Here is a 115,343-nt window from a genome sequence, read left to right as displayed (position 1 = left end):
GTGCCGGATGCCGCCTCGCGCCGCTTCTTCGGCGACGACACCCAAGAAGCCTCCTTCGAGGCGACGCTGGCCGTGCTCGAAAGGCTGGGACACCGCATCCTGCCGCTCGATTTTGCGCCCTTCTACCGCATCGCCAGCCTGCTCTATGATGGCGCCTGGGTGGCGGAACGCTATGCCGGTATCGAGGATCTGATGCGCGACCGGCCGGAGGCGCTGCATCCGGTGACGCGCGCCATCATCGGCCGCGCCGAAAGCCTGCGGGCGGTCGATGTCTTCCGCGACATCTACAGGCTTGCCGATCTCAAGCGCGCGGCGGCCCCGCTGCTGAGCGCAGTCGATCTTCTCTGCGTGCCGACCATCCCGCGCTTCGTCACCACCGCCGAGATCGAGGCCGATCCGATCGGCCCGAATTCCCAGCTCGGCACCTACACCAATTTCGTCAACCTCATCGATCTCTGCGGCATCGCCGTTCCCGTCGCCGCGCGCGCGGACGGCAGGCCTGGCAATGTGACGCTGCTGGCCCCCGCCGGGAATGACGGCCGCATCGCCGCCCTCGCCTCCCTTCTGCAAGCCGATGCCGGTGAGCCACTGGGCGCCACCGGCTGGGCTTTGGAGGCTCCGCTCCTGGCATCGGCATAGAGAGCCGGACCAAAAGCTGGTTCGGCCTCTTACCGCGATGTTGGCGCACGCCGATGAGCGGCTTGCGCGCGCCTATGGTTTCCGAAAGCTTGCTGCGACCAGCTGGCACAGGGAGGACACCGTCTTCTCGGACGTGGCGGCCCTGCCTGACCTCGACAAGCCGGACGCCTCAGCGATAACCCCTTGAAAATAAAAATCTTAGGCAAAAGTCGGAGATGAACCCGGGCAGGCTTGAGCACGCGGCCGCCTACCGGCCGGAGGATGTCCGGCCTTCGGACGGACCGTACCGGCGCGCCGCGCCAACGCACCCGTGCCTCCCCGAATTTCCAACCGATACCTTGGTATAATCGCCCTGTACCAAGGCGCGATTGATCCGCGGCGCCCCCTGTGAGATGAGGCTTCTGTCGACGCGGCCTTTGCCCGTCGATCTCCGATCAACCTGACAAAGCACTCCGATGGACAGCGATAGTCGCCGCCGTCCGGCCCCGGCCTTTTCGCAAGGCTGCCGGACGGTTCACACAATGCCCAGTGACTGGTCCGTCTCCGGCCCTTCCCGCGCCGCCTGAGCCGCTTCGGCTCGCCTCAGGCGCCAGGGGATCGCCAGAGCGGTCCCCCATGAGGTGAGCCATGAACGTAACCCTCTTCCTGCGCGGTCCCCGCGCCCTCTTCGCCCGCGCCCTGCCCGGCTTCGGCCTGCCCGTCGGCGCTGCTCCCGCTCGCGAACGCCCCGTCCTGCGCGCCACCTGGCACCGGGATGCCGCCACCGGCCGGCTCGTCTGCCGCTGGAGCCGCGAAACCGGCGGCCAGAACGACAACGAGGCCGAGGAACCGCTTGCGCGTCTGCCGCAGGCGGCCTGATCGGGCCGTTGCCGACCGCCGCCGGGGATGATCCCGGCGCCGGTCAGCAACGGCCTCGCGTCCCGCACCGCCCATGAGGGCAGCAGGCAGGATTGCCTGCCTGCCGCGCGGACCCTGCCGATTGCCGCCTCGCGACGCGATCCGAAGGCCCTGCTTCACCGTCCCTCCGGTCGCACAGAAGCGGCCGGCGACCCATCCCCGGCCCCGGCGCATACCTCCCGAAGGCATCCGCCGTGCGCGTCCGCTTTCCTCCCGGCCGCCGCAGGAGACCTCAAACCTCTCTGCGGCACCGCGTCCGTCCCCGCCGCCTGCCGGTCCTCCCCCGGCGCCGGCGGCGTTTCCCCCGCCCCGTCTTCACGAGGTGCCTCCCATGGTGTTCCACTCCCTCGACCGCCCGGCGCAGAGCGATATGGCCGCGCTGTCGCGCAGCCGGCTCCTGCCCAATCTCTATGACCTGATCGCCATCGCCTTCGTCATCGCGCTCGGCGCGCTCGCTGCGCATGGCGTAGCGGAAATGCGCGCACCGATGAACGTGCTGGCCGGCGATCCGATCTCGCTCGATCCCGCACGCCTGCCCGAATATGCGCTTCGCACCACGCTGCGCATGCTGGCGGCCATCGTCGCCTCGCTGCTCTTCACCTTCATCGTCGCCACCATGGCCGCCAAGAGCCGCCGGGCGGAAATGCTGATCGTGCCCGCGCTCGACATTCTCCAGTCCGTGCCCGTTCTCGGCTTCCTCACCTTCACGGTCACCTTCTTCATCGGCCTGTTTCCCGGCAGCCAGATGGGGGCGGAATGCGCCTCGATCTTCGCGCTGTTCACCAGCCAGGCCTGGAACATGACCTTCTCCTTCTACCAGTCGCTGCGCACCGCGCCGCGCGATCTGGACGAGGTCTGCCGGGGCTTCCGGCTCTCGGCCTGGCAGCGCTTCTGGCGGCTGGAAGCGCCTTTCGCCGCGCCGGGTCTCGTCTGGAACACGATGATGTCCATGTCCGGCGGCTGGTTCTTCGTCGTCGCGTCCGAGGCGATCACCGTGGGCAACACCACGGTGCAGCTTCCGGGGCTCGGCTCCTGGCTGGCGGTGGCCATCGACCGGCAGGATTTCAAGGCGGTCGCCTGGGCGGTCCTGGCCATGGGCGTCGTCATCCTGCTTTATGACCAGCTGATCTTCCGCCCGATCGTCGCCTGGGCCGACAAGTTCCGCTTCGAGCAGACGGCCAGCGGTCAGCGCCCCGGCTCCTGGGTCTACGACCTGATCCGCCGCACCCGCTTCCTGCGCATCCTCACCGCGCCGCTCGCCGGGCTGTGGGATGGGCTGATGATGCTGCGCCTGCCGGTGCCGGCGCTGCCCGCCTCCGTCAGGCAGAAGGGCCGCGACCTGAGCCGGCTGTTCGACATCCTCTGGTTCGGCGCGGTCGGCGCGCTCGGCATCTGGGGCGTGTGGAGCCTGGTGACCTATGTCAGCGCCAGCCTCGGCTGGGCCGATCTGGGCCAGGCCTTTGCCGGCGGTCTCGCCACGCTCGTGCGCGTCATCGTGCTGATCGCGCTGGCCAGCGTGATCTGGGTGCCACTCGGCGTGTGGATCGGGCTTCGGCCGCACGTTGCGCAGAAGGTGCAGCCGGTGGCGCAGTTCCTCGCCGCCTTCCCGGCCAATGTGCTCTTTCCCGTGGCAGTGCTGGCCATCGTCTCCACCGGGGCGAGCCCGAACATCTGGCTCTCGCCGCTGATGGTGCTGGGCACGCAATGGTACATTCTCTTCAACGTGATCGCTGGGGCCAGCGCCTTCCCCTCCGATCTGCGGGAGGCCGCGGCGGTCTATCGCCTGCGCTCCTGGACCTGGTGGCGGCGGGTGATCCTGCCCGGCATCTTCCCCTATTACATCACCGGCGCGCTGACGGCGTCGGGCGGCTCGTGGAATGCCAGCATCGTCGCCGAGGTGGCGAGCTGGGGCAACACCAAGATCGAGGCCTTCGGCCTCGGCGCCTATATCGCCAAGGCCACGGAGGCCGGAGACTTCCCCCGCGTCATCCTCGGCATCGCCGTCATGTCGCTGTTCGTCACCCTGTTCAACCGCGTGCTCTGGCGCCCTCTCACCGTTTTTGCCGAGAAGCGCATGCGCATCAACTGAGCGCATCCTTCCGCCTGCCACTTCCAGGAGTTCGATCCATGAACACGCTTGCTCCCGCCACCCATCCCGCCGCCCGCGCCGCTGCCGAGCGCGCCAGCGCCACCCCGCTCGTCGAAGTCCGCAAGGTCCGCCAGGTCTATGACAAGGGCGTCTCCGGCTCTCTGCTGGTCCTCGACCAGGTCGATCTCACGCTCAACCCCGGTGAGGTCATCGGCCTGCTCGGCCGCTCGGGCTCGGGCAAATCCACCCTTCTGCGCGCCATTGCCGGGCTCCTGCGCCCGAGCGAAGGCGAGGTTCTGTTCCAGGGCCGGCCGGTGGACGGGCCGACGGACGGCGTCTCCGTCGTCTTCCAGAGCTTCGCGCTGTTTCCCTGGCTCACCGTGCTGCAGAATGTCGAGGTCGGCCTGGAGGCCCAGGGCGTCAACGCCGCCGAGCGGCGCAAGCGGGCGCTGGCGGCCATCGACCTGATCGGCCTCGACGGCTTCGAGAGCGCCTATCCCAAGGAGCTTTCGGGCGGCATGCGCCAGCGCGTGGGTCTGGCCCGCGCCCTCGTCGTCCATCCCAAGGTTCTGCTGATGGACGAGCCCTTCTCCGCGCTCGACGTGCTGACCGCCGAAACGCTGCGTACCGACCTGCTCGACCTCTGGTGCGAAGGCCGCATGCCGATCGAGTCGATCCTGATCGTCACCCACAATATCGAGGAGGCGGTGCTGATGTGCGACCGCATCCTGATCTTCGGCTCCAATCCCGGCCATGTGATCGCCGAGATCAAGGTGGACCTGCCGCAGCCGCGCAACCGGCTGGACCCCGCCTTCCGCGTGCTGGTGGAGGATATCTACCAGCGCATGACGGCGAAGAAGGGCACGGCGCCGACGCGCGACGGGCTGTTTCCCGGCACCGGCATTTCCATGGAACTGCCCCGGGTCTCGACCAATCTGATGTCCGGCATGATCGAGGCTTTGGCGGGCGATCCCTATCACGGCAAGGCCGACCTGCCGCCGCTCGCCGCCAGCCTGCATCTGGGCATGGACGACCTGTTCCCGATCGCCGAAACGCTGCAGTTGCTGCGCTTCGCCGAGCTCGAGGGCGGCGACATCCGGCTGACGCCTGCGGGCCTGCGCTTTTCCGACAGCGATGTCGACGAGCGCAAGCGGCTCTTCGCCCAGCATCTGGCATCCTACGTGCCGCTGGCTGCCCATATCCGCCGCATCCTGGACGAGCGCCCGAGCCACCGCGCGCCCGCCAGCCGCTTCCGCGACGAGCTGGAAGACCACATGTCCGAAGACTATGCGAGCGCCACGCTGAAGGCGGTGACCAACTGGGCCCGCTATGGCGAATATTTCGCCTATGACGAGCATTCGGACCTGTTCACGCTGGAAAATCCGAGCTGACCAGGTTCGCTGCTGACATCGAAGCGCCGGGCCTTGAGGAAGGCCCGGCGTCCTGTTTCTGGTCTTACTCTGCGGCCTGCGTGGCTTGGCAGTCTTCGTCGTCGCGCATGCGCGGGCCGATGGCCGCCATCAGCGCGGCATCGGCGCTGATCCCGGCATTGGGCGTGGTCAGCAGCGTATCGCCATAGAAGATCGAATTGGCGCCGGCGATCAGGCAGAGGATCTGCGCCTCCCGCGTCAGACTGGCTCGCCCGGCGGACAAGCGGACGATCGACCGGGGCATGGTCAGCCGCGCGGTGGCGACCATACGCACCAGATCCAAGGGGTCCACCGGCGGACGATTGGCAAGCGGCGTGCCGGCCACCGGCACGAGCGCATTGATCGGCACGCTTTCGGGATGCGGATCGAGAGCGGCCAGCACCTGCAGCATCGCCGCGCGGTCACGCACCGTCTCGCCCATACCGATGATGCCGCCGCTGCACAGCGCGATGCCCTGCGCCCTGACGGTCGCCAGCGTATCCAGCCGCTCCTGATAGGTGCGGGTGGTGACGATCTGGGGGTAGAAATCCGGGCCGGTGTCGAGATTGTGGTTATAGGCCGTCAGCCCGGCCTCGGCCAGCCGCGCGGCCTGATGCGCTTTCAGCATGCCGAGTGTGACGCAAGCCTCCATGCCCAGCCCGCGCACGCCCTTGACCATCTCCACCACCGCATCGAAATCCGGCCCGTCACGCACCTCCCGCCACGCGGCACCCATACAGAAGCGCTCCGCCCCGGCCTCGCGCGCCGCCGTCGCTTCAGCCAGCACCTTTTGCGGCGCCATCAGCCGGTCGCGCGTCAGCTTGACCTCGCGATGATGGGCCGATTGCGGGCAATAGCCGCAGTTTTCCGGACATCCGCCGGTCTTGATCGAGAGCAGGCTCGCCTTCTGCACATGGTTGGGGTCGTGATGGGCGCGGTGCACCGCATTGGCGCGGCCCACCAGCTCCAGAAGCGGCAGATCATGGAGCGCGGCGATCTCGGCCACGCTCCAGTCGCAGCGCAGCGTTCCGTCAGGCCCCGCCATCAGCCGCGATCCTTCTGCTTGCCCCGGCTCAGAAGCGCGGCGCCACAGGCCACGAGCGCGATCTTGACGAGATCGCCAGGAAGGAACGGCACGACGCCGATGGCCATGACCTTTTCCGCAGGCACGAACAGCGCCAGCCAGGACGCGCCGCAGGCATAGATCACGGCAAGCCCCGCCAGCATGGCGCCGATCCGCCCGATCATACCGCGCCCGGCCGCGAGCCACCCCGTCAGCGCCGAGGCGATCAGAAAGCCAGCGAGATAGCCGCCCGTCGGTCCGGCCATATAGGCCAGCCCGATGCCGCGCTCCGGCGTGCCCGAAAACACCGGCAGGCCGGCGGCCCCGGCTGCGAGATAGGCGAGGAAGATCGCCACGGCCCGCTGCGGGCCCAAAAGAACGGCAAAGGCCATCACCGCCGCCAGATGCAGCGTCATCGGCACCGGCCAGAAGGGGATCTGCACCTTGGCGGCAAGCGTCATCATCGAGACGCCGAGCGCCAGGGTGAGAACGGCGCGCAGACCGCGCGGGCGGCTTTCGAGCAGGCGGGTGTTCAGGGCAGTCATCGGGCATCCTTTCAATATTATCGATAATTTTTGATTCTATCGCCTGATGAATCCATAGATGAACATCGATCGCAAGAGAGGATCAAATAATTATCGATAATTTTTTGAAAGATGAGCTTTCTCCCGGCTAGGCTCCAGGCCTGCCGGAACAGCTGGACCGGGTACAGGGCTCTGAAACTGCCCGATCGGCGGTTTGCGGAAGGCAGGACAATCGCCACCCACCGCCAACTCCCCACCAACAGGAACGTCGGCGGCTCCCTCGTTCGCGGGATGCAAAGCAGCAGCCGGTTTCGGCCGGTCACCCGATGGTGGCGAAAAGAAACGGTAAAGGCCACCTGACCTAACCTCCGCGCCAGTCGGCCGGCTGCCCAGACCATGCGGCAGGCCTTTGCCGCCGCGTCATCAACATCGGCAGCCTGGGAGGAGGACAGGCGTTATCGCGGAAAACGCGGGAGGGTCGAGGAGCGGGAAAGGCGCGCCGCTTCAAGGCCCCGCGCGCCGCCCGGCCGGGCGTCCGGCCTGATCCTGGCCGCGTGGGCCGATCCATTGCACATGGCGGCCCAGCACCAGGGCGGCGAGATCGACATTGCCGGCCCTGAGCGCCGCCAGAATCGCCCGGTGGTCGCGGTCGGTCGGCGCTTCCCATTCCGCCCGCCAGCCGGAAAACAGGAAACGGGCGCTGGCGGCCTGGAGATCGTCGATGGTGCGCAGGAGGCGCGGCATGGCGCAGGGCGCCAGCAGCGTGCGGTGAAACAGGCGGTTGGCCTCTTCCCAGGCCTCGACATCGCCGGCATGGTCGCCCGCCCGCGTCGCCTCCTCGGCCGCATCGAGAATGGCGCGGGTCAGATGCGGGGCGGCATGGCGCAGGGCCAGCACTTCGAGCGCCGCGCGCATCTCCGCCACCTCCTTCACCTCCGCCTGGCTGAAGCCGGCCACACGCACGCCGCGGCGCGGCTCGCTGACGACCAGCCCCTGTGATTCCAGCCGGCGAAACGCCTCGCGCACCGGCATGTGGCTCGCCCCGAATTCCTCCGCGATCGGCCCCTGGCGCAGCCGCGCGCCCGGCGCGAGCGCGCCGGCAATAATGCGCTCGGCTAGCACCCGGCTGATGCGCATGGCGAGGGGATCGTCCTTGGCTTGGGTCATGCCTGATCGATAATCTGCTCCGGCACCGCCGTCGAGCACGGATCGTCGCGACAGCGCGTCTGACCCCGGATTTCGGGGCGATCGCGGCAGTCGTCGATGGCAAAATGCGGCTGGCGGCTCCGTTCGCCCGCCCATTTTCTTTGCCTGCCACTGAAGGCCAAGCCGCGACAGGAAGCATCGAAAGGCAGGCGGCATCCAGCGAAAGCCGGAAGCGGTCTTTCGGCCGTGGCAGCGTCAGGTTATGAGCCTTGTTGATCGGCAGGCGGCACGAGATCGACAGGAGCACAGGCGCATGACGAGACCGGCACTCCTCCGCTATCTCAGCGAAAGCCCGCTTCTCTGGCTGGCCATCACGCTGATGGCCGGGCTGATCTTCGTCGCGGACACGCTGACCAAGCTGGAGATCGCCTTTGCGGTGCTGCATGTGGTGGTCATCCTGCTTGCGGTGCGCAGCGGCCGGGTGGGCGCGATCCTGACGGTGGCGGGCATCTGCATCGTGCTGACGCTGACGAGTTATGGACTGACCCGGCATGGCAACCGCGATTCCGGTCTCGCCAATGCCGCGCTCAGCCTGCTGGCCATCGGCGCCAGCACCTGGCTCGCCGTCCGGCTGGAGCGGCTGCAGGCGCGCGCCCGCCACGCCCAGAGCGATCTCGCGCGCATGTCGCGCATCATGCTGATGGGCGAGCTCAGCGCGTCGATCGCCCATGAGGTGAGCCAGCCGGTGACCGCCATTGCCGCCAATGGCAATGCGGCGCTGCGCTGGCTTTCGGCTGACCCGCCCAATGAGGAGGAAGCCCGGCGCGCGCTGACGCGGATCGTCGCGGACGCCGGCCGGGCGGGCGATGTCGTGGCCCGGGTGCGCCGGCTGGTGGCGCGCGCCGGTCCGCAGGCGGAGCCGCTGGACCTGACGGAGACGGTGGCCGAGGCGCTGGCGGTCATGCGCGGCGAGCTGCGCCGCAACGAAATCCACCTGCGCACCGAGCTGGACGACGCGCTGCCGCAGGTCATGGGCGACCGGGTACAGCTGCAGCAGGTGGTGCTGAACTTCGTTCTGAACGCCATCGAGGCCATGGCGGAGAGGCCGGCCGAGGAGCGCGACCTCCTCGTCAGCGCCGCCGGCGACGGCAAAAGCGTGACGGTGAGCGTGCGCGACAGCGGAACGGGCCTTGGCGGCGAGGCGCAGCAGCGGCTGTTCGAGGCCTTCTTCTCCACCAAGCCGACCGGCATGGGCATGGGGCTGGCCATCAGCCGCTCGATCGTCGAGGCCCATGGCGGCACGATCTATGCCGCGCCGAACTATCCGACCGGCGCCGTCTTCGGCTTCACCCTGCCGGCTGTCCGAACGCAGGGCGAGGCGGGAACGGCCTGATCCGGTCTGTCTTCGGGGTCGCGGGCAGCCGCGCGACAGGCTTCACCAGCCAGTACGAAGGCGTCCCATTCGTCCTGCACCGCCGCCGCAGGCCCTTGCCTCCGCGCCCCGCCTCGCCGAAAAGGACGGGGCACGCGCTGGCCGAGGGCGCCAGCAGGGAGAGCACAGGGATGAACCAGGAACAGAGCGCGCGACCGGCGGCCCAGACCGTCTATGTCGTCGATGACGACCCGTCCGTGCGTGACGGGCTGGACAGCCTGCTGCGCTCGGTCGGCTACCGCGCGGCCTGCTTCGCTTCGACGGCGGAGTTCCTCGCCGCCCTGCCCCGCGCCCGGCCGAGCTGCCTGGTGCTCGACATCCGCATGCCCGACGCCAACGGACTGGACTTCCAGGACGAGCTTGTGCGCCGGGCCGAGACCGTGCCGGTGATCTTCCTCAGCGGCCATGGCGACGTGCCCATGTCGGTCAGGGCGATGAAGGCCGGCGCCAGCGAATTCCTGCTCAAGCCCTTCCGCGAACAGGACCTTCTCGATGCCATCAGGCAGGCGCTGGCAGGTGACCGCACGCGCCAGGCCCAGGACGAGGCGCTGTCGAGTCTGCGCGAGCGCTATCAGACGCTGACATCGCGCGAGCGCGAGGTGATGGCGCTGGTGGCGCTCGGACGGCTGAACAAGCAGATCGCCGGAGAGCTTGGCCTCAGCGAAATCACCGTCAAGGTCCATCGCGGCCATGCCATGCGCAAGATGCAGGCCGACAGCGTGGCCGACCTGATCCGCATGGCCGAAAGCCTCGGCCTCCTGCGGCCGATGGGGTGAGCCTCGCACGGCTGCCAGATCCGGGCACCGCCCCGGCCGCCCTCTGTCGCTCGCCCCTGTGGCGCCAAAGGATCCGGCGTCCCTGCGGACATGCCTGCAAGGCGCGGACGCGGTGTGAGGGCTGCGCCGCTGCGAAAACTCACCGCCCCGCCGGCTTCGGCGCCTCGCGGCGGATGAGTCCCTGGGCGAGACGGCGGCGGTCTTCGAGCGGCAGGTCGGTGACGAAGTCGATGGCCTTTTCCTCGGCTGCGGCGCGCACGGCCATCTCCGCCGCGCGCGCGCGGGCCAGCGCGTCGGAGAGGCTTGCGCGGTCGAGCGTTTCCTGTCCCATCAGCGCGGCGGCCTCGATGCGGGCCTGCTGCGCGGCGAGCGTGGTGGCGCGCGCACCCCTGCGGGCATCGGACAGCGCCTTCTGGAAGGCCGCGCGGGTCTCGCGCGGCAGGTCCTCGCCCGCCAGCGGCAGGCGGCCGCCGGACGGCGGCGGCGCGCGGTTGATATAGAACAGACCGGCGCCAGCCAGCGCGCTGACGAGAAAAACATTCAGCACCAGAAGGCCCAGGACGAGGCGGCGAAATCCTGTCTCGCTCATGGCTCTCTCTCCATGGCCGGGGCCGGGTCACGCGGGGAGGCGCCTGGCCGGTTGAGATCGGCGGCGGCGAGATCCGGCGCCAGCATGCCGAAGACGGTGGTGCCATCCTCACCGGTCAGAGCCGGCGGCGGCACGGCGATCATCACCGCCGCAGCCCCGGCCAGCCCGCCGGCAAGGCCCACGCCCAGCAGCCCCGCGCCGATCAGCGCCCGCCTGATCGCCAGACGCAGCGCATGCCCCCGGCCGGTTTCCCGCAGGATGCGCGCGGCCAGCGCCGGCGCGGGCGGGGCAAGGGCGAAGCGGTCGAGCGCGGCATCCACCGCCCGCGCCTCGGCCAGTACGGCGCTCAGCTCCGCCCGCTCCGCCATGGCGCGCGCCTGCGCCTGCACCGCGCCCGGCCAGCGGGCGATCTCGCCGCCATAGGCTTGCGCCAAGGCCCGGAACCGGGCTTCGCTCAGGCCGGTTTCGCCCTCACGCATCATCGCAGTCTCCCTTCAAACGCGCCGCCAGCGCCCGGCGACCGCGCGACAACAGGCTTTCCAGCGCCTCGATGCTCAACCCCATCAGCTCCGCCGCCTGCCGGTTGGTCATGTCCTGGTAATAGACCAGCACGATCGCCTCGCGCTGGCGCGGCGCCAAAGCCTGCAGCGCCCGCTCCACCTGCCGCGCCTCGCCCTCTTCATCCGCATCGGGCAGAGGCGCAGGGTCGGCCTGCTCGGGCGGCTCGGCCATCGGCTCCTCGCGCCGCCGGCGCAGGCGGTCATAGCAGAGGTTCAGCGCGATCCGGTGGGCCCAGCTGTCGAAGCGGGCCTCGCGCGCGCGAAAGCGGCCGGCATGGCGCCAGATCCTGAGAAAGGTCTCCTGCGCCACATCCTCCGCCTCCGCCCGGTCGCCCAGCATGCGCACGGCCAGCGCCAGGAAGCGCGGCAGCTTGCGCGCCACCAGCGCCTGCATCGCCCCGGGCTCGCCCGCCGCCACCGCCTTGATCAGCTCCGCATCCGGATCGTCCACCATCTGCCCGCCAGGAAGCTCCGGGGTCTCGTTTTCGCATCGGATCGTTCCGAGACGCTGCACCTGATTTCGGTTTGAGTCTGTCTGGGCATCGGATTTTTCCGAAAACCGCGTCCCGCCTTCCTGTCCGATGCTTCAGGCAGCCTCATCATGCCTGATACGCGCGGGCGCGCCCGATCCGTCGCCCGCGTGGAAAAAATCTCAAGCGCGATGATGCGGAAGGGACAAGGACGGCATGAAGACAACAAAAAAGGCCGGGGCGAAATTCGCACCGACCTTCCCTATTCGCTAACTCACCCCTGCCAGTACATCCGTGGTCAACAGTTTGAAGCGATGATCGGAACCGCGAGCCTCCGCGAATTTGGGTGGGACGCTCAACCAGCAGTGCCGATGTCAGGATGTATAGATGTGGATTGTGTTGAAAACAAGGCCTAAAATCTTGACAGCCAAAAAAAGCTGAAGACCCCCTGATGCGAGATCCCGCCGTCAGGAGCGCGCAGATGTTTGATGACCAATCTTTCAGCCTGCCCGCCGACCGGCTCCTCTGTCACGTCGACGGCGTTTTCGCGCTGGAGGCTATGGCGGAAGCCGAGCGTGCGGCGCGCTGGGCCGCCTTTGCCGGCAAGCGCCCGGAGGCCTTTGACGGCCGGCTTCTGCGCATGGCGCAGCACAGCGTGACCGACGACGCGTTGCGCATCACCGCGCAGGAAACGCGCTTTTCCGCCTATATCGCCACGCGCGACCCCAATTTCACCCTTCGCCATCCCGGCGTCGGGCGCGCCGATCCGCTGGGCCTGACGGCGGCGGTGCTGGCGGTGGACGGTCAGCTGATCCTGACGCGGCGCAACCTGACGGCGGAGCAGAACCCCGGCTGCCTCTACCTCGTCGGCGGCTATGCCGAGCCGGGCAGCACCGGCACGGTGGATCTCCTCGCCGAGGCCGCGCGGGAGGTGGCGGAGGAGCTGGCCGTTACCGATCTTCTGCGCGACGAGGCTCTGGCGATCGGGCTTGCCTATGACCCGGTCCACTGCCACCCCGAACTCTTCCTGCTTCTGCCGAGCGCGTCCCGCGCCGAGGATATTCTCCGGCAGGTGGAGGAGGCGCAGGATCGCACGGAGGCGGCGCAACTTATCGCCTGCCCGCTGGCGCAGGTAATCGAGGGGGGCAGCGCCCTGTCGTCGGCCACATGGACCTGGAGCTTCCGCAAGGCCCGGCAATTCCTCATCGACCACCAGCGCCGCGCGGGCGGCTGATCCCGCGCGGCGAACGGCTTCGCTTAGAGCGTCGGACCGAAAAGTGGGAACCGGTTTTCGGAAAAAATCCGGTGCAAAAACAAAATCCTAGAGCGTCAGACTGCGTCTTATTTTCAGTCTGACGCTCTAGCGCTCGCCCTCTGCCTGCGGCACATGGCGCCGCCAGTCATGCGCCTCGCGGAAGCCCAGCACCTCGCGGATCTTGGCATTGCTGATCGGCGCGGCGAAGCCTTCCAGCGGGCCGGTGATCGGCGTGCCCGGCGCGTATTTGGCGAGGAAGTCGCGCGTCGGCTCCCGCGCGGTGATCGTGTCGTTGACGGCGTTGAACACCTGGAAGCCGAGCCCGTCCTTGTCGATGCAGAGATCGACGATCTGGCCAAGGTCGCGCGCGTCGATATAGCTCCAGGCATTGCGCTTGCGGGACGGAGGATCGGCGAGGAAGCCGGGGAAATTGGCATAGTCCTCGGGCGAGATGACATTGCCGATGCGCAGGGCATAGATATCGGCGCCGGTGCGCATGGCGAAGGCGCGCGCGGTCTTCTCGTTCACCACCTTGGACAGGCCGTAGCTGTCCATCGGATCGACGTCATAGTCTTCGGTCAGCGGAAACTCGTGGAAATCCTTGTCGCCCTCGGCGAAGCAGACGCCATAGGTCGTCTCGCTGGAAGCGATGATCACCTTGCGGATGCCGAGCTTCACCGCCGCCTCGATGACATTGTAGGTCGAAAGCGTGTTGGCGGCGAAGGTGGTGTTGTCGGGCCTCAGGAGAATGCGCGGCACAGCGGCGAAATGCACGACCGCATCGACCGGCGCCGGCCCCTTGCCCGTTTCCAGCCCGGCAAAATCGAAATGCATCGACAGCGCATTGAACACCTGGCCGCTGTCGGTGAGATCCGTCACCAGCGTGTTGACCCCCGGGCAGTCAAGCGGAACCAGGTCGAGATTGAAGATCTCGTGGCCCCTGTCGCGCAGATAGGGCACGACCTCACGCCCCGCCTTGCCGCTGCCGCCGGTAAAAATGATTCTCTTGCCCATGCTCCGTCTCCCTTTCATGGTCCTGGCAGCCATATGCACGACGACGGGGATTTTTCGAGGGGAGAAATGCGGCCCCGGCCGCTTTTCGCGCAAGCGCAGCGACGCCGATAACCTTGCCGTCATCACGCCGTGTCCTTGATCAGCAACAACTTTGTGATCGATCGCGGATGGATCGGGGCGGGGTCACGCCCCATCTCTGTCCGGCATCACAGGAGGCGGGTCGTGTCGGACTTCATCAGCATGCTTTTCGCGATTTTCGTCGTCAATCCGCTGCAGGCGGAGGTCAGCGACCGCTTGCGCGGCGTGGCGGTCAATGAGTTGATCGGCGCCGGCCGGGCCTGCATCGCCGCAGAAGGCCCGCGACTTCTGGAGCGGGCGCAGGCCAATTGGGGCTGGGCGGCGGCCAATGCCATCGGCGTCTCCTTCGGCATGGTCGATCCGGCCACGCTGCTTTCCGGCGATAATGCCGATTGCCGCCGCGTTCTGCCGCTGCTGCGCCAGAACGGCGAGCGTTCGAACGCCTGAGGCGGATGAAAAGGCTCTTCTCGATTCCCGTCATACTGCCGGGACGGCCGGCGGATCGAAGGGATGCGTCCGCAGGAAATCGATGAAGGCGCGCAGCGGCGCCGGCACCAGGCGGCGGCCGGAATAATACAGAAAGGGACCGGGAAACGCCGGCCACCAGTCTTCCAGCACCGGCGCCAGCGCACCGCTGTCGAGGTGCGGCCTCAGCCAGTCCTCGAACAGGCAGACGATGCCGAGGCCGGTCAGAGCGGCGGCCACGCCGAGATCGCTGCCAGCCCCGTTCTGCACCAGAAGCTGGCCCGGCGGATCGATGCGGATCACCTCGCCGTCGCGCTCCAGTTCCCAGGTCTCGACCGGTCGCCCGGCAAAGCGTCCGCGAATGCAGGCATGGCGCATCAGCTCACGCGGATGCTGCGGGTTGCCGTGGCGCGAGAGATAGCCGGGCGCGGCAGCCAGCGCGAAACGCTGCCGGCGCGGGCCGATCGGCACGGCGATCATGTCCTGCTCCAGCCGCTCGTCGTAGCGGATGCCGGCATCGCAGCCGGCGGCCAGAATATCGACGAACTGCTCGTCGGTCATCACCTCCAGCCGGATATCCGGATAGGCGGCCAGAAAGGGCGGGACGATGGCCGGCAGGATCAGCCGCGCGGCGCTGGCGGGCACATTGAGCGTCAGCGTGCCGGCCGGACGGTCGCGCAGGCTGCGCAGGTGATCGACGGCGTCGGCGATCTCCCGGAAAGCGGGGTCGAGCCGGGCGATCAGCCCGCGCCCGGCCTCGGTCGGCAGCACGCTGCGCGTCGTGCGGTGGAGCAGGCGCAGGCCCAGTTCGCCCTCCAGCCGCCGCACGGCATCGCTGAGTGCCGAGGCGCTGAGCGTGCTCATGCGCGCCGCCTCGCGAAAACCCCCGGCTCGCGCCACCAGGAGAAACGCCCTGAGGTCGCCCATGTCGGGCAGGTTCTCCGCCATGCCATCCCCTTTTCATTGTCCGCGGTTTCGGACAGGCTGTGCCGATTATGGTGACTTATCGGAACAGTGGGAAGGGTCTAGCGTCAGGCCATTGCAACAGGAGGCAATCCCCATGGTTCTTCAACAAAAGGCTCTTCAAGACGGCGCGACGTTCACACTCGGCGATAGAACGGTGAAGCGGCTGGGCTATGGCGCGATGCAGCTGGCCGGCCCCGGCGTCTTCGGCCCGCCCAAGGACCGGGCGGAGGCGATTGCGGTGCTGCGGGAGGCCGTCGAAAGCGGCGTCGATCATATCGACACCAGCGACTTCTACGGCCCGCATGTCACCAACGAGATCATTCGCGAGGCGCTGCATCCCTATGGCGATGGGCTTGTGATCGTCACCAAGGTCGGCGCCGTGCGTGGCCCGGACGCCTCCTGGAACCCGGCCTTCTCCGCCGAGGATCTGACGCGGGCGGTGCACGACAATCTCACCCATCTCGGTCTCGATGTGCTCGATGTGGTCAATCTGCGCGCCATGTTCGATGTTCACGGCCCGGCGGAAGGCTCGCTGGAAGCGCCGCTGACGGCTCTGGCCGAGCTGCAGCGACAAGGGCTGATCCGGCATATCGGCCTGTCCAACGTCACCGCCCGTCAGGTCGAAGAGGGACGAAAGATCACCGAAATCGTCTGCGTGCAGAACCAGTACAATCTTGCGCATCGTGAGGACGACGCGTTGCTGGATGCGCTGGCGGAAAAGGGCACGGCCTATGTGCCGTTCTTCCCGCTGGGCGGCTTCTCGCCGCTGCAGTCCTCGCTTCTGTCCAGGGTTGCCGCGCGGCTCGGCGCCACACCGATGCAGGTGGCATTGGCCTGGCTGCTGCAGCGCGCGCCGCATATCCTGCTGATCCCCGGGACGTCATCGCGCGCGCATCTGCGCGAAAATCTCGCCGCTGCCGATCTGGTGCTGTCGGCAGAGGACGTCGCGGAGCTGGACGGCATCGGCGCGACGTCCGAAGGCTGATCCGAGCCGAGCGGCCCGGAAGGCGGGCGCCCCTGCTCCGTGCGCCCCCGGCCTGTGCGCCCCTAGCCTGTGCGCTCAACGCGGCGCGCGCCGGGGGCGCAGGTTGCGCGGCGCGGTGCCGTAGCGGGCCTTGAAGGCGGTGGTGAAATGGGCGCAATCGGCAAAGCCGGTCTGATCGGCAATCGCCGCCATCGACAGCATTCCCTGTTCCACCAGGATACGCGCCCGCGCCAGCCGCGTGTGCAGGATGAAATGCTTCGGCGTCATGCCCAGCGTGGCGCGGAAGAGCCGAGAGAACTGCCGGGCCGAAAGGCCGGCCGCCCGGGCCATTTCGCTGGGCGAGACATTCTGGCCGGCGCGCGCCTCGATCAGGACGACGGCGCGGGCAATGCGGGGATCGGCGATGGCGCGCGCCTCGGGCAGGCTTTCCGCCTGTCCGCGCGCAGGCACCGGCCTTTCGGCATCCATCACCACAGCGGCGGCCATCTGCGGACCCGGCGGGGAAAAATCTGAAACCGGCGCCGGCAGGCGCAGCCCTGCCTCGATGCGTGCCACAGCCTCGTGCCCGAGGCGGGCGCGGATCAGCGGCAGCAGCACGGACAGCACGGCCACGCCATCGGCGGACGTCATGCGGCCCTGGTCGAGCACCGCCTCTGCCGGCACGATCGCCAGGCCGGGAAAGGCCGCGTGAAGATCCGCCTGCAGGCGCTGATCGAGACCGAAGCGCCGGTTGGCGAGCAGGCCCTCCTCGACCAGCACGCGCACGCCCCCACCGCAGCCACCCACGGTCAACCCTGCGGCAGCGGCAACGCGCAGATAGTCGCGGTGGCGGATGGGCTCGCCTGAATCGGCCGGCCCCGCTTCCGACAGGTGCCGGCCGGTCGCCTCCCTGCCCGCTTCTGCCCCGTCCGATCCCCTTGTGTCCACTGCCTCTCTGGCCGGAAGGCCGCCCCTGTCCCGGCGTGTGGCCAGCCGCTCCGGGGTGTCGGGCCCGGCCAGAACCAGAAGCAGGTCGAGATCGTCGGGGCGAACATAGGGCGTATCGGCCGCCAGCCTGAGGCCGATGCCGGCGGCCGGCACGGCGGCCTCGCTCGCCGGCCCCAGCAGCGCCAGGCGCGGCGGCGCGGTCGGCGCCGCCTCTCCCGCCAGCCGCAGCACCTCCTGCAGCAGCGCCAGGGTAAACAGGGAAAAGCCGGGCCAGAGCAGCACGCCGAGGGTGAAGGTCGGTCGAACATCCCCCTCCCCGACCAGCCGGCTGGCCCAGAGTGCCTCGAGCCAGCGCACATAATCCTCAGCTGCCGGTTCATCGGCCGCGTCCAGCGCCGGGATGGGCGCGGCCGCACCGTGCGAATCGCGCGGAATTTCCACGGAGAGCGGCAGGAGGCCCTCGAGACCGGAGACCGGCGGCGCAAAGGCGCGCGGCTGAGGCTTGAACGGGAGCTCGGACAAGGGCGGCGAAACGGAACGATCCGGCAAAAGCACAAGGGGCGCGGCGGCGGTGTCCGTCGCGTCGGGGATCATGGGCAGGCTCAGCGCGTCCGTCATCGGATCGCTCCCCGTGAGGGCATCGGACCGAGCGTGGAGACCGGCTCTCGGGAGGATCCGATGCGAAAACAAAAAGCCCGGCGCATGCGGCCGATGGCGACGTTCGGCACGATGCACAGGGAGATCGGCAACCCACGGGCACCGCGTCCGTGGCTATCAGCATGCCTGTCACAGGCGTTCGGGGCCGCCGCACCGGCACGAACGCGCCGGCGAACGCTCTGCGCGAAAAGACGAAAGCTGCGCCGCCCCTTGGCCGTGAGATCGACCCGGCCATGCGCACGGCCTTCGTCTGCCCGACCATCATCACCTGTCTGCGAGACAGAGGCGTGTCAGAAACGGCAAGCCGCCTAAAGCCTTCACCTATCTTTGCTTATTCGAATTGTCTGAAGGCATCAAGTGGCCCGGTTAGCCGGGTCTGACGCGGCCGCACTCCGCCACGAGGCGGTGACACGCGCAAGAAAATCACAAAATCACAATTTCATCTTTGATTATATCGAATCAGAATGTTACATTTGCAAGCAAATGAGGAGACCGGCAGGGGATGCCGGACGGGCAGCGTGAAGCGTGAGGACCGGAAACAGGCGATCGTCAACTGGCTGATCGAGAACCGCACAGCGGATCTCGACGCGCTGGCTGCGCGCTTTTCCGTCTCGCGCATGACGGTGCATCGCGATCTCGACGATCTCGAGCGGGCCGGCATCCTGCGCAAGATGCGCGGCGGCGCGACGATCGAGCCTGGCACGCAGTTCGAGAGCGATTTCTCCATTCGCGAGCTGCAGGAGACCGAGACCAAGCGCGCCATTGCCCGCGCGGCGCTGGACGAGGTCGAGCCCGGCATGAGCGTCATCGTCAATGACGGCTCGATGGCGGCCGTGCTCGGCGCGCGGCTTTGCGAGAAGCGGCCGCTGACGGTGATCACCAACAATGCCGCCGTGCTGGAGACGCTGAAGGCCGCGCGCGACATCACGCTGATGGCGCCGGGCGGCGTCTATTCGCCGAAGTTCAACGCCTATCTCGGCCTGATGGCGGAGGAAGCGCTGGGCCGCCTCTCGGCCGATCTCGCCTTCATCTCCGCGCCCGCCGTCTCCAGCGCAGGCGCTCACCACATGGACGAGGCGGTGGTGCGCAGCAAGCGGGCAATGATGGGCGCGGCGCGGCGCTGCTGCCTGCTCGTCAACCATCGCCGCTTCGGCCGTACCGCGCTGCACCATCTGGCGCGGCTGGACGGTTTCGACACCATCATCACCGACCGCGCGCCGCCGGAGGATGTGCGCGCCGCGCTGGTGACGGCCGGAACCCGGCTGATCATTGCCCCGCCCGAAACGGCAGAGGCGGACACGGCGCAGGCCTGAGAAGCCAAAAGGCTGCGGCCTGCCGGTCGCATGCCATTGCTGCAAGCCGGGCGGACGGTCCGCCCCATCGCCGCCGCGAAGAAAGACCCGTCCGAAAGGACGGCCAGGAGGAAAGAGAATGTCGCAGCATCACCGCCGGATCTGGATCGGCACCAGCTGGAAGATGAACAAGACGCTGGCCGAAGCCCGCAGCTTCGCCGAGACGCTGAAGGACGCCCATGGGCGCATCCATCCGCAGATCCAGCCCTTCGTCATCCCGCCCTTCACGGCGGTGCGCGAGGTCAAGACCATCCTGGCCGACGTGCCGGTCAAGGTCGGGGCGCAGAACATGCATTGGGAGGATCGCGGCGCCTGGACCGGCGAGATCTCGCCTCTCATGCTGACCGATTGCGGGCTGGACCTGGTCGAGCTCGGCCATTCCGAGCGGCGCGAACATTTCGGCGAGACCGACGAGACGGTGAATCTCAAGGTCAAGGCGGCGCTGCGCCATGGCCTGACCCCGCTGATCTGCATTGGCGAGACGCTGGAAGACCGCAACAGCGGCCGGGCCTCCGAGGTTCTGGCCCGCGAGGTCGAGGGCGCGCTGAAGGGGCTGAGCGCTGAAGAGGCCGCCCGGCCGATCCTGCTCGCCTACGAGCCGGTCTGGGCCATCGGCGAAAAGGGCATTCCGGCCACGGCCGATTATGCCGATGCCCGCCATCGCGAGATCGCCGAGGTCGCCCGCCATGTGCTCGGCCATGCCGTGCCCTGTCTTTATGGCGGCTCGGTCAATCCGGGCAATTGCGCCGAACTGATCGCCTGCCCGAACATTGACGGCCTGTTCATCGGCCGCTCGGCCTGGAATGTGGAAGGCTATCTCGACATTCTCGCCCGCGTCGCCGCCACGCTCTGACGATCCCATCCGCCCGCCCCCGAGCAGGCGGGGCCGGGCAAGCTTCGCCACAATCAGTCAAACCAGGAGGAAACAGATCATGAAAATCGCCGTTGCCGGAGACAGTGCGGGCGAAGGCCTGGCCAAGGTTCTCGCCGACCATCTGAAGGAGCGCCACGAGGTGGCGGAAATCTCGCGCACCGATGCCGGTCCGGATGCCTTCTATGCCACCCTGTCGGACCGCGTGGCCTCGGCCGTGCTCGCCGGCACCTATGACCGGGCCATCCTGGTCTGCGGCACGGGCATCGGCGTCTGCATCTCGGCCAACAAGGTGCCGGGCATCCGCGCCGCGCTGACGCACGACACCTATTCGGCCGAGCGCGCAGCACTCTCCAACAATGCCCAGATCATCACCATGGGCGCGCGCGTGATCGGCAGCGAGCTGGCCAAGGCAATCGCCGACGCCTATCTCGCCCAGACCTTCGACGAAAACGGCCGCTCGGCCGGCAATGTCGAGGCGATCAACGCCGTGGACGCCAAGTACAACAAGGGCTAGAGCATCGGTCCGAAAAGTGGGAACCGGTTTTCGGACAAATCCGATGCAAAAACAAAAAATTAGAGCATCGGACTGCGTGCGATTTTCAGTCTGATGCTCTAGCCCACCGGACCGAAAGGCCGGAGCCGGTTTTCAGTCCGATGCGCGAACGCCTGAGCAGGCGGCGGGGCACACCCGCCGCCTTTCTCTCAGCCAAGTTCTACCAGCCCGCGCGGCAGGCTGTCGATGCGCTCGGTGCCGGTCTCGGTCACCAGCACCATCTCCTCGATCATCAGCGCGCCCAGCCCCTGGCCGTAGAAGGGCGCCTCGATTGCCAGCACCATGCCGGGCTCGATCCGCTCAGGGTTTCCAGTGGAAAAGAACGGCGCCTCCTCGATCCCCATGCCACCGCCGACCGAATGGCCGAAATGGCCGCGCGCATAGCGCGTCAGACCGTGACCGTGAACCACGGTGCTCATGGCGGCATGGACATCGCCGAAGCGCGCGCCGGGGCGGATCGCCGCAAGCCCCGCTTCGAAGGCCTCCTCCAGAACCGCGAAGATGTCCCGGGCGAGATCCGGCGGCCGGCCGAAACTATAGGTGCGCGCGCCATCGGAGGAATAGCCCTCCACCAGCGTGCCGACATCCGCCTTGATCAGCGCGCCGGGCGCAACCCGGGCGCCGGGATCGGCGAGATCCGGGCCGACGGACAGATAATCCCAGGTGCCGGTGAGGGTAAAACCGCCCCGAGCCGCAGCATCCGCCGCGCCGGCCTTCCAGGCGGCAGAGAGCGTGGCGAGCGGCACGCCATCGGCCACCGCCTCGGCCATGCGCCGCAGGCCCGCTTCGGCCGCCTGGCTCGCCTGGCGCAGGCGGGCGATCTCGCGCGGAGTCTTCACCGCGCGCAGCCGCATCAGGCAGAGGGAGCCATCGACCCAGCGCACCCGCGGCAGCGCGGCTTCAAGTGCGGTGAAATCGGCGGCCGGCAGGAAAGCGAGATCGACGCCGATCCGGGCGGACGACAGGCCATGGGTCTGCAGCAGATCGCCGAGGAGCACGAAGCAGGCGGCGCGATCGAAGGTTTCCGGGCGCGACCGGCCAAGCCCCTGCGCGGCATAGGCCGCCTCGACCCCGGCAAGGCTCGACACCGGGCCCAGCGTCAACTGGTCGATCCAGATACCATGCACGCGCCGCTCCACCGCCGGCGCAAGGCGCGCCAACGCGGGGGCGGCGTGATCGCTGATCACGGCGGCGATGGGCAAGGCCGCATCGGCCGGCACCAGCGCGATCGCCGCGCCGGCCCGGCCCCACATGGCGGCCACGCCGGCCGGCGCGCCGGTGGCATAGCGAAAGGCATCGGGCTGAAACAGCACCAGAGCCTCCAGCCCCTCCGCCTGCATCAGCCGCGCGGCGCGCTGGCGGTCGATCTCGCTCATTCTCACTCTCCTGCAATCGGATGACCCGCCGCCGCAAACCGATATCGGCGCGCGGCATGGCCGGCTCGGGCGGTCGGCGATGCTAGACCATCAACCCGAAAAGCGGGACCTGATTTTCGGAAAACGCCGATGCAAAAACAACAAGCTCAGAGCATGCCGCGCGAAAATGGGAAGCGGTTTGCGGTCGTGCCGTGCTGCAAGACAATGACGGGAAGCGCGGGAAGTAAAAAAGACCGCGACGCGCTTTGCGCCCGGGCTGCGGCCGACGCCTTCCTCACGGCACATCGCACGCGGCTTGAAGGGGGCGCGCCGGCCTCAGCAGAGGGTCGCGCAGACGATCATAAGCCGTCCGATCTCCTGCATTTCGCTTTATCCTGCATATGCGAAAAGCGGCTCTCGCCTGTCGCTCCAGCACCTTCGCAGGTGCAACACCATCGATACAGAGCTCACGCGGAACACGCTTTCTCAATAGATTTGCATTACAGCATGTCCTCATCTAGCGGCAGCATTCGCCTGGCGGCGCGCACGGCGCGGGTGTGCCTCAGGCCCGCTCGCCTTGCTCGCTCAAGCAGAAGGGCACGGGGAGACGGGCCTGGGCAGAAAGGCCCAGGCAAAAGGCAATGACCCTGCCGTGCCGCTCCGAACCGGCCCGGCCAGGTGGAGGGCGGATGTCAGAACCGCCTCTCGCGGGGGATGTGGAGGGGCGCCTGGCGCAGGATCCGGCTGCCAGCGCATCGGAGCGAACACCGGCAAGCGGTATTCGGACCCATCCGATGCGACGACAGAAAAAGAAAGCACCGCGCCGAACTCCCGTTCGGCCGGCTTGTGACAAGGGAGGGCGTCAGCCCTTTGAAACGCATCGTCGAACCGGAAACGGACGAGGTCTATCAGGAACTGGTGGCGGAGCTGGCCTATACGTCGGTTCCCACAGCGCTGATGACGTTCATCCTGCTGATCGTCGGGGTCCATGCCTGGTCGTTGCTGGGGCAACCCCTGGTGCTGGTCGCCGTCATCCTCGGCGTGTCGGCCGGTTTTGCCAAGAGCGTCATGCTGGAGCTGCATCTGCGCGACCTCGATCGCCAGGCCGCCGACCTGATGCGGTCACGGCGCTGGGAGCGCCGGCATGCCATCCTCAGTCTGATCATGGCCCTGTCGGTGGGTGTGATCAGCAGCGTGATTTTCATGGAGCCGGACCTCGCCCTTCAGGTCGTGGCAACCTGCACGGTCTTCGGCTATTCCGCCGGCGTGGCCAGCCGCGTGTCCGTGCGCCCGAGGATCGCCATTGCATCCATCGCGACGGCCTCCCTGCCGGCCATCCTGGCCATGGCGTGGCAAGGCGGCGAAGCGCACTGGTTGATCAGCTTCATCTTCGCGGCCTTCCTCATCGCGGCCTCGCAAAGCGTGATGCACGTCTACAGCACCACCGCGCGGCATATCTGCATCCGGCAGCAAATGGCGAAACAAGCCCATCGCGATGCCTTGACGGGCCTGGCCAATCGCCGCGCGCTCTACGATGCCTTCGACCATCCGGCCGGTCGCGAGAACCCTTCCGCGCGCGCGAAGGCGATGACGGCGATCCATTGTTTCGACCTCGACGGCTTCAAGTCGGTCAATGACCGCTTCGGCCATCTGGTCGGCGACGAATTGCTGATCCAGATCGCCGACCGCCTGAAAGGACTGGTGCGCGCGCCGGATCTGGTCGTGCGGGCGGGGGGCGACGAGTTCATCCTGTGGCAGGCGGGCCTGACCGCGCCGGAGGAGGCCGAACGCATGGCACAGGCAGTGATCGGCCTGCTGACCGTGCCCTATCGCCTAGCCGGCACCGAGCTGACCATCGGCATCAGCCTGGGTTATGCGCTGTCCGCCCGTAAGGATGTCGACCTCAAGGCGCTGATTTCGCGCGCCGACAAGGCCTCCTATCGCGCGAAGGCGCGCGGCGGCGGAATCGAGCAGGATTCCGGTTAAAACGTCGCTCCGACGCTCCGCGTCAGGCGTCGCGGCAAAGCTCGGCGGCCGCCCCCGCAACGGCGCTGAATGGCAATGCCGACAGGACGCTCAAACAGCCGGAAGGAGACGAAGGCCGCGATGGTGGCGTTCACCAGAATGAGGGCGGCGGCCGGCAGGCGGTGCGGCAGCACCTTGTCGGCAACGGCGATCACCGGACCGTGCTGGAGAGAGAAGCCGACGGACAGATCGACGCACCACACCAGCGGCTTGGCGGCGCGTGGCCCTTCCAAGGGGGGCCGGCTCTGCTGAAAGCTGCATTCAGAAAACGGTGCGGTTCCCGCAGGTACAAAAATGCCCGGCTGTCGCGCAGGACAGGCCGGGCATTGATATTACGTTTCGGGGCTTCAGCACCTGGAGTTTGGCATGGACCTGCCATCAGCCAAAAACCGGAAGCCTGCCTTCAGATCGTCCCGACAGGATGCGCCGAGAGCGCTTTTCGATCGCACGGATCAGATCGGCGCTCTGGGGCCTTGTCTTTGACGCGCAATCTTATCGACCCTCATGTCACGCGGGCCGGATTGTGCCTTAGCGCTTGACGGCGGCGCGGGCGACCGAGCGGATGTCGGCGCGGGCGATGCCGAGGTCGTTCAGCTCGCGGTTGCTCATGCGGCCGAGTTCGGTGACGGTCTGACGATATTCGCGCCAGGCGGAGAAAGAGCGGGTGAGGTTCATGGCGGTCTCCTGTGGTGGGGAACCGGCCTTCCGGCTCCCGGGGGTGGAGCCGTTCGCGGCCCCGTCATCGACCGCGACGGCTGCCTCCCTCTGTGGGAAGCCTGCCTCGCGAGCGTCATGCCCGCCGAGGCGTCTTGCCGTCCGGCCTGTTCGATGACCGCAATATAATCGTTTTAAACCGTCGAAAACCAGCGCTCATGCCTCAAGGCACCCTTGCACCCAGCGCATGGATCGTTGCTGCGGAGCCGCGATCCTCTGTCAAGAGACGGGCCCAGGACAGGGCAAACTCCACTGCTCCTGTCATGATAGCGTCAGAAAACCTCAGACAAACTGTAATAATCGGGCGCTATGAGAGCCGCGGGTCATCCCCGGACAGGCTCTAGCGCCGGCGGAAGGACACCGAACCCTTTCCCGAAGAGGACCAAGATGAAAAACTCCGCTCTGCGCGCCGCCCTCGCCGGCCTGTTCGCCGCCACCACGCTGGCCGCCGCCCCGGCTTTCGCCGAAAAGACCAAGTTCGAATTCTGGTATGGCAACACCGGCGACATCGGTGAGCGCGTTCAGGAAGCCTGCAAGAAGTTCAACGACAGCCAGGCCGACTTCGAAATCGTCTGCACCTCGCAGAACGGCTACGACACCACGCTGCAGAACACGATCGCCGCCTATCGCGCCAAGAAGCAGCCGGCCATCACCCAGATCTACGACGCCGGCACGCTGGACATGATGCTGTCCAAGGCCTTCGTTCCCGCCAAGAAGCTGATGGCCGACAATGGCTATAAGATCGACTGGGACAACTACTTCCCCGGCATCGCCAACTACTATGCCACCGGTAGCGGCGAGCTCTTGTCCTTCCCCTTCAATTCCTCGACCGCCGTCATCTATTACAACATGAGCGCCTTCGAGAAGGCCGGCGTGACCGGCAAGCCCCAGACCTGGGAAGAGGTTGCCGAAGCTGCCAAGAAGCTGAAGGCCGCCGGCTATGAATGCCCGATGGCATTCAACTTCGACACCTGGCCGCTGATGGAACAGTTCTCTGCCATCCACGACCAGCCGATCGCCACCGAAGGCAATGGCTATAAGGGCCTGAACGCCGAACTCGTCGTCAACAAGACCAAGTTCATCGACGAACTGAAGTTCTTCAAGAAGATGCAGGACGAGAAGCTGTTCGTCGTCAAGACCAAGCAGCTCGGCATGGACATCGTTCCCGCCTTCACCTCGCAGACCTGCCAGATCATGATGAGCTCGATCGCCGATCACGGCACGGTCGGCAAGACCCTGCCCGAAGGCGTCAAGTGGGACGTGGCCATGCTGCCGGTCTTCAAGGGCACCGAGCGCAAGAAGTCGCTCGTCGGCGGCGCCTCGCTGTGGGTCATGGCCGGTCGTCCGGAAGCCGAATACAAGGGCGCTGCCGCCTTCCTCAACTTCATCGCCCAGCCCGACATGGTTCAGTGGTGGTCGACGGTCACCGGCTACATCCCGGTCACCAAGACCGGCTTTGAAAGCATGAAGAAGAACGGCTTCTACGACAAGGCGCCCTACAAGGGCCGCGAGATCGCCATCGAAAGCCTGACGCTGACCCAGCCGACCGACACCACGCGCGGCATCCGCCTCGGCAACTTCACGCAGATCCGCAAGGAAGTCACCAGCGCGCTCGAAGCCATCTACATGCAGAACGCCGACATCCAGAGCTCGATCGACCAGGCCGTCGAGCGCTCGAACCAGGGTCTGCGCCGCTTCGAAAAGACCTATGCCGGCGAAAAGCTGAACTAAGCCGCGCCCGCATCCGCACCGGGGCCTGCCTTGCCAAAGGCGGGCCCTCTCCTGTTGCCCGGGCCGCAGCCGCATCTCAATGCGTACCCAGGCCGCTCCTCCCCCGACATGCCGGACACCCTCGCCATGGAAAAGCGCTCCGTCTTCAAGAGCACCTGGCTGCCGATCCTCTTCGCCGCGCCACAGCTCCTCCTCATCCTCCTGTTCTTCTACTGGCCGGTCACGGCCGTGCTGAACTGGGCCTTTACCCTGGAGCCGCCCTTCGGCGGCGCGGCCGAATTCGTCGGGCTCGATAACTTCAAGGAAGTTTTCAACGATCAGCTCTACTGGCATTCGGTGATGATCAGCATCATCTTCGCCATTTGCGGGCCGCTCACCGCCATCTTCATCGGCCTCGTCCTGGCGCTTGCCGTCGACCGCGAGCTGCCCGGCTCCGGCTTCTTCCGCTTCCTCTATATCCTCCCCTTCGCCGTCGCCGGTCCGGCGGGCGGCATGGCCTTCCGCTTCATCCTCTCGCCCGAGCGCGGGCTTGCGGCCATGCTGAACGAGATCCAGCCGGATCTCTGGAACCCGGCGAAATATGGCAGCCATGCGCTGGCTTTCGTCATCATCATCTTCATCTGGAAGTGGGCGGGCTATACCTTCATCTTCCTTCTGGCCGGCCTGCAGTCCGTGCCGCGCTCGCTGATCGAAGCCGCCGCCATGGACGGCTCCGGCCCGATCCGCCGCGCCATCGACATCCAGGTGCCGCTGCTCGCGCCCACCCTGTTCTTCCTGCTGGTCACCATGATGACCGAGGGCTTCGTCGGCTCCGACACCTTCGGCATGGTGCACGCCACCACCCGTGGCGGACCCAACCACGCCACCGAGCTCATGGTCTACCGCATCGTCGACGAGGCCTTCCAGGGGCTGAACTATTCCGGCGCCTCGGCCCAGAGCCTGGTGCTGATCGGCCTGATCATGATCTTCACCTTCATCCAGTTCCGCTTCGTCGAGCGGCGCGTTCATTACAAGTGAGGCGGCGATGATCCAGCGCACTCCCTTCGCCAATGCCCTGACCTATGCGATCATGGTCATCGGCTTCCTCCTGCTGATCGGGCCTTTCCTCGTGGTGATCGCCGGCGCCAGCCAGACGATGCAACAGGTCAATGCCGTGCCCTTCCGCTTCGTGCCGGGCGACCAGTTCCTCGCCAATGCCACGGCGGCCTGGACGCGCGGCGATCTCGGCCATGCCATGATCAACAGCCTGATCATGACGCTGATGATCACCTTCGGCAAAGTGGCTCTGTCAGCCTGCACCGCCTTTGCCATCGTCTTCTTCCGCTCGCCGCTGAAGCATCTGTTCTTCTGGACCGTCTTCATCACGCTGATGCTGCCCTTGGAAGTGCGGGTGGTGCCGACCTACGCGGTGGCGGCCGACATGTTCACACCCTTCCGCCTGCTGATCCAGTTCTTCACCGGCATCGAGCTGAAGATCGAGTGGAACCTGCTCAATTCCTATGCCGGCCTCACCCTGCCGCTGATCGCCACGGCGACCGGCACCTTCCTCTACCGCCAGTTCTTCATGACCCTGCCGGACGAGCTGGCCGAGGCGGCGCGCATGGACGGCTCGGGCCCGGTCCGCTTCTTCTTCGACATGCTGCTGCCGCTCTCGCGCACCAACATCCTGGCGCTGACGACCATCATGTTCGTCTATGGCTGGAACCAGTATCTCTGGCCGCTGCTGATGGTCACCGACCCCTCCTACCAGACCGTCATGATGAAGCTGCGCATGCTGCTGCCGCCAGAAGATGGTGGCACGCCGGACTGGAACGTGACGCTGGCCGGCTCGCTGCTGATCATGCTGCCGCCGGTTCTGGTGGTCGCCGTGCTGCAGCGCTGGTTCGTGCGCGGCCTGGTCTCCAGCGAGAAATAACCCCTTTTCGACAAGCCCCCATCAGAAGGCCTCAACGACAATGGCACAGATCGATATTCGCGCCGTGCGCAAAAGCTACGGCAAGACGCAGACGCTCCATGGCGTCGACCTCATTTTCCCCACCGGCGAGTTCGTCGTCATTCTCGGCCCCTCCGGCTGCGGCAAGTCCACGCTTCTGCGCATGATCGCGGGGCTGGAGGAGATCACCGCGGGCGAGATCGCCATCGGCGGCACTGTGGTCAACAAGCTGGAGCCGCGCGAGCGCGGCTGCGCCATGGTGTTCCAGAACTATGCGCTCTATCCGCATATGTCGGTGGCCGACAATATCGGCTATGCGCTGAAGGTCTCCGGCGTGCCCAAGGCTGAGCGGCGCCGGCGGGTGGAGGAGACAGCGGCGATCGTCGGCCTGACCGACTATCTCGACCGCCGGCCCGCCGCGCTTTCCGGCGGCCAGCGCCAGCGCGTGGCCATGGGTCGCGCCATGATCCGCGAGCCCAAGGTCTTCCTCTTCGACGAGCCCCTGTCGAACCTCGATGCCAAGCTGCGCGTGTCCATGCGCGCCGAGATCCGCAAGCTGCACCAGCGGCTGAACGCCACCTCCGTTTTCGTCACCCATGACCAGGTGGAGGCCATGACGCTGGCCGACCGTCTGGTGGTGATGAACAAGGGCCGGGTCGAGCAGGTGGGCCAGCCGCTCGACATCTATCACCGCCCCGCCTCCACCTTCGTCGCCGCCTTCATCGGCTCGCCGGCCATGAACCTGATCGACAGCCGCGTGGAAGGCGGCGCCGTGCGGCTCGGCAGCGCCGTGATCCCGCTCGCCCCGGCCTTTGCCGGGCTGGAAGGCCGCACCGTGACCGTCGGCATCCGGCCGGAGCAGGTGCGCCTTGCCGCCCCCGGCACCGGCCTCGTCGCCATTGCCGATTTCGTCGAGGAGTTGGGCGCAGGCCGCGTCGTCCATGCCGTCATGGAAGGCCAGCCCTTCGCCGCCGCCATCGGCGCGGAGGTGCGCATCGCTCCCGGCCAGCCGATCGCCTTCGACCTGCCGGCCGAACATCTGCACCTGTTCGACCGCGAGACCGGCCGGCGCATCGAGATCGACGGCGAACCGGCACAGAGCCGGGCCGCTGCCGCAACGCTGGCGCCCGCCCTGTCCTGATCCCGCATTCCCCTAACTTTCGGGACCGGCGCGCCTCGGCAAGGCCCGCCCGTCTCACGCACGACCTGCCTGCTGCTCCCTGAAGGAGGGACTTTCATGACCGGCATCATTTCCGCCATCGGCTTCTGCAACCATACGGGTCGCGGCGACCTGTCCACCCTCGACGCCTCGCTGCGCGCGGTGGCCGGTACCGGCGCCGACGCCTGCGAGATCGGCATCTATGGCGAGGAGATCGTCTCCGGCGGCCGCATCATCGAGGAGCGTTTCGCCCGCACCGCCGAGATCGTCGGCGGCTACAGCTTCAAGAAGCTGTCGCTGCACGGCCAGGTCTGCTCCAACTTCATGGATGCCACCAATCTGCACCTGCAGAAGAAGGTGGTGCGCGCCATGCTCGAAATGGCCAACCGGCTCGGCGCGGGCATCGTCGTGCATCACTCCGGCGCCGCCCAGCTCGGCGAAGGCGTCAATGGCGAGGATCTCGACAAGATGGAGCGCGAGGCCCTGTTCGAGATGGCGGACGTCGCCAAGACCTATGGCGTGCGCCTGGTTCTGGAAAACATCTTCACCACCAAAAGCGGCCAGTATCGCCAGACGCCGGCGCAGGTGGCCGAAACCGTCAAGGCCGTCGGCCATGACAATCTCGCCGCGCTGATCGATTTCAGCCATGCCTATATCGAATCCACCTTCAAGGGCCTCGATTTCCGCGAGCAGCTGCGCGCCATGGCGCCGGTCACCGGCCATCTGCATGTGCATGACAGCTTCGGCCTGCCCTATACGACCAAGGAATTCTTCCACCCGGCCGAAGCCACGGCGCTGGGCATCGGCGACCTGCACCTTCCGCTCGGCTGGGGCGACATCGCCTGGGAAGAGATCTTCTCGGAACTGACCTTCCTGCCGGATACGACGCTGATCATGGAAATCGGCGCCGAACGCTTCGCTGCCGAACAGCCCGCCTGCCTGGAGCGCGCCCGCAAGCTCGCCGCACTGGTCAACGACCGCCAGCAGGCCGCCGCCTGACACAGGACAAAGCGCCTGTCCGCGCGCGTGCAAAGGGCGCGGGCAGGTGTTCGAATCTTGCAAATGGAAAATGCTACGGCCGCAGATCTCCGGGCGTCTCGGCAGAGGGCGTGATGCGTCAGGCCACGCGGCCGAGCGGCCCGCCTTAGATCGCCGCACCCTTGATCGCCGCGCCGCTCAGCAGGCGATAGCGGCCGGGATAGTCGATCTCCAGCATCAAGCGACGCGCCTGCGGGTTCTGCCTGACGGCATCCAGCGCGAGCCAGGCGGCCAGCGCCGCCGCGCTTTGCGCGCCCGGCTGCAGGGCGATCTCCGCCAGCCCGCCCGTGGCCTGCCAGCAAAGGGCCGACGCCTCGATCTGCGGCGCTGCGCCCTCGGCCGCCACCCTCACGGTGATGTGCTCCCAGGCAGGGCTCGGCGCGTCCGCGATGATGGCGGAGACAATGGCGGCCTGGGCGTGCAGAAGTTCCATGGAAAAGCCTTCCAGGTGTTGCGTGGGGCAAGGGTTACGGAGTGGGCGATGCTTATGTCGAGGACTGAAAGCGACATCGACACAGGGACGGGCTGACCGGCGGCCCCTGCATGCGCCGAAGCGCCACGCCTTGCACAGCCGGCACGCAACAAACAGGTCCTGATCGAGGAATGCGCCGTTCGCCGATCTGCGATCAATCAGAGTGCGATTGATCAAGCGGCAGGCCGGTGGCGTAGAGCCTCCGTCAGCAGCCGCTTGCGCCACGCTGCCGCGCGTTCATGGCGCCCGGTCGAAGAAGCCACCAAGGCCGATCCGAAGCCGCCGCATCCGCTTGGCGCATCCCCGCCACAAGGGGTGGCGCGCCGGAAAGCTCGTGGTGGCCAGGGACCGCTTCGCACCGTCCAACAGCGTTTCCAGGATAGACTCCTGTCATGACAGTTTGATGGCAGAGCCTGCCGCGTCCCTCCCGCGGGTCGACAGGGCATCCTGCCGCACTATCTCAGGGGATCTAGGCGGAACGCAGGATGAGGGGTTACAAAGGGCGCGCCTGCCCCATGCCCCGCCGCACCGCGCAACCCCTTCCACGACATCAGGACCCTCCATGCTGCTTGCCCTTGCCGATGTGACCAAGCGCTATCAGACGGCCGAGGGGCCGCTGACCGTTCTGGACCGGCTGAGCCTGACGCTCGACCGGGGCGAGACGCTGGCGCTGACGGGCGAATCCGGCAGCGGCAAGAGCACGCTCCTGCATCTGGCCGCCGGCCTCGACCGGGCGGAGGGCGGCAGGGTGCTGATCGACGGCGCCGATCTCGGCGCGCTCAACGATGCCGGCCGGGCGGCGCTGCGCCGCCACACGGTAGGCCTGATCTTCCAGCAGTTCAATCTGATCCCCTCGCTCACCGTTGCCGCCAACCTCGCCTTTCACGCGCGGCTTGCCGGAAAGTCGGATCCGGCCTGGCAGAGCGCGCTCGCCCGCAGGCTGGGGCTCGATGGGCTGCTGACGCGCTATCCCGAGCAGCTTTCCGGCGGGCAGCAGCAGCGCGTGGCGATCGGCCGAACGCTCGCCGCCCGGCCGAAGCTGGTGCTGGCCGACGAGCCCACCGGCAATCTCGACGAGGCCACCGGCGATCAGGTGATCGCGCTGATGCTGTCGCTGGTGGCCGAAAGCGGCGCGGCGCTCTTGATGGTCACCCATTCGCAGCGGCTGGCCGAGCGGCTGGGACGGCGCATCCACCTGACCGGCGGGCGCATCCTGTGATGCTGTCCACCGCCCTTTCCGCGCTTCTGTCGCACTGGCGCCGACGCCCGGCGCAGCTCGCGCTGCTGATGCTCGGCCTGTCGCTCGCCACCGCGCTTTGGTCCGGCGTGCAGGCGATCAATGCCGAGGCCAGGGCAAGCTATGACCGCGCCGCCGCCCTGCTCGGCCAGGACCGGCTGAGCACCATCGCCCGTGCCGACGGCGCGCCCATGGCGCAATCCACCTTCCTCACGCTTGCCCGCGCCGGCTGGCAGGTCTCGCCCGTCCTCGAGGGGAGCCTGCGGCTGGAGGGCGGGCAGCGTCTCCGCCTTCTGGGCATCGAACCTCTCTCCCTGCCGGCCGAGGCGCAGACGCTCGATCTCCAGCCCACAGGCGAAAGCGGCAAGGGCGAGGGAGGAACGGGCGAGAATGGCGAAAAGGGCGGCGGCACGGGCGATCTCCTTGCCTTCATCACCCCGCCGGGCCTGCTCTATGCCGCGCCGGAGACGGTGGCGCGGCTGCAGGGCGTGGCCGGCCTGCCGCCCTTGCGCGCCGCGCCCAACCTTCTGCCCGGCATGGCGCTGGCCGATATCGGCACCGTCCAGCGCCTGCTCGACCGACCGGACGAGATCAGCCGGCTGCTTATCCTGCCCAACCAGCCCATGGGGCTTCTCCCCCTGGCGCAGATCGCGCCGGAGCTGGCGGTGCGCCAGCCGGAGGCGGGCGGCGATCTGGCGCGGCTGACCGACAGCTTCCACCTGAACCTCACCGCCTTCGGCTTTCTCGCCTTCGCCGTCGGCCTGTTCATCGTCTATGCCGCCATCGGCCTGGCCTTCGAGCAGCGGCGCGCCACCTTCCGCACGCTGCGCGCGCTCGGCCTCTCCGCCCGCGCACTGACCGCCGCTTTGCTGCTGGAGCTTCTGGTGCTGGCGCTCGCCGCCGGGCTGATCGGCGTGGCGCTCGGCTATCTCGTCGGCGCAGCACTCCTGCCCGGCGTCTCGGCCTCGCTGCAGGGGCTTTATGGCGCGGCCGTACCCGGCACGCTCAGCTTCCGCCCGCAGTGGTGGGCCTCTGGCCTGGCCATCGCCGTCATCGGCACGCTTGTCGCGGCCGCGCAGAGCCTCTGGCGCGTCTGGCGCCTGCCGCTGCTCAGCCCCGCCAGCCCGCGCGCCTGGGCCCGCGCCTCGGAAGCCAGGCTCAAGCGCCAGGCCGCCGGCGGGCTCGGCCTGCTGCTGATCAGCTTTGGTATCGCGCTTTACGGGCATGGCTTGGTGGCGGGCTTCGCCGTGCTCGGGGCGCTGCTTCTGGGGGCCGCCCTCCTGCTGCCGGTGGCGCTGGCGCTGGTGCTCGGGCTGATGCAGCGGCGCGCGCGCGGTCCGGTGTCGGAATGGTTTCTGGCCGACACTCGCCAGCAACTGCCCGGCCTGTCGCTGGCGCTGATGGCGCTGCTGCTGGCGCTGTCGGCCAATATCGGCGTCGGCACCATGGTCTCGAGCTTCCGCCTGACCTTCACCGGCTGGCTGGACCTGCGGCTGGCCTCCGAGCTCTATCTCACCGCCCGCAACAGGCCCGAGGCGGAGAGGCTCACCGCCTTCCTTGCCGGCAAGGTCGATGCGATCCTGCCGATCTGGCATGTGGACGGGCAGCTGGCCGGCGCGCCCGGCGCCGTCTATGGCGCGGCCGATCATGCGACCTATCGCGACCACTGGCCGCTGCTCGCCAGCCTGCCCGATGGCTGGGACCGGGTGGCCTCGGGCAAGGCGGCGATGATCAACGAGCAGCTCGCCCGCCGCGCCCGGCTCGCCCCCGGCGACCGGCTGACCCTGCCGGAGGGCTGGACGGTCGAGATCGCCGGCGTCTATTCCGACTATGGCAATCCGCAGGGCCAGGCCATCGTCAATTCCGAGGCGCTCACCGCGCACTATCCCGAGGTCGAGCGGCTGCGCTATGGCCTGCGCCTTCCCCCTGCCCAAGTGCCCGCGCTGATGGCGGAGCTGGAGCACCGCTTCGCGCTGCCGCCCGAAGCCATGATCGACCAGGCCACGGTCAAGCGCCGCTCGCTCGAGGTGTTCGAGCAGACCTTCGCCGTGACCGCCGCGCTGAATGTGCTGACGCTGGGCGTGGCGGCGCTGGCCATGGTGGCGAGCCTCACCACGCTCTCGGCCATGCGCCTGCCGCAGCTTGCGCCCGTCTGGGCCATGGGGCTGACGCGCCGGCAGCTGGTGCGGCTGGAACTGCTGCGCACGCTCCTGCTTGCCGCCCTCACCTTCCTCGCCGCGCTGCCCGTGGGGCTGGCGCTGGCCTTCGTGCTGCTCGCCATCGTCAATGTCGAAGCCTTCGGCTGGCGGCTGCCCATGCATGTCTTCCCGACCGACTGGCTGTGGCTCGGCCTGTCGGCGCTCCTCGCCGCGCTGGTCGCCGCCGCCTTCCCGCTGCGCCGCCTCGCTTTGACGGCACCGGCCGATCTCTTGAAGGTTTTCGCCCATGAACGCTGAGATTTTGCGCAGGGCGCAGGCCGGCCACAGGAGAGCATGGCGCGCGCTTGGCCGCGCCCGCTCGCTCCTCCTCGCCGGCCTTCTCGCCTGCGCGCCCCACTTCGGCCAGGCCGCCCACGCCCAGGGCTTTGCCGGGCTCGGCACGACGGCGGAAGGCTTTGCCGTGCCGCAGCCGGGCGTTGCCTTAAGCTTTCCCGCCGATCACGGGCCGCATCCCGACTTCCGCATCGAATGGTGGTATCTCACCGCCAATCTGAAGGGCGACGACGGCAAGGATTATGGCGTGCAGTGGACGCTGTTTCGCAGCGCGCTTCAACCGGGCGAGCGGCCCGGCTGGGAAAGCCCGCAGGTCTGGCTCGGCCATGCCGCGGTGACCACGCCGACCGCCCAGCATGTGGCCGAGCGGCTGGCGCGCGGCGGCATCGGCCAGGCCGGCGTGGCCGCCAGCCCCTTTTCCGCCACCATCGACGACTGGGCCATGCGGGAGCGGACAAGCGACCAAACCGGCGGGCAGGCAAGCGAGCAGACCGGCGAACAGGCCGGGGCAGCCGCCGGCACCGATCCGCTGAACCGTCTGACGCTCTCGGCCAGCGGCAAGGATTTCCGCTATGCGCTGGATCTGACCGCCACCGGCCCGCTGGTGCCGCAAGGGCAGAACGGTTATTCGGTGAAATCCGCCGCGGGACAGGCAAGCTTCTATTACTCCCAGCCCTTCTACCGCGTCGCCGGCCGGCTGGACCTGCCCGAGGGCCCGGTGACGGTGACGGGCGAAGCCTGGCTCGATCGCGAATGGTCCTCCCAGCCGCTTTCCGCCGATCAGACCGGCTGGGACTGGTTCTCGTTGCATTTCGATGGCGGCGAGAAGCTGATGGGCTTTCGCCTGCGTGACAAGGGTGCCGGCTATACCTCCGCCACCTTCATTGCCGCCGATGGCACGCCGGAGCCTCTGCCGGCCGGTGCGCTCGTCTTGACGCCGCTCGAGAACGCCATGGTCGCCGGCCGGCGGGTTCCGGTCGGCTGGCGGCTGCAGCTGCCGCAAAAGGGCATCGACATCACCACCACGGCGCTGAACCCTGAAGCCTGGATGGCCACCCGCACGCCCTATTGGGAAGGCCCGATCCGCTTTTCCGGCACGCGCAGCGGCCGGGGCTATCTGGAGATGACGGGGTACTGACGGAAAGGTTTTAAGTGAACCTCAGCACCCAAGCTGCGGCAGGCGGCTTTGCGAGAAGCGGGCGAAGTCGGCGGCGGGCAAGGGGCCGGCGGTCATCAGGGTGAAGTCGAAGGGTGCCGGCCGGTCGGCGGCCAGGACATATTGGCGGTGGACGCGCAGAAAATTCAGGCGGATGCGGCGATAGCGCGTGGCCTCCAGCATCTGGCGCAGGCGGATGAAGACCAGGCGCGGCTGCGCCAGGCCGGGATGGCCGCAGAGCGCCACCAGCGGCGCGCGGTAGAAATGGATCGCATCCGTCAGGCACTGCACCTCGAACCAGGTGACGCCGGGAGCAGCGGCGATGCGCCCGACATGGGCGCGCAGCCGCGTGGCGGATTTCAGCAGCGCGCATTGCAGCAGCGCGCCGCCAAGGCCGACGAAGACCACCCGCCGGCCATCCAGCAGCGCCGGCTCGCGCTCGATCAGCGTGCCGAGCACATGGGCGGCAAGGCTCGCGCCCATGCTGTGGGCGCTGATCACCACCTCGTCGCTCTCCTGCTGCAGCGCCTGGCGGGCGGCGGCCACGCGCCCCTCGATCCACAGGCGCACGGTGGCATCGTCCAGCGCCGCCACGGCCACGGCCAGCTGCCAGTCGGCCAGAAGATGCAGCACATGCAGCCGGGCGGAGAGCCGCGGAAACAAAAGGGCGAAGAGAAAGAGCGCCGCCGGCAGGCTGGCGAGCAGCGTCCAGGGGCTGAAGCCTGCCAGCAGCGGCAGCGCGGCGAAGAGAAGCGCCAGCATCAGCGCCAGCGCGGTGAAGAGGAAGGGGAAGACGAAGAACAGGCCGAAGCGCCAGGCATGGCGGAAATAGGCCGTCATCCCGCCCTGAAGCACGACGCGCCCGCCGCTGCGAAAGCCGCCGAGAAGGCGCGCCGTCAGGCTGCGTCCGTTGAAGTGGCGCACCAGCGCATCATGGTCGAAGATGTGGATGCGGCTGTCGGTGGCGCAATTGGCCGAGCGGCAGGCGACATCGAAGGCGGCGACCGCAGGCGTGCCGGCACCCTGCCCGCCGGCCGGCAGGAGCGGCCCCACGGTGAGCCCCAGATCCCAGACGCGCGCACTCTGTTCGGCCGCGCGACCATAGCGGCGGTGATGAGCGGCAGCGTCGAGCGGCTCGAAACCGGGAAAATGCAGGACCGTGCGCCGGCGCACCGGAGCCCGCCTTTCGGCCGTCCCTGCGAGAGCATCGGACGGACCATCCTCTGCCGCCCGATCCTCCGGATTTTTGTTTTGCATCAGATTCTTCCGAAAACCGGTTCCCACTTTTCGGTCCAATGCTCCAAGGCTTCATCCAGGATCGTTTTCCTGAAGATGCGGGGATCGACCCTTTTTGCGTGCCATATGGCGATGGACTCCCACACGGCAAGGATCGGGCCGGATTAAGGCGCGCAAAGGACAATCCGTCGATTTAGCCGGCACAAGGTTAAGAAAGCGCGAGCGAACGCTGTTTCCTGTGCTCAAGGGACAAGAAAAGGTCTTCCGGGCATGCCTCTGCGCGCATTGTTGCAGGCGGTGCACAGGCCGCGGGCGGCTGGCCTTACGGGCCGGGAAATCGCCCCCGCTCGCGACGCTCCCCCGCTGCGGCGCAACAGCGCAGCAGCCGCAGGCTCGCAAAGCCTGCTGGTGACAATGCGGCAGCTTTGTGGCATGGCGGGTCCATGCGGATGATGCGGCAGATCTTGGCGGACAGACAGACGGCGGGCGCGCTTGCCTGGGTGATCGCGCTCGTTCTGACGCTGCAGGGTCTGGTCGGCCAGATCGGCCAGAGCCGCATGGCGGCCGAGGCGCTCGATCCGCTGCATGCCCTCTGCATGACGGTCGGGCTCGACCTGGCCGCGCCGCAGCCGGCCGCTGAGCCAGAGCTGGCCACGGCGCCGGAGGATCGCCAGGGCGCGCCGCACGGAAAGGCGCCGGATTGCCCCTGCGCCACGCTGTGCCGCCTGGCGGCCACGACGCTGGCGCTGATCTCCCTGCCGCCCCAGCTTGCGGCGCCGCGCGCGCCGGCAAGCCTTTCGGCCAGCCGCCCGTTCATTCCTCTCTTCCTGCGCATCGAACGCGGGCTGACCGGACAGCCCCGCGCGCCACCCCTCTCCTCCTGACAGGAAGGCCGGGACGGCCCCGCGCCGTCCCACCCCGCAAGCATCGGGCTTTCCCGAGGGCGCGAACGCGCCTTCGTGCCCTTGCTCCCATCCTGCTCTTCGTCTGGAGTTCCCATGACCGATCTTTCGATCGGGCGGGCGCGTGCCGTTACGGCCGCCCCTGCCGCATCCGACCTTTATCGCGCCGTCTGGCGCTGGCACTTCTATGCCGGGCTGCTCGTTCTGCCCTTTCTGATCTCGCTCGCCATCACCGGCGGGCTCTACCTCTTCCGCGACGAAATCGACGGTCTCGTCCATGCCGATCTCAAGCGGGTGGAGGCACGCCAGGACGCCGCGCGCGTGGCGCCCTCGGCCATGGTGGCGGCAGCGCTCGCGGCACAACCGGGCACGGCGGTGAAGTTCACCGATCCCGCGACGCCGACAAGCTCCGCCGAAATCACCGTGGCGACCGAGAGCCAGGGAAAGCGCGCCGTCTATGTCGATCCCTATGACGGCCGGGTGCTGGGCAGCCTGCCCGATCGCGGCACGATCATGTGGACGATCCGCACCTTGCATAGCCTGAAATATTTCGGCAGCGTCACCCGGGCGGTGATCGAGATCGCCGCAGGCTGGGCGATGCTTCTGGTGGCGACGGGGCTCTATCTCTGGTGGCCGCGCGGTCGCAGCGGCGGCGTGGTCAGCCTGCGCGGTACGCCGGCGCGCCGGGTGTTCTGGCGTGACCTGCATGCCGTCACCGGCCTCTTCGTCGGCGGCGTCATCGTCTTCCTCGCCTTGACCGGCATGCCGTGGTCCGGTGTCTGGGGCGCCAAGGTCAATGAATGGGCCAATGGCAATAATTTCGGCTATCCCGCCGGCGTGCGCGTGGCCGTGCCCATGTCCGACGAGCATCTCGACCATCTGGCCAAGACTTCCTGGTCGCTTGAACAGGCGCAGATGCCGCAATCGCCCGTGCATGATCACGGCATGGCGCCGATCGGCCTCGACCGCGCGGTGGCGATCCTCGACGGCCTCGGCCTGCATCGCGGCTATGCGGTCAATCTGCCGAGCCAGCCGACGGGCGTCTACACCGGTTCGGTCTATCCCGACGACCTCTCGCGCCAGCGCGTGGTGCATCTCGACCAATATAGCGGCAAGCCCCTGATCGACATGACCTATGCCGATTACGGCCCGCTGGGCAAGGCGCTGGAATGGGGCATCAATGTCCATATGGGGCAGGAGTTCGGGCTGGCGAACCAGCTGGTGCTGCTCGCGGCCTGCATCGCCATCGTCCTGCTCTGCCTGTCGGCCGCCGTGATGTGGTGGAAGCGCCGGCCGAAGGGCGGGCTCGGCGTGCCGCCCATGCCGGCCGATCCGCGCATCTTTCGCGGGCTGGTCGCGCTGATGGCCCTCTTCGGCCTGCTGTTCCCGCTCACCGGCCTGTCGTTGCTCGTCATGCTGGCGCTGGATCAGATCGTCCAGCGTTTCGGCCGCCGGGCGCGGGCCCAGCGCTGAGAAGCGCTACGGAGGCAGGGTGCACGCGCCCTGCCTTCCCCGGTCTTACCGCGGCAGCGCTTTGATCTCTGCGCTTTGACAAGGGGCAGCGTCTATGTCTTGATGGCGGCCATTCTAAAGCACACGATCCATCCGACAGACTCTCTCCGACGGGGCACGGGCAGCAAGATGTTCGCACGAGATGGAAAGCCGGCGGCAACCGACCGCGATCGCTTCGGCTGCTCGCTCGCCGGGCTGGAGGAGGATGACGTGCTCATCGGCGCCGATATCCGCTTCATCCGCCGCCGCGCGGCGCGGGCGCCTGAGGGGTTCGTCTCCACGCCCGCCTCGGGCCGTGGCACGCTGATCGGCCTGTCGATGAAGCCGGGGCATCAGCGCCGCATCCACCATGCGCATCATGCCTCCCTGCATGACTTTGCCGAAAACGGCCTCTACATCCGCCGCTTCGCCGATCCCTACAAGGCCGAGATGGCCGGCTCCTTCGATTTCGCGCTGATGGAAATCTCAGCCGCAGCACTGGCGACGATCGCCGACCAGGCCGAATGCCGCCATGTTGAGGGCCTGAGCGAGCAGGCGGGCGCGGCCGATCTCGTGCTCGGCGGGCTCACGCGGGCGCTGTTTGCCCATGCTCAGGGCCCCATGCCGACGAGCCCGCTCTTCATCGCCCAGATCGGCGCGGCGATCGGCACGCATCTGGTGCGCCGCTATGGCGAGGGGCGCACGACCGAGCCGCAGGGCGGGCGGCGCCTGACCCCGCGCCAGCTCGGCCTCATCACGCAGCGCATGCGCGCGCAGCCGAAGGGCGATCCGGGCATCGACGAGCTCTGCGCGCTGACCGGCCTGTCGCGCAGCATCTTCCTGCGCGCCTTCCGCGAAACGACAGGGCGCACGCCGCATCAATGGCTGGTGGAGCAGCGGCTCGACAAGGCGCGCGACCTGCTTTTGAACAGCGATGCCCCGCTTGCCGCGATCGCGGAGGCCTGCGGCTTTGCCGATGGCGCCCATTTCAGCCGCGTCTTCGCCGCCAGCATGGGCGCGCCGCCCGGCGCCTGGCGCCGCCGCCGGCTGGATTGACCGATGGCCGCGCGCGCGGCGCGGCCATCGTTTGGCCATGCCGCGTCCTCAGCCCTTGATGAAGGCCAGGAGATCGGCGTTCAGCACATCGGCATTCACGGTCAGCATGCCGTGGGAGAAGCCGGGATAGGTCTTCAGAGTGCCGTTCTTGAGGAGCTTGATCGACTTGTGGGCGGCGTCGGCAATCGGCACGATCTGGTCGTCCTCGCCATGCAGCACCAGCGTCGGCACGGAGATCGCCTTGAGATCCTCGGTCTGGTCGGTCTCGGAGAAGGCCTTGATCCCGTCATAATGCGCCTTGGCGCCGCCGATCATGCCCTGGCGCCACCAATTCTGGATTACGCCTTCGTGCACCGTCGCGCCCTCGCGGTTGAAGCCGTAGAAGGGGCCGGCCGGAACGTCGCGGAAGAACTGGGCGCGGTTGGCGGCGAGCGCGGAGCGGAAGCCGTCGAAGACCTCGATCGGCAGGCCTTCCGGATTGGCCTCGGTCTTCAGCATCAGGGGCGGAACGGCCGAGACCAGCACGGCCTTGGCCACGCGGCCGGCCGGCTCGCCATGCTTGGCGACATAGCGCGCCACTTCGCCGCCGCCGGTGGAATGGCCGATATGGACGGCATTTTTCAGGTCCAGCGCCTCGACCACGGCAAAGGCGTCGGACGCATAATGGTCCATGTCGTGCCCGTCGGAGACCTGGGCCGAGCGGCCATGGCCGCGCCGGTCATGCGCGACGACGCGGAAGCCCTTGGACAGGAAGAACAGCATCTGCGCATCCCAGTCGTCCGACGACAGCGGCCAGCCGTGGTGGAACATGATCGGCTGGGCGTCCTTCGGACCCCAGTCCTTGTAGAAGATCTCGGTGCCATCCTTGGCGGTGACGAAACCCATGGTCATTTCTCCTGGTTCAGGGTTGGAAGCTGCGAAGGCAAGGCCCGCCGGCAGGGCCGTGAGCGTGGCAAGCGCCGCACCGGCGACAAGAAGGCTGCGGCGGGTCAGTTCGGAGCATCGCTCCGGTACGGAATGCACGTCGTCGGTCATGGCGGCTCCTTGCGTGGTCGGTTGGTGCTTTGTCTCAGGTCTCGCCACGGGCGCGCCCCGGCCGGTCGATGGCCAGAAGATGGCGCACGAGCGGGCGTTCCGTGCCGGCATGGTGGGCCAGCACCTCGGCCTGCAGATCGGCATCGGCCCGGGAGACGCGCTTGTGCTGGCGCAGATGCTCGGCCCAGGATTCGACCATGAACCACTCGACCATCACGTCGGGGTCGGCGGCATCCTCGGTCACGCCCCAGCCATAGGCGCCGTCGCGCCGCCGCTCCTCGGAAAAGCGGGTGAGCGCGTCCAGAAACGGCGCGTGCCGGTCGCGCGGCACGCGATATTCGATCAGGATCATCACCGGCCCGCGATCATGGGCGACGGGATCGGCCACAAGCGGCTCCGGCCAGTGGTTGGAGGGCACCAGATCCGCCTCGCCCTGCGGCAGCTTCACCCGGTGCATGACAAGGGCGGCGATGGCGAGTGCCGCGGCGCCGATGAGCAGCGTCGCCGGTACGCCGGCCGCCTCGCCCACCGCGCCCCAGCCGAGGCTTCCGGCGGTCATGGCGCCGTTGAACACGGTGAGATAGATGGCGAGCCCCCGCCCGCGCACCCAATTGGGCAGGATCGCCTGGGCCGCGCCGTTGAGCGTGGTCAGCGCCGTGATCCAGGCGCCGCCGAGAAACAGGAGCAGCGCGAGCGCGAGAGGCTTGGGCGGGGAAAAGGCCAGCGCCGCCATCACGACGGCCGCCACCAGGGCTGCGCCGAGCAGCAACCCATCCGAATCGAACCGGGCGCGCAGCCGCGGCATGAGCAGAGCGCCGCCAATGGCGCCCGCCCCCACCGCGCCGAGCAGCAGACCATAAAAGCCGGCATCGCCGCCCAGAAGATTGCGCGCCACCAGCGGCAAGAGCGCCCAGACCGCGCTGGAAAAGGCGAAGAAGATCGCGGCGCGGATCAGCACGCGGTGCAGCGGCCGGCTGGCGCGCGCATAGCGCATGCCAGCGCGAAAGGCGCCGAAAAAGCCTTCCGACAGCGCGTCATCGGCATTTTTCGGCCGGGGCCACCAGATCAGCGCGGCGATGACGATGACATAGCTCGCCACATCGGCGCCATAGGTGACGGCCGCGCCGAAGCTCGCCAGCAGCAACCCGCCGGCCGCCGGGCCGATGGAGCGGGCAATGTTGATCCCCAGCGAATTCAGCGCCACGGCCGCCTTCACCTCGCCGCGATCGACCAGCTCCGGCACGATCGCCTGCCAGGTCGGCCCCATCAGCGCCGCGCCGACGCCGCCGAGGAACGTAAGCGCGATCAGCGCACTGACCGACATCATGCCGCTCGACGCCAGCAGCATCAGCGCCAGGCTGACGGAGCCGAGCAGGATCTGCACGGCGATGAGGAAGCGGCGGCGGTCGAGAATATCGGAGAGCACCCCGGCGGGAATGGCCAGGAGGAAGATCGGCAGGGTGCCCGCCGCCTGCACCAGCGCCACGGCGGCAGGTGCCGCCGAAAGGTCGGTCATCAGCCAGGCGCTGGCGACGTCGCGCATGAAGCTGCCGGTGTTGCCGAGCACGGTGGCGGCCCAGAGCACGGCGAAAACCGGCTGGCGCAGCGGCCCGAGGCTGCCCGAGCCGGCCGGCTGCGATGGGTTCGGCTGCGATGGATTTGGAGGCGACACGCCGCTCATGGCTGGCCTCCCCGCTGCGCGACATCCCGGATGGCCACCAGCAGAAAGGCGCCCACCAGGCCGAGATGCTCGAAGAAGCCGTTGGTCATCATCGCCCGCTCCATGCCGGCCGGCAGTTCCCAGAAGCGGAAGGCGAGGAAGGTGGCCAGCACGGTGAAGCCGGCGAGCGCCAGGGCGCCGAGCCAGCGCAGCACGCCCGAGAGCACCAGCGCCGACATCGACAGCTCGAAGAGGATGACGCCGACGGCGAAGAGCGGCGCGGGCTGCAGCCCGAAATGCTGCATTTCCGCCAGCGCTCCGTTAAAGTCGAACAGCTTGGTCAGCGCGCCCTGGAGATAGGCCGAGCACAGCGCCAGCAGCGCGACGAAGGTGACAGCTGGCGAGGACAGGGCGCCGGCAAGCGGGCGCGGCAGCATGCGGCCGGCCAGAGGGGGTGCGGTTCTGTTGCGGGGCGCCATGGGCTCACACCGCCCAGCAGGCGCAGCCGAGCGCGCCGAAGAAGCCCTTGAGATCGCCCACCGGCAGGCTGGCGCCCCAGGCGGCGGCATGGTCATGGCCATGCACGCCGCAGCTTTGCGCGCAGCCGCAGCCGGCAATGGCCTGGTGTCGCAGGGAGTGGCGGCGCAGGGAATGGCGGCCGGCGCCCTCCGGCTCGCCCCAGGCCCCATAGCCGCCGAAACGGTTGACCGGCGACCAGTTGGGCATAGCCGGCGGCAGCGGATTGTCGTCAAGGGCGGCGAAATCGCCCGCGCCATAGACCACGCGCCCGCCGACCATGGTCAGATCGGAGGTGAGGAAGGAAATCTCGTCCTCGGCGCAGGCGAAGAAATCCTTGTCCGGCACGATGAGATCGGCAAGCTGCCCGGCGGCGATCCGGCCCTTGCGGCCGACCTCGTTGGAAAACCAGGCGACGTTTTCCGTCCACATCCGGAGCGCCGTTTCGCGATCCAGACAATTGGCGCGCGGATAGAGCGAGAGCCCGCCCACGGTCTTGCCCGTGATCATCCAGGCAAGCGAGACCCACGGATTGTAGGAGGCGACACGGGTCGCATCCGTGCCGGCGGAGACGGGCACGCCCTTTTCCAGCATGCGGGCGACCGGCGGCGTGGCCTCGGCCGCGCGGTGGCCGTAGCGCTCCACGAAATATTCGCCCTGATAGGCCATGCGGTGCTGCACGGCGATGCCGCCGCCGAGCGCGGCGATACGGTCGATGGAGCGCTCGGAAATGGTCTCGGCATGGTCGAAGAACCAGTTGAGCCCATGCAGGGGAACGTCGCGGTCGACCTTTTCGAACACGTCGAGCGCGCGGGAGATGGTCTCGTCATAGGTGGCGTGCAGCCGCCAGGGCCAGCGGTTCTCAGCGAGAATGCGCACCACGCCTTCCAGATCCGCTTCCATTTCCGGCGGCATGTCCGGTCGGGGCTCGCGGAAATCCTCGAAATCGGCGGCGGAGAAGACCAGCATCTCGCCCGCGCCATTGTGGCGGAAATAGTCGTCGCCCTGCTTGTAGGTGACCGAGGCCGTCCATTTGAGAAAGTCTTCCTTCTCCTCCTTCGGCTTTTGGGTGAAGAGATTATAGGCGAGCCGCACGGTCATCTGGCCCTCGGCGGCCAGCTTCTCGATCACCGCATAGTCGTCGGGATAGTTCTGGAAGCCGCCGCCGGCGTCGATGACGCTGGTGACGCCGAGCCGGTTCAGCTCGCGCAGGAAGTGGCGGGTGGAATTGACCTGATAGTCGAAGGGCAGCTTCGGCCCCTTGGCGAGCGTGGCATAGAGCAGGCCGGCATTGGGCCGGGCGATCAGCATGCCGGTGGGATTGCCGGCGCCGTCGCGCTGGATCTCGCCGCCGGGCGGATTAGGCGTGTCCCTGGTGTAGCCGACGGCGCGCAGCGCCGCACCGTTGAGCAGCGCGCGGTCATAGAGATGCAGCAGGAAAACCGGCGTTTCCGGCGCCACCGCATTGATCTCCTCGAGCGTCGGCAGGCGCTTCTCCGTGAATTGATGCTCGGTGAAGCCGCCGACGACGCGCACCCATTGCGGCGGCGGCGTAATGGCCACCTGACGCTTGAGCATATCCATCGCATCGGCCAGCGAGCGCACGCCGTCCCAGCGCAGCTCCATGTTGAAATTCAGCCCGCCGCGGATCACATGGGTGTGGTTGTCGCACAGGCCCGGCAGGGCGCGCCGGCCCTTGAGGTCGATGATGCGCGTGGTCGGCCCGGCATGGGTCATGACCTCGGCCTCCCGGCCCACCGCCAGAAAAGCGCCGCCCTCGATCGCCACGGCGTCAGCCTGCGGATTGGCCCGGTCGAGCGTGGTGAAGCGGCCGTTCAGGAGAATGGTGTCAGCGGTCATCGCGGGACCTCCTTGGAACAGGGCATCGGCCCGAAACTGGCTTCAGGCTTTTGGAAAAATCCGATGCGAAACAGAGATCTGGAGCATCGGACGGAAAATGGTCATCCGTCCGATGCCCTTGGGAAAACGGGCTCACGTCCGTCAGGCGCCCCGTCAGGACGGCGTGCCGTCCTCCGGCTTCTGCGCCTTCGGCAGATGGCCGAAGACATGCGGCTTCACATGATGACGCCAGGAGACGGCGACGGGATCGCGGTTCATCAGCGTGCGGGCCAGCGGCAGGATCTGTTCGCCCAGCAGAATGCCGAGCAGGCCGACGAGCGCCACGACGGGCGGTGCCGGCGAGCGGACATTGAGCAGGCTGTAGATCAGTCCGACGACCAGCCCGGCGCCGAGCGAAGCGAGATAGAGTTTCATGACGGCCCTTTCGATTGGTGGCGGCCTGCGCAAGGGCGCAAACCGCGCGCGGCATCGGGCTGAAAATCGCAAGCGGCCCGATGCCGCGGTTTTCAGCCGGCCGCGACCGTGGCCACGGCGTCGAGCAGCACTTCGGCCACCGCATCAGGATGCGAGAGCAGCGGCAGGTGGCTGGAGGCGATCTCGGTCGTGCGCGCCTGCAGCCGCTTGGTCAGCGCGCGTTGCAGCTCGGTGCTCACCGCCCGGTCCTGCGAGCAGAGCAGATACCAGACCGGCTTGTCCTTCCAGGCGGCCTGGCTGACGGCATCGGCAAAGGTCGAGGCGCCGAGCGGCGGCTGGCAGGCCCAGAGCACGCGGGCCTCTTCGGGGGGAAGGTCCTGCGCCACGCAATCGGTCCAGCCGCGCTCGCTCATCCAGTACTGGCCAAAGCCATCCTGGCTGACTTCCGACAGGCCCGGCGGCGCGGGATGGGCGCCCACCTGGTCGCCGGTCGACTGGCCCACATCGGGGGCGAAGGCGGCGACATAGACCAGCGCCTTCACCTTGTCGTCGGCGCCCGCCTCGGTAATCACCGTGCCGCCCCAGCTATGGCCCGCCAGCACCACGGGCCCATCGATCCGGGCGAGAACCCGGCTCGTGGCCGCGACGTCCTCGGCAAGCGAGGTCGTCGGGTTCTGCACGGCCAGCACGGCGACACCCTGGGCCTGAAGGCGGGCGATCACCGCCCGCCAGCTGGACGCATCCGCCCAGGCCCCGTGCACCAGAACCACGGTCACGCTCTTTCGCGCATCCTGCGTCATCTCATGCCCTTCCTTCTGTCTGTCTGTCTGGGAAGAATGGCCGGCTCAGTGCCCTTCGGAGGCGCCGAACATCGACTTGGCGTAGATGATGCCGAGACCGTAAGCGCCGCCGAACTTCTTGGCGATGCCGGTGGTCATCTCGTATGTGCCGGTGCGGGCCCAGTCGCGCTGCAGCTCCAGGAGATATTGCAGCGAGGTCATGGGCCGCACGCCCGCCTGCAACATGCGCTCCATCGCCCGTTCATGCGCTTCTTCGGAAATATCACCGCAGGCATCGGCGATCACATAGACCTCGAAGCCCTGCTCCAGCGCCGACAAAGTGGGGCCGACGATGCAGACCGAGGTCCACAGCCCGCAGAAGACCAGCCGCTTGCGGCCGATGCGGTTGATCTCGTCGATCACGGCGGCGTCTTCCCAGGTGTTCATCGAGGTGCGGTCGAGCAGTGCCTGTCCGGGAAAGGCATCGGTGATCTCGCTGAACATCGGGCCGGAAAAGGTCTTCTCGGCCACGGTCGTCAGGATGGCGGGCACGCCGAAACCCTTGGCCGCATGGGCGACGAGGGCGGCATTGTTGCGCAGGTTGACGGCGTCGATCGACTTGGTCGCAAAGGACATTTGCGACTGGAAGTCGATCATGACGAGCGCATGGTCCTCAGGCGAAACCAGCAGCGGGCCGGGGGTCGGGGTGGCGTTGACAGTCATCTGTCCCTCCAGTGTGATCGGTTCGATCGTGTCGGGACGCATATTCCTTCGCCAGCCGGTGGAATTCTTGTCGAGAAGTCGCGCGTTTTGAACGATCGGACCGCGAAGATCGCGCGCGCGAGGATTGCTTGTGGAAGCACGGTCTGTCGCCCTGATCACGGCGAGGCAAGCCGCAGCCCTTCGCGAAGCGGCCAGCAGGAAATCGACGGGGAAAGAGGGGTCAGCCCGGCAGGAACTGGATATGCGGCCGGCCGTGATAGAGTGAGGGCGCGATGCGCGCCTCGACCTGGAAGACGCTGCGCATCAACGCTTCCGTCAGCACCGCTTCCGGCGTGCCCTCTGCCACGACGCGCCCTTCCTTGAGCACGACGAGCCGGTCGCAGAACAGGGCGGCGTGGTTCAGGTCGTGCAGGGCGATGATGCTGGTGATCGGCAGGCGCGCGATCAGCGCCAGCAGCGCCATCTGGTGCTGCACGTCGAGATGGTTGGTCGGCTCGTCGAGGATCAGCTCGCGCGGGCTCTGGGCCAGCGCGCGGGCGATATGGGCGCGCTGGCGCTCGCCGCCCGACAAGGTCTGCCAGCGGTCGCGGCGCTTGTGCGCCATGCCGGCATGCGCGAGCGCATGCTCGACGCAGGCCTCATCCTCGCCACTCCAGCTGGAAAACAGCCCGCGATGCGGGAAACGGCCGAGCCGGACCACATCCTCCACCATCAGGCTGGCATTGGTGGTGGCGTGCTGCTCAACGAAGGCGACCCGCTGGGCCACGCGGCGGCGCGCAATGGCCTGCAGATCCTCGCCCTCCAGCGTCACCCGGCCGGCATGCGGCCGCTTCAGCCCGGCCATCAGCCGCAGGAGCGAGGTCTTGCCCGAACCGTTGGGGCCGAGCAGGCCGAGCATCTCGCCCGGGCGCACGGTGAAGGAGACGCCGTCAAGCACGGTCTTGGACCGGATCTTCCAGCAGATGTTTTCGGCGGCGAAGCTCATGCGCCACGCTGGAATCGATAGAGGATGACGGAGAAGACCGGCACGCCGACCAGCGCGGTGACGACGCCGATCGGCAGCACTTGCTGCGGGATCAGCACGCGCGCGGCGATATCGGCCAGCACCATGAAGATCGCCCCGCCAATGGCGCAGGCCGGCAGGAGCCGGACGTGCAGGGGACCGACGACGAAACGCGCCGCATGCGGCATGACCAGCCCGACGAAGCCGATGGAGCCGACCATGCTGACGATGGTGGCGGTGAGCAGCGCGGTGATGCTGAACAGCGTCAGCCGCGCCCGACCGACATTGACGCCAAGCGCGGCGGCTGCCTCGTCGCCGAAGGCGAAGGCATCCAGCACCCGGGCATAGGCCAGACAGGCGACAAGGCCGAGACTGACGACGACCGAGACCAGCATGAATTCCGGCCAGCGCACGCCGCCGAAGCTGCCGAGCAGCCAGAACATCACGTCGCGCGCCTGCTGCGCATTGCCGGCCGTGGTTACCACATAGGAGGTGACGGCATTGAACAGCTGCGAGGCGGCCACGCCGGCCAGGATGGTGCGGTCGGACCCGCCGCGCGTGCCGTTGGACAAAAGCGCGACGAAGAGGAAGGCGGCAAACGCCCCGACAAAGGCGCCGGCCGAGAGCGAGGCGACGCCCGAGCCGATGCCGAGAATGACGATGCCGACGGCACCGGTGGAAGCCCCGGCGGAAATGCCGAGCACATAGGGCTCGGCCAGCGGATTGCGCAGCAGCGACTGCATGATCGCGCCCGAAAGCGCCAGCCCCGCGCCGCAGAAGGCGGCGACCAGCGCGCGGCTGAGGCGGTAGTCCCAGATCACCGTCTCATGAATGCGGCTGAGCGTGGCCGCCGTCCATCCCAGTCGGTTGGTGATGGCCAGGAAGGTGGTGGTCACGGGAATCGGCAGGTCGCCGATCCCCACGCTGATGGCGATGACGAAGGGGATCGCCGCCAGCGCGGCCAGGAACGGCGCGCCGGCAAGGAGGGCCTGCCCGAAGCTGCGCCTGTTCTGCCTCACTTCAGAAGACCGCGCGCCTTGAGCTGCTCGGCCACCTGCTCGGCGCCCAGCAGCGTGCGAACGGTCGGGTTCATCGCCTGGCCGTCCATGGTGACGATCGCATTGTTCTTGACCGCCGGCATCTGGCTGGTGGCCGGATCTGTGGTCAGGAACTTGATCTTGGCTTCGGGCTTGTCCAGTTCCCAGCGGTTGCGATCGAGGCTGGCGACGACGATGACCGAGGGATTGGCGGCGATGATGCCCTCCCAGCCCATGGCCGGCCATTCGGCCTCGGACGAAATCGCATTCACGCCACCCAGAACGTCGGCGATGAAGCCGGAGGCGCCGTTCTTGCCGCCGAGATAGGCATCGGCCGAGGGCGAAGGGCTGGAAAACCAGAAGACATAGGAAAGCTTCTGCCCGTCATGCGGCACGGAAGCGCGCAGCTTCGCTTCGCGCGCCTTGAAATCGGCGATCAGCGCCTGACCACGATCGGCCACGTCGAAGATGCGCGAGAGCTCGTCGATCTCCTGATAGAGCGTCTCCATGCTCCACAGCTGCTTGCGGCTGCCATAGACATCCTTGGCGCCCGCCGTGCCGAGGCAGGTGCTGGGCGAGAGATAGGTGGGCACGCCGACCTTTTCGAAATCCTCGCGCTTGGCCACCTTGCTGTCCGGCCCGAGCAGGCTCGGCAGGGCGGCGGCGACGAAATCCGGGTCCTGCGCCAGGATCGACTCGAAGGTCGGAAACTCGACGGTCAAAAGCTTGACCTTGGCATTGGCCTCCGCCAGCTCCGGCAGAACCTTGCTCGGCCAGAAGGCCGTGCCGGCCATCCTGTCCTCAAGCCCGAGCATCAGGAGGATTTCCGCGCTGTTCTGGCCGAGGCCGATGGCGCGCTGCGGCGCCTTCTCGAAGGTGACGCTCTTGCCGCAATTCTCGATCGTCAGCGGATAGGTGGTGGCGGCGAGCGCCGGCGCGACCGAGGCGACAAGCAGGGCGAAAGCGGCGGCAAGGGACTTCACGGGGCGCATGGACCATCCTCGAAACGATTAGATGCGCACCGCTTAATTCAAGCCCCGATTATAAACAAGAGGATTTTTATCATGTTTCCCCAATGCATCCTGTCGGTTGCCCGCGCTCCGGCTTCCTAGAGGGATCGATCAGGCAGGGAAGATGCGGGAGCGCAGGATGCGCAGCCGTCCGCGGTCACCGGCCGCCACCTCCACCTCGGGCGCCACGTCGAGTTCCAGCCCATGCCCCTCGAAGGACACCGCCAGCCGGCGCGCCCCGGGCCGGTCGATCACGCGGGTGACGGTTGCCGGCAGGCCCGGGCCCGGCTGGTCCCCGCTGCCCTGCCCCGCCCATTCGAGATCGGCGGGCCGCACGAAGACATCGACCGGGCCATCGGCCAGGCCGGTGGCATCAAGGCTGAGATCGCCGAGCGTCACCTGCCCGCCTTTCGCCGTGGCGGAGAGCTGGTGGGTGTCGCCGAGAAAGCGCATGACGAAGGCGGAGTTCGGCTGGCGGGTCACCGCGCGCGGCGTGCCCTGCTGGACGATGCGGCCCTGCTGCAGGATGACGACGCGGTCGGCCAGATCCAGCGCCTCCTCCTGGTCATGGGTGACGAACAGCGTGGTGATGCCGAGCTCGGCATGGATCTCGCGCAGCCAGCGGCGCAGGTCGCGCCGGACATTGGCATCGAGCGCGCCGAAGGGCTCGTCGAGCAGCAGGACCTTCGGATCAACCGCCAGCGCGCGGGCGAGCGCCACGCGCTGGCGCTGGCCGCCGGAGATCTGCGCGGGGAAGCGGTTGCCAAGGCTCGAGAGCTGCACCAGCCGCAGAAGCTCCTCGACGCGCGCATCGATCTCGGCCTTGCTGCGCCTGGCCGCACGGGCGGTGCGCATGCCGAAGGCGATGTTGTCGGCGACGCTCAGATGCGGAAACAGCGCATAATGCTGGAAAACGAAGCCGACGCCGCGCTCGCGCACCGGGATCTGCGTGGCATCCTGCTCGCCGAAGCGGATCTGCCCGGCATCCGGAAACTCCAGCCCCGCAACCATGCGCAGAAGCGTGGTCTTGCCGGAGCCGGAGGGGCCGAGCAGCGCCACCAGCTCGCCGCTCTCCACGCTCAGCGAGACATCGTGGACGGCGCGGAAGGTGTTGAAGGTCTTGACGACGTGGTCGAGGTTTATCTTCATGGCGTTTCCTTTGCCGCCTCGGCGGGGCCAGCTGTGGGGGCGAGCGTGGCCGCGCGCACGCGGCCGGCGCCGCGCCGCTCCAGCAGGGCCTTGGCGATGATGGTGAAGACGGCGATCACGGTGAGGATCAGCGCGGCGGAGAAGGCGCCGGCCGTCTGGTAATCATGATAGAGCAGCTCGATATGCAGCGGCAGCGTGTTGGTCTGCCCGCGAATATTGCCGGAGACGATCGACACCGCGCCGAACTCGCCCATCACGCGGGCATTGCACAGGATGACGCCATAGAGCAGCGCCCATTTGATGTTGGGCAGCGTCACGGAAAAGAAGGTCTGCCAGCCGGAAGCGCCGAGCGAGGCGGCCGCCTCCTCCAGATCGCGCCCCTGCGCCTGCATCAGCGGGATCAGCTCGCGCGCGACGAAGGGCGCGGTGACGAACATCGAGGCGAGCACGATGCCCGGCAGGGCGAAAAGGATCTTGATATCGGCATCCTGCAGAAACGCACCGAACAGGCCCTGCATGCCATAGACGAAGAGATAGGCGACCCCGGCGACGATCGGCGAGACCGAGAAAGGGATCTCGATCAGGATCAGCAGCAGGCCCCGTCCCGGAAAGTCGAACTTGGTGATGGACCAGGCGGCGGCGATGCCGAAGAGCGTGTTGACCGGCACCGCGATCAGCGCCGTGACGAGGGTCATCACCACCGCGCTTCGTGTATCGGGATGGGCGATGGTGGCGGCGAATACGCCGAAGCCCTTGGAAAAGGCCTCGACGGCGATCACCGCCAGGGGTGCGACGATGACCAGCGCCGAAAGCGCCAGCACGAGGCCGATCAGCGTGCGGCGCACAGCAGGGCTTTCGCCCACGCGCACGGGCCCCATGCGCCGGGAACGGGTGGAAGACGCCATCCGGATCAATCCTTCTGCAGGTAGCGCAGCGCGCGGCGCTGGATCAGATTGGTGACGGCCAGCATGACGAAGGCGGTGATCAGCAGCACCGAGGCGATGGCGGCGGCGGCCTGATACTCATATTCCTCCAGCCGGATGAAGACGAGCAGCGCGGTGATCTCGGTCGACATCGGCTGGTTGCCGGCGATGAAGATGATCGCCCCGAACTCGCCCAGGCTGCGGGCGAAGGAGAGCGACAGGCCGGCCAGAACAGCAGGCGCGAGAAGCGGCAGCACCACGCGGGTGAAGACCTCGCGGTCGCTCGCCCCCAGCGAAAGCCCTGCCTCTTCCAGCGCCGGATCGAGCTCCTCCAGCACCGGCTGCACCGTGCGCACGATGAAGGGCAGGCTGGTAAACGCCATCGCGATGATGATGCCAAGCGGCGTATAGGCGACGCGGATGCCGAGCGGATCGAGCACATGGCCGAACCAGCCGCCCGGGGCAAACAGCGTGGTCAGCGCGATGCCGGCGACCGCCGTGGGCAGGGCGAAGGGCAGATCCACCACCGCATCCAGCAGGCGTCGCCCGGGAAAACGGTAGCGCACCAGCACCCAGGCCAGCGCCAGGCCGAAGACCAGGTTGAAGGCGGTGGCCGCCAGCGCGCACGCGACGGTGACACGATAGCTCGCCAGCGCCCGCTCGGAAGAGACGATCTGCCAATAGGCGGCCGGCCCAAGGCTGGCGGCCTTGAACACCAGCGCGAGGATCGGCAGCGCGATGATCAGCGCGGCATAAAGCAGCGTCAGGCCCAGCGACAGGGGCAGGCCCGGAAGAACGCGTTGTCTCAAGCTGGTTCCTCTTTACAGACGGTCGGCCCGCGCCCTGGAAGCGGCGCCGGACCATGCGGCATGGCAGGACGGATGCCGGCCCGCCAGCGCCTGCATCCTGAAACAATGCCCCCTTCTTAAACGCGGAGGCGCCCCTGCGGGCTGGCTTCTCGCTTGAAAGACAGCGACGGCCGCTCTTCCATGAAAGCCGGGGAAACGCAAGAAGACCCCTGCCCGGCATGGCCTGCCGCGCAAGGGCCTCGGTTGAAACAGAAGACCGCAGGCCGTCTACCGCTGCCCGTAGAGCTTGTCCAGCTGGCCGCCGGAGGCGAACTGTTCCTTCTGCACCTTGTCCCAGCCGCCGAAGACCTCATCGACCGTCAGCAGCTTGACGGCGGGAAACTGGCTCTGGAAGGTTTCCACGACCTTGGGATCGTTCACCCGGTTGCCGTTCTCGGCCAGGATCGTCTGCCCCTCCGGCGTGTAGAGGAAGGAGAGATAGGACTTGGCGATCTCGCGCGAGCCGCGCTTGTCCACCACCTTGTCGACCACGGCCACAGGGAAATCGGCCTTCAGCGAGACCGGGGGCACGATGACGGTGAACTTGTCGGTGCCGAGTTCCTTGGCGATGCCGCGCGTCTCGGCCTCGAAGGTGATCAGTACGTCGCCGATATTGCGCTCGGCAAAGGTGGTGGTGGCGGCGCGGCCGCCGGTGTCGAACACGGGCACATTGTCGAACAGCTTCTTGACGAAGCCGGTCACCTTGGCCTCGTCATCGCCATAGGTCTGCTTGGCAAAGGCGAGCGCGGCCAAATAGGTGTAGCGGGCATTGCCCGAGGTCTTCGGATTGGGGAAGACCACCTTGACGTCGTCGCGTACCAGATCGTCCCAGTTGCGGATGTTCTTGGGATTGCCGGAGCGCACCAGGAAGGCCGGGAAGGAGTAATAGGGCGAGGCCTCGTTGGGGAAGCTCTTGCGCCAGTCGGCCGACACGAAACCGCCCTTGACCAGCTGGTCGATATCCGTGCTCTGGTTGAAGGTCACGACATCGGCCTGCAAGCCTTCGAGGATCGAGCGCGCCTGCTTGGAGGAGCCGGCATGCGACTGGTCGATCTCCAGGTTCTTGCCTGTCTCTGCCTTGTAGCGCGGCAGGAAGGCCTTGTTGACGGCGACGAACAGCTCGCGGGAGATGTCATAGGACGCATTGAGAATTTTGGTGGGCGTCTCGGCCAGCGCCGGAGCGGAAGAAAGCGCGGCGAAGACCGAACCCAGGATTAGCAGACGTCTCATCGGAGCCTCTTTGTACCAGTCAGGACCGGCAAACTAGACAGCGATGGAAACCCGGGCGAGGCAAAGCGATTTCTTCCTGGCTATTTTTGAAGAAAAGGATTCCGGTTTCAGCCGGTCCGGCTGACGCGCATCCGCGCGCCGCCCCAACCCCGCGCCAGGCGGCGCGGGTCAGGGCATATCCGCGCGCGGCGACGTCTGCATGGCCGTCATACGGTTTCCGCTTGATCAGACCGGAACCCTATTCCGTCCAACGACAATCTGGCTTTCCGGCCGGAGATTTTCGTTGGGTCTTGTTTCCGGGTCGCGAAGCGATCAGCCGGAAACCGTATCAGAGGCATGCGCCCCCTTCACACCAGCTCCCAGCCGGCGGCGAGGGTGGCATTGACCAGGCCGCCGCCGGCGATCTGGGTGCCGTTCATCTGCCAGACCGCCAGCTGCTGCCCGTTCTGCAGCTCGATGTCGGTCTTGCCGTCGCCATTGACGTCGCCAAGGCCCGCGACATGCCAGCCCGAGCCCATGGCACCGATCAGCCCGCCGCCGGCAATCTGCGCCCCGTTCATCTGCCAGACCGCCAGATTCTGGCCGCTCTGCAGCACCAGATCCGCCTTGCCGTCGCCATTGAGGTCGCCCGTGCCGATGATCGACCAGCCGGCCGCCAGCGTGCCGGCAAAGCCGCCGCCGATCAGCTGGGGTCCGTTCATCAGCCAGACGGCCAGGCTCTGGCCGTTCTGCAGCACCAGGTCGCTGCGGCCGTCGCCGTCGAGATCCGCCGTGCCCGCCAGCTGCCAGCCATCGCCGAGGATGGACGAGAGCAGGCCGCCGCCGACAATTTGCGTGCCGTTCATCTGCCACAGCGCCAGCTGGCGGTCATTCTGCAGCAGGATATCGGCCCGGCCATCGCCGCTGAGGTCGCTCATCGCCGCCACCACCCAGCCATCGCCCAGCGTGCCGATCACCCCGCCGCCGGTTACCTGGGTGCCGTTCATCTGCCACAGCGCCAGCTGCTGGTCCTTCTGCAGGAGGAGATCGGAACGGGCATCGCGGTTGGCATCGCCGGCGGCGATCGCCGACCAGCCATCCGAAAGCCCCGGCAGGAGCCCGCCGCCGGCAAGGCTGGCGCCATTCATCGTCCAGGTGGCGAGATTGGTCTGGCTCTGCAGCAGGATGTCGGCCCGGCCGTCGCCGTTGAAATCGCCGGAGAGGCCCAGCGTGCTTATCTCGCGGTTGGCGAAGTGCAGGGTCTCGACGCCGGTGAGATAATCGGTGCCTTCGGAGCCGGTGAGCGCCCGCACGGTGGTGAGCGCCCCGGTCTGGGTGACGACATATTGCGAGCGGTCAAGGGCGTAGTTGACGGTGTCGTGGCCGGTGCCGCCGGCAATCAGGTCGAGGCCGACGCCGCCGGTGAGCTGGTCGTCGCCCGGGCCGCCGGCGGGAGAGCCGATCGCCGTGAAGCCGGAGGGATCTGAGCCCGTTTGCGACCTCGTGAATGGAAAGATATCGGCAACCTGATAGGTTCCCGCGGCCGTGCCGTCGGTAATCCACAATTCCTGCCCAGCCGTGCCGGACGTGGACGTTGCCGCAAAGAAAGCCTTGTTCCCGCTTATCGCAGTCAGATGATCGATGGATATAGCAGGATTGACCCCATCGAGAGAGAAAGTCCCTGAATATGTACCATCGGTAACCCAGAGCTTCGTCTTACCGGCGCTGTCGGTGGCAGTAAACACGGCCTTGCCATTGCCAAGCGCGGTGAAATTTTTAGGATCTGAGCCACCGCTTCCTAGATATAGATCCTTGACGAACGCCGTCCCTGTGGACGTACCGTCGGTGATCCACAGCTCACGTCCATTGGCACTATCATAAGCGGAAAAGAGAAACTTGCCATTCCCGAGAGGAGAAAAATAGTAAGGATAGGAAGAGCCACTAGGATTCAGGTTTTTCAGCATCATGGTCCCTGATGCTGTCCCATCGGTTATCCAGAGCTCATTTCCATTGCCAGAGCCGTCATTAGCTTGAAATATGGCCTTTCCATTGCCGATAGCTCTGAATCCGCCAGCGTCTGAATAAGAAGATCCGCCGGCTATATCGATGACAAAAGTTCCATCGGTCGTGCCGTCAGACACCCACATTTCCTGTCCGTAAGTCGAATTATAGGCTGAGAATATTACCCTACCGTTTCCGAGAGATGTTATATCCTGAGGATCGGAGTCATAGGATCCCACCCGTATGTCTTTTACGATTTGCGTCCCCGCCGATGTGCCATCTGTTACCCAAAGTTCTTGACCAGCGGAATCGGTATATGCGCTGAATATATATTTTCCATTTCCGATGGATGTGAAATCCCACGCACCAGACCCCCTGTATCCCGGATTAATATCTTTTAAAAGCTTCGTCCCCTCTGATGAACCATCTGTGATCCACAGCTCGTATCCGTTGGCATCGCTTGCAACAAATAACGCTTTGCCATTATCAATTGCGAAAATATGAGATGGCCGATAATATGAACTTGCCCCAGAAATAACATGCGTTCCTGACTCGGTGCCGTCAGTTATATAAAGCTGCCGGTCTCCGACGAGTTTATTATAGGCTGAAAAAATAACATTCTTGCTATTCAATCTGGTAAATTCATATGGATCCGAGTCATACCCGCCCGGATTTATATCGAAAAGCTTAACTGTGCCGGTAGAGGTGCCATCCGTTATCCACAGCTCTCGCCCGTAGGCAAGATCTTCTGCAGAAAATACATATTTCTGTCCTGCCATGCTTGCCCCCGGTTTTACTTGACTCTCTGGAGTCGATAACGCGATCCTGCAATTCAGCATCCTCTTTAACACGTGGCAGACTGCGCGGTAAAGCTGAGGTTAACCAAAAAAATGCGCGCAGAGCGCGTTTTAGCGATGCGGCACATGATTGCAGATCAAGCTTTTCAATGCGATTTGGATGTATTGATCGAGTGACAACCACGCGGCGCCCATCAGGAAACGCCTCCCGAGCGCTGAAAAACGCCGCGGCTTTCGCTCTTGAAGCATTCCCTGCTGATGCCATAGCCGCCCTCAAGAAAACCTTCTTGTTCCGACGACGCGCAAAGCTCCCGCAGCCGCGGCCCTCCCTACCGCCGCGGCGCCATCCGCTTGAGGAAGGCGATCTGGCGGAAGAAGTCGCGCTTGGGCTGGGCCGGGCTGCCGAGCAGCACGGCGCCGGGCTCGACATCGGAAATAACGCCGGCCTGCGCGCCGATCTGCACGCCGCGGCCCACCTCGATATGGCCGGCAAGCGCCGCCTGGCCGCCGATGCGGGTATAGTCGCCCACCGTGGTGGAGCCGGCGATGCCGACCTGGGCCACGACGATGCATTGGCGGCCGAGCACGACATTATGGCCGATCTGCACCAGATTATCGATGCGCGTGCCCGTGCCGATCACCGTGTCGCGGGCGGAGCCCCGGTCGATCGTCGTGTTGGCGCCGACATGGACATCATCGCCGAGAATGACGCGGCCAAGCTGCGGCACGCTGACATAGCCGGCGGCGGCCGGCGCGAAGCCGAAGCCGTCCTGGCCGATCTTCACGCCGGGAAACAAGCGCACGCGCGCGCCGAGCACGGCATGGCTGACGACGCAATTGGCGCCGATCCGGCTGTTCTCGCCGATCTCCACCGCCTGGCCGATGACACTGCCCGCGCCGAGGACGCAGCCGGCGGCAAGGCGCGCCCGGCGCTCCACCACCACATGGGCGCCGATCTCGCAACTGGGATCGACCTCAGCCTCCGGATCGATCACGGCGGTGGGGTGAATGGAGGCGCGGGCGCCGGGCTGGGGATGAAACAGCGCGCAGACCTGAGCCCAGGCGATATAGGGATCCTTGGCGACGATCGCCGCCGTGCCCGGCGGCACGCTATCGGCATGGGCGAGATGGACAATAATGGCGCCGGCCTGCGACTGGCCGAGCTGCGGCAAATAGCGGCTATTGTCGAGAAAGCTCACCTCGCGCGGACCGGCGGTCTGCAAGGGCGCCACGTCATCGATCAGCCGGTCCGCCTCACCCACCAGCGTTCCGCCGGCACGCGCGGCGACCTCCGCGAGCTCAAACGGGCCTGCGCATTCGAAAAACCTGGGATCCGCCATGGGCACTCACACTCCGGACGAGACCATGGCCTGTCCCGACCGGGCAGCCCATGCACCTTTCACGAGACCATGACATACTGCCTTGGCCGCGTCAGGAAAACAGCAAGAACGGGTTGAAAAGCAGGAAAGGTAAATTGCGCGGGAAATCGACACGCCCGCGCTCCCTCCCCGGCCGGATAGCCGGCCCGCTCTTCCTTGCCCGAAAATTCATGAATGATAATAGGACAACCTCTTATCATTCATGCAGGAAGCCGCGCTCTCGCACCCGCCGCTCAGCCTGTGAGGCAGTCCCCGCGGGCGCGCTGCGCTCAGCCTATAGCAGGCCGAAGCGCGCCGCGATAGACGATGACGCAGCCCATGAGCCAACCGCCGCCGGGCTATTCCGCGTCCAATGCATGGCAGCGAAAAGGCAGAGCCGGTTTTCGGAAGATCCGGTGCCACAGCATGTCACGCAAAAGGCTCCGATGCGGGCTAACCTCCGCTCTCCGTCCTGTCAGGCCTTGAGCCGAGGATCTGCCAGGTCAGGGATTCGGAAGGATATCATGCTGTTGCAGATGCTCGGGACAAGCCCGAGCCTCACGAAACGAGGGCTTTGCGCCTCTCCCAAGACGCTCCCGACATCGCGAAGCGATCAAGCGGATTTCGTACAAGCGCGGGATAGATGGAGCTTCGGGTCAAGGCCTGACAGGACGGGAGAGGTGAAGCTCACCCTCATCGAAAGCTTGTGCGGAAGACGATCGCGCCGCGCGCAGTGGAAGGCCGACATCGCGGGCTGATGCGTTGCGCCCTGTCCTTCTGCGTCTCACAGCCGCCGCATGCGGCCTTGAGGGGCCAGCAACCGCCAAAAACGAAAAAGCCTGCCGCGGGAGGAGGAGCGGCAGGCTTTCTCTAAAGGTGAACGGCTGGCTGGGAGGAGGAGCGCCGCCGTTCTTGGGGCCGACGATCTCTGGGAGGAGGAGTGAGATCATCGACAGACCGAAGCGCCTTGGGAGGAGGATAGGCGCTTTCGATGGAGTTAAATTAATTCGCCCGATGCCGCCGAGCTAGGGCCTTCTCCGCAGCGCTGCCATGCGCAAGGCGCGCAGCTCGCACAAGAGAGGGCATCCTTTGCGACGCGGCGCGTGCAGTGAAGCGGTTGGCGAATGAAAACAGCTATTTGCGTTGTGGTCCGGCAGGGGTGCAGCCTCAACCCAGACCGCGTTTCGATGAAACACGCCGTCCTTGATCGCGGGCGACTCTGCTGGATCCGGAAACTCTATGGGAGGGCGCGTTCGGTGGCGATCGGGCCTGAACCGTCGTGCGATCGGTGCCGCGGCTCGCGGGAGGGCGATCGTCCGGCCTTATTCAGGCCGATCCTGCGGCGACCACGTACCGTGCAAAAGTGGCCACCGGTCTCGCGATCGTGACGGTCGACAAGAGGCGACTGAACGCGGGAAGCACGTCTGATACGAGATCCGAAAGATCACGTCCGAATTTTAAGATTTCCGGCACAGATGACCATCATGCGTGACGTCATCGTCGGGCTTATGCCGAGGATCTGCCGTGATCGGTGTTTTGTCGAGATAGCAGGCATTTGCAGATGCTCGGGACAAGCCCGAGCATGACGAAACGAGGAGTTTGCGCGTCTGCCGGGAAGCTGCGGATATCGCGAAGCGATCAAACCGGATTCCTGTGAAAACTCGCCACGCACTCGCAAATCCGCCGAGAAGATCAAGAATGACAATCCCTCTCGATCCCAGGCCCGCTCGATTCCAGCAAGATGGGCTGGCCGGTGTCCGGCTCGGCATCGGCGCGGGAACAGACCGGCGCAGGTCTGTTTTTCATCCTTGCGCTCGGACAGCGCTGAGGATTTCGCGCCGGGCCGTCATGCGCTGGAAAGCCCGGCGTTCGCGACTGCATCGACCCGAAAAGCGCTGCAGCCTCCAGGCCCGCGGCGAAGCGCTTAGCGCTTAGCGCTTGACGGCGGCGCGGGCGACCGAGCGGATGTCGGAGCGGGCGATGCCGAGGTCGTTCAGCTCGCGGTTGCTCATGCGGCCGAGTTCGGTGACGGTCTGACGATATTCGCGCCAGGCGGAGAAAGAGCGGGTGAGGTTCATGGCGGTCTCCTGTGGTGGGGAACCGGCCTTCCGGCTCCCGGGGGTGGAGCCGTTCGCGGCCCCGTCATCGACCGCAACGGCTGCCTCCCTCTGTGGGAAGCCTGCCCCGCGAGCTTCATGCCCGCCGAGGCGTCTTGCCGTCCGGCCTGTTCGATGACCGCAATATAATCGTTTTAAACCGTCGAAAACCAGCGCTCATGCCTCAAGGCACCCTTGCGCCCAGCGCATGGATTGGCGCGTCCCTCAAGAGGAACCCACAACACCGTCTTGCCGACGGTACGGGCCGTTGGTTCGGGCTGAGGGTTCAGGCGACGGCCTTGCCGGGGCGGTTTGCGGCCGTCTCGCTTATGGCCTCGGGCTGCGCGCGGAGCCTGTCGCCCAGCGCGTCGAACAGCGGATGAGGCCGCTCCACGCGGTTGCGGCCATTGGCCTTGGCGCGGTAGAGCAGGCGGTCGGCGCCGCTCAGCGCGGCGGTCATGCTGGTGGAGCCGGTCACGGTAAGCAGTCCGGCGCTGAAGGTCACATCCTGCTGCAGCGCGGTCTGGCTGCGCACATCCAGCCGCAGGCGCCGGGCCACCGCCTCCAGCCTGGCCAGCGCCTCCTCGCTGGTGGCATCCGGCATCAGTGCGGCGAATTCCTCGCCGCCCAGCCGGGCAATGAGATCCTTGGGGCCGAGTTGCCCGCGCACGGCGCGGGCGAAGATGCGCAGCACCTCGTCGCCGGCATCATGGCCATAGCGGTCATTGATGGACTTGAAATGATCGAGATCGAACAGCACGAGCTGCGCGCGCGCGCCGCGCACGGTCTCTGCCTTCCCGAAAAAGGCGCGGCGATTGTCCAGGCCGGTCAGGAAGTCCGTCTCCGACACGCGCTGCAGCTGCGCCCGGCTTTCCTCGCGCGCCAGCGACAGAAGCGCCATCGGCGCGGCCATGGAGAAGAGCACGCCTTCAAACATGGTCGACAAGGCCAGCAGATCCAGCGCCGGCTGATTGCCAAGCCAGCTCACGAGCGGCACCAGCGGGACCCGCAGAAGATAGACCGCCGCATGCATGGCGAAAACGATCGCCACCAGCCGGTCGGCCCGGCCGGAGATCGGCAGTCGCGGCCGCAGGAAGGCAATGGCGACGATCACGCAGATGCTGGCGATGAACAGCCCGCTGATCGCGTGCCAGATCGGCGTCGGCAGAAGCGGCCCGACGGTAAGCCAGAGCGGCGCGGCCGGAATGGCCGCCAGCGCCAGACGGCGCGGCATGAACCAGCCGGCAAAGGGCAGCGAGCCCGCGGCGACCAGAGCATAGCCGGTGACGATGAACAGGTTGGCAACGCCATAGCCCAGCACGCGCGGCATGCTGTCGCGCGCGATCAGGATCAGAATACCGATCAGCAGGATGGCATAGCCGGCCGCCCAGAAGCGCAGCGCCCGGCTGCGCGCGGGATGGAAGCGCTGCTCCCAGACAGTCATGATCACGGCCATCGTCAGCGTGCCGACGCCGATCGCATAGAGTGTCGAGAGACTGGCCTGCATAATGTCCATCCGTCCTGGAGCATCGAACTGAAAAGCGGGACCCGGCTTGCGGGCAAAAAACCAATGTAAAAACAAAACCTTGAGCATCAAACCGTGTATGGTTTTCAGTTCGATGCTCGAAAGTCGGGAAAGCTTAGGGCCGAAACAGCCTGAAAGCCATGAACGCCGCGTCTGTTCCTGGGAAAATAGTTAGCCCCTTCTTTCCGATCAAAACAATTTTAGAAGAATGAAAGATAAAGGAAGGTGGTGATAATGCATGCGGCAACCGGCACAGGACGCGTTTTCCGGGCCAAGTCTTAAGATTTCCCTAAGCGGCCGATGACACCGCGTCCCCGCCCGGCCTGCGACAGCACGACCCGTGGACAGGGCGCATCATGGCCCTGTAAGACCAAGTGACGACGATAGGGACCGACAGGATTCCTATCATCGTCACTTGGTATAAGACGTGTATGGCAAAACACCCTTCTGTCTTAGGGGCGAAAGCCCGAGCGGCGGCAAGGCCTTGGCAAAGCGCGCGACGACGGACCCGAAGTCACTGCCAGACCTTATCCGACAGGGTCAAAACCGCAGGGACAGTTCAAGCCCGAAAGACAGGCTAAGCCCGAAAGACAATCGGGCCTGCAAGATCAGAAAGCCGGAAACACCATGCGTTCAACACCCCGATCCGCTTTTTCAAGGCCCTTCATCGCCTTGATCGCCCTGACGCTGTCCGCGGCGGTCGCGCCACTTGGCGCAGCCCCTGCCCTTGCCCATGCGCATCTGCAGGCGGCCAGTCCGGCCGACAAGGCAAGCGTCACGACCTCGCCCGAGGCGATCACGCTCACCTTCTCCGAGGCGCTCTCGCTGGCGCTGAGCGGCATCACGCTGACGGCCGAGGGCAAGGGCGCGATGACAACAGGCGCGGCAAGGCTCGGCCCCGACGGCAAGAGCCTGACCGTGCCGCTGACGGCGCCGCTGGCGCCCGGCGCCTATCAGGTCGACTGGCATGTTCTCTCGGTCGATGGCCACAAGACCCGGGGGACGCTGCACTTCACCGTGGCGCCGTGACATTGGCGGAGGCCGAGGCCGCGCTGATCGTCACGCGGGCGCTGGTCTATGCCGCAGGCCTGTTTCTCTGGGGTACAACGGCCTATCTCGCCGCCTTCGTGGGCGAGCCGCTGCGCGGCGCGATCGCCGGCCGGCTTGCCGGCATCACCCGCCTGTCAGCGCTTTTGCTCTGGCTGATGCTGCTCGCCAGCCTGCCCCTGCGCGCTTCGCTTCTGGCGGAGGGTGGCGAAGCGGCGCTGTCGCTCCCGCTGCTTTCGGCCCTCTTGTGGGAAACCGCGATCGGGTTTGCCTGGCAGGTACAGATGCTGGCCGCGACGCTTCTCGCCGCCGGCGCGCTCATGCGCCCGCGCCGCCCGGCATTGATCGCGCCGCTGGCCGCGCTGTTCCTCATCACGCTGCCGCTCGGCGGCCATGCCGCCATGCTGGGGCTGACGCTGACAGGCCTGGCGCATCGGGCCAATGATGCGCTGCATCTTCTGTCCGCAGGCGCCTGGGCCGGCGCGCTGCTGCCCGTCCTCCTTATCCTCCCGCGCCTGCGCGAGGGCGAAAGCCGACCGGCGGCGCAGGCGGCGCTCCTGAATTTCTCCACCATGGGACACATTGCCGTGGCGCTGGTGCTGATCACCGGGCTGATCAATGCCTGGCTCATTCTCGGCGCGGGATCGGGCAACGGGATGGGGGCGGAAGCCGGCCCCGACGGCCTGATGAAGCTCGTGGCCGGCCTCTGGACCTCGCCTTATGGCCGGCTGTTGGCGCTGAAGGCGACGCTGGTCGCCCTCATGGTGACGCTGGCGCTCGTCAACCGCTATGCTCTCGTGCCGCGTCTGGCTGCCAGCCCGCCTGCCGGGCGGGCGCTCATGCTCGGCACGCTGGCTGAGATCGGGCTTTCAGCCCTGGTGCTGGCGCTGGTCGCCGCCTTCGGCACGATGGATCCATCCTGACATTGCTGTCATCGCTGACAAGGGTTCAGCGATAGGCGTCGTTGTCGCTCTTGCCCGGCACCGCCGGGTTGAGGTCGTAGCTCGCCCCTTGCGGAACGGCGACGGCGCGGAAATTCTCGGCCAGTTCGTGCAGCCTGGCACGGGCACCGGCCCCGCGCACCGGCAGGCCATGGCCCGTGATGATCGTCTCCGGCTCCAGCGCCGCCAATTGCCGCACGGCCTCCTCCGCCTCGATCCAGTTCGGCGTGAAATAGGCCGGCGGCCCGTGCATTTCCGCCCGCTGCGTCATCACGGCATAAACGGATTCCTGCGCGGCGGTGACCACGGCATCGCCGGCGATCAGCGTGCGGTCAGCCTCGCGAAACAGCGAGATATGGCCGGGCGCATGGCCCGGCGTGTGCAGCCAGCGCCAGCCGGGCATGCCAGGCACGCTGTGGTCGATCGGCAGCATATGAAGCCGCTCGCCGACATTGACGGGGGAGCGCGGAAACAGCGGCGAGAGCAGCGCCATCATGCCGCCGCCCACCAGCGGATCGGCCGGCGGATAGGCGGCCTGCCCCTGCAGATAGGGCATTTCCAAGGGATGAGCGTAGACGGGCGCATCCCATTCCTCCGCCAGCCGCTCGACAGAGCCGGCATGGTCGAAATGGGCATGCGTCATGATGATGGCGGCTGGCGGCCGATCCGGGCCGAAACGATGCTCGGCCGCGGTGCGGATCGCATTGGCCGAGGTCGGCAGGCCGGTGTCGATCAGCACCCAGTCCTCGCCGGATTGGGGGCGGCCGAAGAACACGACATTGACGATGGAGAAGGTGCGGAAGGCCAGATCCGGCGCGAAGGACTGGAGACCGTCAGAGCCGCGCTCCGTCGGGGCGAGATCGGCATCGGTCAACGCCAGTTGCTGGGCCATGGAGTGCTCCTGTGAACGCGCATGGGACACGAACCAGGAAAAGCGTCGAAGGTTCCAGCTAGCGCTGACGCAATGCGGGGCAGACAGGCGTAAACCGTCGCCAGGAAACGAAAAGCGCCCTCCATCCTCGCCCCGTGTCGCGGAGCTGATGGAGGGCGCCCTGGATCAGGCCAAAGTCTTGGGACGGTCAGGCCGCCTGCTTGACCGCATCGCGCGGGATTTCCACGTCGATCTCGAGGATCGAGACGTTTTCGGTCCGGTCCATCTTCACCTGCACGCGCTCATTGTCGAGCTCGACATGCTTGGCGATGACGGCGAGGATCTCCTCGCGCAGCAGCTGGACGAGATCGGAGCCGGTGGAAACCCGCTCATGCGCCAGCAGCAGCTGCAGCCGCTCGCGCGCCACCGGCGCGGAACTCTGCTTTCTGAACAGTCGGAAAATGCTCATGCAGCCCTCCGCGAGAAGATCTTGCTGAGCAGGCCGCCGCTGGCACGCTTCTCGCCGGGCACGGTCACCGGCAGCGTTTCGCCGGCCAGCCGGCGAGCGGCTTCGAAATAGGCCATGGCCGGGGCCGAGCGGCTGTCGGCAACGGTAACCGGGGCGCCGAGGTTGGAAGCGCGCAGCACGTCCATGCTCTCGGGGATAATGCCGAGCAGCGGGATCGACAGGATTTCCAGAACGTCCTCGACCTTGAGCATGTCGCCGCGCTCGGCGCGGGCCTGGTCGAAGCGGGTCAGCAGCAGGTGCTTTTCCATCCGCTCGCCGCTTTCCGCCTTCACCGTCTTGGAGTCCAGAAGGCCGATGATGCGGTCGGAATCGCGCACCGAGGAGACTTCCGGATTGGTGACGACAACGGCGACATCGGCATGGCGCATGGCCAGCGTCGCGCCGCGCTCGATGCCGGCGGGGCTGTCGCAGATGATCCAGTCGAAATGTTCCTTGAGCTCGCCGATCACCCGCTCCACGCCTTCGGGCGTGAGATTGTCCTTGTCGCGGGTCTGCGAGGCCGGCAGCAGGAACAGGGTTTCCACGCGCTTGTCGCGGATCAGCGCCTGCGGCAGCTTGGCATCGCCCTGGATGACGTTGACGAGATCATAGACCACGCGGCGCTCGGCGCCCATGACGAGGTCCAGATTGCGCAGGCCGACATCGAAATCCACGACGGCGACGCGCTCGCCGCGCTGTGCCAGCGCAGCCCCGAGCGCAGCCGTGGAGGTCGTCTTGCCGACGCCGCCTTTTCCTGAGGTAACGACGATGACCTTACCCATCTTGCTCTCCTGTTCTTGGCCGGTCCGGCTCAGCTTAGTTTTTCCGCCATGATCGCATCGCCATCCAGCCAGAGCTGGACGGCCTGGCCGCGCAGGCCAGGCGCCATGTCGTCCGCCATCTTGTAGACGCCGTCGATCGCCAGCAGCTCGGCTTCGAGCTTGCGGCAGAAGATCTGCGCGGAGGCATTGCCGATGGCGCCCGCCATGGCCCGGCCGCGCAGCGTGCCGTAAATATGCACCGAACCGCCGGCAATGATTTCGGCGCCGGAGGCGACCGAACCGATCACGGTCACGTCGCCCTCGGTGAAGATCACCGACTGGCCCGAGCGCACCGGCTCGCGGATGATCAGCGATTGCGGCGTCGAGCGCACCTCGCCCGACACCTCGACCATGGCCGGCTCTTCCGGCTCCGCGGTCTCGGCCGCGGCGCTGCGCACCTCGATGGAGGGCGCGGCATTGGCGACCTCGACATCGGAGGCCGGGCGACCGCCTTTCAGCGCCGGCGGCATGCCGGGGCCGATCAGCGAGGGCCGCGCGCCCTCGATGCCCATGATCGAGACATTGCGCTCGGCAAGCGCGGTCACCAGACCCTTGAGCTCGTCGCGGTTGATCGGCAGATCGGTCACGTCCAGAACGACGGGACGGCCGAAGAAGAAGCCGGCAGAGCGCGCGGCCAGATCGTCAAGCCGCGTCAGCCAATGATCGAGAGGCAGGTCCGGGGACAGGACGACCGCCAGGAAGGAGCGGCCCTTGATCCGGATGGAGCGAGCATCTGTTAGCACTGTGACCATCTTCATGAAAAAAGGGGTTGAACCGGCCTTAACCAAGCCGGACTGTTAAGGAAGTTTTAACCCTGGCGCTTGCGTGAGGCTGGCGTTGCCTTATTGCCTCTCGCGGTGCGGCACCCGACGGCAAACAGGCAGGCGCGCTTAAATCATTGAAACGATTGATCGCTGGAAGACAGGCGCGCGCTTTTTCGAGGATGTGCACCGGTAAGGCACGGCTTCATCACGCAGGCGGCAGCGGCACGGCTTCGCAGCTGCGGCATGCCCTCAGCGGGGGAATCACGGTCGGGGTCCTGCCACCGGCGCCCGGGTTCGTTGGCGCCTGGGGTCGTCGGGCGCGTGAGGGTCGTTCAGGCGTGGCGGAGAAAGGGCAGGAGCTTCAGCGAGGGAGCGGTGCCTTCGCCCAGCGCATCCTCGGCCAGACGGATGGCATTCTCGGCGATGGCATCGACGGGATGCTCGATGCGCGTCGCGTCGGCGCCGGGCGTATCCGGCGTGCCCAGCGTGCCGAAGGCGATGACGGCATCGGTCGGATCGACGCCGGGGCGGGCCGAGAGAAACAGGCGGCGGGCGCGCTCGAAGCTCGGCAGCGCCATGCAGACCAGCGCCGTGATATCGGCATGTTCGGCCAGCAGGCCGACAATGCGCCGTTCCTCCTCCGCCCGATCGCGGGGGGCGGACATGGCCTCGAAGCGAACGGCATGGCGCAGGGCCGCGGGCGCCAGCGCGCCGCCGACGCGACTGGCATAGAGATAGCCGGCCTCCACCTCCTCCTCGCCGGGGCCGATGAACAGCGCGGCGCGGTGGCCAGCGCGGGCCAGCGTGGCGGCGGCGAGATCGACCGCGCCGGCAAAGTCGTAATCGACGAAGCGCAGACGCGAGGGTTCGGAAGGCTCGCCAATGGCGATGGCGGGAATGCCGGCCTTGTCGAGCAGGCGCACACGCGGATCCTGCGCCATCACCTGCAGCAGAAGCACGGCGTCGGCCTGCCGGCCCGTGACGAGGCGGACGAGCTCGTCCGCCCGGTCGGCGGCTTGCGTGCGCAGCAAAAGCTGGTAGCCCCGCGCGGCCGCAGCCTCGGCGATCGCAACGACATAGACGCCCATGCCAACATCCGGCCTGCGGGGCACGGAAGGCAGGGAGAGCACCAGCGTCTGGCTGCGGGCGCTGCGCAGCGAGCGGGCGGCGGCGTTCGGCGTGTAATCCAGAACGCGGATCGCCTCTTCCACCAGCCGGCGCGTTTCCTCCGAGATCGGCCGCGTGCCGTTGATGACATAGGAGACCGTGCTCTGCGACACGCCGGCAAGCCGCGCGACATCGCTCATCGAGGCGCTGCCGCCGCGCTTACCCTCCGTCATCGCCGCTCCTTGTCAGGTGCCTGGCCCCGTCCTAGAGCATGGGACCGAAAATCATACGCACGTGCGCAAACACAGGTGTTGTGCACCGTGGCACCCCCTCATCCGCCTGCCGGCACCTTCTCCCCGCTGGGGAGAAGAGACCCAGACGACAGCACGGCGTCCCCATCTAAAACCCTGGAAAAATGCATAAACCGCATTTTCTTTGGGTGGAGGCAGGACGAGGCGATGCCGCACGTCTCTTCTCCCCAGCGGGGAGAAGGTGGCCCGAAGGGTCGGATGAGGGGGCCAGCCAGGGTCGCAAATCAGTGCGTCGCGTCCTGTGAATCAAGGCAGACCGATTCTCTAGACTGTTCTTTCTGCACCGGATTCTTTCCAAGTCCTGAAACAAGCTTTCGGTCCGGCGCTACGATGCCGGGCGCTCCCTTCCAGGCGCGCCCGGCGATCTGATCCTGTCGGCAGGACTTACTGCTGCTCCAGCCAGACCGTGGCGTCGGCCGGCAGCTTGCCGTCGATAAGCGGCGCGCTGGAGAGGATAACCGCGCCAGCGGGCAGCGCCACCGGTTCCGCGCTGAAATTGCACAGCACCTGGACGCCGCCCACGGTAAAGCCCACCACCTCTTCCGAGCCGGTCTCGACCCAGTAGAGCGTGCCGCCGCCGAGATCGCGCTTGGCGCGCTCGGCCAGGAGCGTCTTGTAGAACGACAAGGTGGAGGCCGGGTCGCCTTCCTGGCGGTCGCGCGCCAGCTCGCCGAAGACGGCCGGCTGCGGCAGCCAGCTGCCACCGCCGAAGCCGTAGAAGGCCTTGTCCGCGGCCCAGGGCAGCGGCACGCGGCAGCCGTCGCGGCCATAGCGCTCGCCCTTGGTGCGGATGAAGGTCGGATCCTGGCGCAGCGCGTCCGGGATGTCGATCACCTCGGGCAGGCCGAGCTCCTCGCCCTGGTAGAGATAGGCGCAGCCGGGCAGCGCCAGCATCAGCGCGGTGGCGGCACGCGCGCGCTTCAGGCCCAGCACCGGATCGGGGAAATCGGGCGAGTTGGGGCCGAGGCCGTCGCTGTGCACAACCTTGGAATCGGGCGCGAAGCCGAGGCGCGAGGCATGGCGGATCACGTCATGGTTCGACAGAACCCAGGTGCTGGCGGAGCCGACGGCCTGGAAGGCCTCGATCGACTCGTCGATCACCTGCTTCAGCGCCACCGGCGACCAGGCGGAGGTGAGGAATTCGAAATTGAAGGCCTGATGCATCTCGTCCGGGCGCACCCAGTCGCTGAGGCGCTTGAGCGGCGCCACCCAGGCCTCGGCGCAGAGAATGCGGTCCGGCCCGTAGCTTTCGAGCAGCTTGCGCCATTCGCGATAGACCTCGTGCACCGTTTCCAGGCCCCAGTAGGGGGTAACGGTGAAGGCATCGGCGTTGGTGGCGTCGAAATCCGGCAGGTCGGGATCCTTGATCAGGCCATGGGCGACATCCACGCGGAAGCCATCGACGCCGCGCTCCAGCCAGAAGCGCAGCACGTCGAGGAACTGGTCGTGCACCCAGCGGTTCGACCAATCGAAATCCGGCTGGCTGCTGTCGAACAGATGCAGATACCACTGGCCGGGCGTGCCGTCGGCATTGGTGATGCGGGTCCAGGCCGGGCCGCCGAAGACGGATTTCCAATTGTTGGGCGGCAGGTCGCCATTCGGCCCGCGGCCATCGCGGAAGAGGTAGCGCGCACGCTCCGGGCTGCCTTCCGGCGCGGCCAGCGCCTCCCGGAACCAGCGATGGGCGGAGGAGGAATGGTTGGGCACGATATCGACGATGACGCGCATGCCCAGCCCATGGGCCGCCTCGCGCATGGCGTCGAAATCGGCCAGCGTGCCGAACATCGGCTCGACATCGACATAATCGGCCACGTCGTAGCCGGCATCCTTCTGCGGCGACGGATAGAAGGGCGAGAGCCAGATGGCATCCACGCCGAGCGCCGCCAACTCAGGCAGCTTGGCGGTGATGCCCGGCAGGTCGCCGATGCCGTCGCCATTGCCGTCGGCGAAGGAGCGCGGATAGATCTGGTAGATCACCGCCTTGCGCCACCAGCCGGGGGAAGACTGGGCGGGCGACATGTTCAGGTCGGGTGCAGCGGTCTGCGGCATCGGGCATCCTTTTTCATGCGTGTGTGCGGGGTTTCATGAGCGTGTGCGGGGCGCGCGCCGGCAGGGCGCGTCAGGGCGCCGGCTGAGGATCAAACAGAGCGACATGCCCGGGCAGACGCGCACCTCTTCCCGCGCGCTCCGCCCCGAGCGAGGCAAATCCGCCATCGATACTATTCGATGATCTCTAGGATGCAAGACCCCGAAAGCGGCCATGGCGGGTTTTTTAGAAGAGGGCGGAGGACGGCGCGGCTTCCTTCCGCAAAGAGCGCCGCCAGCTCTCGCGGACGCTCAAACCCTCGCAAACGCCTGCAACGCGGCGTGCATGCCCGTATAAGGCCTTCATGGGCCAGGAGAACGCCTGTTCAGGCCGGTTCCATCCCGCCGAACGACATCAGCCTGTTACAGCACTGATCTAGGATTGCGAAGCTGCTCATTCATCGATTAGAATCGATAAATCCACCATGGCTACGGCCAGGGGATCGTCTGCGCCCCCCTTTTCACGCCCTCCCGCCGCGCGCGCCTTCGCACCCTGTGCATCCCGGACGGAGGGGATGGCTGGACATCCTCCCTGTATGCGGGCAAGAGGGAAGGCGCGGCCTGCCCGCCCTTTTTCCCGGTTTAGCGCTTTCAGGAGACAATTTCATGGCCCATGCGATGACCTCGGGATCGACCGCAACAGGCAATGGCGCCAACCAGCCGGATCTGGAGCGGGCGGAGATCTGGCAGGCGCGGGTGGATCTGGCCGCCTGCTTCCGCATGGCCGCCCGCCGTGGGCTGGAAGAGGGCATCTGCAACCACTTCTCCGCCGTGGTGCCGGGCTATGACGACCTGTTCATCGTCAATCCCTATGGCTATGCCTTCAGCGAGCTGACCGCCTCGCATCTCCTGATCTGCGATTTCCACGGCCATGTGGTGTCCGGCAGCGGCCAGCCAGAAGCCACGGCCTTCTATATTCATGCGCGGCTGCATGCGCAGGTGCCGCGCGCCAGGGCCGCCTTCCATACGCATATGCCCTATGCCACGGCGCTGTCGATGACGGAAGGCGAGCCGCTGATCTTCGCCGGCCAGACCGCGCTGAAATTCTACGGTCGTACCGCCGTCGACCGCAACTATAACGGCCTGGCGCTGGACGAGCGCGAGGGCGACCGCATCGCCGCCGCCGTGGGCGATGCCGACATCGTCTTCATGAAGCATCACGGCGTGATGGTGCTCGCGCCCACCATCGCCGAGGCCTGGGACGATCTCTATTATCTGGAGCGGGCTGCGCAGGTCCAGACGCTGGCGCTCTCGACCGGCCGCGAGGTCCTGCCCGTCGATCCCGCCATTGCCGAGGCCGCCTATCGCCAGATGCGCGAGGGCGATCCCGAATCCGCCCGGCTTCATCTGGAAGCCATCAAGCGCCGGCTCGACCGGGACGAGCCGGACTACAAGAGCTGACCGTTTCGGGCCCGGTCGGCTCAGGCTTGTCTGTTTCAGCCTCCGGCACGGGCAGCGCGTGCGCGTGGGGCCGGCCTTCGCGCCATCCGTTTCCTTCAGAGCTTGCAAGCCCTGCCGCAAGCGCGCGAAAAGGGTGCAAGGACCCTCTACCTGACGAGGCTACCGCAGCGCAGCATTCGCCGCTCCTCTAAGTTCAGGCGCCGCCTCATTTTTTGGCGGGAAATCGCGCAAGCGCGCCGGGCGCGCGCGGGAACGCCGCGGCTACATTACAGAAATTTAAGCCAAAAGAAGGCCTTAAGCAGGGCTGGCGGGAGAATTGTGTCTTTTTAGTGCCGCAATTCAGGCTGTACTCATGCACCGGAAGCCGCCCGGGAAACCTCCCTGAAACCGGGCGGCAACGCGTTGTTGCTAACGTCAAGCCCTTCGTTCCTGCCGCCGCATGAGGACTCTGCATGAAGAAGCTCTGGATCACTGTCGCCTTCATTGCCGTGATCGGCGCCGGCGCCTGGACATGGCGCGCCGAGCTGCCCGCCGCAGCCAGCCGGCTGCAGGCGCAGCTGCCCTTTGAAATTCCCGGCCTGAAAGCCCTGCTTCCGCCGGCCGCGCCGCAGACGGCATCGGCTGAGGGAGACAGCGGCGGCGGCGGCGGCAAGCATCACCACGGCGACAAGGCTGCGGACAAGAGTGGGGACCAGAGCGGCGCCAAGGATCCGACGGCGCAGGCCGGCGCATCGGGTCAAGGCGATTCGGGCCAGGGCGGATCGGGCCAGGGCGGATCAGGCAAGGGCGGTGGCCGACGCGGCAGCACCGGGCCGGCGGCGGTCCTCACCGTTGCGGCGCAGACGGGCGTTCTGCCGCTCGATATTCCGGCGACGGGGCTGGCGACGGCCGACCAGACGACGACGCTCGCCGCGCGCGAGCAGGGCATCGTGACCGAGATTCTCGCCAGCGACGGCCAGACCGTGAAGGCCGGCGACCTCATCGCCAAGCTCGACGACCGGCTGGCGCGCGCCGCCGTGGCCAAGGACAATGCCGCGATCCTGCGCGACAGCGCCACGCTGGAAGAGACGGAGACGGCGCTGCGCCGCGCCCATGATCTCTTCAACGCCAAGGCCGGCACGCAGCAATCGCTGGACCAGGCCCAGGCGGCGCGCGACACGGCGGCCGCCACCGTGGAGGCCGACAAGGCCACACGCTCGGCCGATCAGGTGCTGCTCGAACATACCGAGATCCGCGCGCCCTTCGACGGCCGCCTCGGCGAGGTGCTGGTCAGCCCCGGCGCCTACCTCTCCTCCGGCGCCTCGATCGTCAAGATCGCCAAGTTCGATCCCATCTATGTCGGCTTTCATCTGGACGAGCGCGCGCTCAGGCAGCTGCGTCTCGCCCTGGCAAAGGAGCCGGTGGGCGTGACGACGGTTCCCGTCAGCCTCAAGGCGCCGGTGCGCAGCGGCACGATCTCCTTCTTCGACAATGCGGTCGATCCGGCTTCGGGCACCATCCTGGTCAAGGCCCGTTTCGACAATGCCGCCGGCGGGATCTGGCCGGGCCAGGCGGTCAATCTCGTGGTGCATCTGAAGAATGACGATCCCGAGGTGATCGTGCCGACCGTGGCCGTCGGCCCCGGGCCGGACGGATCGATCGCCTATGTCATCCGCGACGGCAAGGTCGTGGTCGCGCCCGTCACCGTCGGCCGCGTCAATGGCGATTTCACCTCGATCATCGCCGGCCTCGCGCCCGGCGATCATGTGGTCACCGAAGGTCAGGCCCAGCTCTATCAGGGCCAGCAGGTGAAGGAGAGCTTCAACGACAAGCAGCTCGACCTCGCCTCCGCCGAGCCCCTGCCCGCCACCCCGCGCAACGCCTCCGTGGAGCTTGCCCGATGATCCCGCGCTTCTGTATCGAGCGGCCGGTCGCCACCACGCTTTTGGCGATCGGCGTGCTGCTCGCCGGTCTCGCCGGCTATAATCTTCTGCCGGTCGCCGCCCTGCCCAAGGTGGACTTTCCGACCATCAGCGTCTCCGCCTCGCTGACGGGCGCAGCGCCCCAGACCATGGCGACCTCGGTCGCCACGCCCCTGATCAAGCAGTTCCAGACCATTCCCGGCGTCAGCGAGATCAGCGCCACCAACTCGCTCGGCAACACCAACATCGTCCTGCAGTTCGACCTGAACCGCAACATCGATGCGGCGGCGGCCGATGTGCAGGCGGCCATGTCCTTTGCCAACCGGCAATTGCCAGCCAACATGACCACGCCGCCGAGCTACCGCAAGACCAACCCGGCCGATGCGCCGGTCATGCTGCTGGCCGTGCGCAGCGATACCATGCCGCGCAGCAAACTGGACGATATCGCCGAAAACATCATCTCGCCCTCGCTCTCCACCCTGCCCGGCGTGGCCGAGGTCACCGTCTATGGCGCGCAGACCTATGCCGTCAGGATCGAGGTGGACCCGGACAAGCTGCTCACGCGGGGCTTGAGCATCGACACCGTCAACAAGGCGGTGCAGGCGGCCAACAGCCAGCTGCCGGTGGGAGCGCTCCAGACCGACCAGCAGAGCCTGACGATCAACGCCAACACCCAGCGCACCGATGCCGCCCAGTTCCGCTCGCTCGTCATCGCCACGCCCAACGGCGCGCCGGTGCACCTGAGCGATGTGGCGAATGTGGAAGACAGCGTCGCCAACGACAAGACCGGCAGCTGGTATGACGGCAACCGCGCCATCCTGCTCGCCATCCAGCGCCAGCCCGGCGCCAACACGGTCGAGGTGGTGGACGCCATCCGCGCCAAGCTTCCGGCGCTGCATGCGGTGATGCCGGCCTCGGTCGAGACCTTCGTGATGAACGACAGCTCGGTGCCGATCCGCGAGGCAATCTCCGACGTGAAGTTCACGCTGATCCTGACGATCGGCCTCGTGATCCTCGTCATCTATCTCTTCACCGGCCACTTGACCGCCACGATCATTCCCGGCCTTGCCGTGCCGCTGTCGCTGGTGGCCACCTTCGGGGCGATGTATGTGCTGGGCTACAGCATCGACAACATCTCCCTGCTCGGGCTGACGCTCGCCGTCGGCCTGGTGGTGGACGACGCCATCGTCATGCTGGAAAACATCCTGCGCCATGTGGAAGCCGGCATGCCGGTGCGCGAGGCGGCGCTTCTGGGCTCGGCCGAAGTCAGCTACACCATCATCTCCATGTCGATCTCGCTGATCGCCGTGTTCCTGCCGATCCTTTTGATGGGCGGGGTCATCGGCCGCGTCTTCAACGAATTCGGCATGGTGGTCTCCATCGCCATCATCGCCTCGGTGATCGTCTCGCTGACGGTGACGCCGATGCTCGGCGCGCGCATTTCCGGTGGGCACACGCGCCCGCCGCTCGTCATCCGCTGGTTCGATGCCGGCTTTGCCGCGACCACGCGCGGCTATGGCGCCTCGGTGGCCTGGTGCCTGCGCCATCGCGGCTTCGTCATGCTCACCTTCTTCGCCTCGCTCGGCCTCACCGTCTATCTCTTCATGGTGCTGCCCACGAGCTTCTTCCCGACGGAGGATATCGGCCGGCTGAACATTTCCACCCGCGCCCGGCAGGATATTTCCTACCCCGCCATGGTGGAGCTGCAGAACAAGGCGGCCGATCTCGTGCGGCAGAACCCGGCCGTCGCCCATGTCATGTCGATTGCCGGCGGCAGTGCCCGCTCGCCGCTCAACAACGGCACCATGTTCGTGGAGCTGAAGCCGAAGGAGGAGCGTCCGCCGCTCGACCAGACGGTGACCGAGCTGCGCAAGGCGATCGCCGGCGTGCCCGGGCTCCAGGGCTATGTCACGCCGCAGCAGAACATCCGCTTTGGCGGGCGCCAGACCGCCAGCCAGTATCAGCTCGTCATCCAGGCGCTGGACGCGGCCAAGACAAACCTGTGGGCCGACAAGATCCTGCAGGCCATGCGCCGCGACGGCCGCTTCACCGACCTCGTCTCCGACGCGCAGAACAAGGCGCTGCAGGCCGACATCGCCGTCGACAACGAGAAGATGGCCGCCTACGGCATTTCCTCCGACGCGCTGCGCACCACGCTGCGCCAGGCCTTCAGCACCTATGCGCCGACGCAGATCCAGTCGACCGGCAGCAGCTACAACGTCATCGTCGAATATGACACGGCCCGCGACTGGGACGAGAATTCGCTGTCGCGCATCCGCGTTCCCGCCGCCGGCGGCGCGCTGGTGCCCCTGTCCAACTTCGCCCATGTGACCCGCACCATCGGCCCCGTGACGATCAACCAGACCGGGCAGCTCGTGTCCACCACGGTCTCCTTCAACCTGCCCGATGGCGTCTCGCTGGGCGATGCCACGGCCGCCATCGACCGGATCAAGACCGAGATCGGCGTGCCGGCCGACGTCTTCACCTCCTATGGCGGTTCGGCGCAGATCTTCCAGCAGTCGCAGGGCTCCATGCCGATCCTCATCCTGGCGGCCGTCCTGACCATCTATGTCGTGCTGGGCGTGCTCTACGAAAGCTATGTCCACCCGCTGACGATCCTCTCCGGCCTGCCCTCGGCCGCGCTCGGCGCGCTGATCGCGCTGAAGGTCATGGGCTTCGACCTGTCGATCATCGCCATCATCGGCCTTCTGATGCTGATCGGCATCGTCAAGAAGAACGCGATCATGATGATCGACGTGGCGCTGGAAACCCTGCGCTCCGGCGTCGGCGCCACGCCAGGCGAGGCGATCCACGAGGCCTGCGTGCGCCGTTTCCGCCCGATCATGATGACGACCTTCTGCGCGCTGCTCGGCGCCCTGCCGATCGCGATGGGCTCGGGCGCCAGCTCCGAGCTGCGCCAGCCGCTGGGCGTCGCCATCGTCGGCGGCCTCCTGGTCTCCCAGGCGCTGACGCTGTTCATCACGCCTGTCATCTTCGTGGAGATGGACCGCCTGTCCCACCTGCCCGCCCGGCTCTTCCGCCGCAAGAAGGCCGCGCAGCACCACGACGCCCCGACGGCGCATGACGAGCCGCAGCCTCTGGCGGCGGAGTGAGGACGGAGCAAAGCTGAAAGCCTTGCCGGCCGCATCGGCGAGGGAAATCCTCCGCCCGGCTGCGGCCGGCGCGCCCCTGCGCGGACGCCGCTTCGCGCCGGGCTCCCTCGCGAAGGCTCTGCCGCATCGCGGCGAAAACCGGTTCGCACGTGTCGGTCGGATGCTCTACTCTGCCGGATCATCACACCGGCGAAAGGGGACCCGCATGCTGCCAGCACTCGACCATGAAACCTATCTGCGCCAGGCTTTCGCGGTGGCGAGGCGGGCGCGCGAGGGGGGAGACCATCCCTTCGGCGCGATCCTGGTCGGGCCTGACGGCGCCGTGCTGATGGAGCAGGGCAATGGCTATACGGCCGAGGGCCGCGACATGACCGCCCATGCCGAGCGTCTGATCGCCACGCGCGCCTCCAAGGCGCACCCGCCCGTCTTTCTCGCCGATTGCACGCTCTACAGCTCGGCCGAGCCCTGCGCCATGTGCGCCGGCGCGCTCTACTGGGCCGGCATCGGCCGCCTTGTCTATGGCCAGGCGGAGACCGGCCTGAAAGAGGAAACCGGCAACCACGCCGAAAACCCGACGCTGGACCTGCCCTGCCGCACCGTGCTGGCCGCCGGCCAGCGCAAGGTGGAGGTGATCGGCCCGATGCTGGAAGAGGAAGCCGCCGCGCTGCAAGAGGGCTTTTGGGAGAGGGCGGAAACGTAAGCACCTCTCGGCCCGCCCGCTCCGCCAACCACACACACTACTGCGACGGCCCTTCCTCCCGCCCAGGCCGGGAGGCGCGCGATTGTCGGCCATCGCACCGCATCTTTTCCGCCGGCCGCCGGTTTGGCGCGGCCGACAGGAGAGAATGCATGACCGAGGAACCCGCGCGCGCCGACCATCACAGGGGAAAACCCGCGCCAAGCCCCACGCAAAACCCGGAGCCTGCCTTGAGCCCGACGCTTGCCCGCAACATCGCGGCGCTGATCGACCGGCGGCGCGCGGTCGAGGCCGAGGCCTCGCTGCAGGAAAAGGCGGCCGCCGCCATCAGCCGCTTCGCCGGCAGCATGGTGTTCGTCTATATCCACCTGGTGCTGTTCGGCGGCTGGATCCTCCTCAATCTCGGCCTGATCCCCGCCATTCCCGCCTGGGACCCGACGCTGGTGGTGCTGGCGATGATCGCCTCTGTCGAGGCCATCTTCCTGTCCACCTTCGTGCTGATCAACCAGAACCGCATGGCGGCGCAGGACGATGCCCGCGCCGATCTCGACCTGCAGGTCAACCTGCTCAACGAGCACGAGACGACGCGGCTGATCGCCATGGTCGATGCCATCGCCCGCCACCTCGAGGTGGCGCCGTTGCCCGAGCCCGAGATTGAGGAGATGACCCGCGACGTGGCGCCCGATGCGGTGATGGACGCGATCGCGGCGCATCAGGATGGACGGTGAGGCGAGCGATTATTCCGCCGCCGCAAACCGTGCCGATGCCGCAAGCCGCGCCGGCACCGGCCCGCCATAGGCCCAGTCGAGAAGCTCCACCGTATGGACGACCGGCAGGGAAGTGGCCGCGCCGATCTGGGTGAGGCAGCCAATATTGCCGGCGCAGACGAGGTCGGCGCGGGTGGCCTCGATGTTGCTGACCTTGCGGGCCTGGAGCGCTGCGGAAATCTCCGGCTGAAGGATGTTGTAAGTGCCGGCCGAGCCGCAGCATAAATGCCCCTCGGCGGGCTCGCGCACAGAGAAACCCGCCGCCGCCAGCAGCCGCTTCGGCGCCAGCGTCACCTTCTGCCAGTGCTGCAGCGAGCAGGCAGCATGATAGGCGACCGTCAGCCCCCGCGCGGGTAGTGCCGGCAGGTCGCATTCCGCCAGATATTCGGTGATGTCGCGGGCAAGCGCCGAGACCCGCGCGGCCTTTTCGGCATAGGCCGGGTCGCGCTTGAGCATATGGCCGTAATCCTTCAGCGTCGTGCCGCAGCCCGAGGTGGTGACAAGAATGGCATCGAGCCCGCCGGCCGCGATCCGCGCCGTCCAGAGATCGACATTGCGCCGGGCAAAGCCGAGCGCCTCCTCCTCCCGCCCCATATGATGCACCAGCGCGCCGCAGCAGCCCTCGCCGGGAACATCGACGAGCGCGATCCCCAGCCGGCTCAGCAGCCGCCGGGCGGCGGCATCGATGCCGGGATCGAGCACCCGCTGGGCGCAGCCGCGCAGGATCGCCACCCGGCGGGCCGGCGGCGCAGCCTCTGCTCCGGCGGCGGAAAGGCTCGCCGGGGTCGAGTTTCCGTAAGGAATGGCTCTCTTTGAACCAGCCGCGGACGAGGCAAGCGGCTTCGCAGAGACATCCGAAGGCGCTGCTGCCGGTCGGCCCTTCGGCGCGAGCCTGAGCATGGCCGCCAGGGGCCTGAGCGGCGCGATCCGCTCGAACAGCGGCGCCAGCGGCCGGCCGATCCGGGCAAGCGAGAGCGCTAGGCGAAACCGGGCGGGATAGGGCAGGATGCGGGCGAGCAGCGCCCGGATCGCCCTGTCGGGCAGCGGCCGGGCATAGGTCTTTTCCACATGCATGCGGGCATGGTCGATCAGGTGCATGTAATCGACGCCGGAGGGACAGGTGGTGGTGCAGGCAAGGCAGGAGAGGCAGCGGTCGAGATGGGTCACCACCTCGGCGGTGGCCGGCCGGTCGTTTTCCAGCATGTCCTTGATCAGGTAGATTCGCCCGCGCGGGCTATCCAGCTCGTTGCCGAGCGTGACATAGGTGGGACAGGTGGCCGTGCAGAAGCCGCAATGGACGCAGCGCCGCAGGATCGCCTCGGATTCGGCCAGCGCCGGGTCGGCCCGCTGGGCGGGGGTGAAGAAGGTCTGCATGTCTAGCCCATCCTGCCGGGGTTGAAGAGGCCGTGCGGGTCTAGGCTGGCCTTGACCCGGGCGGCAAGCGCGGCGAGCGGGGCCGGCTGCGGCTCGAAGGCGGGGATGGCGGCGCGGGCGGCCGGGTTGGCCCGCAGAAGCGTGGCGTGGCCGCCGCCGGCCTTGGCGATCAGCCCGCGCAGCAGAGCGGCCTCCGGCTCCGCCTCCATCCTCAGCCAGACGAGCCCGCCTTGCCAGTCATAAAAGGCGTCCACGCCGGCTTCCATGCGCAGGGCGGCGACGAGGCCGGGCCCGGCCATGGGAGCGACGGAGACGCGCCAGAGCGGGCGCTGCGTGCCATCCTCGGCATAGGGGTGGATATCGCGGACCGCGCGCCAGAGGCTTTCACTCTGCTCGGGCCCGAGGCGCTGGAGCGGGGCGCGGGCGCCAAGCGCCCTCGTCAGCGTCTCGGCCCGGATCGCCACCGAGGCGGCATGGCCTTCCAGCCGCAGCAGCGTGGCCGCGCCCTCCGGCAGGGCGCCGGCGAGAAAGCGGCCGCGCACGCTTTCCGGCAGATGCGCCGCGCCGGAGACATCGGCCGGCAGGGCCATGGCCGCGGCCATCAGCTCTGCCGCCGCCTGATCCTCCAGGCCGGAAAACACCAGCGTTTCCACCCGCTCCGGCTGCGGCAATACGCGGAAGGTCACCTCCGTCATCAGGCCCAGCGTGCCATAGGAACCGGCCATCAGCTTGACGAGATCGAGGCCGGTGACATTCTTCATCACCCGCCCGCCGGCCGAGAGCGCCTCGCCCCGTCCATTGACGAAGCGGATGCCGAGCAGGCTGTCGCGCGCAGCACCGCCCGCGATGCGGCGCGGGCCCGAGACATTGGCGGCGAAGACCCCGCCGATCGTCGGCACGCCCTGCGTGCCCATGGCCGGCCGGTGGTCGGCGGGCTCGAAGGCGAGCCTCTGCCCCTGCCCGGCCAGCGCCGCCTCCACCTCCTCCAGCGGCGTGCCGGCCAGCGCCGTCATCACCATTTCGCCCGGCGTGTAGCGCAGGATGCCGGAGAGCGCCGATGTGCTGAGCCCGGCTTCAGCCGCCACGGCATGGCCGAAGCCCGCCCGCGTGCCGCCGCCCTGAAGCGCCAGCGGCGTGGCCCCGGCCAGCGCGCCGCGCACGATCTCCACCACCTCGGCCTCGCTGCGGGGCGCGTGCAGGATCATTGCGGGCGAGATCATGCTGGGCGAGCTCATACTGGGCAGCGTCATGCCGGCCGTCCTTCCAGCGGAAAGACCTTGGAGGGGTTCAAAAGCCAGAGCGGATCGAAGGCGGCGCGCACGGCCATCTGCTGGGCAAGCTCCGCCTCGCTGTATTGGAAGCGCATGAGATCGCGCTTTTCCAGGCCTACCCCATGCTCGCCGGTGAGACAGCCGCCGGCCTCCACGCAGAGTTTCAGGATCTCGTTGCCCGCGGCTTCGGCCTTTGCGGCCTCGGCCGGATCATTGGCGTTGAACAGGATCAGCGGGTGCATATTGCCATCGCCGGCGTGGAAGACATTGGCCACCTCCAGCCCGAAGCCGGCGCAGATCTCCCCGGTGCGCTTGAGCACATAAGGCAGCTGGCTGAGCGGCACGGTGCCGTCCATGCAGATATAGTCGGCGATGCGGCCGGTGGCGCCGAAGGCGGATTTGCGCCCCTTCCAGATCAGCGCCGCTTCCGTGGCCGACTGGCTCTCGCGCACGGTGCGCACGCCGTGGCGCCGGGCGATGGTGACGATCTCGGCCAGCATCGCCGCCATTTCCGCCTCCGCCCCCTCCACCTCGACGATCAGAAGGGCGGCGACATCGAGCGGATAGCCGGCCTTGGCAAAGGCTTCGCAGATGGCGATCGCCGGCCGGTCCATGAATTCGATGGCGACGGGAATGATGCCGGCGGCGATGATATCGGCCACGCAGGCGCCCGCCTCTTCCGAGCTGTCGAAGCCGAACAGCACGGGGCGCGCGCCCTCGGGCCGGGCGATCAGCCGCACCACGGCCTCCGTCACCACGCCGAGCTGCCCCTCCGCGCCGCAGACCAGGCCGAGCAGATCATAGCCCCCGGCATCCAGATGTTTGCCGCCCAGCGTCACCACCGTGCCGTCGATCAGCACCAGGGTGACGCCGAGCAGATTGTTGGTCGTCACCCCATATTTCAGACAGTGCGCGCCGCCGGAATTCATGGCGATATTGCCGCCGATGGTGCAGGCGAGCTGGGAGCTGGGATCCGGCGCATAGAAGAAGCCCTGCGCCGCCACCTTCTCGGAAATCGAGAGATTGGTAACGCCGGCCTCCACGCGCGCGGTGCGGTTTTCCAGGTCGATCTCCAGAATCCGGTTCATCCGCGACAGGCCCAGCACCACCGCATCCGCCTGCGGGATCGCCCCGCCCGAAAGCGAGGTGCCCGCCCCGCGCGCCACCACGGGCACGCGGGCACTATGGCAATAGGCAAGCACGGCCGAAACCTCCGCCGTGGTCTGCGGCAGCACCACGGCCAGCGGCGGCTGACGATAGGCGACAAAGGCATCCGTCTCGAACGGCTTCAACGCCAGCGGCGCTCGCACCACCCCGCCCGCCGACACCAGCTCGGTAAGCGCCGCCATGATCTCGTCGCGCCGCGCCAGCACATCGGGGCGCGGGGGGAGAAAGGCGATCGGAGCGCAGCCGGGCCCCTCGGCCGCGTGGCTTGTCGCATTGGACATTCGGTCTCTCCTCCCGAAATTTTCGGCCCGGCGCGCGTCCTCCGGCGCGCTGGGTGGGAGACTAGCGGGGAATGGGGTGGGGTTGAAGGGGGATTAAATTTAGATAATACTGCTTGGCGTCAGATCGAGAAAATTGCAAACAGATGCCTTGTTAAGGCTATTCCACAATTACAACTATGCACTTTTTACTTCATTTCTTATATATTTTAAATAATTATCATTTATAAAATCATAAAGTGTTTTCGGACATCTAGCTCGGGATGAAGCGTAAACAATTATATTTTTATGACCGACACTTACACTCATCTTCGGGACAGAGCTCATATTAACGCATATTCTTGGCGCTTCCTTATGCACTGAATGGAGAAATTCACCAAGAAACCACAGGATATATTTACCTCTAATGAAATTATGACAATCTGAACGGGAAATGAATTTATCCCTAAAGGTATCATAATCCTCGGCACCCAGCACAGGAGCACCGACATCGGTTGCGGTGAGCGCAAGCATCTCTTGCGTATTAAACTTAACGGAAATCTTACCAGAATTAAAATCAAATATATTGCTTAATTTAATATTATCCAATGGCGCATTCATATTTTGTTCGCGCCAATACAATATTTGCGACATCAATGGAATCATGGAATCTTGAAAAAAATCCAAAGATCTATTGAATAGGGCCTCAATCTCAACCTGCTCGCCAGCGGACGCAATTTCTAAATTGAAAATTTCAATAAGCATCCTCTCGCACATATTATATGTTACGACACTGTTCTCTATACTATATCCGTCTGTAATATAAATATTAACATCTGAAATCTGGTTAGGTTCATGTAAATAATCAGTTAGATCGCGATCCATGAAAAAACATATGCGTTCCTTTTGAAAAGAACTCCAGTCAAAAGAATTGTAAGCATCTATAACTTTACTTCTTTTTCCACAACGAATGAAATCTACCGACCAATCATCAGGTATAATTGGCTCTATGATACTTCTGTAGAAAGAGGGGTCCTCTTTTCCTTCCGTAAATCCGTAAACCTTTTTTGAGTATTTATTGTATTTTAGAAGGAATAGATGCTGAGCCTCATTAACTGTCCTAAGAGATGCATCATGTATGTCAAGCATGCTCATCAAATATTACCCCAATCCGGCCCGCTTATAAATTCCCCAAGAGCGTGTGTACTTTTCCTAAGTGCATTATCATAAATAAAGGGCGAATGAGTAACTGCAATAAGACCGGAACAAAACTCACCATCTCGTATATCTTGAAGAAATCTACGCTGCCACGGTACTGACAACGAGAGCTCCGGCTCATCAATTAGTACGAAAAATCTCTCGCGGCCAGCCAAGTAAAGATGACTGAAAAGCGAAACGATTTGTTTTTCACCAGACGAAAGATCTGACAGCGCGACGTCACCATGGTTCTTTTTTCCCCTCCCCGCCTCGAGGATCTGCCCACCAACCCAATCTATACGAAATGAAAAAGTCTGGGCATCATAGACAAATTTTTTGTCTCGAATATATGTCGAGCAAAGCTCACAAAACGCAGTTATACTCCTTTCCTTCTCCTGGAGCTCGCTTTGAAAGCGAAGTAATTTTGAAAAATAGTGGAATATTATCTGTTCATGCTCAGTAGGTGCACTAGCATTTAATTTGGCTTTTGTGATAATTTCTCTTAGATGCCGCTTCTGTCCTTCATTTAGAATTGTAGTCCCTACTCTATCAAGTACAGCGGAAACGGTCTCAGGCGAAGCAGTTGCAATTTCAGGCATTTGGGTAGTGCGGTAATCTTGGTTTACTACTTCACCTAAATAGCCCAACGTTAGTGTGTTAAGGCCTGCATTTGCAAAAGCACTGATTCGCTGCAGCGCGGTGTCGATTGCGCGCTTTACATCGGCCATACCAAATTCTACTAGCTCAATATACGCGTCATCGGTGTCAGACTGACCGGCCGAGCGATTTCTCCTAAGATCGTCTGGATCAATGCCAGAATAAATACTGGTCAGCTCCCTCTCGATACGCCGATATGTGGGCAAATAAAGTATTTGCGCATTCATTGTCTTAACAATATCAACCTGCAAGTCAGCAAGATTTTCGCTTGTCTGACTTTCAAACATTGTCATTTGCTCTCTATATGACCTTGGAAAAATGCGCTCCGCCAACACAAGCAACTCATCATACTTCCCCTCCGCCTGTAACGACCTCCACCTGTTCCGCATACTAGGCGGCACACGCGCGATATCGCTACTCGCAAGGAAAGGAACACTGATATCCTCGAGCTTTACAGAAACTTCCTTTGTACCAAAATACGCTTTTATTTCCTCAAATCTAAATTTTGATAATTCAATAAATCTTCCAGATAAGAAATAAAACATAATTCTAAGTATTGTTGTCTTTCCGGTGCCATTCTCTCCAACCAATATTAATGTATTATTCTCTATTATTAAATCGACGTTCAATCTTTCATTTAGATTTATAATCCTAAATCCTGTGAGAAGGAGATTTTCTTGCATTATCGCTGCATTCCTATTTGTAATGGTCGATAAGATCATGATCACATTTGCTAAAAAACGGGCTCTCTTACCTAGTGACTTATATAAAAAGCCATATGTTTTCGGAAAGCAAGGAAAAGAAAAACTTTTTGCCACGTATCAAAAAAGCCAATCTCCGTCATGCCGCATGTTCGACGTTTAATTTAGAGCGATAGAGGTTTAGTGATGCGTTCTACTGGCGCTATATAAGGATATCTTCATTATTTTAATTTTATATAGGATTAAGTTCCTAAACTTTGCTGAAATACGAACCTTTTGGCTATAATAATAGCTATTGACTAACTTGGCTCACCCCTCCGCCAACACCAGCTCAAACCGCGCACCCTCCCCCGCCCCACTTGCCAACAGCAGCTCCCCGCCCAGCTGCTGCGCCAGCTGGCGGGCCACGGTGAGGCCGAGGCTTTTGGCCTGGGTGAGGTCGAAGCCTTCGGGCACGCCGTGGCCGTCATCGGCCACGCGGATGGCCAGGCCCTCGGGGGTCTCGGTGAGCGTGATGGTGATGCGGCCTTCCTCGCGGCCTTCGAAGGCGTGTTCCAGCGCATTGGCCACCAGCTCGGCGATGATCAGGCCCAGCGGCACGGCGCGCTCGGCGCCGAGGAAGAGCGGCGGCGCCTCCACGCGCACGCTGATGCGCTGGCGCGTGCCCGAGGCCTCGACGATATCCTGGCAGAGCTCCTGCAGCGAGGTGCCGAAGGCGAGCTCCTGGCCTTCCGGATCATGCAGCTGGCGCTGGATCTTGCTGATCAGCGAGAGGCGCATGGCCGCATCCGACAGCGCCCGCTTGGCCGCCTCGTCCTTCAGCGCGCGCTGCTGCAGGCGCAAAAGCGCGGAGATGACGCTGAGATTGTTGGAAATGCGGTGCTGCATCTCGCGAAACAGGAGATCGCGCGCCGTGGCCAGCTCGCGGCTGCGCTGGCGCTCGCGGTCCAGATGCTCCATCCATTTGATGAGATAATGGATGATGGCGATATCGATGCTGGCCACCGCGATGAAGAAGCCGAGCGCCAGCGCCACCGCGCCGTTCAGCCCGAAGGAATTGAGCGGCGAGATGAAGAAATACCAGGAGGCGAGCGTGGAGGCCGTCGCCACGAAAATGCCCGGCAGCGTGCCGCAGAGAAAGGCCGAGAGGATGACGGCGGGAAAGAAGGTGAGGAAGGGAAAGCCGGGCGGAAGCTGGTGCTGCAGGACATAGCGCACGGCAAAGGCCATGACGAAGGCAAGCACCGCCACCGGCCAGCGCAGGCGCGACTGGCGGATCGGCGAAAGCTTCTCCAGAAAATTCACCACCGGCTCGTCAGGCGATACCATCGACTCTTCTTTCCCAACGCAAGACAGCACCCATCCCCCAAGACCCGAAGCAGCCCGGGCCACACCCTCCGGCCCGGCCCGCCGCTCCGGCCGGAAGCCCCGAACCAGACTTGCCCCAGCCAGACCCCCATCCAGACCGGCCTTGAGACGGCCGCGCCCGAGGGCCGAGATCCCTGACCGCCTTGACCGAGGCCGGCGGACCCTGCCCGCCCCCACCCAGACCCCTTCAGGCCCGCGCCGCAGCAAGGCGAAGACCGACGCGCCGCGAACGGCGCAAAGCACCTCTTATCATGCCTTCCTTAAACGCGCGCGTCACCCCCGCCTAGTCATCAGGTCTCGGCATTGCCGGATGGCGGCGCGGGGCTATGTAGCTGGGCGGGCTTCAAGGGCTGCACGTCTGGCGGGCGGATGTCCGGGCCGGATTGTTGGGCTGGATGTCGCGGCCGGGCGAAGGCGCTTGCCGCCGGCGCAGCGCAGCCCTCGCCGCCTTTTCCGCAGCGCCGCGCCGATCCATTTGCTTCGCCTTACGTAAAAGCTTTCCGCGAAAGCCGCGCCGCTTGCCTTTCCCTTACGAGCCCGGCACAAGCGCGGGCACGGCATGGACCAGGCATGGACGCGGCGAAGGAACGGGCATGAATTCTCTGACATGGGCGATTGCGGGGCTGGCAACGGCGGGGGTGATCGCGCGGCCGATGCGCTGGCCGGAGTGGATCTGGGCCGTCTCGGGCGCCGCACTCCTGATCGCGCTGGGGCTCATTCCCTGGCAGGCGGCCGCCCATGCGGTGGGCGAGGGCTGGGATGTCTATCTCTTCCTGATCGGCATGATGCTGCTCAGCGAAACCGCGCGGGCCGAAGGCCTGTTCGACTGGCTGGCGGCCACGGCAGTCAACCATGCGCGCGGCTCCACCTTCCGCCTGTTCACGCTGGTCTATCTCACCGGCACCGTCGTCACCGTCTTCCTCTCCAACGATGCCACCGCCGTGGTGCTCACCCCGGCCGTTTTCGCCGCCGCGCGGGCGGCGCGGGCCGAGCCGCTGCCGCTGCTGTTTGCCTGCGCGCTGATCGCCAATGCCGCCAGCTTTGTGCTGCCGATTTCCAATCCGGCCAATCTCGTGCTCTATGGCGGCAAGATGCCGGAGCTTTCCGCCTGGTTCGCCTCCTTCGCGCTTCCCTCGCTGGCTTCCATCCTCGTCACCTTCCTGGCGCTGTGGTTCATGGAGCGCAAGCGGCTGTCCGGCGCCTGTGCTAAGGCCGTGGCGCGCAAGCCGCTGGGGCGCGGCGGCGTCGCCGCCTTTGCCGCCATCGCCATCACCGCGCTTCTGCTGATCCTGGTGTCCGCCTTCGACCAGCCTCTCGGGCCGCCGACAGCGGTCGCCGGCATCGTCTCGCTGCTTGCCGTCTCCGCGCTTGCCCGCCGCTCGCCGCTGCCGCTGGTAAAGGAAGTCTCCTGGGGCGTGCTGCTCCTGGTCGCCGGCCTGTTCGTTCTGGTGGAAGCGCTGAATCAGACCGGCGTCATCGCTTACGTCGCCGGCCTGCTGTCCCGGCCGGGGGTGGATCCGGTCACGCTCGGCGCGGTTTCCGGCACGGTGCTCGCCTTCGGCTCGAACCTCATCAACAACCTGCCCGCCGGCCTCATCACCAGCCTCGCCGTGGAACAGGCCGCCCCGCCGCGCCTCGTCATCGACAGCCTGCTGATCGCGGTCGATCTCGGGCCGAACCTCTCGGTAACAGGCTCGCTCGCCACCATCCTCTGGCTCCAGGCCATCCGCCGCGAAGGCGAGGATGTCGGCTTCTGGCGCTTCCTCAAGGTCGGCGCGGTGGCGATGCCGACGGCGCTGGCCGCAGCGCTGGGGGCGCGGCTGTTGATTGGGTGAAGCAGGTGTCCGTGGACGCGCGCGTGCAGGAGGAACACCCTGCGGTGTCCTGCTGCAACGCGGCCACGACAGCGCCGAACAAGGCGGCGGCGTGCACGCAGACAGATGCGTGATGGACTTCTGGTTTCAATCCACGCCCTCGTGAGGGGGCGGCGGCCTCGGAAACGTTCTGTACTGGCCAGCCTGGATGTTTCAATCCACGCCCCCCCGTAAGGAGGCGACTTCGCCTTCCGGCCCGTGCGAGATCCGGATCAGCGTTTCAACCGAGCCCCCGTAAGGAGGCGACAGGTGGTCCCGTCAGGCCCGTTGCCGAGCACCTCGTTTCAATCCACGCCCCGTAAGGAGGCGACGGCTGCTTGAAGCCCCAGCAGAACTGCCAAAAGCCGTTTCAACCCACGCCCCCGTAAGGAGGCGACATCTGACGCTCGAATATACCTACACGGTCGACGAGGTGTTTCAATTCACGCCCCCATAAGGAGGCGACCCTGCCCCGCGCTGACGCTGCTCGACGTGGTCAAGTTTCAATCCACGCCCCCATAAGGAGGCGACGGAAGCCCTGCTCACGGACGATCAGCCGGCGCGCGTTTCAATCCACGCCCCCGTAAGGAGGCGACAGCGGGAACCTCCGCCCTGCCCAACCGGCGACAGGTTTCAATCCACGCCCCCGTAAGGAGGCGACCACCGGTGCACTGCGCGCCCAGGCAGCGCCGCTGATGTTTCAATCCACGCCCCCGCAAGGAGGCGACCGGTCTGGCGGCGTCACGTTGAACGACCAGACGAGGTTTCAATCCACGCCCCCGCAAGGAGGCGACTGCGCTATCGCGGCGACTGGTTTTTCGGTGGCCAGTTTCAATCCACGCCCCCGCAAGGAGGCGACACCATAGACCGCAGCAAGCTCCGCGAGATCAACCTGTTTCAATCCACGCCCCCGCAAGGAGGCGACCCGGCCAAAACCATCACCTGGACCGGGCGCATGGTTTCAATCCACGCCCCCGCAAGGAGGCGACGAAGAACGAAGAGGGCAGCACGAGCACCTATCAGTTTCAATCCACGCCCCCGCAAGGAGGCGACCTTGCCTTCGATACCCTCGAGGCCGAGGTGCAGGTTTCAATCCACGCCCCCGCAAGGAGGCGACGGCCCGGCGGCGTGGCGTTGAAAGACCAGACGAGGTTTCAATCCACGCCCCCGCAAGGAGGCGACCACGCCGCATGCCGCCCCTCCTCCCCGCGCTTGACGTTTCAATCCACGCCCCCGCAAGGAGGCGACACGCGGGTTTCCCGGAACTTGCCGACCGTGAGCAGTTTCAATCCACGCCCCCGCAAGGAGGCGACCAGCGCGAGTTCCATGCTGCCGGCGTAGGACACAGAGTTTCAATCCACGCCCCCGCAAGGAGGCGACGCCGGGTGGTGTCGATCCATTGACGCCCAACGGGCCGTTTCAATCCACGCCCCCGCAAGGAGGCGACTCTCGGCATCGGTGTAATCCGTCGCCGGGTTGGTGTTTCAATCCACGCCCCCGCAAGGAGGCGACCGTCCCAACGATAACCCGCGAAAATCGTTGTGACAAATCCCCGCTGTGCGCGAAAGCATCCGCTTTGCCGCAGACCGACCGGTCCGAGGCTGCCCATTCTTGTTCTCCCGCGTGCAAATTCAGCGAGATAGGCGCAGTGCGAACCTCCCGGCATAGTGTGGCACGCTTGGGGTTCGCACCGGTCGGCGTGAAACGGGAAGCGGCATGGGCTGCCATGTCAGGGCGGACCGGGACAGTTGATTAAATCAAAAAAGGTGATACGAATAGCGGCCCGCCGAAGCCGTCCGGTGGATGGGATCGGCCCGGATCGGCTCCATGCCTTGTTTTCCTCCCATGTCCGCCGCCGAAGCGTCACGCCTTGGGCCGGCCATGCTCACCGCATCAGGTCTTCATGAGCCGCCATTTCCTTCTCGTCGATCCCCTGGAAAATCCGCTTCTGCTCAAGGCGCTGGCCGCGCCCGTGCGCATCGGCATTCTCAAGCTTCTGCAGGTCAGGGGCGCGCTGAATGTCAACGAGCTGGCGGAGCTTCTGGCGCAGCCGCAGTCCAGCGTGTCGATCCATGTGCAGATGCTGCAGGAAGCGGGGCTGATCGCCACCGAAACGGTGAAGGCGCGCAAGGGCAGCCAGAAGATCTGTCGCAGCCTTTATGACGAGATCCTGATCCGCTTCGAGGAGACTATCGAAAAAGCGGATCCGGATGCGATCGAGGTGGCCATGCCGCTCGGGCTCTATACCGGCTTCGAGGTCTCGGCGCCGTGCGGCCTGTGCTCGAGCGACGGCATCATCGGCCTGCTGGACGTGCCCTCCACCTTTCTCGATCCCGACCGGATGAAGGCCGGGCTGATCTGGTTCACGCGCGGCTATGTGGAATATCAGTTTCCCAACAATGCCCGGCTCGCCAATCTCGCGGTGCGCGAGGTCGAGTTCGTGCTGGAGCTCTCCTCCGAAGTGCCCGGCACCAGTGCCGACTGGCCTTCCGACATCACGCTGACGGTGAACGGAACTGATGTCGTCACCTGGACATCTCCGGGCGATTTCGGTGATAAAAGAGGGGCTTACACCCCGGACTGGTGGAAGCTCAAGGGCTCGCAATATGGCAAGCTCAAGAGCTTCCGCATCCGCGAGGACGGCACCTATGTCGATGGGCTCAGACTGTCCGACGTCACGCTCGCCGATCTGGATCTGACCTCGCACCACTCCATCCGCCTGCGCATCGGCGTCATGGACGATGCCCGCCATCCCGGCGGCATCAACATCTTCGGCCGCGGCTTCGGCAATTACGATCAGGACATCCTGATGCGGCTCAAGGTGCGCTGACACGCCTCCCAGCCAGCTGCCGACAGCCGGTGCCTTCGCGCGCCCGGCGACGATATGGCGCGCCGCACAATCATTTCCCGCTTGACCTGACGCCCGCTCTCGGATTTATTCATCTTAAATCATGATATGAATCATGAAATCTGATATAAATGCGGAGCAGCGGCGCGGAGAGAGGTCCCGCCGGTTCTCCGCCAGGATTTGAGCACGGCCGCATGACGCTTTTGCGTCAGGCCGGCTCGGGAAGCCCGTTTTCGGCGCGCGAGAGGAGCCGCCGGAGCACGGTGATCGTGACTGGACATGGGAAGAGGGAAAGGCGCGGCGCAAGGCCCGCCTTTTCGAGGGAGGACGGCATGAAGGCGACCATTATCGCCCACAGCAAATTCACGGTGTCGGAGATCGATCCGCGGCTCTATGGCTCGTTCATTGAGCATCTGGGGCGCGCGGTCTATACCGGCATTTACGAGCCGGGCCATGCGACGGCGGACGAGGCCGGCTTTCGTGGCGACGTGATTGACCTGGTCAAGGAATTGCAGGTTCCGGTGGTGCGCTATCCCGGTGGCAATTTCGTCTCGGCCTATAATTGGGAGGATGGCGTCGGCCCGCGCGAAGAGCGTCCGGTGCGGCTCGATCTCGCCTGGCACACCTCCGAAAGCAATGCCATCGGCCTGCATGAATTCGCCGACTGGTGCGACAAGGTCGGCACCGAGCTGATGATGGCCGTCAATCTCGGCTCGCGCGGGCTGGACGAGGCGCGCAACCTTCTGGAATATACCAACCATCCCGGCGGCAGCGCCTGGAGCGACAAGCGCCGCGCCAATGGCCGGGAAGCGCCTTTTGACGTCAAGCTCTGGTGCCTGGGCAACGAGATGGACGGCCCCTGGCAGATCGGCCACAAGACCGCCGACGAATATGGCCGCCTGGCGCATGAGACCGCCAAGGCCATGCGCACCTTCGACAGCCGGCTCGAGCTGGTGGTCTGCGGCTCCTCCAATGCGCATATGCCCACCTATCCGCAGTGGGAAGCCACGGTTCTCGACCATACCTATAACGAGGTCGATTACATCTCGCTGCACATGTATTTCGAGAACCGGGCCAAGGATACGGCGAACTATCTCGCCCGCAGCCTGGAACTCGACACCTACATCGCCACCGTTGCCGGCGTCATCGCCTATACCAAGGCGAAGAAGCGCTCGACCAAGGATGTCTATATTTCCTTCGACGAGTGGAATGTCTGGTATCACTCGAAGGAGCGCGACAAGGCGATCCTGGAAGGGGCGGAAGGCTGGCCGGAAGCGCCGCCGCTGCTGGAAGACGACTATAATTTCGAGGATGTTCTGCAGGTCGGCTGCATCCTCAACACCTTCATCAACCGGTCCGACGTGGTGAAAATCGCTTGCCTGGCGCAGCTGGTCAATGTCATCGCCCCGATCATGACCGAGCCGGGCGGCGCGGCCTGGCGGCAGACCATCTTCTACCCCTATTATTTCGCCTCGGTCTTCGGCCGCGGCACGGCGCTGAAGCTGATGGTCGACAGCCCCAGCTACGAGGTGAAGGATGTGGGCGCTGTGCCCTATCTCGACGTCTCGGCCGTGCATGATGCGGCTAGCGGCCACATCACCTTCTTCCTCGTCAACCGCCACCTGACGGAGGCGCTCGATCTCGACGTGTCGCTTCTGGATTTCGGCGCGGCGTCGGTGGTGGACGATCAGGTGATCGCCCATTCCGACCTCGCCATCACCAACACCGCCCAGGCGCCCGACGCGGTCAAGCCGGTCAAGGGCGAAGGCGCTGCGGTTTCCGAAGGACGGCTGACGGCCTCCATCGCGCCGCTGAGCTACCGGATGATCCGGCTGAAGGTGTAAGGGGGCCTTTCGGGGCCTCTTGTGGGCGGAGAGGGTCGAAAAGCCCCCTCACCCTGCCCTCTCCCCGATGGGGAGAGGAGGCTTGTGCCCTGATTGACTGCCATGCCAAGGGCGGACGCGCGGTGTCATTCCGAGGATGACGGGAACGACGAGCGATAGCGGCAAAGTCTCTTCTCCCCGGCGGGGAGAAGATGGCCCAAAGGATCGATGAAGGGGCGCGCGGCCCGCAAACGACGGAGCAGGCGCTTCGTCCGGCCAATCCCCGTCATCAGGAAAAGCCCGACCGGCGCCGGCTGAGGAGAGCCGCACCGGCAGGACGGAGACGGCGCAACCGCGCAAGGAGCGGCGGCGGCGCGAGGAGGAGACGGAGGCGGAGAGGCCCCGTCGCAAGCGTGGAGGACAGGCGCGTGACCGCCCAGATCGAAATCACCGAGGTGACCAAGCGTTATGGCGCGCTCACCGTGCTCGAAAACCTGTCGCTCAGCATCAAGGCCAATGAGTTCATGGTCTTTCTCGGCCCGTCCGGCTGCGGCAAGTCCACGCTGCTCAGGATGATCGCGGGACTGGAAAGCGTGGACGAGGGCACGATCGCCATCAATGGCCGGCGCATCGACACGCTGCCGCCCGGCCAGCGCGATCTCGCCATGGTGTTCCAGTCCTATGCGCTCTATCCGCATATGAGCGTGGCCGACAACATGGCCTTCGGGCTAAAGAATATCGGCGTGCCGGCCGACGTGATCGCGACGAGGCTGAGCGAGGCGGCGCGCATGCTGGAAATCGGCCATCTGATGGAGCGCAAGCCCGGCCAGCTTTCCGGCGGCCAGCGCCAGCGCGTGGCCATCGGCCGGGCGATCGTCAAGGAACCCAAGGCTTTCCTGTTCGACGAGCCCCTGTCCAATCTCGATGCGGCGCTGCGCGTGCGCACCCGCGTGGAGCTGGCGCAGCTGCGCCATCGGGTGAAGTCCACCATGATCTTCGTCACCCATGACCAGATCGAGGCGATGACGCTGGCCGACCGCGTGGTGGTGATGAACAACCGGCGGATCGAGCAGATCGGCACGCCGATGGATATTTACACGCGGCCCGCCACCCGCTTCGTCGCCACCTTCGTCGGCTCGCCAACGATGAACTTCCTGAAGGCGAAAATGGACAGCCGCGACGGCTTCGCCACGCTGACGCTGCCCGATGGCGCAACCTTGCAGACCGCTATGCGCAGCGACGGCCTGGCGCCGGGCGCCTACGAGCTGGGCATTCGCGCCGAAGCCGTGCGCCCCGCGCGCGCAGGCGAAACGGTGACGACATCGGGCACGGTCGAGGTGCTGGAGCGGCTCGGCGACCGCACGCTCCTCTATATCCGGCTGAGCGATGGCAGCATGATCGTGGCGGAAGATGCGGGGCTGAGCCGGGCGGCGATCGGCGACCGCATGGAGCTGACGCTCGACGGCAGCCGCGTCCATCTCTTCGACGGGGAAGGCCGCGCCTTCCATGCGGTGGAGGCGGCCCATGGCTGACGCCGCCCTTTCCTCCCCGGCCAACCGCGCCGCGCCGGCGAAAGCGCGGGTGCAGAATGTGCAGGCGCCGCTCTGGCGCAATGCCCTGTTCGTCCTGCCCTTCCTTGTGGTCTTCGTCGCGCTTCTTGTCGTGCCGCTGGTCTGGGGCATCTGGCTGAGCCTGCACAAGGCGGATGCCTTTTCCTCCGGCCGCTTCGTCGGCTTTGCCAATTATGTCAGGCTCTATAACGACAAGATCTTCTGGCAGGCGATCGGCAACACCTTCTATTTCGTGTTGCTCACCGTGCCGGCGCTGGCAGTGATCGGGCTGATGCTGGCGCTGGCGCTCAACAGCCGCACGCGCACGGCCGCCGTGCTGCGCACGGTCTTTTTCGCGTCCTCCGTGCTGTCGGTCACCATCGTCACCCTGATCTGGCGCATCGTCTTCGTGCCGGGCTTCGGCCTGCTGGCCACGGTCTATGGCTGGTTCGGCGCCGCGCCGCCGGCCTTCCTGTCCGATCCCGACCTGGTGATGATCGCCATTGCCATCGCCACCATCTGGTGGTGCATCGGCCTGCCGATGATGCTGTTTCTCTCCGCGCTGCAGCAGATCCCCGGCGATATCTACGAGGCGGCAGCGCTCGACAATGCCAATCGCTGGCGCACCTTCCGCTACATCACCCTGCCCTCGATCAAGCGCACCTTCGTGCTTGTTGTCGTGATCCAGATCGTGCTGCAGTTCCAGCTGTTCGGCCAAGCCAAGCTGATGACCAATGGCGGGCCCAACAACGTCTCCAAGCCCATGGTGCTCTATATCTACGAGGCCGCTTTCACCAAGTGGGATCTCGGCCTCGGCGCGGCCGCCTCCGAAGTGCTGTTCGTGCTGATCCTCATCGCCGCCATGGTCCAGTTCCTCGTCTCGCGCCGCAAGGGAGAAAGCGCATGAGCAGCATGACCTCCGCGCACGCCCCAACTCCCGCGAGCGATGTCGGGCGCGGCGCGCCCTCGGGCATGGTCGGGCGGACCACCGGTGACCGCATCATCCTCGGCCTCACCATCGCGCTCGCCATCGTGATGATGGCGCCGCTTCTCTGGGTCGTCGCCCTGTCCTTGAAGGACAACAAGGAGCTGATGGTCAGCATGAATGCGGTGTTCCATGCGCCCTATACGGTGCAGAACTACATCAACATCCTGGCCACCTCCTCGGTCTTCCGCTGGATCCTGAACAGCCTGGTGGTGGCGGGCGGGCTGACGGTGGGCACGCTGGTGCTCTCCTCGCTCGCCGGCTACGGCTTCGCCCGGCTCAACTTTCCCTTCCGCAACGTGCTGTTCGTCATCGTGCTGATGGGGCTTGCCGTGCCGGAACAGGCGGTGCTGATCGCCCGCCACCAGCTGTTTTCCTGGCTGAAGCTGCACAACACCTATCCCGGCCTGATCCTGCCGGGGCTTTCCGCCCCCTTCGGCGTGTTCCTGATGACGCAATATTTCCGCGCCATCCCCAAGGAGCTGGACGAGGCGGCGCTGCTCGACAATGCCAGCCGCTTCAAGATCTTCTGGAAGGTGCTGCTGCCGCTGACCTTACCGGCCCAGGCCACGCTGGGGATCTTCACCTTCCTCGGCGCCTGGAACGATTATCTCTGGCCGCTGATCTCCGGCACCAAGAAGGAGATGTACACGCTGACGGTGGGCATCGCCTCGACCCAGACCAATTTCGCCCAGTCGGAGGGGCTCGGTTTTCTCATGTCGCAGGCGGTCTTTGCCGGCGCGCCGATCCTGATCCTCTATCTCTTCTTCCAGAAATACATCGTCACCGCCGTCTCCGGCGCGGCGGTGCGGTGAGCGGCGCGAGCATAGGGCATCGGACTGAAAGCATGCTCCATCCGATGCTCTAGGATTTTGTTTTTGCATTGGATTTTTCCGAAAGCCGGTTCCCGCTTTTCGGTCCGATGCATCAGCCCCGACCACATGAGTGCGGAACCCGCCCGGGAGGGGCGGCGCCCGCGGCAAAGCACTGAGACCAGGTCCCTGAGGAGGAAACGACCATGATCCATACCCTGCGCACATCATTCCTGGCGGCAACGGCGGCCTGCGCGCTGGCCGGCGGCCTTCTGGCCAGCCCCGCCTTCGCCGCCACCGAGCTGACCTTCCAGCGCTTCTTCGGCGCCTGCGATGCCGATTTCGGCTCCAACACCGATGTGTCCAAGGCGGTCGGCGAATGCGGGATCATCACCTCGATGGTCAACAAGTTCAACGCCGACAATCCGGACATCCACGTTGCGGTGACCACGGTGGAGTGGCCGGGTTACGACCAGCTGACGGCGCAGTTCGCCGCCGGCGATCCGCCGGATATCGTCACCATCCACCATTCGGCGCTGTCGGACTACCAGACCAAGGGCCTGCTGCTGCCGCTCGACGATCTGCTGGCCGCCAATGGCATCAAGCCCGCCGATTTCACCGATGCCAGCCGCAACGGCGTGACCAAGGACGGCAAGATCTACGGCCTGCCGATCGACAACTGGACCATGCTGTTCCACATCAACATGGACCTGTTCAAGCAGGCGGGCCTGGTCGACGCCAGTGGCAAGCCGATCCTGCCGAAGAGCGTGGACGAGCTGCTCGCCCAGGCCAAGCAGTTCAAGGAAAAGACCGGCAAGCCCTATCTGATCCAGAACCTCGCCAACGAGACGGCGCTCTACACCCGCAATCTCTACACCTATCTGTTCCAGCAGAATTCGGATTTCTTCGCCGATCCGACCAAGGTGAAGATCAACACGCCCGAGGCCAAGAAGGTCGTGGAGATGTACAAGGCGATCTTCGACCAGGGCGACACCACCAAGGATCTCGACTATGCCGCCAGCATCAACGCCTTCCTGGCGGGCGAAGGCGGCGTGCATCTGAACGGCACCTGGATGATCGGCGACTACAATGCCTCGGCCGAAAAGCCCGGCACGGCGCTGAACAAGGGCGGCTATGCCGTCTATCCCTATCCGCAGCTCTTCTCCGGCAAGCATGCGCAATATGCCGATGGCCACAGCCTGGCTGTCTCGCAGAAGGACCGCAGCGAGGAGCAGACGGCGGCGATTGGCAAGTTCCTGAAATTCATGGCCGATCATGATTTCGACTGGTCGCGCACCGGCCACCTGCCGGCGATGAAGGCCGTGCTCGACTCGGCCGCATTCAAGGCGCTGCCGCACCGCGACACCGTGGCCCCGATCGCCGAGCTCGGCACCTCGCTGCCCGGCGCCGTCCAGCGGCAATTCGCCATCCAGGACATTATCGGCCAGGAAATGAGCGCCGCCATCACCGGCCAGAAGGAGGTCGACGCCTCGCTCGCCGATATGGAAAGCCGGATCAACGAGCTCTTGGCGAACCTGTAAACCCAAGACCAGACCAACCAAAACGGCGCATCGTCGCAAGGCGGTGCGCCGTTTTGCATTTGTACCTCATCAACCGGAAGCCTCGCGCGCGGCGGCCTGACAAAGGCCGCCAAAAACGAAAAAGCCTGCCGCGGGAGGAGGAGCGGCAGGCTTTCTCTAAAGGTGAACGGCTGGCTGGGAGGAGGAGCGCCGCCGTTCTGGGGCCGACGATCTCTGGGAGGAGGAGTGAGATCATCGACAGATCGAAGCGCCTTGGGAGGAGGAGAAGCGCTTTCGATGAGAAGAACCTAAGCGATCCGGCCGGGGTGAGATAGGGCCTGCGCCGCAGGCCAGCCATGCGCGTCCTGCGGAGCTAAACTGCCTTCCAAAGCGCTTTTGCGACAGGATGACGCAGCGGCGTGGGTTTGACAGCGCGGCAAGGGATGCGGCTGGCGGCCATGGCGGAACCGGATGATCCCGAAACAGTTAGCCCGGCGATGGCGCCCAGGAACGGGCGAGCCGCAGGGAGATTGCAACGATGACGGCAGACGATGAACGCGGCGGAACAGTGACCCGGCGGGCGGTCATGGCAGGCGCCTCGGCGACCCTTGCCACGGTGGGCGGCATGGTCGCGGCGCGCCAGGCGGCCGCGCAGGAACCGGCGGCTGGCACCGGGGCAACATCCGGCGGTGCGGCGCTACGCGACCCCAGAACCGCCTATCCAAAGCCGCCCTTTCCGTCCCAGTCCCAGCCCTTTCCGGGCCTTGCCAGCAAGATGGAGCCGCGCCCCGACCATGGCGAGACCAGCTACAAGGGCTCTGGCCGGCTTGCCGGCCGCAGGGCGCTGATCACCGGCGGCGATTCCGGCATGGGCCGCGCAGCCGCCATCGCCTATGCCCGCGAAGGCGCCGATGTCGCCATCAGCTACCTGCCGGATGAGGAGCCGGATGCCCGCGAGGTGGTCGAGCTGATCCAGAAGGCGGGACGACGGGCGCTTGCCCTTCCCGGCGACATTCGCGACGAAGCCCAGTGCCGCCGCCTGGTGGAAGAGACGGTCAACACCTTGGGCGGGCTCGACATTCTCGTCAACAATGCCAGCCGGCAGCAGCAGCGTCCGGCGCTGGGGGATATTTCCAGCGAGGATTTCGATGCGACGATGAAGACCAACATCTATGCGATGTTCTGGATGACCAAGGCGGCGCTGCCGCATCTCAAACCCGGCGCCGCCATTATCCAGACCACCTCCGAACAGGCCTATGACCCCTCGGAAAACCTCGTGGATTATGCCCTGACCAAGGCTGCGATGATGAACTTCACCAAGTCGCTGGCCAAGCAGCTGGGCCCCAAAGGCATCCGCGTCAATGGCGTGGCGCCAGGACCGATCTGGACGCCGCTGCAGGTGAGCGGTGGCGCGACGCAGGAAAAGCTGGTGAGCTTTGGCGGCGACACCCCGCTCGGTCGCCCCGGACAGCCGGCGGAGCTCGCCTCGATCTATGTCCAGCTTGCCGCAGCCGATGCCAGCTATGCCACCGGTCAGATCTATGGCGCCGCCGGCGGCAGCGGCCAGCCGTAAGGCGAGCTGCGTCCGCGACCGGCAGAATGACCCTGCGCGGGTCTTAACGAGGGATGGCACATCCACCCGGTTTCCTGGGGCGCAATTTAGAGCATCAGACTGAAAATCGCACGCAGTCCGATGCTCTAGTTTTTTGTTTTTACATCGGATTTTTCCGAAAACCGGTTCCCACTTTTCGGTCCGATGCTCTAGCCGCCGGGCACAGGCTGGGTGGATTCGCGCAGGATCAGCTCGACCGGCCACAGCTCGTGGATCTCCTCGGCCGGCCGGCCGGCGATGATCTGCAGGAGCAGCGTGGCGATGCGCCCGCCGGCCGCGCGCATGGAGGAGCGGGTGGTCGAGAGCGAGGGCACCATGTTGTCGGCGGTGAGATAGGGGAAGACATCGTCATGGGCGATGACGGACATGTCGCGCCCGACCACGAGATCGAGCGCGCGCGCGGCGCGGTAGATGCCGAGCGCCGTCATCATCGAGCCGGCGACGAAGGCAGTGGGGCGCAATCCCTGCTCCAGCATGTCGCGGGCGAAGGTGAAGCCGACCTCGTCGGTGAAATTGCCATGGGCGACGAAGCGCGGATCGAAAGTCAGGCCGCGCTCCTCCAGCGCCCGGCGATAGCCGATGTCGCGGTGCAGGCTGAAGGTCATGCCCTTGCGGCCGTTGATCATGCCGATGCGCGTATGGCCGAGGTCGATCAGATGGCTGGTGGCGCGGAAGATCGCGCCTTCATTGTCGATGTCGAGCCAGGCATGCGGCGCTGATCCTTCCGAGCGTCCATGCACGAGAAAGGGCATGCCGAGCCCCTGCAGCAAGGGAATGCGCGGATCATTGGGCTGCGGCGCCAGAATGATCATGGCATCGACCTTGCCGGCCTCGGCCACGCGACGGTAAGCGTTCACTTCCGCTTCGGTGCCGTCCTCCACCACGGGCGTGACCAGAATGTCCATCTCGTCGCGCACGAGCTGCTCGGTCATGCCGCGCAGGAATTCCGTCAGCTGGAACTCGCCGGCCTGGTTCATCACCAGGCCGATGGCGCCGGCGCGGCCCGTGGCCAGCCGTACGGCGTTGATATTGGGCCGGTAGCCGAGCCGCACGGCCTCCGCGCTGACGCGCTGGCGCGTGGCGGCGGAAACCTCGGGATAGCCGCTGAGCGCGCGGCTGACGGTGGTGGGCGAGAGCCCGATCTCACGGGCGAATTCCTTCAGCTTCATCGTGTCTTCGCCATCGCCCCGCCGGCAGCCCCTGTCGCGCGCCGCGGCCCATCCGGCCGCCGTGATCCGCGCAGATCCTTGCCGCCATCTTTGCGTGCGGTGCACCCAAAAGGCAAGCCGGCTCTTCCTTCACCAATTCGACCACGTCTTCAAAGCGATTTCAAATTATTTTCTGCTCAGCAGCTGAGCAATTGCGCATATCCCAATGCACCAGCCTGATTTTTCATCGAAATTCGCGGCTAGGGCAGGCTTTCCGGCCGAATTGGCGCGATATTGACAACCGTCGCGCCGTATGAAAATCTTCATAAATCGAAAGCGGTTTCAAATTTGGAGGTGAGACCGCTCCATGCTGACGGGAGGATGAGCATGAAACAGTGGATCGGCGCGGCACTGGGGGCGGCCTTGATGGCCTCGGGTGCACAGATGGCGCAGGCGGAGGATCTGGCCTTCGCCTCCTATACCAATGGCGCGAGCGCGGCCTTCCTGAACAAGGAACTGGCCAATTTCGCCAAGCAGAGCGGCCATACGGTGAAACTCATCACCATGCCCTCCTCCAGCTCGGAGCAGTTCGCGCAGTACCGGCTGTGGCTGGCCGCAGGCAATCAGGACGTGGACGTCTACAACACCGACGTGGTCTGGGCGCCGCAGCTGGCCGAGCAGTTCATCGACCTGACCGAAGCGATGAAGGACCGCACGGCCGAGATTTTCCCCTCAATCGTCGCCTCGCAGACGGTGAACGGCAAGCTGGTGGCCATGCCCTACATGACCGACGCGCCGGCCTTCTACTACCGCAAGGACCTGCTCGAAAAATACGGCAAGCCGGTGCCCAAGACCTGGGACGAGATGACCAAAACCGCCGCCGAGATCCAGGCGGGCGAGCGCAAGGCCGGCGCCAAGGACATGTGGGGCTTCGTCTTCCAGGGCGCGGCCTATGAAGGCCTGACCTGCGACGCGCTGGAATGGATCGCCTCCTCCGGCGGCGGCCATATCGTCGAGACCGACGGCACCATCTCCATCAACAACGAGAAGGCGGCGGCAGCGCTCGACCGTGCGCATGGCTGGGTCGGCACCATCTCGCCGCCCGGCGTGCTGGCCTATCAGGAAGAGGAATCGCGCGGCGTCTGGCAGACCGGCAATTCGGTCTTCATGCGCAACTGGCCCTATGCCTACACGCTCGGCAATGGCGGCGACAGCGCGGTCAAGGGCAAGTTTGACGTAGCGCCGCTGCCGGCGGGCGCAGAGGGCGAGGCCGGCGCCTCGACGCTGGGCGGCTGGAACATGGCCGTGCCGAAATATTCCAAGAAGCAGAAGGCGGCGATCGAGCTGGTCCGCTACCTCTCCTCGGAAGAGGTACAGAAGCGCCGCGCCATCGAGCTATCCAACATGCCCGTGCTCGAAAAGCTCTATGACGACAAGGACATCGCCGCAGCGCTGCCCTTCATGCCGGCCTGGAAGCCGATCTTCCAGAATGCCGTGCCGCGCCCCTCGGCCACGACCAAGGTCAAGTATAACGAGGTCTCCTCGCGCTTCTGGACCGCCGTGCACAGCACGCTGTCGGGCAATGGCACCGGCGCGGAAAACCTGGAGAAGCTCGAAATCGAGCTGACCGAACTGCAGGGCGGCAGCTGGTAACAGCGCCCGGAGGGCGGGCCACCGGCCTCGCCCTCCCCTTGCCCCGATAGGCGGCACAGCGATGCCAATGCTCCCCGCCCGCTTGCCAATCCGGACCGCGCGTGCGGCGAAAGCCTCCTCTCGTCCATCGGGAGAGCACAGGGAGAGGGGGACCGCGACGCCCGCGCAGCCTCCGCTGAAAATGCTGCCCCAGCGGCAGCGCCAAAACACAGACCGAAAACCGCCGATCCCGCTCTTGTCCGGAGAGGCCTGCCGCCGCCTGCCGTGCCGCATCTGCCCGGCATGGTCCCTGCTCACCCCCTTCACGGATTCGCGCCATGTCCCCGATCAGCCAGACGGCTCATCCCCAGGCCAACGCCGCAGCGGGCGTTCCGGCCGGCCTCGGCCATCCCGCGCCGCTTGCCCATCCCGCGTCGCTTGTGGAAAGTGGCCCGAGGCTCCAGGCCCAGCGCGCCCGCGCCGCCTGGGTCTTCCTCGCGCCCACGCTTCTCGTTCTCGCCATCGTCGCCGGCTGGCCGCTCCTGCGCACCATCTATTTCAGCCTGACCGATGCCAGCCTCACCAGCCTCGACACGGCCCGCTTCGTCGGCCTGAAGAACTATCTCTCCTGGATCACGCTGAAGAGCGGCCGCACGGTCTATACCGGGCTTCTGGCCGATCCCGCCTGGTGGGGCGCCGTGGTCAACACGCTGCGCTTCACCTTTCTCTCGGTGATCATCGAAACCGTGATTGGCCTCGTCGTGGCGCTGGTGCTGAACGCCAACTTTGCCGGACGCGGCCTGGTGCGCACCGCCATCCTCATTCCCTGGGCGATCCCCACCGTGGTTTCGGCCAAGATGTGGGCCTGGATGCTCAACGACCAGTTCGGCATCTTGAACGATCTGTTCCTGACGCTGCACCTGATCGACCACAAGATCGCCTGGACGGCCAGCCCCGACACCGCGATGATCGCCGTGCTGATCGTCGATGTGTGGAAGACCACGCCCTTCATGGCGCTGCTGATTCTCGCCGGCCTGCAGATGGTGCCCAAGGACATCTATGAGGCGGCGCGCATCGATGGCGTGCATCCGGTCAAAGTGTTCTTCAGGATCACCCTGCCGCTGATCCGCCCGGCGCTGATGGTGGCCGTGATCTTCCGCATGCTCGACGCCATGCGCATCTTCGACCTGATCTATGTGCTGACGCCAAACAATGCCCAGACCAAGACCATGTCGATCCTGGCGCGCGAGAACCTGTTCGAATTCGACAAGTTCGCGCTCGGCGCCACCGCTTCCACCATGCTCTTCCTCATCATCGCCGCCATGACCGCCGCCTATATGGTCTTCGGCCGCGTCAACCTGTCGGGAGGCGACCGCTGATGCCCGTCCTCATCAAGAACACCGGCTTTTATGCGCTGGTCGCCCTCATCGTCCTCGTCGCCGTCTTCCCTTTCTACTACGCGATCCTGACGAGCTTCAAATCCGGCGCAGCGCTGTTTCAGATCACCTACTGGCCGACCTCCTTCTCGCTGCAGAACTACCGCGACGTCATGTCCAGCGGCTCCTTCCTGCGCAATCTCGGCAATTCGGTGCTGATCTCCACCACGGTCGTCGCCATCTCGCTGGCGCTGGCCGTCAGCGCGGCCTATGCGCTGGCGCGGGTGCGCTTTCGCGGGCGGGGCCTCTTGCTGCTCACCATCCTCAGCGTCTCCATGTTTCCGCAGATCGCGGTGCTGGCCGGCCTGTTCGAGCTGATCCGCGCCTTCGGCATCTTCAACACGCCGCTGGCCCTGATTTTCTCCTATATGATCTTCACCCTGCCCTTCACCGTCTGGGTGCTGACCACCTTCATGCGCGACCTGCCGGTGGAGATCGAAGAGGCGGCGATCGTCGATGGCGCCTCGCCCTTCGTCGTCATCACCCAGGTCTTCCTGCCCCTGATGTGGCCGGCCTTGGTGACCACCGGCCTGCTCGCCTTCATCGCCGCCTGGAACGAGTTTCTCTTCGCGCTCACCTTCCTGTCGTCGGACACGCAGCGCACCGTTCCGGTCGCCATCGCCCTGCTCTCGGGCCAGAGCCAGTTTGAAATCCCCTGGGGCGCGATCATGGCCGCCTCGGTCATCGTCACCGTGCCGCTCGTCGTGCTGGTGCTGATCTTCCAGCGGCGCATCATTTCCGGCCTCACCGCCGGCGGCGTCAAAGGCTGACGCGGCTCCACCCCAGGGATAAAAGAGGAGGAATTCATCATGGCCGAAATCCGGCTTCACCAGGTCCGCAAGTCCTTCGGCGCGCTCGAGATCATCAAGGGCGTCGATATGGAAATCCGCTCGGGCGAGTTCATGGTCTTCGTCGGCCCGTCCGGCTGCGGCAAGTCCACGCTTCTCCGGCTGATCGCCGGGCTGGAGGACATCACCAGCGGCACGCTCGCCTTCGACGGGCAGACCGTCAACGCCCTGCCGCCGGCCAAGCGCGGCATTGCCATGGTGTTCCAGTCCTATGCGCTCTATCCGCATATGACCGTGTTCGACAACATGACCTTCGGCATGAAGCTTTCGGGCGCGGACAAGGCGGAGCGCGACCGGCGCGTGCGCCAGGCCGCCGAGATGCTGCAGCTCACCCCCTATCTGGAGCGGCTGCCGCGCCAGCTTTCCGGTGGACAGCGCCAGCGCGTGGCGATCGGCCGCGCCATCGTGCGCGATCCCCGCGTGTTTCTTTTTGACGAGCCGCTGTCGAACCTTGATGCCGCCTTGCGCGTTGCAACACGATTGGAAATCGCCAAGCTGCACCGCTCCATGCACAAGACCACGATGATCTATGTGACCCATGACCAGGTGGAGGCCATGACCCTGGCCGACCGCATCTGCGTTCTCAATGCAGGCCGCGTCGAACAGGTCGGCACGCCGCTGGAGCTTTACGAAAACCCCAACTCGCTCTTCGTCGCCGGCTTCATCGGCTCGCCGAAGATGAACATTCTCAAGGGCGGGCTTGCCCAGCCCTATGCCGCGCCCACCATCGGCATTCGCGCCGAGCATCTTGCGATTTCAGGTGAACACGGCGCCTGGCGCGGCGAGGTGGTGCATGCCGAAATGCTGGGCTCGGACAGCTTCGTCTATGTCGATATCGGCGCGGAAGAGCCCGTCGTCGCCCGCCAGAACGGCACGGCCAGCTTTCAGCCGGGAGAGCGCGTGTCGCTCACCCCCGATCTCGGCGCGATCCACCGCTTCGGCGAGGATGGCCGGGCGCTCGGCCGCTTGCCGGCCCGGGGTGCAGCGTAACAGGTTTTTGAAGAGAAAACGGTCCGGTCGTCCCAAGCCGGGCCGAATGATGTGAAAACATGAGCCCGCCCGAACAACCCTTCGGAACGTGCCCACCGATCGGCGGCTGGGCACGTCAGGGCCAAGGAGGTCAAGGTGACGATCAGAACACTCGTCTGGGGCGAGAATATTCACGAGCGCATCAACGAAGTCGTGCGCGACATCTATCCCGATGGCATGCACAAGACCATTGCCGACGCGCTGAACCGCGACGACGCCATTACGGCGGAGACGGCGACGCTGCAGGAGCCCGAGCACGGGCTGACCGAGGCGCGGCTGGCGGACACCGACGTTCTCGTCTGGTGGGGCCACAAGGACCATGGCGCGGTGGACGATGCCGTCGTCGAGCGCGTGGCCGCGCGCGTGCATGAGGGCATGGGCCTGATCGTGCTGCATTCGGGCCATTTCGCCAAGATCTTCAAGCGGCTGATGGGCACGCCCTGCGCGCTGAAATGGCGCGAGGCGGGGGAGCGCGAGCGCGTCTGGACCGTCAATCCCGGCCATCCGATCGCGGCGGGCATTCCGGAGAATTTCGTTCTCGAGAACGAGGAAATGTATGGCGAGTTCTTCTCGGTGCCGGAGCCCTTGGAAACCGTGTTCATCTCCTGGTTTTCCGGCGGGGAAGTGTTCCGCTCAGGCCTGACCTGGCGGCGCGGGGCCGGCAACATCTTCTATTTTCGCCCGGGTCACGAGACCTATCCCACCTATCATGACGAGACGGTGCAGCAGGTGATCCGCAATGCCGTGCGCTGGGCCTATCGTCCCGCCCCGGCGCTGACCGGCATCCACACCGCACCGAACGTGCCGGTGGGTGAGGCGCTTGAACCGATCACCGAACGCGGGCCCAAGCTGCACAAGGCTGGCGAGGCAGGTTACAAATGAGCGATCCCATCCGTCTTCTTCTTCTGGGCACTGGCGGCATGGCCAACCGGCACGCCACGGAATTTTCCACCGTGCCGGGCTGCCAGCTCGTCGCCGCCGTCGATGTCGACATTGCCAAGGTGCGTGCCTTCGCCGCGCGCCACAATGTGGCCGAGACCTTCACCTCGCTGGACGAGGCGATCGCCTGGGGCCAGTTCGACGCCGTGGCCAATGTTACGCCTGACAGGGTGCATTATCCGACCACGCTGCAGCTCCTGTCCGCCGGCAAGCATGTCTTCTGCGAAAAGCCGCTGGCCGAAAACTACGCCAAGGCCGACGAGATGGCCCGGCGCGCCGAGGCCGCCGGTCTCGTCAACATGGTCAACCTCACCTATCGCAACGTCGCCCCGGTGCAGAGAGCCCGGCAGATGGTGCTTGCCGGCGAGATCGGCCGCGTGCGCCATATCGAAGCCTCCTACCTGCAGAGCTGGCTGGTGTCCAAGGCCTGGGGCGACTGGGCGACGGAGGATCAGTGGCTGTGGCGCCTGTCGACCAAGCATGGCTCCAACGGCGTGCTCGGCGATGTCGGCATCCACATTCTCGACTTTGCCGGCTATGGCGCGGCCACCGAGATCGACCGGATCTTCGCCCGGGTCAAGACCTTCGAGAAAGCGCCGGGCAACCGCATCGGCGACTATGATCTCGACGCCAATGACAGCTTCACCATGACGGCGGAGTTTTCCAACGGCGCCATGGGCGTGATCCATGCCAGCCGCTGGGCGACCGGCCATCTGAACGAGCTGCGCCTGCGCATGCATGGCGACAAGGGCGGCATCGAGGTGATCCACACGCCGACGGGCAATTCGCTGCGCGCCTGCGTGGGCGAGGATGTGGAGAAAGGCCTCTGGCGCGATCTCGACGCCGGCACGATGGCGACCAATTACGAGCGCTTCATCGAGGCTGTGGCCGAGAACCGCACCCGCGAACCGAGCTTCCGCCACGCCGCCGAGCTGCAGAAGGTTCTCGACCTCGCTCTGGTGACGGAAGCCGAACGCCGCGAGCACGACGTCAACCCGCCGGCGGTGCTGCAGGCGATTTCGGCGTAAGGGCAAAGGAACCCGGTCGGTGCGCCGCGCGCGTGCCGGCCGGGCGGACCATCCCTCAGCGGCCGCCGCGACGTCGTCATGCGCAAACAGCTCTATGGAGCTTGGGCCCGGGTCAGATCACTGGATATGACGCACGCGTTTGCGGGCGGCAATACCCCCTCATCCGCCTGCCGGCACCCGACCGGGGAAGATCCACGGGTCTCGTCCCGTCCTTCGGCCCACCCGCTGGGGAGAAGAGACGTGCAGCACCGTCTCACGCCCTCTTCAGACCGTAGGAAAAGCGGCTTCTCAACTGTAAATTTGAAGCCCCGCGCTGTCGGCCCCGGTCTCTTCTCCCCAGCGGGCAGAAGGTGGCCCGAAGGGTCGGATGAGGGGCCAGCCAAGGTCGCAGAGCGTCGCGTCATGGGCCGCGCAGGACGATTCTCAGACCGATGCTATAGAACTGACCGTTCATATCGCATTTTTCCGAAAACCGGTTCCCGCTTTCCGTCAGATGCCTTAGTTCTTGCGCGCCTTGCGGGCGGCGTAGCGGCGGTCGCGCTCGGCCTTGCGGGCGGCTTCGTCTTCGACAACGCGGGCGATGCGGGTCTTTTCGGCCAGTTCGCGGGCCTCGGCTTCCGCGCGGGCTTCGGCTTCAAGTGCTGCTTCGCGCGCGGCGGCTTCCTCAGCCAGACGGATTTTTTCCGCGCGCTTGGCTTCCTCGCGCTCGATGCGGCGGGCTTCGCGGGCGGCGGCCACGGCGGCGCGTTCGGCCTGGCGGGCGGCGCGCTCGGGATCGGGCTGGGCCTGGGCGTCGCGATAGGCCTTCAATTGTGCAGCCTTGGCCTCCTGGGCGCTCTGGCGGCGGTCGGTCAGTTCATTGTTGCGGGCGTTCTTCAAAAGTTTCCATCCATAGAAAATCGAAAGGGGGCATTATCGTGTTTGTCCGACGCGCCACTGGGGCGACGGGGCGTCTGTCGCAGGCGCGCCGGGCATCGGACGGATGCTCCGGACTGGTTGGTTTCACATCGGATTGTCCCGAAGACGGGGTCCCGCACATTGGCGGAATGCTCCAGGCGCGGTGTCCGCTCGGGAACCAGGCGGCGGCCTGTCATGCCGTTTGTCGGTATGACGGCAAGCTGCGTCTTATCCTATTTCCCTTGCTGTAGGCCATCCCCGGCTTCCCTGGCAAGACGCGCCGCGCGCAATCGCTCGGTCTTCGCCTCGCGGGCCGCCTTGATCGTTTCGAGCTCGTCGAAAGCGCGGTCTCGGGCAGGGGCGCCGCCCTGCGCTGGCGTGCCGGCGCGGCCCTGGGTTTTGCCGAAGGCGATTTCCGCCTGCTGGCGCGGCTTGCTGAAGCTGTTGTTCATGCTGTTCCTCCTCCCGCCCGTGGCGTGGACGGTTGCTGTGTCGGATAACCTTTCGCGTCTCCGCGCAAGGGCCCGTGGGGCGCGCGCTGCGGCCCTGGCGGCGGGCGGAAGACCGTCGCATCCTGTCCTGTAGATCGCGCGCGCATACAGATGGTCCACAGCGTGTGGCGCAAAAGCGCGGGACGGCTTTGCGACAATGACATGCGGTAAAATCAAAGACTTGAAGCGCCGGGAGCGAATCTGACAGAGCGCGACATGCTTCAGCGCATCGGACTGAAAATCATACGCAGTCCGCTCCTCTGGATTTTTGTTGAGATTTCCGAGCGCCTGAGACCGGCCTTCGGGCCGATGCTCCAGCGGCGCCGGAAATGAAAAAGGCCAGGCAAGACTGCCTGACCTCGCCTGGGTCTCCATCACGCGACCGTGCCATTTCATCCGTGGTCAGGGTCGTGGGAAGTCCCGGAGATCGGCCGTTGGCGTCGGGCCTGTCTGCGCCGCGATCTATATGATCGGCCTAACGCATCGGGCTTGTTGGACGCCGCGCTCTGGCAGGGGGTCTTGGCGGGTGCTGTTGGCACGGTTCGCGTCGTCAGGCTCTTTCAGCCCTGACGCGTCCAGCGCCGCTCAAACCTCGGCCCTGCCCGGAAAAGCCCGGATTTTCCGCCGTGCCGGATCTCTTATGTTCCGCAGCATCGCCGCCGAGACGGCGCGCTGCTGCGAAGTTTCGTCGCCGCTTCGGATCGGCGGAAAAGCCTTTCCCGATCATTCGATGGCATCGTGTTTTTACCGATGTCTGTTCGATGTCTCGGCTCGATGTCTCGGCGAAAGACTTTCACCGCTGCCCGGCGGCAGCAGACCCGCCCGAAGGTCACCCCTCGGGCGGAGGAGCAAAATCAGGCGGCGCGCAGGTTGCAGGCCGACATCTTGCCGGACTTGCGGTCCTGCTCGAGGTCGTAAGCCAGCTTCTGGCCTTCGACGATTTCGCGCATGCCGGCGCGTTCGACGGCGGAGATGTGAACGAAGGCATCAGCCCCGCCATTGTCCGGCTGGATAAAGCCGAAGCCCTTGGTGGAGTTAAACCATTTTACGGTGCCAGTGGCCATTTTAGAACCCTCTCATAGCAAAGAAACGACCGCAGGGGCACGATGCCCGGCGGATGGTGATAACGACATTTTAAAGGGAGGGTTCGCTCAAAGCGCGGTGCCAATCGCGCGGTAAAAAAAGCTCAATGAGCCACTTATTGCGGCCTCGACCTTTATTGTCAAATTTTAATTTCAAATTCCCTTGGTCGACGGAAAAGCCCTCTGTGCGGCGGACAATAATGTGCAGATTTTCTCAGGGCTTGATGGCTCGCCCTTCAGCGTTCACCCGGCGCTGCGGGCGCTGAACGGACAAGCGACGCCCTGGCCTTGGCCGCCGGCAGAAGCAGGATGACCATCAGGGCGCCGCGCGATCGTCGAGCAGCAGCTGGAGAAAGACGAGGTCCAGCCAGACGCCGAACTTCATGCCGACCTCGGGCATCCGCCCGACCTGGCGGAAGCCGAGCTTCTCGTGCAGGCGGATCGAGCCGCGATTGCCCGCCTCGATACTGGCCACCATCACATGCTTGCCCAGGGCGCGCGCGCGCCCGATCAGCGCCTGCATCAGCGCCGTGCCGAGCCCGCGCCCATGGCAATCGGCCCTGATATAGATGGAGTGCTCGACCGTATGGCGATAGCCGTCGAAGGCGCGCCAGTCGCCGAAGGAGGCAAAGCCCAGGACCGCCCCGCCCCTGACCGCCACCAGAACCGGATAACCCAGCCGCTGCCGCTCGGCATGCCAGGCGAGGCGATTGGCGAGATCGACCTCGGTCTCGTTCCAGATCGCCGTGGTCTCGCGCACCGCATGATTATAGATCTCGGTAATGCCGGCGAGATCGGCCGGGATCGCATCGCGGAGTTCCATCATGCTCCCCATCGTCCATCATCTGAGACAAATTGTCTAAAATGATGGACAGAAGAAGGCAAGCGTTTTTTTAAGGACAGGCCGCGCCGAACGCGGCCGCGCCGGGGCCTCGCGCTCTTAGAGCATCGGACCGAAAAGTGGGAACCGGTTTTCGGTCCGATGCAAAAACAAAAATCTAGAGCGCCAGTTTCAGCAGCATCACGGCGTAGCGGCAGGGCAGCTCGGTCTCGTTGTCGAAGCGACAATCGACGGGAGGGCCGAGTTCCAGGCAGTCGCCGGCCTGAAGCGCATGGCGCAGGCTGCCCTCGGTGAAGATCAATGCGCCTTCCAGAACCCAGATCAGATGGCGCTGAAAGGCAAAGGCGGCGGCGGGCATGGCCACCTCGGCGCGCGGCGGCAGCATGATCTCGACCAGCTCCAGCGGCAGCTCGGTGGGCGGCGAGACCTGCCGGCGGAGATAGCCGGTCTCGGGATCGGTCCAGAGCGGCTGTTCGGCGCGGCGCGCGAGGCGTCCCTGCCCGCGCTCGGCCCGCGCCATCAGGGTCGACATGCTGAGGCCGAAGGCGCCGGAAAGCTTGCCCAGAAGCTGGGCCGTCGGACTGCTCTCGCCCCGCTCCACCTTGTTGATCATCGCCCGCGAAACGCCGGCCCGCCCGGCCAAATCGGTCAGCGACCAGCCCCTGAGGTCGCGCTCGAGGCGGATGCGGGCGCCGATGCGGCGGTCGAGGTCCTGGATCCCTGTCATCTGTCCATCATAGTGGACAAAGCGATGGGCTGGCAAGGCCGGGGCCACTGACAGCGGCAGGCACCGCGCATCGCCGCGAACATGCCTTCGCGCATGGCCGCTGTCGGTGTGGATACACGCCCAGATCGCATGAAAAGGCGATATGCTTAAATTTTACCCAGAGTGAGCATGCCAGCCACAGGCCACAGCCTGAAAATCAGGCCTATTGGGCATGGCATGGCTTAGAACAATATTCGTCAAGGATTCCGCCTCATGCGGGGGAAAGCCGTACGAACCGATCGACCGAATAGCATCGAATTTTCTGCGAAACGCGGAGAATTTCGATAGTCTGTCGGGAATTTTGACGGTTTCGGCAAATTTATCTTGCAACCGCCGACTGACACGGCGAATAAGGCGGATACACGCTCGGCGGTAGAACAGGCACATCAACAGCGGCGTGCCTGCGGGCCACGAAATACATGCCTGCGGTTGCATCATGGTTCATGACGGGGAGAAACATCATCCTGACTCTGGCCGCGCTCCCAGGGATGACGAAGCTGACCTTCTACAGTCTGACCTCCGCGTTCCGGCGCTCCGCCCTGGCAGGCCGCAATGCCGGCGGACTTGCACCGGGGGAGGATCGGCCGGCAGGCACGCTGCTGATCTGCGGCGCGACGCATGTCGGCACATCCCGGCTGGCCGAGGCCCTGGCCGGCAAGGCCGGTCCGCAGGCGCGCCATAGCCTGCGCCTTCACGCACAGCCCTGGATGATCGCGCAGAGCGACGCCGACGCGGACGCGTCCCCGCTTTCGCGGCTGGAGGCGCTGATCCTGGCCGACATCGTGCTTCTCGCGGTCGATGCGCGCGACTTGGCGCGGGACGGCATGCGCGACCTCTTGATCCGCCACCATCTCTTTCGCCGCAGCGGCCTCGTCATCGCGCTGACGGCCGTCGATCAGACCGAGGATGGCAGGAAACGGTTCGAGACGATCCATGCGGAGATCGCGGCCCTTTTCGGCGATCGGCAGATGCCGCCGGTGATCGCGCTTTCCGGCGGTTCACGCGAAACGACCGGGGACGACCGGGTCCAGGCCGACGCGCGCCCGGACGGCCAGGCGCCCGGAACGCCAGCGCTCTCCCCCGCCTGGTTTACCGGGCCGAGGCTCATCGAGGTTCTCGAGGCCGAAGCGGCGCGGCTGACGCCGGAGGAGAAGCGGCCCTTCAGATTGGCCGTCACGTCCGTCGATCCGAGCCGGCCGGAAGCCCCTTGCGTTGACGGCACGGTCTGCCAGGGCTTTATCGCGGCCGGCGATGAGGTCCGTATCCTGCCCGGCGGCCTGCTGTCATCCGTCAGCGGCCTGGTGACGCTGGAGCGTAAGGAGGAGGATGGCGCGGGCCCTGTCGCCCTGCGGCTGACGCTGTCGGCGCCTGCCGCCTGCCAGCCGGGCCAGATCGTCGTTCCTGCGAACCGGCCTTGCGAGGTGACCGATCAGGTCGAAGCCGCGATCGCCTGGTTCGACAGGGCGCCGCTTGTGCCAGGGAGCTATGGCCTCGATCTCGGCGGCCAGTCCACATTCGCCGCGATCACCCGGCTGAGACAGGCGGTCGATCTCGACATGACCCACGCGCCGGCGGCCGACAGTCTCGGCCCTTCCGGCATCGGCATCGCGGATATTGCGCTTGAGACCCCTCTGGCCTTCGATGTGGAGACCAATGGTCTCAGCTGCTTCCAACTGACGGACCCGGTCTGCGGACGCGTGGTCGGCCTCGGCCGGATCCGCCAGGCCTTGCGCCGCGCCGACAATATTCATTGGCAGGCGCTGACCATTGACCGCCACCGCCGCGCGGCGATGAAGCAGCAGACGCCGCTGGTGGTCTGGATGACGGGCCTGTCGGGCGCCGGAAAATCGGCGATCGCCAATCTGGCGGAACAGAAGCTCGCGGCGGCGGGCCGGCATACGTTCCTGCTCGACGGCGACAATGTGCGCCACGGCCTGAACCGCGACCTCGGCTTCACCGAGCCGGAGCGGGTGGAAAATATCCGCCGCGTGGCGGAAGTGGCCCGGCTGATGAGCGATGCCGGCCTGATCGTCCTGTGTGCCTTCATCTCGCCCTTTCGCAGCGACCGGTGGATGGCGCGCAAGCTGATGGCCGCGGGCGAATTCGTCGAGGTCCACGTCAAGGCCTCGGTGGAAATCGCCGAGGCCCGCGATCCCAAGGGTCTCTACCGCAAGGCCCGCGCGGGAGAGCTGAAGAACTTCACCGGCATCGACAGCCCCTATGAGGAGCCGGAAGCCGCCGAGCTCGTGCTGGATACGTCGATCCTTTCCGTGCAGGAGGCGGCCGACCTTTTGGTCCGGCACATCACCGACATTTAAAAAATTCGTGAAAAGGCGGAGCATGCCGAATCCTGCGAACATCAACACGCCGTTTACCCTGATCTCCTTCGGACGCTCCGGGACCTCGCTGGTCTCCTCGGTTCTGGACCATCACCCCGCGGTGGACTTCATCGGAGAGACCGCGCAGACCATCTTCTTTGGCTGGATGGCGGCGGAGCAGAGCAATGGCGTGGTCAGGAGGAATGTCGACCGGGACCAGGTGTTCGATCTGGATGCCTTCTGCGCCCGCGCGGTGCAGGGCCTGTTTTCCCACCTCTTTCCCTCCGAAAAGCGCTTCTGGCTGCACAAGCCGATCGGGATTCCGCAAGCGATCTGGCATTTCGCCGGCGACGATTTTCCGGCCTGGTACTGGAATGTGCTGCATCAGAGCTTTCCGGGATCGACGACGTTCACGATCCTGCGCAATCCGATGGATGTCGCCGTGTCGGCCCGTCTCTACTGGGGGTTCGACAGCGAGGAGATCGTCCAGCAGCTTGCGCAGATGGCAGAGCTGATCATCCATCCGCATTCCTCTGTCCGCTTCGCGGTCAATTATCATGACTTCGCCCGCGATCCCGCCACCCAGGTGCCGAAACTGTGCGAGCAGCTCGGCATCGACTACCAGCCCCAGATGCTGGATGCCTTCAAGATCAAGCATGTCGAGCACCGACAGGATGCCGGGGCCATCGAGACGGCCGTTGAGGAAATCCTGGCCGTGCAGGATCTGGAGCGCTATCTCGAGCGCATCGCCGCGATGTGGCGGACCTTCGGCCCGGAGCCCGGCTCCTTTCTCAAGACCTCGAAATATCTCAGGGCGCGCTAAGGTCTGTTGACAGACGTCAGGCTGGGGCAAGGTTTGTTGCCGAGGGTCTCCTTGTTTGACAGGAGGCTTTGATGGT

98 protein-coding genes and 1 CRISPR repeat array (1 of these 99 running past the window's edge) are annotated in these 115,343 nt (G+C 65.8%); of the genes, 48 read left to right on the top strand and 50 right to left on the bottom strand.

Features of this window, described 5'->3' with window-relative positions; all coding sequences use genetic code 11:
* The 4 genes from atzF to BJF92_RS03485 all read left to right on the top strand — a co-directional run.
* Positions 1–639: the end of an allophanate hydrolase gene (atzF, locus tag BJF92_RS03500; RefSeq protein ID WP_078057818.1), read on the top strand. Its footprint begins 756 nt before the window's first position; 639 of the gene's 1,395 nt are visible here — the last part of the coding sequence; its start codon lies off the left edge, out of view; it ends in the stop codon at positions 637–639.
* Positions 640–1,266: 627 nt separating this feature from the next.
* Positions 1,267–1,497: a hypothetical protein gene (locus BJF92_RS03495; protein ID WP_075633393.1), complete on the top strand. Its 231-nt coding sequence runs from the start codon at positions 1,267–1,269 to the stop codon at positions 1,495–1,497.
* Between the two features lie 370 nt (positions 1,498–1,867).
* Positions 1,868–3,625, top strand: coding sequence for an ABC transporter permease (locus tag BJF92_RS03490; protein ID WP_075633392.1), 1,758 nt, complete (start codon positions 1,868–1,870; stop codon positions 3,623–3,625).
* A 38-nt stretch (positions 3,626–3,663) separates the two neighbouring features.
* Complete coding sequence (locus BJF92_RS03485) at positions 3,664–5,016, top strand: ABC transporter ATP-binding protein (protein WP_075633391.1); 1,353 nt, start codon at positions 3,664–3,666, stop codon at positions 5,014–5,016.
* A gap of 64 nt (positions 5,017–5,080) precedes the next feature.
* Here BJF92_RS03485 and bioB read toward each other — a convergent pair whose 3' ends face one another.
* The 3 genes from bioB to BJF92_RS03470 all read right to left on the bottom strand — a co-directional run bounded on the left by bioB (position 5,081) and on the right by BJF92_RS03470 (position 7,788).
* Positions 5,081–6,079: a biotin synthase BioB gene (bioB, locus tag BJF92_RS03480; protein WP_075633390.1), complete on the bottom strand. Its 999-nt coding sequence runs from the start codon at positions 6,077–6,079 to the stop codon at positions 5,081–5,083.
* Entirely contained in the window at positions 6,079–6,642 is a 564-nt protein-coding gene (locus BJF92_RS03475) for a biotin transporter BioY (protein ID WP_075633389.1), read from the bottom strand. The genes bioB and BJF92_RS03475 overlap by 1 nt, the downstream gene beginning before the upstream one ends.
* A gap of 483 nt (positions 6,643–7,125) precedes the next feature.
* The gene (locus BJF92_RS03470; protein WP_075633388.1) at positions 7,126–7,788 is read right to left on the bottom strand and encodes a GntR family transcriptional regulator; all 663 of its coding nucleotides are present in this window, start codon (positions 7,786–7,788) and stop codon (positions 7,126–7,128) included.
* Between the two features lie 292 nt (positions 7,789–8,080).
* Between BJF92_RS03470 and BJF92_RS03465 the strand changes: the two genes are divergently transcribed.
* On the top strand, positions 8,081–9,160 hold the full coding sequence (locus tag BJF92_RS03465; protein WP_075633387.1) for a sensor histidine kinase: 1,080 nt from the start codon (positions 8,081–8,083) through the stop codon (positions 9,158–9,160).
* Between the two features lie 170 nt (positions 9,161–9,330).
* A complete protein-coding gene (locus BJF92_RS03460) occupies positions 9,331–9,975 on the top strand; it encodes a response regulator transcription factor (protein WP_075633386.1) in 645 nt (214 codons plus the stop codon).
* Between the two features lie 139 nt (positions 9,976–10,114).
* On the opposite strand, the gene BJF92_RS03455 is transcribed toward BJF92_RS03460, so the two are convergent.
* Genes BJF92_RS03455 through BJF92_RS03445 form a run of 3 tightly spaced genes read right to left on the bottom strand, consistent with a single transcriptional unit; the run spans position 10,115 to position 11,578 of the window.
* A complete protein-coding gene (locus BJF92_RS03455; protein WP_075633385.1) occupies positions 10,115–10,564 on the bottom strand; it encodes a periplasmic heavy metal sensor in 450 nt (149 codons plus the stop codon).
* Positions 10,561–11,046, bottom strand: coding sequence for a hypothetical protein (locus BJF92_RS03450; protein ID WP_075633384.1), 486 nt, complete (start codon positions 11,044–11,046; stop codon positions 10,561–10,563). Before BJF92_RS03450 ends, BJF92_RS03455 begins: the two co-directional genes overlap by 4 nt.
* Entirely contained in the window at positions 11,036–11,578 is a 543-nt protein-coding gene (locus tag BJF92_RS03445) for an RNA polymerase sigma factor (RefSeq protein ID WP_075633383.1), read from the bottom strand. Before BJF92_RS03445 ends, BJF92_RS03450 begins: the two co-directional genes overlap by 11 nt.
* A gap of 147 nt (positions 11,579–11,725) precedes the next feature.
* Here BJF92_RS03445 and BJF92_RS24915 point away from each other — a divergent pair, with 147 nt between their 5' ends.
* Together BJF92_RS24915 and BJF92_RS03440 are read left to right on the top strand one after the other, a co-directional pair.
* The gene (locus BJF92_RS24915) at positions 11,726–12,010 is read left to right on the top strand and encodes a hypothetical protein (protein WP_143523877.1); all 285 of its coding nucleotides are present in this window, start codon (positions 11,726–11,728) and stop codon (positions 12,008–12,010) included.
* 65 nt (positions 12,011–12,075) lie between these two features.
* Positions 12,076–12,828 carry a hypothetical protein gene (locus BJF92_RS03440; RefSeq protein ID WP_075633382.1) on the top strand — a complete coding sequence of 251 codons (753 nt, stop codon included), beginning with the start codon at positions 12,076–12,078 and terminating at the stop codon, positions 12,826–12,828.
* A 126-nt stretch (positions 12,829–12,954) separates the two neighbouring features.
* Here BJF92_RS03440 and BJF92_RS03435 read toward each other — a convergent pair whose 3' ends face one another.
* Entirely contained in the window at positions 12,955–13,863 is a 909-nt protein-coding gene (locus BJF92_RS03435) for an NAD-dependent epimerase/dehydratase family protein (protein WP_075633381.1), read from the bottom strand.
* A 222-nt stretch (positions 13,864–14,085) separates the two neighbouring features.
* On the opposite strand from BJF92_RS03435, the gene BJF92_RS03430 reads away from it, so the two are divergent.
* Positions 14,086–14,388: a hypothetical protein gene (locus BJF92_RS03430; protein WP_075633380.1), complete on the top strand. Its 303-nt coding sequence runs from the start codon at positions 14,086–14,088 to the stop codon at positions 14,386–14,388.
* Positions 14,389–14,418: 30 nt separating this feature from the next.
* Here BJF92_RS03430 and BJF92_RS03425 read toward each other — a convergent pair whose 3' ends face one another.
* Complete coding sequence (locus BJF92_RS03425) at positions 14,419–15,354, bottom strand: LysR family transcriptional regulator (RefSeq protein WP_075633379.1); 936 nt, start codon at positions 15,352–15,354, stop codon at positions 14,419–14,421.
* Between the two features lie 112 nt (positions 15,355–15,466).
* Here BJF92_RS03425 and BJF92_RS03420 point away from each other — a divergent pair, with 112 nt between their 5' ends.
* On the top strand, positions 15,467–16,357 hold the full coding sequence (locus BJF92_RS03420) for an aldo/keto reductase family oxidoreductase (protein WP_075633378.1): 891 nt from the start codon (positions 15,467–15,469) through the stop codon (positions 16,355–16,357).
* Positions 16,358–16,432: 75 nt separating this feature from the next.
* On the opposite strand, the gene BJF92_RS03415 is transcribed toward BJF92_RS03420, so the two are convergent.
* Positions 16,433–17,902 (bottom strand): helix-turn-helix domain-containing protein, encoded by a 1,470-nt coding sequence (locus tag BJF92_RS03415; RefSeq protein ID WP_075633377.1) that lies wholly within the window; start codon positions 17,900–17,902, stop codon positions 16,433–16,435.
* 557 nt (positions 17,903–18,459) lie between these two features.
* Here BJF92_RS03415 and BJF92_RS03410 point away from each other — a divergent pair.
* The 3 genes from BJF92_RS03410 (at position 18,460) to derI (ending at position 20,681) form a co-directional block, all read left to right on the top strand.
* On the top strand, positions 18,460–19,254 hold the full coding sequence (locus BJF92_RS03410) for a DeoR/GlpR family DNA-binding transcription regulator (protein ID WP_075633376.1): 795 nt from the start codon (positions 18,460–18,462) through the stop codon (positions 19,252–19,254).
* A gap of 118 nt (positions 19,255–19,372) precedes the next feature.
* The gene (locus tag BJF92_RS03405; RefSeq protein ID WP_075633375.1) at positions 19,373–20,146 is read left to right on the top strand and encodes a triose-phosphate isomerase; all 774 of its coding nucleotides are present in this window, start codon (positions 19,373–19,375) and stop codon (positions 20,144–20,146) included.
* A gap of 79 nt (positions 20,147–20,225) precedes the next feature.
* Positions 20,226–20,681, top strand: coding sequence for a D-erythrulose-4-phosphate isomerase (derI, locus tag BJF92_RS03400; protein WP_075633374.1), 456 nt, complete (start codon positions 20,226–20,228; stop codon positions 20,679–20,681).
* A gap of 188 nt (positions 20,682–20,869) precedes the next feature.
* On the opposite strand, the gene BJF92_RS03395 is transcribed toward derI, so the two are convergent.
* Positions 20,870–22,096 carry a M24 family metallopeptidase gene (locus tag BJF92_RS03395; protein ID WP_075633373.1) on the bottom strand — a complete coding sequence of 409 codons (1,227 nt, stop codon included), beginning with the start codon at positions 22,094–22,096 and terminating at the stop codon, positions 20,870–20,872.
* 693 nt (positions 22,097–22,789) lie between these two features.
* On the opposite strand from BJF92_RS03395, the gene BJF92_RS03390 reads away from it, so the two are divergent.
* Positions 22,790–24,061, top strand: coding sequence for a GGDEF domain-containing protein (locus BJF92_RS03390; protein WP_078057817.1), 1,272 nt, complete (start codon positions 22,790–22,792; stop codon positions 24,059–24,061).
* On the opposite strand, the gene BJF92_RS03385 is transcribed toward BJF92_RS03390, so the two are convergent.
* Together BJF92_RS03385 and BJF92_RS03380 are read right to left on the bottom strand one after the other, a co-directional pair.
* Positions 24,058–24,333 (bottom strand): hypothetical protein, encoded by a 276-nt coding sequence (locus BJF92_RS03385; RefSeq protein ID WP_075633371.1) that lies wholly within the window; start codon positions 24,331–24,333, stop codon positions 24,058–24,060. The genes BJF92_RS03390 and BJF92_RS03385 overlap by 4 nt on opposite strands.
* A gap of 295 nt (positions 24,334–24,628) precedes the next feature.
* Positions 24,629–24,775 carry a DUF1127 domain-containing protein gene (locus BJF92_RS03380; protein ID WP_075633370.1) on the bottom strand — a complete coding sequence of 49 codons (147 nt, stop codon included), beginning with the start codon at positions 24,773–24,775 and terminating at the stop codon, positions 24,629–24,631.
* 426 nt (positions 24,776–25,201) lie between these two features.
* On the opposite strand from BJF92_RS03380, the gene BJF92_RS03375 reads away from it, so the two are divergent.
* The 5 genes from BJF92_RS03375 to BJF92_RS03355 all read left to right on the top strand — a co-directional run bounded on the left by BJF92_RS03375 (position 25,202) and on the right by BJF92_RS03355 (position 30,636).
* Positions 25,202–26,545, top strand: a complete 1,344-nt coding sequence (locus BJF92_RS03375) for an extracellular solute-binding protein (protein WP_075633369.1) — start codon at positions 25,202–25,204, stop codon at positions 26,543–26,545.
* Between the two features lie 126 nt (positions 26,546–26,671).
* A complete protein-coding gene (locus BJF92_RS03370; protein ID WP_075633459.1) occupies positions 26,672–27,562 on the top strand; it encodes a carbohydrate ABC transporter permease in 891 nt (296 codons plus the stop codon).
* A 7-nt stretch (positions 27,563–27,569) separates the two neighbouring features.
* Positions 27,570–28,460 carry an ABC transporter permease subunit gene (locus BJF92_RS03365; RefSeq protein ID WP_075633368.1) on the top strand — a complete coding sequence of 297 codons (891 nt, stop codon included), beginning with the start codon at positions 27,570–27,572 and terminating at the stop codon, positions 28,458–28,460.
* 40 nt (positions 28,461–28,500) lie between these two features.
* Complete coding sequence (locus BJF92_RS03360; protein WP_075633367.1) at positions 28,501–29,619, top strand: sn-glycerol-3-phosphate import ATP-binding protein UgpC; 1,119 nt, start codon at positions 28,501–28,503, stop codon at positions 29,617–29,619.
* A gap of 96 nt (positions 29,620–29,715) precedes the next feature.
* Positions 29,716–30,636: a sugar phosphate isomerase/epimerase family protein gene (locus tag BJF92_RS03355; RefSeq protein ID WP_075633366.1), complete on the top strand. Its 921-nt coding sequence runs from the start codon at positions 29,716–29,718 to the stop codon at positions 30,634–30,636.
* 145 nt (positions 30,637–30,781) lie between these two features.
* Here the strand turns inward: BJF92_RS03355 and BJF92_RS03350 are convergent, their stop codons facing one another.
* Positions 30,782–31,108 carry a hypothetical protein gene (locus BJF92_RS03350; RefSeq protein WP_075633365.1) on the bottom strand — a complete coding sequence of 109 codons (327 nt, stop codon included), beginning with the start codon at positions 31,106–31,108 and terminating at the stop codon, positions 30,782–30,784.
* Between the two features lie 601 nt (positions 31,109–31,709).
* Here BJF92_RS03350 and BJF92_RS03345 point away from each other — a divergent pair.
* Genes BJF92_RS03345 through BJF92_RS03335 form a run of 3 tightly spaced genes read left to right on the top strand, consistent with a single transcriptional unit; the run spans position 31,710 to position 36,014 of the window.
* Positions 31,710–32,366 carry an ABC transporter ATP-binding protein gene (locus BJF92_RS03345; RefSeq protein ID WP_075633364.1) on the top strand — a complete coding sequence of 219 codons (657 nt, stop codon included), beginning with the start codon at positions 31,710–31,712 and terminating at the stop codon, positions 32,364–32,366.
* Positions 32,366–34,840, top strand: coding sequence for an FtsX-like permease family protein (locus BJF92_RS03340; RefSeq protein ID WP_143523876.1), 2,475 nt, complete (start codon positions 32,366–32,368; stop codon positions 34,838–34,840). The genes BJF92_RS03345 and BJF92_RS03340 overlap by 1 nt, the downstream gene beginning before the upstream one ends.
* Positions 34,830–36,014 (top strand): lipocalin-like domain-containing protein, encoded by a 1,185-nt coding sequence (locus BJF92_RS03335; RefSeq protein WP_075633363.1) that lies wholly within the window; start codon positions 34,830–34,832, stop codon positions 36,012–36,014. The genes BJF92_RS03340 and BJF92_RS03335 overlap by 11 nt, the downstream gene beginning before the upstream one ends.
* A 21-nt stretch (positions 36,015–36,035) precedes the next feature.
* Here the strand turns inward: BJF92_RS03335 and BJF92_RS03330 are convergent, their stop codons facing one another.
* Positions 36,036–37,289 (bottom strand): hypothetical protein, encoded by a 1,254-nt coding sequence (locus tag BJF92_RS03330; RefSeq protein WP_245294649.1) that lies wholly within the window; start codon positions 37,287–37,289, stop codon positions 36,036–36,038.
* 443 nt (positions 37,290–37,732) lie between these two features.
* Between BJF92_RS03330 and BJF92_RS03325 the strand changes: the two genes are divergently transcribed.
* From BJF92_RS03325 to BJF92_RS03315, 3 genes are all read left to right on the top strand, one after another.
* On the top strand, positions 37,733–38,152 hold the full coding sequence (locus BJF92_RS03325; protein WP_143523875.1) for a hypothetical protein: 420 nt from the start codon (positions 37,733–37,735) through the stop codon (positions 38,150–38,152).
* 114 nt (positions 38,153–38,266) lie between these two features.
* Positions 38,267–39,643 carry a PepSY-associated TM helix domain-containing protein gene (locus BJF92_RS03320; protein ID WP_075633361.1) on the top strand — a complete coding sequence of 459 codons (1,377 nt, stop codon included), beginning with the start codon at positions 38,267–38,269 and terminating at the stop codon, positions 39,641–39,643.
* 168 nt (positions 39,644–39,811) lie between these two features.
* Entirely contained in the window at positions 39,812–40,717 is a 906-nt protein-coding gene (locus BJF92_RS03315; RefSeq protein WP_075633360.1) for a helix-turn-helix domain-containing protein, read from the top strand.
* A gap of 48 nt (positions 40,718–40,765) precedes the next feature.
* On the opposite strand, the gene BJF92_RS03310 is transcribed toward BJF92_RS03315, so the two are convergent.
* The 18 genes from BJF92_RS03310 to BJF92_RS03220 form a co-directional block, all read right to left on the bottom strand.
* A complete protein-coding gene (locus tag BJF92_RS03310; protein WP_143523886.1) occupies positions 40,766–41,602 on the bottom strand; it encodes an alpha/beta fold hydrolase in 837 nt (278 codons plus the stop codon).
* A 184-nt stretch (positions 41,603–41,786) separates the two neighbouring features.
* Entirely contained in the window at positions 41,787–43,433 is a 1,647-nt protein-coding gene (locus BJF92_RS03305) for an MFS transporter (protein WP_075633358.1), read from the bottom strand.
* On the bottom strand, positions 43,430–43,849 hold the full coding sequence (locus BJF92_RS03300; RefSeq protein ID WP_143523885.1) for a DoxX family protein: 420 nt from the start codon (positions 43,847–43,849) through the stop codon (positions 43,430–43,432). Before BJF92_RS03300 ends, BJF92_RS03305 begins: the two co-directional genes overlap by 4 nt.
* 46 nt (positions 43,850–43,895) lie before the next feature.
* The gene (locus BJF92_RS03295) at positions 43,896–45,788 is read right to left on the bottom strand and encodes an amidohydrolase (RefSeq protein WP_075633356.1); all 1,893 of its coding nucleotides are present in this window, start codon (positions 45,786–45,788) and stop codon (positions 43,896–43,898) included.
* 153 nt (positions 45,789–45,941) lie between these two features.
* Positions 45,942–46,202 (bottom strand): XapX domain-containing protein, encoded by a 261-nt coding sequence (locus BJF92_RS03290; RefSeq protein WP_075633355.1) that lies wholly within the window; start codon positions 46,200–46,202, stop codon positions 45,942–45,944.
* A gap of 92 nt (positions 46,203–46,294) precedes the next feature.
* Positions 46,295–47,002, bottom strand: a complete 708-nt coding sequence (locus BJF92_RS03285; RefSeq protein ID WP_075633354.1) for an alpha/beta fold hydrolase — start codon at positions 47,000–47,002, stop codon at positions 46,295–46,297.
* A gap of 45 nt (positions 47,003–47,047) precedes the next feature.
* Positions 47,048–47,704, bottom strand: coding sequence for a hydrolase (locus BJF92_RS03280; protein WP_075633456.1), 657 nt, complete (start codon positions 47,702–47,704; stop codon positions 47,048–47,050).
* Positions 47,705–47,924: 220 nt separating this feature from the next.
* The gene (locus BJF92_RS03275) at positions 47,925–48,689 is read right to left on the bottom strand and encodes an ABC transporter ATP-binding protein (RefSeq protein WP_075633353.1); all 765 of its coding nucleotides are present in this window, start codon (positions 48,687–48,689) and stop codon (positions 47,925–47,927) included.
* Positions 48,686–49,726 (bottom strand): FecCD family ABC transporter permease, encoded by a 1,041-nt coding sequence (locus tag BJF92_RS03270; RefSeq protein WP_075633352.1) that lies wholly within the window; start codon positions 49,724–49,726, stop codon positions 48,686–48,688. Before BJF92_RS03270 ends, BJF92_RS03275 begins: the two co-directional genes overlap by 4 nt.
* Positions 49,723–50,736, bottom strand: a complete 1,014-nt coding sequence (locus BJF92_RS03265) for an ABC transporter substrate-binding protein (protein WP_075633351.1) — start codon at positions 50,734–50,736, stop codon at positions 49,723–49,725. Before BJF92_RS03265 ends, BJF92_RS03270 begins: the two co-directional genes overlap by 4 nt.
* A gap of 129 nt (positions 50,737–50,865) precedes the next feature.
* The gene (locus tag BJF92_RS03260) at positions 50,866–51,903 is read right to left on the bottom strand and encodes a sulfate/molybdate ABC transporter ATP-binding protein (protein WP_075633350.1); all 1,038 of its coding nucleotides are present in this window, start codon (positions 51,901–51,903) and stop codon (positions 50,866–50,868) included.
* The gene (gene cysW / locus BJF92_RS03255) at positions 51,900–52,808 is read right to left on the bottom strand and encodes a sulfate ABC transporter permease subunit CysW (protein WP_075633349.1); all 909 of its coding nucleotides are present in this window, start codon (positions 52,806–52,808) and stop codon (positions 51,900–51,902) included. Before cysW ends, BJF92_RS03260 begins: the two co-directional genes overlap by 4 nt.
* A 5-nt stretch (positions 52,809–52,813) precedes the next feature.
* Positions 52,814–53,635 (bottom strand): sulfate ABC transporter permease subunit CysT, encoded by an 822-nt coding sequence (gene cysT, locus BJF92_RS03250; RefSeq protein ID WP_075633348.1) that lies wholly within the window; start codon positions 53,633–53,635, stop codon positions 52,814–52,816.
* 267 nt (positions 53,636–53,902) lie between these two features.
* Entirely contained in the window at positions 53,903–54,904 is a 1,002-nt protein-coding gene (locus tag BJF92_RS03245) for a sulfate ABC transporter substrate-binding protein (RefSeq protein ID WP_075633347.1), read from the bottom strand.
* 347 nt (positions 54,905–55,251) lie between these two features.
* Positions 55,252–57,663 carry an FG-GAP-like repeat-containing protein gene (locus BJF92_RS03240; RefSeq protein WP_075633346.1) on the bottom strand — a complete coding sequence of 804 codons (2,412 nt, stop codon included), beginning with the start codon at positions 57,661–57,663 and terminating at the stop codon, positions 55,252–55,254.
* 347 nt (positions 57,664–58,010) lie between these two features.
* Positions 58,011–59,021 (bottom strand): UDP-3-O-(3-hydroxymyristoyl)glucosamine N-acyltransferase, encoded by a 1,011-nt coding sequence (gene lpxD / locus BJF92_RS03235; protein WP_075633345.1) that lies wholly within the window; start codon positions 59,019–59,021, stop codon positions 58,011–58,013.
* Positions 59,022–60,970: 1,949 nt separating this feature from the next.
* On the bottom strand, positions 60,971–61,117 hold the full coding sequence (locus tag BJF92_RS03225) for a DUF1127 domain-containing protein (RefSeq protein ID WP_075633343.1): 147 nt from the start codon (positions 61,115–61,117) through the stop codon (positions 60,971–60,973).
* Positions 61,118–61,421: 304 nt separating this feature from the next.
* On the bottom strand, positions 61,422–62,642 hold the full coding sequence (locus tag BJF92_RS03220) for a GGDEF domain-containing protein (protein ID WP_158032179.1): 1,221 nt from the start codon (positions 62,640–62,642) through the stop codon (positions 61,422–61,424).
* 645 nt (positions 62,643–63,287) lie between these two features.
* On the opposite strand from BJF92_RS03220, the gene copC reads away from it, so the two are divergent.
* Together copC and BJF92_RS03210 are read left to right on the top strand one after the other, a co-directional pair.
* A complete protein-coding gene (copC, locus tag BJF92_RS03215; RefSeq protein ID WP_075633341.1) occupies positions 63,288–63,689 on the top strand; it encodes a copper homeostasis periplasmic binding protein CopC in 402 nt (133 codons plus the stop codon).
* Positions 63,686–64,630 (top strand): CopD family protein, encoded by a 945-nt coding sequence (locus BJF92_RS03210; RefSeq protein ID WP_143523873.1) that lies wholly within the window; start codon positions 63,686–63,688, stop codon positions 64,628–64,630. The genes copC and BJF92_RS03210 overlap by 4 nt, the downstream gene beginning before the upstream one ends.
* Positions 64,631–64,655: 25 nt before the next feature.
* Here BJF92_RS03210 and BJF92_RS03205 read toward each other — a convergent pair whose 3' ends face one another.
* The 6 genes from BJF92_RS03205 to BJF92_RS03180 form a co-directional block, all read right to left on the bottom strand.
* Positions 64,656–65,540 (bottom strand): MBL fold metallo-hydrolase, encoded by an 885-nt coding sequence (locus BJF92_RS03205; RefSeq protein WP_075633339.1) that lies wholly within the window; start codon positions 65,538–65,540, stop codon positions 64,656–64,658.
* Positions 65,541–65,727: 187 nt separating this feature from the next.
* Entirely contained in the window at positions 65,728–65,988 is a 261-nt protein-coding gene (minE, locus tag BJF92_RS03200; protein ID WP_075633338.1) for a cell division topological specificity factor MinE, read from the bottom strand.
* A complete protein-coding gene (gene minD / locus BJF92_RS03195; protein WP_075633337.1) occupies positions 65,985–66,809 on the bottom strand; it encodes a septum site-determining protein MinD in 825 nt (274 codons plus the stop codon). The genes minE and minD overlap by 4 nt, the downstream gene beginning before the upstream one ends.
* A gap of 29 nt (positions 66,810–66,838) precedes the next feature.
* Entirely contained in the window at positions 66,839–67,600 is a 762-nt protein-coding gene (gene minC / locus BJF92_RS03190; RefSeq protein ID WP_075633455.1) for a septum site-determining protein MinC, read from the bottom strand.
* A 344-nt stretch (positions 67,601–67,944) separates the two neighbouring features.
* Positions 67,945–68,952, bottom strand: a complete 1,008-nt coding sequence (locus tag BJF92_RS03185; protein WP_075633336.1) for a LacI family DNA-binding transcriptional regulator — start codon at positions 68,950–68,952, stop codon at positions 67,945–67,947.
* 462 nt (positions 68,953–69,414) lie between these two features.
* A complete protein-coding gene (locus BJF92_RS03180) occupies positions 69,415–71,079 on the bottom strand; it encodes a glycoside hydrolase family 13 protein (protein WP_075633335.1) in 1,665 nt (554 codons plus the stop codon).
* 642 nt (positions 71,080–71,721) lie between these two features.
* Here BJF92_RS03180 and BJF92_RS03175 point away from each other — a divergent pair.
* From BJF92_RS03175 to BJF92_RS03155, 5 genes are all read left to right on the top strand, one after another.
* Entirely contained in the window at positions 71,722–72,516 is a 795-nt protein-coding gene (locus BJF92_RS03175; protein ID WP_075633334.1) for an aldolase, read from the top strand.
* A gap of 452 nt (positions 72,517–72,968) precedes the next feature.
* Positions 72,969–74,399 carry an efflux RND transporter periplasmic adaptor subunit gene (locus tag BJF92_RS03170; RefSeq protein WP_075633333.1) on the top strand — a complete coding sequence of 477 codons (1,431 nt, stop codon included), beginning with the start codon at positions 72,969–72,971 and terminating at the stop codon, positions 74,397–74,399.
* Positions 74,396–77,530: an efflux RND transporter permease subunit gene (locus tag BJF92_RS03165; protein WP_075633332.1), complete on the top strand. Its 3,135-nt coding sequence runs from the start codon at positions 74,396–74,398 to the stop codon at positions 77,528–77,530. The genes BJF92_RS03170 and BJF92_RS03165 overlap by 4 nt, the downstream gene beginning before the upstream one ends.
* A 205-nt stretch (positions 77,531–77,735) precedes the next feature.
* Positions 77,736–78,230, top strand: coding sequence for a nucleoside deaminase (locus tag BJF92_RS03160; protein ID WP_075633331.1), 495 nt, complete (start codon positions 77,736–77,738; stop codon positions 78,228–78,230).
* 149 nt (positions 78,231–78,379) lie between these two features.
* On the top strand, positions 78,380–78,955 hold the full coding sequence (locus BJF92_RS03155) for a DUF1003 domain-containing protein (RefSeq protein ID WP_075633330.1): 576 nt from the start codon (positions 78,380–78,382) through the stop codon (positions 78,953–78,955).
* Positions 78,956–78,964: 9 nt separating this feature from the next.
* On the opposite strand, the gene BJF92_RS03150 is transcribed toward BJF92_RS03155, so the two are convergent.
* From BJF92_RS03150 to BJF92_RS03125, 6 genes are all read right to left on the bottom strand, one after another.
* A complete protein-coding gene (locus BJF92_RS03150; RefSeq protein WP_075633329.1) occupies positions 78,965–80,368 on the bottom strand; it encodes a heterodisulfide reductase-related iron-sulfur binding cluster in 1,404 nt (467 codons plus the stop codon).
* Positions 80,369–80,370: 2 nt separating this feature from the next.
* Positions 80,371–81,573 carry a glycolate oxidase subunit GlcE gene (glcE, locus tag BJF92_RS03145; protein ID WP_075633454.1) on the bottom strand — a complete coding sequence of 401 codons (1,203 nt, stop codon included), beginning with the start codon at positions 81,571–81,573 and terminating at the stop codon, positions 80,371–80,373.
* 41 nt (positions 81,574–81,614) lie between these two features.
* Positions 81,615–83,087, bottom strand: coding sequence for an FAD-linked oxidase C-terminal domain-containing protein (locus BJF92_RS03140; protein ID WP_075633328.1), 1,473 nt, complete (start codon positions 83,085–83,087; stop codon positions 81,615–81,617).
* 174 nt (positions 83,088–83,261) lie between these two features.
* Positions 83,262–84,218 carry a DUF4435 domain-containing protein gene (locus BJF92_RS03135; protein ID WP_075633327.1) on the bottom strand — a complete coding sequence of 319 codons (957 nt, stop codon included), beginning with the start codon at positions 84,216–84,218 and terminating at the stop codon, positions 83,262–83,264.
* A complete protein-coding gene (locus BJF92_RS03130; protein WP_075633326.1) occupies positions 84,218–85,600 on the bottom strand; it encodes an AAA family ATPase in 1,383 nt (460 codons plus the stop codon). Before BJF92_RS03130 ends, BJF92_RS03135 begins: the two co-directional genes overlap by 1 nt.
* A 327-nt stretch (positions 85,601–85,927) precedes the next feature.
* Positions 85,928–86,947: a sensor histidine kinase gene (locus tag BJF92_RS03125; protein ID WP_075633325.1), complete on the bottom strand. Its 1,020-nt coding sequence runs from the start codon at positions 86,945–86,947 to the stop codon at positions 85,928–85,930.
* 632 nt (positions 86,948–87,579) lie between these two features.
* On the opposite strand from BJF92_RS03125, the gene BJF92_RS03120 reads away from it, so the two are divergent.
* The 8 genes from BJF92_RS03120 (at position 87,580) to BJF92_RS03085 (ending at position 99,950) form a co-directional block, all read left to right on the top strand.
* A complete protein-coding gene (locus tag BJF92_RS03120) occupies positions 87,580–88,821 on the top strand; it encodes an arsenic transporter (protein WP_075633324.1) in 1,242 nt (413 codons plus the stop codon).
* A gap of 385 nt (positions 88,822–89,206) precedes the next feature.
* Positions 89,207–90,351: direct repeats of the CRISPR family, unit length 31 nt; unit sequence GTTTCAATCCACGCCCCCGCAAGGAGGCGAC.
* A gap of 391 nt (positions 90,352–90,742) precedes the next feature.
* Entirely contained in the window at positions 90,743–91,669 is a 927-nt protein-coding gene (locus tag BJF92_RS03115) for an ArsR/SmtB family transcription factor (protein ID WP_075633323.1), read from the top strand.
* Between the two features lie 350 nt (positions 91,670–92,019).
* The gene (gene arfA, locus BJF92_RS03110; protein WP_075633322.1) at positions 92,020–93,531 is read left to right on the top strand and encodes an arabinosylfuranosidase ArfA; all 1,512 of its coding nucleotides are present in this window, start codon (positions 92,020–92,022) and stop codon (positions 93,529–93,531) included.
* A gap of 407 nt (positions 93,532–93,938) precedes the next feature.
* Positions 93,939–95,042, top strand: coding sequence for an ABC transporter ATP-binding protein (locus BJF92_RS03105; protein WP_075633321.1), 1,104 nt, complete (start codon positions 93,939–93,941; stop codon positions 95,040–95,042).
* A complete protein-coding gene (locus BJF92_RS03100) occupies positions 95,035–95,967 on the top strand; it encodes a carbohydrate ABC transporter permease (protein ID WP_075633320.1) in 933 nt (310 codons plus the stop codon). The genes BJF92_RS03105 and BJF92_RS03100 overlap by 8 nt, the downstream gene beginning before the upstream one ends.
* A 65-nt stretch (positions 95,968–96,032) precedes the next feature.
* On the top strand, positions 96,033–96,860 hold the full coding sequence (locus BJF92_RS03095; protein ID WP_198931520.1) for a carbohydrate ABC transporter permease: 828 nt from the start codon (positions 96,033–96,035) through the stop codon (positions 96,858–96,860).
* A 203-nt stretch (positions 96,861–97,063) separates the two neighbouring features.
* Positions 97,064–98,398, top strand: a complete 1,335-nt coding sequence (locus BJF92_RS03090; protein ID WP_075633319.1) for an extracellular solute-binding protein — start codon at positions 97,064–97,066, stop codon at positions 98,396–98,398.
* 517 nt (positions 98,399–98,915) lie between these two features.
* Positions 98,916–99,950: an SDR family oxidoreductase gene (locus BJF92_RS03085; protein WP_075633318.1), complete on the top strand. Its 1,035-nt coding sequence runs from the start codon at positions 98,916–98,918 to the stop codon at positions 99,948–99,950.
* 188 nt (positions 99,951–100,138) lie between these two features.
* Here the strand turns inward: BJF92_RS03085 and BJF92_RS03080 are convergent, their stop codons facing one another.
* Positions 100,139–101,158, bottom strand: a complete 1,020-nt coding sequence (locus tag BJF92_RS03080; protein WP_075633317.1) for a substrate-binding domain-containing protein — start codon at positions 101,156–101,158, stop codon at positions 100,139–100,141.
* A gap of 366 nt (positions 101,159–101,524) precedes the next feature.
* Between BJF92_RS03080 and BJF92_RS03075 the strand changes: the two genes are divergently transcribed.
* From BJF92_RS03075 to BJF92_RS03050, 6 genes are all read left to right on the top strand, one after another.
* Complete coding sequence (locus tag BJF92_RS03075) at positions 101,525–102,790, top strand: ABC transporter substrate-binding protein (RefSeq protein ID WP_075633316.1); 1,266 nt, start codon at positions 101,525–101,527, stop codon at positions 102,788–102,790.
* Between the two features lie 317 nt (positions 102,791–103,107).
* Entirely contained in the window at positions 103,108–104,148 is a 1,041-nt protein-coding gene (locus tag BJF92_RS03070) for a carbohydrate ABC transporter permease (protein WP_078057814.1), read from the top strand.
* Entirely contained in the window at positions 104,148–104,975 is an 828-nt protein-coding gene (locus BJF92_RS03065) for a carbohydrate ABC transporter permease (RefSeq protein WP_075633315.1), read from the top strand. Before BJF92_RS03070 ends, BJF92_RS03065 begins: the two co-directional genes overlap by 1 nt.
* Positions 104,976–105,014: 39 nt before the next feature.
* A complete protein-coding gene (locus BJF92_RS03060) occupies positions 105,015–106,043 on the top strand; it encodes an ABC transporter ATP-binding protein (RefSeq protein ID WP_075633314.1) in 1,029 nt (342 codons plus the stop codon).
* A 135-nt stretch (positions 106,044–106,178) separates the two neighbouring features.
* Positions 106,179–106,964 (top strand): ThuA domain-containing protein, encoded by a 786-nt coding sequence (locus BJF92_RS03055; protein WP_075633313.1) that lies wholly within the window; start codon positions 106,179–106,181, stop codon positions 106,962–106,964.
* A gap of 8 nt (positions 106,965–106,972) precedes the next feature.
* The gene (locus BJF92_RS03050) at positions 106,973–108,049 is read left to right on the top strand and encodes a Gfo/Idh/MocA family protein (RefSeq protein WP_075633451.1); all 1,077 of its coding nucleotides are present in this window, start codon (positions 106,973–106,975) and stop codon (positions 108,047–108,049) included.
* Positions 108,050–108,547: 498 nt separating this feature from the next.
* On the opposite strand, the gene BJF92_RS03045 is transcribed toward BJF92_RS03050, so the two are convergent.
* The 5 genes from BJF92_RS03045 to BJF92_RS03025 all read right to left on the bottom strand — a co-directional run bounded on the left by BJF92_RS03045 (position 108,548) and on the right by BJF92_RS03025 (position 112,087).
* Entirely contained in the window at positions 108,548–108,928 is a 381-nt protein-coding gene (locus BJF92_RS03045) for a DUF6481 family protein (RefSeq protein WP_075633312.1), read from the bottom strand.
* A gap of 251 nt (positions 108,929–109,179) precedes the next feature.
* Positions 109,180–109,815, bottom strand: a complete 636-nt coding sequence (locus BJF92_RS26380; RefSeq protein WP_425356444.1) for a hypothetical protein — start codon at positions 109,813–109,815, stop codon at positions 109,180–109,182.
* A gap of 476 nt (positions 109,816–110,291) precedes the next feature.
* Positions 110,292–110,501 (bottom strand): cold-shock protein, encoded by a 210-nt coding sequence (locus BJF92_RS03035; protein WP_075633310.1) that lies wholly within the window; start codon positions 110,499–110,501, stop codon positions 110,292–110,294.
* A 334-nt stretch (positions 110,502–110,835) separates the two neighbouring features.
* Positions 110,836–111,342 carry a GNAT family N-acetyltransferase gene (locus BJF92_RS03030; protein WP_075633450.1) on the bottom strand — a complete coding sequence of 169 codons (507 nt, stop codon included), beginning with the start codon at positions 111,340–111,342 and terminating at the stop codon, positions 110,836–110,838.
* Between the two features lie 175 nt (positions 111,343–111,517).
* Complete coding sequence (locus BJF92_RS03025; protein ID WP_075633309.1) at positions 111,518–112,087, bottom strand: helix-turn-helix domain-containing protein; 570 nt, start codon at positions 112,085–112,087, stop codon at positions 111,518–111,520.
* Between the two features lie 527 nt (positions 112,088–112,614).
* On the opposite strand from BJF92_RS03025, the gene cysC reads away from it, so the two are divergent.
* Positions 112,615–114,444 carry an adenylyl-sulfate kinase gene (gene cysC / locus BJF92_RS03020; RefSeq protein ID WP_075633308.1) on the top strand — a complete coding sequence of 610 codons (1,830 nt, stop codon included), beginning with the start codon at positions 112,615–112,617 and terminating at the stop codon, positions 114,442–114,444.
* Positions 114,445–114,466: 22 nt separating this feature from the next.
* The gene (locus BJF92_RS03015; protein WP_075633307.1) at positions 114,467–115,267 is read left to right on the top strand and encodes a sulfotransferase; all 801 of its coding nucleotides are present in this window, start codon (positions 114,467–114,469) and stop codon (positions 115,265–115,267) included.
* The last annotated feature ends 76 nt before the right edge of the window (positions 115,268–115,343 follow it).

Origin of the sequence: Xaviernesmea rhizosphaerae, assembly GCF_001938945.1 — a bacterium.
GTDB classification, from domain to species: domain Bacteria; phylum Pseudomonadota; class Alphaproteobacteria; order Rhizobiales; family Rhizobiaceae; genus Xaviernesmea; species Xaviernesmea rhizosphaerae.
This window is presented reverse-complemented; position numbering and strand designations above follow the sequence as displayed.

Excerpts from the sequence above, each read along its gene's own strand:
- BJF92_RS03495 (WP_075633393.1), top strand. The coding sequence starts at position 1,267 with ATGAACGTAACCCTCTTCCTGCGCGGTCCCCGCGCCCTCTTCGCCCGC.
- BJF92_RS03490 (WP_075633392.1), top strand. The coding sequence starts at position 1,868 with ATGGTGTTCCACTCCCTCGACCGCCCGGCGCAGAGCGATATGGCCGCG.
- BJF92_RS03485 (WP_075633391.1), top strand. The coding sequence starts at position 3,664 with ATGAACACGCTTGCTCCCGCCACCCATCCCGCCGCCCGCGCCGCTGCC.
- bioB (WP_075633390.1), bottom strand. The coding sequence starts at position 6,079 with ATGGCGGGGCCTGACGGAACGCTGCGCTGCGACTGGAGCGTGGCCGAG.
- BJF92_RS03475 (WP_075633389.1), bottom strand. The coding sequence starts at position 6,642 with ATGACTGCCCTGAACACCCGCCTGCTCGAAAGCCGCCCGCGCGGTCTG.
- BJF92_RS03470 (WP_075633388.1), bottom strand. The coding sequence starts at position 7,788 with ATGACCCAAGCCAAGGACGATCCCCTCGCCATGCGCATCAGCCGGGTG.
- BJF92_RS03465 (WP_075633387.1), top strand. The coding sequence starts at position 8,081 with ATGACGAGACCGGCACTCCTCCGCTATCTCAGCGAAAGCCCGCTTCTC.
- BJF92_RS03460 (WP_075633386.1), top strand. The coding sequence starts at position 9,331 with ATGAACCAGGAACAGAGCGCGCGACCGGCGGCCCAGACCGTCTATGTC.
- BJF92_RS03455 (WP_075633385.1), bottom strand. The coding sequence starts at position 10,564 with ATGAGCGAGACAGGATTTCGCCGCCTCGTCCTGGGCCTTCTGGTGCTG.
- BJF92_RS03450 (WP_075633384.1), bottom strand. The coding sequence starts at position 11,046 with ATGATGCGTGAGGGCGAAACCGGCCTGAGCGAAGCCCGGTTCCGGGCC.
- BJF92_RS03445 (WP_075633383.1), bottom strand. The coding sequence starts at position 11,578 with ATGGTGGACGATCCGGATGCGGAGCTGATCAAGGCGGTGGCGGCGGGC.
- BJF92_RS24915 (WP_143523877.1), top strand. The coding sequence starts at position 11,726 with ATGCCTGATACGCGCGGGCGCGCCCGATCCGTCGCCCGCGTGGAAAAA.
- BJF92_RS03440 (WP_075633382.1), top strand. The coding sequence starts at position 12,076 with ATGTTTGATGACCAATCTTTCAGCCTGCCCGCCGACCGGCTCCTCTGT.
- BJF92_RS03435 (WP_075633381.1), bottom strand. The coding sequence starts at position 13,863 with ATGGGCAAGAGAATCATTTTTACCGGCGGCAGCGGCAAGGCGGGGCGT.
- BJF92_RS03425 (WP_075633379.1), bottom strand. The coding sequence starts at position 15,354 with ATGGCGGAGAACCTGCCCGACATGGGCGACCTCAGGGCGTTTCTCCTG.
- BJF92_RS03420 (WP_075633378.1), top strand. The coding sequence starts at position 15,467 with ATGGTTCTTCAACAAAAGGCTCTTCAAGACGGCGCGACGTTCACACTC.
- BJF92_RS03415 (WP_075633377.1), bottom strand. The coding sequence starts at position 17,902 with ATGACGGACGCGCTGAGCCTGCCCATGATCCCCGACGCGACGGACACC.
- BJF92_RS03405 (WP_075633375.1), top strand. The coding sequence starts at position 19,373 with ATGTCGCAGCATCACCGCCGGATCTGGATCGGCACCAGCTGGAAGATG.
- derI (WP_075633374.1), top strand. The coding sequence starts at position 20,226 with ATGAAAATCGCCGTTGCCGGAGACAGTGCGGGCGAAGGCCTGGCCAAG.
- BJF92_RS03395 (WP_075633373.1), bottom strand. The coding sequence starts at position 22,096 with ATGAGCGAGATCGACCGCCAGCGCGCCGCGCGGCTGATGCAGGCGGAG.
- BJF92_RS03390 (WP_078057817.1), top strand. The coding sequence starts at position 22,790 with ATGTGGAGGGGCGCCTGGCGCAGGATCCGGCTGCCAGCGCATCGGAGC.
- BJF92_RS03380 (WP_075633370.1), bottom strand. The coding sequence starts at position 24,775 with ATGAACCTCACCCGCTCTTTCTCCGCCTGGCGCGAATATCGTCAGACC.
- BJF92_RS03375 (WP_075633369.1), top strand. The coding sequence starts at position 25,202 with ATGAAAAACTCCGCTCTGCGCGCCGCCCTCGCCGGCCTGTTCGCCGCC.
- BJF92_RS03370 (WP_075633459.1), top strand. The coding sequence starts at position 26,672 with ATGGAAAAGCGCTCCGTCTTCAAGAGCACCTGGCTGCCGATCCTCTTC.
- BJF92_RS03365 (WP_075633368.1), top strand. The coding sequence starts at position 27,570 with ATGATCCAGCGCACTCCCTTCGCCAATGCCCTGACCTATGCGATCATG.
- BJF92_RS03360 (WP_075633367.1), top strand. The coding sequence starts at position 28,501 with ATGGCACAGATCGATATTCGCGCCGTGCGCAAAAGCTACGGCAAGACG.
- BJF92_RS03355 (WP_075633366.1), top strand. The coding sequence starts at position 29,716 with ATGACCGGCATCATTTCCGCCATCGGCTTCTGCAACCATACGGGTCGC.
- BJF92_RS03350 (WP_075633365.1), bottom strand. The coding sequence starts at position 31,108 with ATGGAACTTCTGCACGCCCAGGCCGCCATTGTCTCCGCCATCATCGCG.
- BJF92_RS03345 (WP_075633364.1), top strand. The coding sequence starts at position 31,710 with ATGCTGCTTGCCCTTGCCGATGTGACCAAGCGCTATCAGACGGCCGAG.
- BJF92_RS03340 (WP_143523876.1), top strand. The coding sequence starts at position 32,366 with ATGCTGTCCACCGCCCTTTCCGCGCTTCTGTCGCACTGGCGCCGACGC.
- BJF92_RS03335 (WP_075633363.1), top strand. The coding sequence starts at position 34,830 with ATGAACGCTGAGATTTTGCGCAGGGCGCAGGCCGGCCACAGGAGAGCA.
- BJF92_RS03330 (WP_245294649.1), bottom strand. The coding sequence starts at position 37,289 with ATGCAAAACAAAAATCCGGAGGATCGGGCGGCAGAGGATGGTCCGTCC.
- BJF92_RS03320 (WP_075633361.1), top strand. The coding sequence starts at position 38,267 with ATGACCGATCTTTCGATCGGGCGGGCGCGTGCCGTTACGGCCGCCCCT.
- BJF92_RS03315 (WP_075633360.1), top strand. The coding sequence starts at position 39,812 with ATGTTCGCACGAGATGGAAAGCCGGCGGCAACCGACCGCGATCGCTTC.
- BJF92_RS03310 (WP_143523886.1), bottom strand. The coding sequence starts at position 41,602 with ATGGGTTTCGTCACCGCCAAGGATGGCACCGAGATCTTCTACAAGGAC.
- BJF92_RS03305 (WP_075633358.1), bottom strand. The coding sequence starts at position 43,433 with ATGAGCGGCGTGTCGCCTCCAAATCCATCGCAGCCGAACCCATCGCAG.
- BJF92_RS03300 (WP_143523885.1), bottom strand. The coding sequence starts at position 43,849 with ATGCTGCCGCGCCCGCTTGCCGGCGCCCTGTCCTCGCCAGCTGTCACC.
- BJF92_RS03295 (WP_075633356.1), bottom strand. The coding sequence starts at position 45,788 with ATGACCGCTGACACCATTCTCCTGAACGGCCGCTTCACCACGCTCGAC.
- BJF92_RS03290 (WP_075633355.1), bottom strand. The coding sequence starts at position 46,202 with ATGAAACTCTATCTCGCTTCGCTCGGCGCCGGGCTGGTCGTCGGACTG.
- BJF92_RS03285 (WP_075633354.1), bottom strand. The coding sequence starts at position 47,002 with ATGACGCAGGATGCGCGAAAGAGCGTGACCGTGGTTCTGGTGCACGGG.
- BJF92_RS03280 (WP_075633456.1), bottom strand. The coding sequence starts at position 47,704 with ATGACTGTCAACGCCACCCCGACCCCCGGCCCGCTGCTGGTTTCGCCT.
- BJF92_RS03275 (WP_075633353.1), bottom strand. The coding sequence starts at position 48,689 with ATGAGCTTCGCCGCCGAAAACATCTGCTGGAAGATCCGGTCCAAGACC.
- BJF92_RS03265 (WP_075633351.1), bottom strand. The coding sequence starts at position 50,736 with ATGCGCCCCGTGAAGTCCCTTGCCGCCGCTTTCGCCCTGCTTGTCGCC.
- BJF92_RS03260 (WP_075633350.1), bottom strand. The coding sequence starts at position 51,903 with ATGAAGATAAACCTCGACCACGTCGTCAAGACCTTCAACACCTTCCGC.
- cysW (WP_075633349.1), bottom strand. The coding sequence starts at position 52,808 with ATGGCGTCTTCCACCCGTTCCCGGCGCATGGGGCCCGTGCGCGTGGGC.
- BJF92_RS03245 (WP_075633347.1), bottom strand. The coding sequence starts at position 54,904 with ATGAGACGTCTGCTAATCCTGGGTTCGGTCTTCGCCGCGCTTTCTTCC.
- BJF92_RS03240 (WP_075633346.1), bottom strand. The coding sequence starts at position 57,663 with ATGGCAGGACAGAAATATGTATTTTCTGCAGAAGATCTTGCCTACGGG.
- lpxD (WP_075633345.1), bottom strand. The coding sequence starts at position 59,021 with ATGGCGGATCCCAGGTTTTTCGAATGCGCAGGCCCGTTTGAGCTCGCG.
- BJF92_RS03225 (WP_075633343.1), bottom strand. The coding sequence starts at position 61,117 with ATGAACCTCACCCGCTCTTTCTCCGCCTGGCGCGAATATCGTCAGACC.
- BJF92_RS03220 (WP_158032179.1), bottom strand. The coding sequence starts at position 62,642 with ATGCAGGCCAGTCTCTCGACACTCTATGCGATCGGCGTCGGCACGCTG.
- copC (WP_075633341.1), top strand. The coding sequence starts at position 63,288 with ATGCGTTCAACACCCCGATCCGCTTTTTCAAGGCCCTTCATCGCCTTG.
- BJF92_RS03205 (WP_075633339.1), bottom strand. The coding sequence starts at position 65,540 with ATGGCCCAGCAACTGGCGTTGACCGATGCCGATCTCGCCCCGACGGAG.
- minE (WP_075633338.1), bottom strand. The coding sequence starts at position 65,988 with ATGAGCATTTTCCGACTGTTCAGAAAGCAGAGTTCCGCGCCGGTGGCG.
- minD (WP_075633337.1), bottom strand. The coding sequence starts at position 66,809 with ATGGGTAAGGTCATCGTCGTTACCTCAGGAAAAGGCGGCGTCGGCAAG.
- minC (WP_075633455.1), bottom strand. The coding sequence starts at position 67,600 with ATGGTCACAGTGCTAACAGATGCTCGCTCCATCCGGATCAAGGGCCGC.
- BJF92_RS03185 (WP_075633336.1), bottom strand. The coding sequence starts at position 68,952 with ATGACGGAGGGTAAGCGCGGCGGCAGCGCCTCGATGAGCGATGTCGCG.
- BJF92_RS03180 (WP_075633335.1), bottom strand. The coding sequence starts at position 71,079 with ATGCCGCAGACCGCTGCACCCGACCTGAACATGTCGCCCGCCCAGTCT.
- BJF92_RS03175 (WP_075633334.1), top strand. The coding sequence starts at position 71,722 with ATGGCCCATGCGATGACCTCGGGATCGACCGCAACAGGCAATGGCGCC.
- BJF92_RS03170 (WP_075633333.1), top strand. The coding sequence starts at position 72,969 with ATGAAGAAGCTCTGGATCACTGTCGCCTTCATTGCCGTGATCGGCGCC.
- BJF92_RS03165 (WP_075633332.1), top strand. The coding sequence starts at position 74,396 with ATGATCCCGCGCTTCTGTATCGAGCGGCCGGTCGCCACCACGCTTTTG.
- BJF92_RS03160 (WP_075633331.1), top strand. The coding sequence starts at position 77,736 with ATGCTGCCAGCACTCGACCATGAAACCTATCTGCGCCAGGCTTTCGCG.
- BJF92_RS03155 (WP_075633330.1), top strand. The coding sequence starts at position 78,380 with ATGACCGAGGAACCCGCGCGCGCCGACCATCACAGGGGAAAACCCGCG.
- BJF92_RS03150 (WP_075633329.1), bottom strand. The coding sequence starts at position 80,368 with ATGCAGACCTTCTTCACCCCCGCCCAGCGGGCCGACCCGGCGCTGGCC.
- glcE (WP_075633454.1), bottom strand. The coding sequence starts at position 81,573 with ATGATCCTGCACGCGCCCCGCAGCGAGGCCGAGGTGGTGGAGATCGTG.
- BJF92_RS03140 (WP_075633328.1), bottom strand. The coding sequence starts at position 83,087 with ATGTCCAATGCGACAAGCCACGCGGCCGAGGGGCCCGGCTGCGCTCCG.
- BJF92_RS03135 (WP_075633327.1), bottom strand. The coding sequence starts at position 84,218 with ATGAGCATGCTTGACATACATGATGCATCTCTTAGGACAGTTAATGAG.
- BJF92_RS03130 (WP_075633326.1), bottom strand. The coding sequence starts at position 85,600 with ATGCAAGAAAATCTCCTTCTCACAGGATTTAGGATTATAAATCTAAAT.
- BJF92_RS03125 (WP_075633325.1), bottom strand. The coding sequence starts at position 86,947 with ATGGTATCGCCTGACGAGCCGGTGGTGAATTTTCTGGAGAAGCTTTCG.
- BJF92_RS03120 (WP_075633324.1), top strand. The coding sequence starts at position 87,580 with ATGAATTCTCTGACATGGGCGATTGCGGGGCTGGCAACGGCGGGGGTG.
- BJF92_RS03115 (WP_075633323.1), top strand. The coding sequence starts at position 90,743 with ATGAGCCGCCATTTCCTTCTCGTCGATCCCCTGGAAAATCCGCTTCTG.
- arfA (WP_075633322.1), top strand. The coding sequence starts at position 92,020 with ATGAAGGCGACCATTATCGCCCACAGCAAATTCACGGTGTCGGAGATC.
- BJF92_RS03100 (WP_075633320.1), top strand. The coding sequence starts at position 95,035 with ATGGCTGACGCCGCCCTTTCCTCCCCGGCCAACCGCGCCGCGCCGGCG.
- BJF92_RS03095 (WP_198931520.1), top strand. The coding sequence starts at position 96,033 with ATGGTCGGGCGGACCACCGGTGACCGCATCATCCTCGGCCTCACCATC.
- BJF92_RS03090 (WP_075633319.1), top strand. The coding sequence starts at position 97,064 with ATGATCCATACCCTGCGCACATCATTCCTGGCGGCAACGGCGGCCTGC.
- BJF92_RS03085 (WP_075633318.1), top strand. The coding sequence starts at position 98,916 with ATGACGGCAGACGATGAACGCGGCGGAACAGTGACCCGGCGGGCGGTC.
- BJF92_RS03080 (WP_075633317.1), bottom strand. The coding sequence starts at position 101,158 with ATGAAGCTGAAGGAATTCGCCCGTGAGATCGGGCTCTCGCCCACCACC.
- BJF92_RS03075 (WP_075633316.1), top strand. The coding sequence starts at position 101,525 with ATGAAACAGTGGATCGGCGCGGCACTGGGGGCGGCCTTGATGGCCTCG.
- BJF92_RS03070 (WP_078057814.1), top strand. The coding sequence starts at position 103,108 with ATGTCCCCGATCAGCCAGACGGCTCATCCCCAGGCCAACGCCGCAGCG.
- BJF92_RS03065 (WP_075633315.1), top strand. The coding sequence starts at position 104,148 with ATGCCCGTCCTCATCAAGAACACCGGCTTTTATGCGCTGGTCGCCCTC.
- BJF92_RS03060 (WP_075633314.1), top strand. The coding sequence starts at position 105,015 with ATGGCCGAAATCCGGCTTCACCAGGTCCGCAAGTCCTTCGGCGCGCTC.
- BJF92_RS03035 (WP_075633310.1), bottom strand. The coding sequence starts at position 110,501 with ATGGCCACTGGCACCGTAAAATGGTTTAACTCCACCAAGGGCTTCGGC.
- BJF92_RS03030 (WP_075633450.1), bottom strand. The coding sequence starts at position 111,342 with ATGGAACTCCGCGATGCGATCCCGGCCGATCTCGCCGGCATTACCGAG.
- BJF92_RS03025 (WP_075633309.1), bottom strand. The coding sequence starts at position 112,087 with ATGACAGGGATCCAGGACCTCGACCGCCGCATCGGCGCCCGCATCCGC.
- cysC (WP_075633308.1), top strand. The coding sequence starts at position 112,615 with ATGACGAAGCTGACCTTCTACAGTCTGACCTCCGCGTTCCGGCGCTCC.
- BJF92_RS03015 (WP_075633307.1), top strand. The coding sequence starts at position 114,467 with ATGCCGAATCCTGCGAACATCAACACGCCGTTTACCCTGATCTCCTTC.